Here is a 115343-nt window from a genome sequence, read left to right on the forward strand (position 1 = left end):
AGCTGACAAACGTTTAAAACTTGAACAACAGATCATTCAAATTGTAAACCAAAAACGCAGATCCTTGCCTAGAGAAGGTGTACGTAAACTCAAAATATCTTTAAAAAATGAGTTTGATAAAGCCAACCTTAAAGTAGGCAGAGACACGCTTTTCAACATTCTTAGAAAACACAATATGCTTATAACCAGAAAGAAACCTAGCTATAGAACAACAAACTCTTTTCATAGGTTTTACAAACATAAAAACATCATAAAAGATGTAATTGTTAATAGACCTAATCAGGTTTGGGTATCTGATAACGCTATTGCTGAACGTGTAAACGGTATCCTAAAAGACGAGTTTTATCTTGACCAGACCTTTGATAGCGTACAACACGCGAAAAAAGCTACAAAAAGTGCTATTAATCTATACAACCAAATTAGATTACATGTATCTTTAGATTATAAAACACCAAATATGGTATATTTAAAAACAGCGTAAATCAATTTTTAACCTGTAGCCATATTTCAGGACTAGACATTTTGTAGTTGAAAATGAAAAGAACATTTACAATTTTGCAGCAGGATTTTATTGGATTGGAGCAGTATTAATATCATTTGGAATTTTAACGAACGAATAAAATACGTTGCCTAACAAAGAACTGAATTAAAAAACAAGCAATTTTAAGCTAACCAAGAAAACCTGCAAAATCTTTACAATTAGGAGAGAAGAAATAAATTAGATATAGTCTTTGTTATTTTAAACAATCTAACATTAGAAGTGTTTTTTTCTTATAGAGAGCACCAATTGGAATTTCAAATTTATCGATTTCGAGATCCTGTTTTGTATAAGCTGTTACCTTATCCATATTTACAATATATGACCTATGAACTCTTACAAAACGATTATCAAGTTTATCCTCAAAAGTAGAAATACTATGTTTTATAATTAAATTAGAATTATTCAAATGAATTTTAATATAATCTTTAATACTTTCGATATATAAAATATCATCAAATAAAACTTTGATGTTTTTCTTGTTAATTTGAACAAAAACATGTGATAACTCAACTTTATTTTGGTGAACTCCTATTACAGCTTGCGTGTCTAAAAACTTCTCAATAGCCTTAAAAAACCGATTAAACACAATGGGTTTTAGTAAGTAATCTACCACGTTTAATTCATAACTTTCAATGGCGTATTCTCTATGAGCTGTAGTAAATATCACTTTGGGTTTATGTACTAGATTTTTTAAGAAATCCGTTCCTTTTAAAACAGGCATTTCTATATCTAAAAAAAGCAAGTCAACCAATTCTTTTTTTAAAACGCTGCTTGCTTCAATTGCAGAAGCACAAATAGCTACAATCTCAAAATCTGGTAATTGATTAAGATGAGTTTCTATTAATTCTCTAGCTAATTCCTCATCATCAACAATCAAACATTTATATTTTTTCATTGAGTTGTAATTTTAATTCTAAAGCGTAATTTAATGCTGTACTTTTCACCTTTAATTGATATGCCTTAGGGTATAACAAATCTAATTGCTTTTCGATGTTTTGCATACCAATAGATCTCTTTTTAGGATTGTTTTTTTCTGTAAAATATTGAGGTTTAGTATTTTTTAATTTAAAAACAATTTCAGTTGTTGTAGTTACGGTAGATATTTCAATCAAAGCATTTTTTAATTCTTGACTTACCCCATGTTTAAAGGCATTCTCTACAAAAGTTAATAAAATTAAAGGAGCAATTTTTACATTTTCATTGATTTTCTTTTCAAATAAAACATCGATTCTACTACCATATCTTACTTTTTCTAAAGCAATGTAATTTTCTAACAACTCCATTTCTTTATCAATGGGAACATACTTGTCTTTACATTGATATAACATATAGTCTAAAATCTCTGAAAGCTTTGCAATTACTTCAGGTGTTTTATCGGACTTTTTTAAAGCCAAAGTGTATAGATTATTCAGCGTATTAAATAAAAAATGTGGATTTAATTGATTCCTCAATAAGTTTAATTCCGTTGTTTTCTTTTGCTCTTTTAAAGCTACAATATCTTTTTGATCTCTATAATACTTAATTGCGAGTAAAATTATGGATGGAAAAACCAACCAAGTAATATTATTTACAAAAGCAAAAAATGAAGTCATTCTTTCCCAAAGAATATAAGGTAAGTAACGAGCATAAACAGCTGCATACTTTACTTCAAAATAATAAACTCTAATAACACTATATAAAGTTTGTACTAGATAAATGGCTAATAAAGTGGTTACTATAAATAGTATTTTTTTCTTTTTATTTAAGAATATAGGGACTAAAAAATTTATGATGATAACGCTCAATAACATCTGTAACAAAACCTTAAACGCTATATATTCTAAAACATACCGTTTATTAGCCTCTCTAAGCCAATAGGAACTTAACAAATACAAAAACATAATTATCCAAAATAAAATATTACGAATGCTATTTTTAGATAATCTATTTTCCATCATTGCCAAAATATAGAATTTATGCTTACTCAAAAAAAGAAACCATATGCAATAGATTATTGCATACTGTTATAAACTAATCAAAATCTGTATCAAATATAAAGAGAAAAGAGATGTCAAGTTGTTTTTGTAGATAAAACGATAAAAAACGATGACAAACACTGATTTAAAAACAACCTATCAATTAATCTATAGTTGAATGCTTTCCGTTTTCGAATTGATTAAATCTATATAATTTTTTAAAATACAAGTCATTATGAATTTATATTGCAGCCAATTTAAATCAACTAAAATGAATTTCAGAAAATTAACAATCTCTTTAGTTGCTTTGTGTATTACAAGCATCACATTAGCACAAAATACAACCAACAAATATTTTAGGCATTTAAGATACAATCACGTATCTCCTTATATAAAATTAGCAGGCACTTACCCCATAGATGCAACCACCGCAAAAAACACTTCTCATTATGTTTTTACTTATAATAATCACGAATTGGTGGAAATTACCAACAACCACTATTTTACAGAGCGAAGACATCCTTTAGCTTCAATTGGTGCTTATAAAACGATTATTACACATACAAAGGATAGAGAAACACGAATTTTCTTAAATAAAAATGGAAAAAGAATTACAAACGATAGAGAAGTTTACAAAGAAGTTTTTACAAAGGATAAAAAAGGGAATTATAGTCAATTAGAATTCTTTGATTTGAATAATAAGCCAATGGAATCTAATTGGGAAATCTATAAATATACTTGGTATAAAAAACGAAAAATGATTATTGAAAAAAGGTTCAATCTAAAAAATGAGCCTAGAAATATTTCTACCTATTTTGAGTTTGGAACCACAGGAATGAAGTTTAGAAAAGATGGAACTCCGATTGGAAATTTTAATTTAAATGAAGATTTAAAAATAGCGAATAATTCAGAAGGAGTTGCATCTTATCAAGATACCTACGATACAAACGGAAACCATATAAAATATACCTATCATGATAAAAATAACAAGTTGGTAATGAATCAGAATGGTTTTTCTATTGGTACAAAAGAATACGATTCGATTGGTAACTACATTAAACAAGGACATTACGATTCAAGTATGAAACTTATTCGAGAAAGAGACATTGTTAATAACCAATACATTACTTTAAGTAAAAAAGCTTCTCAAAAAGACAGTTTAGAAATTAAAAGAATTTCTTTAGGCTATTTAATTGCTTTACAAGAGTTAAAACCTGAATTGATGAATGAAGTAATGAATGATAGCTTAAATAAGGTAACCATTGGTTATAGTAGAGCGTTAAAAAAAGAAATTGTTACTTCAATTTCTAAGAATCGTATGATTGAAAATGCTAAAAATTGGAATAAATCGAATACTAGATTTCCACCAAATCCTAGCAATCAAATTAAAATATTAGATGTATATAATAGAATTGCAACCGTAAAATTATTTTCAGACAATTGGGTTGAATATTTACACTTGATAAAGTTGGATGGTAAATGGAGTATCATCAATCTTTTATGGCAGCATAAAAATATCAATAGATATCCTTTTTAATAATAGGTTATGATGTAAAATACAACCTATGAATAAAAAAATAAAGGTCTTTAGTTTTATACTATTTGTTATTTTCAGCTGTGAAGTAAAAAACCATAACAATACTCGCATGAAAGACGAAGTAAAAAAGAAAAATATTTTACCAAAAAGAGGCTTTTGGAAATCTACTGGAGGGAATCTCTTTTGGATCAATACTGTTAATGAAAACGTTTTTTGGTTAGGAATGAACAACAAAACACCTAAAAATGAATTAGCTGAAAATTGGTGCCATGTGGGGAATGGGAAAATACAGGGCAATCAAATTATCTTAGAATGGGCAGACATTCCCATGGGTTGCGACAATTTAAACGGCAGAATAGTCATTGAAATAATAAGCGAAGTACAAATGAAAGTTATTGAAGACTCTGGAAACTTTGGGATGTCTGTCTGGAATTGGAAAAAAGAGCACTTAACCTTTAGTCAAATAGTGAACAAACATCATTATTAAAACATTATAAATCAAACAAATGACACTAATATTAAATAAGTCTTTATTGTTTAAGAACAATCTAGGAATCTTAATTATTGGCTTACTGCTTTTTTCTTGCAATAACAAAGGCTCAAAAACCGAAAAGTTTACTAAAAAAGAAATACGCTCTGAAACGTTTAATACCATTCGTATAACAGAAAATATTTATAGCATCGTTTCTCCATCATTTGGATTACCAACTCCCGAAAACAAAGGATGGAATTCTAACGCTCATTTTATCGTTACAAAAAATGGTGTTTTGCTTTTTGATACAGGTTCGTCTGAATCTATAGGACATAAAATAAAAAAAACTATAGCAACTGTTACTGATCTTCCTGTTCGGTGGGTGGTAAATTCTCATAGTCATGCAGATCATTGGTTGGGGAATGCGGCATTCTCAGATGCTGAAATTATTGCCAGCAACCAAGCCATGAAAACGATGCAAAAGTACGGACAGGATGATGTGGCATTTTATGCGAAAGTAACTAATGGCAAAATCGGTTCTACTCGCCTTGTATATCCAAACTTGCTATTGAACGAATCACAAAAACGTGATTTCGGAGGTGTAAAGGTCGAATTCATTTTTGCTGATAATGGGCATTCTCCCGGAGATGTTTTGATGTGGCTACCAAAACAAAGAATTGTTTTTGGAGGAGATGTTTTAAGTTCAGATTGGATGCCGATAATCACTGACGATGTAAATATTCCAAGTTTAATCAACACACTTAATTTCATCGCTGAATTAAACCCAACCAAAGTATTAACAGGGCATGGTAACGCAACCACAGTGAAATCAATTGAACGGGATGTTTTTTTGTTATCAAGTGTTTGGGAGCAGGTAAAACATGACTATAAAAATGGAGGTAAGCCAGAGGAAACACTTTTAAAAATTAAGACTGAATTAAAACCTGAATATACGTTTCTATATAAAAATTATACAGCAGAAATTGAACGATATATCAAGCTTATGTATTCTTTACAAAACTAAACGTCTATAAAATTTAATTCACAAAATAACTAACTATCCATGAATAAGAATCTATTTTCATTTATTTTACCAGTTTTTCTTATAAGCAATACTAATGTTGCCCAAGAAGCAACTGAAGCACACAAAGATTCAATAAACACGATACTAACCAAGTATTACAATCTCAACCTAAAAATGTTTCAAGAAGGTTCTACAGTTGAAGATGTTGATAACGCATTCAATCTATTTACTGATGATTTTACTTATACACATTCAAAATTTAATGGGTTTTATACTCGTGAGAGCTTATATAAAAGTGCTTTAAGAAACCTAAATGAAGGCAATTACGATGGGCGAGTTACAGATTTTAAAATAGAAAGTAAAATAATAGGTTTAAAAGCGGCTGCTGTTCAAAAAAGATTTGTGGAAAAAAAGGGTGGTGTTATAGTAGAAAGCGAATTGCAAATGACACTTTTTGAATTTAGAGATGGTAAAATATCACGAATAGTTGAATATTGGTAGAGAATCTTACCCTATAAATAATAACATAACTAAACGACATGAATAAATATTTTATTGCAGTAATACTTTTTATTTTAGGACTTAACCAAGTAAGTTCACAAAATGCTGAGCAAATAGTTGTTGGAACTAAACACCATCTTCATTCCAATATTTTAAATGAAGATAGAGAATTTTGGATTAGCCTTCCCGAATCTTACACTGCCCCAACGGCATCACATAAAAAATACCCATTACTTATTGTACTCGATGGCAATACACATTTCAGGGCTATAATTGGCATGGTAAACTATATGAGTTCTGCATATAATATTAGAATTCCTGAAATGATTGTGGTTGGTATTCAAAATATTGATAGAAGACGAGATTTTACACCCGATAAAATAATTACCGTAAGAGAAAACAATACGGGTGGTGGCGAAAAATTTTTACGCTTTCTAGAAGAAGAACTCATTAAAGAACTAGATAAAAATTATAGAACAACATCCTATCAAATATTGTTTGGGCATTCTTTAGGAGGTTTGTTAGCCACTCATGCCTATATGAAAGAAGATACTGTTTTCAATGCTTTTATTGCTGTTGACCCAAGCTTTGGGACATGGGACGCTGAGACTATGGATACTAAATTAGAAGCCGTGACCCAAAAATCGTTTAAAAGGTTTTTATACGTAGCCACTGCTAATTGGGGTAAAAGAAATATTAGAAATAGAGATCGGCACGTAAGGTTATATGAAGCATTAAATAGTAAATGCGATGGCTATTTCCCTGCAAGATTAGAATATTTTAAAGAAGAAAATCATAACTCAATCTCACCAATTGCTTTTTACAATGGTATCTCTGCCATTTTTGATGGCTATGGAGTTTACTATCGAGATGTAGAAACTGTAGAACAACTTAATCAACACTTCCATAAGCTTTCTAAAAAACTTTCTTGGGATTTTAGTCCGCCAGAAGCTCTTGTGAACCGAATTGGTTACAGCATGCTGCAAAGCAGAAATGAAAGTGATAAAGCAGAAGCTTTACTCTTTTTCCTTCTGAATACAGAAAACTTCCCCAATTCGTATAATGCTTTTGATAGTTTGGGGGAAGCTTATGAAGTTATTGGAGATAAAACAAACGCTATTAATAATTACAAAAAATCATTATTACTTAACCCAAACAACGAAAACGCAATAACCAAAATAGATAGTTTAGACAAGAATTAGATACTACAATAAATTATATCGAGTTAAACAAATTAACTAACGAAAACCTTATTTTATTATTTATTTGAACACAAATTAAACAAACAATAAAAACGACCTAGAAATATTAATAACTGAAAAAATGACAAATTAAACTTTCGGTTATTATCAATTACAATATGAACCTGTAGGTTGCCTTGATTAAAAAGATATTGTCTGGTTTCTGGTTTAGAATACCTTGTTCCAACCCAGTGGTTAAACGTTCCATTGGATCTACAAATCCTGTAATACCTTGCGACCACACAAAATAAAGTTCAGATCCTGGAATGTATTCCCAACGCATAACTAAATTAGACCTAAACTGTACAAAAGAAAAATCTGGATTACTAAACGAATAATCAGTAATCGTATCAATATCTTCATCTACTTCGTAAACCCCATTATTATAAGTTATTTGGTTATTATCGTAAACATCGAAACGATCGTATAAATTATTAGCTGTTGGGTTTGTAACATATTTAAAAGACGAAAATCTTGCTCTAGATATAAATGGTTGTCCGTAATACTGAATGGTTAAATTAGGGTTAATAGTGTAATTCAATCTAATAGATGCACTTAGCGTTTTATTATCTATTGTTCCAAGCACATAACGTATAGCCCCATTATAGTCTGTTTCCGTAACATATTGTGTTTTACTCGGGTTGTTATTATAACTAGGGTTTAAAGAAATAGTCAAAGCATTAGTTGGTTGATACGAAAAATCAACTTCGGTAAAAAACATGGAAAAATTATTTTGTTTTGCACCTGAATAAGCAAATCCAAAACGGGTTCTGAATTTTTTACTTGCATCGGTTCCAAAAAATGCAGACACATGATCTTCTTGAGAATATCGCCATCGAGGGCCTCCTCGTAGCGCAGTGTTGATATAAATTCTAGGTTTATGTACTGCATTAATATTTATGGAGTTGTTATTCTTAAATAATAAATTTCCTCCTAAAGAATATTGTACACGGTTTAAATTCCCATCAAAATCATACGTTGTAAATTGCTGAAATCGAGCACTTATTCTCCTAAAAGCTTCAGTTGGCCTTAAAGTTCTATAACTAAAATTAAAGTATTGACGTATCTCATCTGCTTGTCTTAAAAATCCAACATCATTTAACTCCAATTCAGGCGAACGCCAAATAACACCTCCATTATATTCCCAATGTCCTCCTCCAACTTTCCCAGCAGATAAACGCCCTCCTGTTCCTGTTAACGAGGTTCTATTTGGATCAACACTTACATGTCCTGCATCTACTCTATTAAACAAATGTGTTAAAGAAGTTTGTGTCTCGGTTATTGCTTCCTTGCTCCCTTTTACATGACTGGTTACAATATTTCCTTCAACAAAATACTTTCGCCCTTGCCATTGATGTTTAAAATCAAACCCTCCTGTATATGCTTCTTTCCTTAAATACTCTAAATGGTCTGCTAGATCTCTATTGGTAGCTGTAAAAATACCGCCTACATAACTGTTTCTATCGTTAAAATCTTTTTGTAAACGACCAACGAAATAATTAGTTAATGGCTCCACCAACTCTTTAGTTTTATTTCCATTAAGATCTATCTCGGCATATTGATTTGCAGTAACACTTTCTAAAACACCTATAGACCATCCATTTTTTGTTTTACCCGAAAATTTTGCGGCTCCTAATATGGTTGTATTATCAGGTTGGTCAACAAAAGCTCCTGAAGGTGCATTAGGATACCCTTGAGGGCTTCTACCTATTCGTCTTGAAAAAAATAAATTATCTTGATTATTACCAAAATTATAGTCAAATATGTTTTTGTTTTGAACAAAAAATGGTCGCTGTTCTTCAAAAAATATTTCAAAACCATCAAGAGCTATAGCTGCAGGATCTGCTTCTACTTGTCCAAAATCTGGGTTGACAGTTAAATCTAACGTTAAGTCGTTTGTAATACCAATTTTTGCATCAAGACCTGCATTTAAATTAAAATCGCTCCCATCTCGATAAGGGTTGCCAACTTCCTCAGGATATGTTTCCAGCTTCGTTACTGTAAATGGCTGTATTTCTAACTGTTTTTGAGATTTTAAACCTTTTAAGCCATGAAGTTCACCAAACTCACTAATCCATCCTGGAGCTGTTACTGGCTTTCGTTGCCATAACGAACGTTCTTGCTTTCTAAAAAAGAAACGCTGTACTTGAATACCCCAAATTTGCTCATCATCACTACTAAAGCGTAACTGACTTAATGGAATTTTCATTTCTGTGCTCCATCCTTCTTCATCTATTTGAGATTTATTAGTCCATATTGGATTCCAACTTCGATCCCAATTACCTCCATTTAAACTAGCAAACTCATCACCTTTTACTCCAGTTGCCGATGAAGTAAAAGAAAAACAAGTTCTTAAATCACGATCACTATCAATATTTATTTCTACCCAGTCACCATCAAAACCATCTCGTCTTCCAAGTCGTTTGGCAATACTATCTACAGCTGTATCGTATGCTCTAATGCCAACATATAAAAATCTATCGTCGTAAAGAATTTTAAATCTAGTTCGTTGGCTTGGAGGTGTGTTTTCGTCTGGAGAAAGCTCAATAAACTCCTTAGACCATTCAACCATGTTCCAAACAGCATCGTCTAGTTTTCCATCTATAACAGGAGGTGTGCTATCTCCAATATTTGTGGTTGTATATATTCTTTTAGGTAACTGAGGAGATGATTCTTGAGCTTGCGATGTAACGTAAAAACATAATACAAAACAAAGAATTAATTTGGCTGGAAGTTTCATTTTGATTTCTGATTGATTAACTAATTAACATAACTCGCTATAATTAAGTTTAAAACAAATACAATCAATCATACCAAGAAACATAAAAAATGCTAATATATAGACTTAAATCTATAATACCTGCAATAAATAATGTGGTTCTTTGAGAAAAATTTAACTTTTTTAACACGGAAATTTTATTAAAGTACAACTTAAAAATATTCACTGAAAATAAACGCGTTATAGAGTTTGGTAATCAAATTTATAATTGTAAATTTGCAAACTCTTTTTGAGAGAGGAATGTTTAATTAAGAAAAATAATTTAGTGTGGACACATTAAGCTACAAAACGATTTCAGCAAATAAAGCTACTGTTAATAAAGAGTGGGTTTTAGTTGATGCTGAAGGTCAAACATTAGGTCGTTTAGCTTCTAAAGTAGCAATACTTTTAAGAGGTAAGCACAAACCTAACTTTACACCACACGTTGATTGCGGCGATAACGTAATTGTTATTAATGCTGAAAAAATCAACTTAACAGGAAACAAGTGGAACGATAAAACTTACATTCGTCACACAGGTTATCCAGGTGGTCAAAGATCGCTTACTGCTAATGAAATGTTTGGAAAAGATCCAGCAAGATTAGTAGAAAAGTCAGTAAAAGGAATGTTGCCTAAAAACAAATTAGGTGCCGATTTATTCCGTAATTTAAATGTTGTTGTTGGTGCAGAGCACGCTCATGCTGCTCAAAAACCAAAAGCAATTAACTTAAACGAAGTTAACTAGATGGAAGTAATTCACAAAATTGGTCGTAGAAAAACGGCTGTTGCTCGTGTGTATGTTTCAGAAGGAAAAGGAAACATCACTGTGAACAAAAAAGATGTTAACACATACTTCCCTACAGCTACTTTACAGTACAAAGTAAACCAACCGTTAGCAATGACTAACAACGAAGGAAACTTTGATATTAAAGTAAATGTATTTGGTGGTGGTGTTACAGGTCAAGCAGAAGCTGTTCGTTTAGCATTATCTCGCGCTATGTGTGAGCTTAATGAAGAAAACAGAAGTATCTTAAAACCTGAAGGATTATTAACAAGAGACCCAAGAATGGTAGAGCGTAAGAAATTCGGACAGAAGAAAGCTCGTAAGAAATTCCAGTTCTCTAAGCGTTAATATTAAAAGAAATTTAAACCAGTTATTGTTGTCCATGGCAGAAATGTCGGGATTTAGTTTAGCATCTAAATGGTTAAGGCGATTTTAAATAAATGACCACTTAATCATTGCTAATTCAACAGAACGTAAACTATTACAAAATGGCAAAAGTAGAAGTAAAAGACTTACTTGATGGTGGTGTTCACTTTGGACATTTAACCAGAAAATGGGATCCGAACATGGCTCCTTACATTTATATGGAACGCAACGGCATCCATATAATTAACCTTTACAAAACAGCTGCAAAATTAGACGAAGCATCTCAAGCTTTAGCAAAAATAGCAGCATCAGGTAGAAAAATATTATTCGTAGCTACCAAAAAACAAGCAAAAGATATCGTTGCTGAAAAAGCAGGAGACGTAAACATGCCTTACATTACTGAAAGATGGCCAGGTGGAATGTTAACTAACTTCGTTACTATTAGAAAAGCTGTTAAAAAAATGGCTTCAATTGATAGAATGAAGAAAGACGGAACTTTTAACACACTTTCTAAGAAAGAGCGTTTACAAGTTGATCGTTTAAGAGCTAAATTAGAAAAGAATTTAGGTTCTATTTCTGATATGACTCGTCTTCCAGGAGCTTTATTTGTAGTTGATATTAAGCGTGAGCACATTGCAATTAAAGAAGCACAAAAATTAAACATTCCAATCTTTGCTATGGTTGACACAAACTCTGATCCACGTCAAGTTGATTATGTGATTCCAGCAAATGATGATGCTTCAAAATCTATTGATAAAATTTTATCGCACGTAAGTAATGCAATTGCTGGTGGATTAGCAGATCGCAAAGCTGAAAAAGAAGCTAAAGCTGAAGGAAAAGAAGCTCCAAAGGCTAAAAAATCTAAAGAAACAAAAGCTGCTGCTCCTGTAGCAAGTCAAGAAGAAGAATAAAACTATTTTAAAAAGTTTAAAAGTCGTTTAGTTCTTTTCTTAGAGAAAAATTAAACGACTTTTATGTTATAAAAAACATTATGGATAATACAGTAAAAATAAGCGCTGCAGATGTAAAAAAGCTAAGAGAAGCTACTGGCGCTGGAATGATGGATTGCAAAAAAGCTTTAGTAGAAGCTGAAGGAAATTTTGATAAAGCAATTGAAGTTTTACGTAAAAAAGGACAAAAAGTTGCTGCTAAAAGAGCAGACAGAGAATCGTCTGAAGGAGTTGCTATTACTAAAATTAATGATGATAACACAGCAGGTGTTGCTATAGTTTTAGCTTGCGAAACAGATTTCGTTGCTAAAAACGATTCTTACAAAGCATTAGCTGAAGAGTTCGTAAACATCGCAATTAATCACTCAAATAAAGAAGACTTTTTAGCTGCTGATTTTGGAGGCATGACTGTTGCTGAAAAATTAATTGAACAAACAGGTGTTATTGGTGAAAAAATAGATATTACAGCATTTGAAAGAATAGAAGCACCTTACGTTGGAGCCTACACTCATATTGGTAAAATTGCTGCTTTAGTAGGTTTAAACAATGCTATTGATAAAGCAGATGTATTAACTAAAGATTTAGCAATGCAAGTAGCATCAATGGGAGCAACAACATTGTCTTACAAAGATTTTGATCCTGCATTTGTGGCATCAGAAACTGAAGCAAGAATTGCTGTTATTGAAAAAGACAACGAAGAATTAGCACGTTTAGGTAAAACCCTTAAAAATGTACCTAAGTATATTTCTATGGCACAATTAACTCCTGAAGTGTTAGCACAAGCTGAAGAAGATGCTAAAGCAGAACTAAAAGCTGAAGGAAAGCCTGAGCAAATATGGGATAGAATTCTTCCTGGAAAAATGGATCGTTTTGTTTCAGACAATACAACTTTAGATAAAGAACAATGTTTATTAGATCAAGATTTCATTAAAGATGAAAAAAAGACCGTAGATGCTTATGTTAAATCTTATGGCAATGTCGCTGTAACAGAATTTAAAAGAGTATCATTAGGATAATTAATTCCTAATTCAAATAAATTAAAAAGCTTCGATTAATATCGAAGCTTTTTTTATGTCTAATTTCTAGGTTTTCAATATAAGATATTGATTATATTTGCTAAACTTTCAAATAAACTAATGAAGTATAACAGAATCCTACTAAAATTATCTGGCGAAGCATTAATGGGCAATAGACAATATGGTATTGACCCAGACCGTCTTGCCGAATATGCTCAAGATATTAAACAAATTATAAATCAAGGCGTTCAAGTAGCCATTGTTATTGGTGGTGGAAACATTTTTAGAGGTGTTGCTGGAGCAAGTAACGGAATGGACCGTGTTCAAGGTGACCATATGGGGATGCTTGCAACTGTTATAAATGGTCTAGCATTACAAAGTGCTTTAGAAGATGCCGATGTACCTACAAGACTCCAAACAGCCATTAAAATTAATGAAGTTGCCGAACCTTTTATACGTCGTAAAGCCATGAGGCACCTTGACAAAGGACGTGTAGTTATTTTTGGTGGTGGTACAGGGAATCCGTATTTCACTACAGATTCTGCAGCAGTGCTTAGAGCTATAGAAATTGAAGCCGATGTTATATTAAAAGGCACTCGGGTAGATGGCATATATACAGCTGATCCTGAAAAAGATGCTGCTGCAACAAAGTTTGATAACATTACTTTTGATGATGTTTTAAGAAAAGGGTTAAAAGTTATGGATACAACTGCTTTTACATTAAGTCAAGAAAATAAATTGCCAATCATAGTTTTTGATATGAACAAAAAAGGCAACTTACTAAAAGTAGTTTCAGGCGAAAATATTGGCACAACAGTAAACTTATAATCACACTTTTGTTTATTTTTGGCTTAGTTTTTGAAATATTAGATTAAAAATTTTAGAAATGAACGAAGACATTCAATTTATTCTGGATACAGCAAAAGAAGCAATGACAAATGCTATTAAGCATTTAGAAAAGCAGTTTGTTAATATTAGAGCTGGAAAAGCTAGTCCAGCCATGTTAGGCAGTGTAATGGTGGACTATTATGGATCACAAACACCGTTAAATCAAGTAGCCAATGTAAATACTCCTGATGGCAGAACCATTACTGTTCAACCTTGGGAAAAAAGCATGCTTCAGGAGATAGAGCGTGGCATTATGATTGCAAACTTAGGTTTCAACCCAATGAATAATGGCGAAAGCATTATTATAAATGTGCCAGCATTAACCGAAGAGCGCCGTCGCGAATTAGCAAAACAAGCAAAAGCTGAAGCTGAGGACGCTAAAGTTGGTATTAGAAACGCTCGTAAGGATGCCAATCATGACATTAAAAACTTAAGTGATGTTTCTGAAGATTTACAATCTAATGCCGAAATGGATATTCAAGACATGACTGACAATTTTGTAAAGAAAGTTGATGAAATTTTCCACATTAAAGAAAAAGAAATAATGACGGTTTAATAGAAAGCGACACTAAAGTCGCTTTTTTTATGTTATATACATACTTTAACTCCCTATATGAAGTGTTATTTACCTTTCTTGATTTTTTTTCTTTTTTTAAATAAATGTGTTTCGCAAACAGACAGTATCTCTGTAAAAACTAGCCAGCAAGATTCCATAAAAAAAGCTGAATTTCTAAGGCATATAGGAAACGGCTACTTCCCTACCAAGTATATAAATATTGATTTAAGATACTTAATAAAATATAACCAATACGAAGGGTTTCGTACAGGGTTGGGTGGTATTACTAACAAAGCGTTTTCTGATAAGTTTAGACTTCAAGGTTATACAGTTTATGGGTTTGTGGATGGAAATTTCAAGTACAGTTTTGGTGGTGGATTTAGGGTTTCAAAAAAAACAAACACATGGATTAACCTAACATATACAGAAGATTTACAAGAAACAGGAAGTTCAAATTTTCTAACCGATAAGCGTTTTTTTCAATTCTTTGAGCCTCGTTTAATTAATATTGATTTATTCCATAAACACATATCTAAAACCATTTCGGTAGAACATCAATTACACCCAAAAATGATTACCGAAACACAGTTTGGAGTCAGCAAAATCACTCCTACTTATAATTATACGTTTAATTTAAACTCTGGAGAAAGTTTTACTAATTACAACCTAACATTGTTTAAAACATCCATGCAATGGAACCCTTTTAGTGAATTTAAAAACACTGATAATGGCATAAGCGAAACTAAGGTTGGTTATCCAAAATTCACGCTCCAATACACAAAAAGTTTAGCCAATGTATTTAGCGGTGATTTAAATTTCTCAAAAGTAGATTTTAGGGCTATTCAAAAGTTTACTCATAAAAAAAATGCCTCCACAGAATTTGTTCTAACAACAGGTATGACAAGCAAAAATACTCCTTTAACTCACATGTATCATGCCTATCCTAATAATGTAAACAAAGAAACTATATGGAGTAGGTTTTCGGTAGCAGGCACTAATAGTTTTGAAACCATGTATTTTAACGAGTTTTTTTCTGATACATTTAGCACGCTTCAAATAAAACATGCTTTTTCACCTTTTAATATCTCTCCTTGGTTTAAACCGCAACTTGTATTAATTTCTAGATTTGCTATTGGTACCATGAAAGACTCTTTTAGGCACAATGGTATTAATTTTAGTACTCTAGATAAAGGTTTTACAGAGTCTGGGCTAGAATTAAACAAACTGTTTTTTGGTTTTGGACTTAGTTTTGCTTACCGATATGGCGCGTACCACCTACCTAATTTCGAAGATAATATAGCTGTTAAGTTTACTTTTAATATTAGCTTAGATTAAAGCTGTTAAATCCTTTTATTTAAAGGTAAATATCTATTCATTTTAGCTACCTTTGCAGCCATTAAATTTGCTATGACAAAACTTTTTTCGGTTGGTTTTTGGGAAGCTATTGCTAGATTAATTCTAAGGAACAGAATTGGTATTATTCTAGTTGTAGCTGTTGCAACGTATCTTTTTGGTTTACAGTGGGATAAAATGCGTTTTACTTATACTGAAGCTAATCTTTTACCAGACAATCATGAAGTAAATTTAGAGTATAATTCTTTTTTAGAAACTTTTGGAGAAGAGGGTAATTTAATTGTTTTAGGTGTTAAAGATTCATCGCTTTTTTCTGTCGAAAATTTAAACGCTTGGAATAAACTATCAACAAGTTTTAAATCTAATGTTGAAGTAGAAACAGTTGTTTCTATTTACGATCTTCAAAAGTTAGTAAAGAACAATCAAAAAAAACAGTTCGATCTTGAGCCATTTATTAAAGATTCTATTAGCTCTATTGATGAATTAGAAAAACTTAAAGGCGAACTATTTGAACAATACCCTTTTTACGATAATTTTTTATTCAATAAAGAAACTAAAACAATACGGTCGGCTATTTACCTAGAAAAATCTATTATAAATACGCCGGCAAGGAAAGACTTTATTATAGACGTTTTAATTCCTAAAATTGAAGCATTTGAAGATGCTTATAATCTAGATGTTCGCGTGTCTGGAATGCCATATATACGCACATTAAACTCACAAAACATTATTGACGAAATTAGTCTTTTTATTGGTGCTGCATTATTGGTTACCTCACTGATTTTCTTTTTCTTTTTTAGGTCTTTTAGAGCCACATTTATATCAATGATTGTGGTGCTTATTGGAGTAATGTGGACGTTTGGAATAATAGGTTTATTGGAGTATGAAATTACAGTGCTCACAGCTTTAATACCACCTTTAATCATCGTTATTGGAATTCCAAATTGTATATTTTTAATAAATAAATACCAGCACGAAGTAAATAAACATGGCAACAAAGCAAAATCTTTGCAACGGGTTATTACCAAAATTGGAAATGCTACATTAATGACCAATGTCACAACGGCTTCTGGTTTTGCAACATTTATTATTACCGAAAGCAAATTGTTAAAAGAATTTGGTACCGTTGCTTCGCTAAGTATTATTGGTATTTTCTTATTATGCCTACTCATTATCCCAATTATTTATAGTTACATGCCAATGCCTAAAGACAAGCATTTGGAGCATTTAAATAAACGTTGGATTAACACTTTTGTAGATTGGATGGAGGGTATGGTAAGGCACCGAAAAATAACCATTTATGTAACTGCTCTAATCTTACTTATAGCAAGTATTATTGGTATTTATCAAATAAAAATATCTGGGAGTTTAATTGAGGACATGCCTAAAAAAGCTGCCTTTTTTGAGGATATTCGTTTTTTTGAAGAAGAATTTAATGGAATTATGCCATTAGAAATTATGGTAAACACCAACCTCAAAAAAGGAGTTATGAAACTCTCTACGCTAAAAAAAATGGATGAACTAGAAGAACTCATTATTGAAACGCCTGAACTTTCAAAGCCAATTTCGGTAGTGAGTCTAGTAAAATACTCTAAACAGGCCTATTATAATGGTAACTTAAAATACTACCAATTACCAACTTCTCAAGAAAATAATTTTATTCTTTCCTACGCTAAAAACTCTTCAAGTGATGTAGATTTACTTAAAAACTTTGTTGACTCTACAGGTCAATATGCTAGAATAACAACCTTTATGAAGGATAGTGGTATTGATAAAATGGAACGCATAGAAGATAATCTTACAACAAAAATTAATAAGGTATTTCCAAAAGATAAATACGAAGTTATTGTAACCGGAAAAGCATATTTATTCCAAAAAGGCACAAAATATTTAGTGAACAATTTAATACTTTCTTTGTCATTGGCAATTTTCTTAATATCTGTGTTTATGGCATATATGTTTAGATCTTTTAGAATGATTATTGTATCACTTATCCCTAATTTATTACCATTATTAATCACTGCTGGTTTAATGGGTTATTTGGGTGTACCTATTAAGCCTTCTACAATCTTAGTATTCAGTATTGCCTTTGGTATTTCGGTAGATGATACCATACATTTTTTAGCAAAATATAGACAAGAGCTTCAGGCAAATCATTGGCGAATAAAAAAATCAGTATATGCTGCATTGAGAGAAACTGGTATTAGTATGTTTTACACATCAATTGTATTATTCTTTGGGTTCTCGGTATTTATAATATCTAACTTTGGTGGTACTGTAGCACTTGGAGCTTTAGTGTCTGGTACATTACTATTCGCTATGTTAGCCAATTTACTATTACTACCATCACTATTATTATCATTAGAAAGAAGTATAGCAAACAAAGAAGTATTAAAAGAACCTCATTTTAGAATTATTCCAGACGAAGAAGATAAAAATGGCGACAAATAATTTAGACGAATGCCTTATCTTTGCTGCCTAATCCTGAAACGAGTTCAGGACAAAAGTTATAATACAACCTCGGTGCTAAAGGCATCGAGTAATCTTTTTTAATTATTAAATAATGAAGATAAGTACCGTTTCAGAATTACTTTCACAAGACATCACATTAATAGATGTAGAAATTAAAGGTTGGGTAAGAACTTTTAGAGCAAATCGATTTATAGCTTTAAATGATGGTTCTACTATTAATAACATTCAGTGTGTCGTAGATTTTGAAAATACTGATGAAGCTATTCTTAAAAGAATTACCACAGGAGCTGCGATTCACATAAAAGGTTTATTGGTTGAAAGTCAAGGAAAAGGGCAAAACGTAGAAATTCAAGCTACTTCTATTGAAATTTTAGGAGATTCTGATCCTGAAACATATCCTATTCAACCTAAAAAACATTCGCTAGAATTTTTACGCGAAAATGCACATTTACGTACAAGAACCAATACATTCAGTGCAGTAATGCGTTTACGCTCGGCACTATCGTTTGCTATTCATAAATATTTTAATGACAACGGGTTTTACTATATGCATACACCAATAATTACTGGTAGTGATGCCGAAGGCGCAGGCGAGATGTTTCGAGTGAGCACACTAGATGCTAAAAACCCTCCTCTTACTGAAGATGGAAGTGTTGACTTTACTAAAGATTTCTTTGGAAAAGAAGCCAACCTTACCGTTTCTGGGCAGCTTGAAGCTGAAACCTATGCCATGTCACTTGGTAAAGTTTATACGTTTGGACCAACATTTAGAGCAGAAAACTCGAATACGTCTCGTCACCTATCAGAGTTTTGGATGATAGAGCCTGAAGTAGCTTTTATGGATTTAGATGGAAATATGGATTTAGCCGAAGATTTTATGAAATCTGTTCTAAATTATGTGTTAGAAAACAACAAAGAAGACTTAGCGTTTTTAGAGCAACGACAAGCTCAAGAAGACAAATCGAAGCCACAAGCCGAACGTAATGAAATGACACTTACCGATAAGTTACGATTTGTTGTAGATAATAACTTTAAACGTGTAAGTTATACCGAAGCTATTGATATATTAAGAAATTCTAAACCAAACAAGAAAAAGAAATTTCAATATCTAATCAATGAATGGGGAGCCGATTTACAAAGCGAGCACGAACGTTTTTTAGTTGAAAAACACTTTAAATGTCCTGTAATATTGTTTGATTACCCTGCAAATATCAAAGCCTTTTACATGCGCTTAAATGAGGATGAAAAAACTGTTCGCGCTATGGATATTTTATTTCCAGGTATTGGTGAAATCGTTGGTGGAAGTCAGCGTGAAGAACGTCTGGAAGTGCTTAAAGAAAAAATGGCTGCACTAGATATTCCTGAGGAAGAACTTTGGTGGTACCTAGACTTAAGAAAGTATGGAACAGCTGTACATTCAGGATTTGGATTAGGATTTGAACGTTTGGTAATGTTTGTAACAGGAATGGGTAATATTCGCGATGTAATACCTTACCCTAGAACACCTCAAAATGCCGAGTTTTAAATAAAGACTAAATATATTTAATAAAACAATCTACGTTCTTACTTAATGTAGATTGTTTTTTTTATTTTTACTCTAAACCCAAATAACACAATGCTTAAGCAGTATTTACAATTTAAATTATCTCAAAAATTATCTCCTCAGCAAATCCAGCTGATGAAGTTAATTCAATTACCTACACAAGCTTTTGAACAACGTTTAAAACAAGAACTCGAAGAAAATCCTGCTCTAGAAAGTGGTAAAGATAAAACAGATGAATTTGATGATAATTTTGATAATTCTGACGACTATAACGACAACGACTCAATCAATGCCGAAGATATTAATGTAGATGAATATTTAAGCGATGATGAGATTCCAGATTATCGAATGCAAGCAAATAATTATAGTGCAGATGATGACGATAAAAACGTTCCTTATGCTTCTGGTACATCTTTTACTCAGCATTTAAAATCGCAATTAAATACGTTTAGACTGGATGAGGAGGAAGAACAAATTGCTATCTTTTTAGTTGGAAGCGTTGATGAAAGTGGTTATATAAGGCGCTCGCTTGAAGATATTATGGACGATTTAGCTTTTACACAAAACGTCTATACAACCGAAGATAAAATTGGAAAAGTTTTATCAATTGTTCAACAATTAGATCCTGCTGGAGTGGGCGCAAGAGATTTGCAAGAGTGTTTAAGCATACAGTTACGTAGAAAAACACCAACACCAAATATCGAGTTAGCTCAAAATATTATTGATAAAGCCTTCGAGCAGTTTACTAAAAAACATTATAAAAAACTACTTCAAAAATTTGATATTACAGAAGAGCAACTTAAGGACGCTATTCACGAAATTGAGCGTTTAAATCCAAAACCAGGAGGCTCATTTGCTGGTAATACACGAATTGTTGAGCATGTAGTTCCTGATTTTACCATTAAAATTGTTGATGGTGAATTAGAGTTAACACTTAACGGACGAAATGCACCAGAACTTCACGTATCCAGAGAATATAATAATATGCTTAAGGGTTACAAAGAGTCTAAAGACAAGTCTAAATCGCAAAAGGATGCGGTACTTTTTATAAAACAAAAGTTAGATGCTGCAAAATGGTTTATTGATGCTATTAGACAAAGACAACAAACATTATTTATTACCATGAGTGCTATTATGCACTACCAGAAAGAGTACTTCTTAACTGGGGACGAACGCAAGTTAAAACCCATGATTTTAAAAGATATAGCTGATGAAATAGACATGGATGTTTCTACTGTATCTAGGGTAGCAAATAGTAAATATGTTGACACACCTTATGGCACTAAATTAATTAAAGAGTTTTTTAGTGAATCGATGAAAAACGATCAAGGAGAAGACGTATCTACTCGAGAGATTAAAAAAATATTAGAAACAGTTATTGAAAACGAAGACAAGAAAAAACCATTAACCGACGAGAAACTTGCTACAATATTAAAAGAGAAAGGCTATCCAATTGCCAGACGTACAGTAGCAAAATATCGTGAACAACTTGATATATCAGTGGCAAGGTTAAGAAAACAAATATAAGAGGATGAGTGATTTTTTAAAAAGCATATCATACATCTTCCACCCTCTTTTTATGCCTCTTTTAGGCTCAACTTTTTTCTTTTCAAAATCACCTAGATATCTTCCTGTTGAAATAATAGAAGAAAAACTTTTTTCAATAGGCTTACTTACAATAATACTTCCTATTTTATTGTATTTACTTTTAAAAACTCTAAAAAAAGTTCATTCGGTAAATCTGCCAACAACGAAAGAACGTATTTTGCCTTTAGCTCTTAATTGTGTGATTATCTTTCTTGTAATTGAACGTATATTACCTAAAAATGAACTCTTAGAGTTGTATTGTTTTTTTATTGGCATACTACTTTCTACTTTAGCATGTTTAATATTAGCTATTTTACAGTTTAAGATAAGTATCCATATGATTGCCGCTGGTGGCGTACTTATGTTTATTATAGGCACTAGCATACACTATCAAATAAATATTAATGGTTCTATAATGTTGATGTGTGTTATTTCTGGGCTTATAGCTACCTCTAGATTGCATATGCGAGCGCATAATAATATTGAACTGCTAATAGGTTTTTTTATTGGGATAATTCCTCAAATAATCCTTTTAAACTATTGGCTATAGTATATAAAACATAATCCCAATTTTAAGCATTTTTGTGTCTATACTACTACCGTTTAGCCTTGCTTTATCTTCAAATATTGAATTAAGGTTATAGTGTATAAAAAGGTTCCAAGAGTCATAACCTACTGCTAAGGTAAGTCCGTATTGCAACTCATTAAAATCTTTAATATTATTTATTTTATCTGTATTTGAAGCGTTTTTAAACTTTGTGTTAGATGCAAATACATATCCAAATTTTATCCCTGTATAAACCCTCCAAAACTTATAAGTGGTGGCTGTAGATGTACGCCAACGAAACTCAATTGGTAATTCTACAAGATGCTGTACAAATTTGTTTTTAGTAAATTCTGAATCGTTAAGCAGTTCATAAGTATAAGTATTATCTGCAACTTGAGTAATTAGTAAGTTATTGTTTATAGAGTTAGTAGAGTACCCTAAACCAATACCTAAAGCTACATTTCGTCTCTTATTAATTGGCATATCTTTAATAAACCCTAAATGAAATCCGCTGGAAAATCCATTTTGATACATATCATTAGGCATGTTTGTTAGCACATTATAACTAACTCCAAAATAATACTGATCTTCTTTATATTTAGTATCAATGCTATATTTAACTTGAGTACTATCTATACTTTGAGCTAGGGCTAATTGCGTGACACATACTGCTATAATAAAAATAATTATTTGTTTCATTACATCATCGTTTATACAAATATAATGCAAAAGAAAAGCACTCTAGTTTAGAGTGCTTTTCAATATTATCTAACAAATTAAGATTATTTTCTAATTAATTGTTATTAGAAACATCTCCTTGTGTTGTTGTATAGTTTATTTTTAAGGCATTCACTTTTCTAAGTTCTTGCTTAATATCACCAACAATTCCCATGTTTGCTTCTTTATCAACTCTTAAAGATGTTGTTAAAAATGGGACTTCTTCTTCCCTTTTAGAAGCACGTTCGGCTGCTATAAATGCGGCAATTTCACTAACTTGTGCAAACTTATCATTTAGCTGGATTCTAGCTTCTTCACCATATTTAGCTTTATATTGACTACTAGGTTTACCAACATAAATATACATTACCAAGTTTTTCTTTTCAAGCTTTTCAATTTGATCAGCACTTGGCAATCTATTTTCAATCATTAGCGTATCTTCTCTCATTACGGTTGCTACCATAAAAAAGAATAATAACATAAATACAATATCTGGTAATGATGCTGTATTAACTGCTGGTAAATCGCCTCCTTTTTTCTTTTTAAATTTAGACATATGTTGTTAAATTATTAAATTCTAAATTACTGTACTTCAGAAAGCTTTTGAGGATATTCCGCTTTTATTTGGTCTATTACCTCTTCTAACTTTGTTTTATTTCCAGGCCAGTTCACGTCTTTAAAGTTTTTTTGCATTTCTATAAAGTTCATGTCTCTAAACCCACTTTTTGGGCCTATTTCTAAGGCTCTTCTATTTCGCAACTCATTATACGCACCTACTAATTCGTTTTGAACCGATATGTACATTTTATATGAGGTTTCTCTATTGTTTTTTAAAGAAATAATTGCTTTATCTGGATGATCTGATGAGTTAGCGTCTCTTTTACCTTTACAGTAATCACATGCTTCTCCATTGGCATTTTCACCACCTCCATTATCTAAAAACTCAACAGCCGCAGCTCTTAAATCTTTAAGTTCCATCAATTCATCTTCTACAAGTAATTGGTCTCTACCATTTAGTGATACCTTGAAGATGTTTTTTTCTTTAATAATTACATCTTCTTCAGAATCGTCCATTGGAGGTAGCTTTCTGCTAATTCCAGAGTCCTTTTCCATAGTTGTAGTTACTAAGAAAAATATCAACAATAAGAAAGCAATGTCGGCCATAGAGCCTGCATTAACTTCTGGTGCTGCTCTTTTTGCCATTACTTAACCATTTTTTTAATTCCTGTAAACAGCATTATTCCTACTGCTATAAATACTAAAAAGTAAAACAGATATAATCCTGCTCCTACTAATTGAGAGTCGCCAGCTGATAAAACTTCACCATCTCTAAGTGGCGTTTCAACACCTGTGGCAAACCCAAAGTATGCTATTAATGCTAAAGCTAAAAATGCTCCTACATTAGTTAATGTCTTTTTTAATGTTGCTGCATTAGTAAACATGTGCTTAATAGAAAACACTAGTACTAAAAACACCATAACACCTAATATAATGTATGCTATGTACATGAAAGGTGATACAATACTGTCTTGTAAAGCTGGATCGGTTTCAAGAGCTTCGTCTCCTGCACCAATGATTCTTACAAGAAAGAATATTGAAATAACTCCAACTATTGCTGCAACAAGTTTTATTATTTTTTGCAAATTCATAATCTATAAAGATTTTAAGTTGTTGTTATTACTTCTTTTGTCTAATCAATAAATCCATCAATGTTATAGATGCATCTTCCATATCGTTAACTATAGCATCAATTTTTGAAATGATGTAGTTATAAAATATTTGTAATATAATAGCAACAATTAGACCAAACACGGTTGTTAATAATGCTACTTTAATACCACCTGCTACTAATGATGGTTGCATATCGCCTGCTGCTTCAATTTTATCGAATGCTTGAATCATACCAATTACTGTTCCCATGAACCCTAACATTGGTGCTAAAGCAATAAATAACGATATCCATGATACGTTTTTTTCTAGTTGTCCCATTTGTACACCTCCATAAGCCACAACAGCTTTTTCGGCAGCTTCGATACCTTCGTCGGTTCTATCTAATCCTTGATAGAAAATAGATGCCACAGGGCCTTTTGTATTTCTACAAACTTCTTTTGCTGCTTCTACACCTCCTGATGCAAGAGCATCCTCAACATTTTGAGTTAATTTTTTAGTATTTGTAGTAGAAAGGTTTAAAAAGATAATTCTTTCTATAGCAATTGCCAATCCAAGAATTAAACATAACAATACAATTCCCATAAATCCTGGGCCTCCTTCTATAAATCTCTTTTTTAATTCCTGATGAAATCCAAGGTCTTCTGCATCAGCAGCTCCATCTTCTTGGGCTGAAACAACCGTATTAACAATTGTGGTAGTGTTCGCATTTGTACTTGCATTTACAGTTCCGAATGCCATAATACATGCGATGGCTAGAATAGAAAATAATCTTTTCATTGTTCTTGATCTTAATTTTATTAGTTAAAGCGTTAAAGATATAAAAAAATTGTAATTAAAAAATTAAAATTTATTTAGAGATTACTCCTTTCTATTAGGAAAATCGCAATTGTCTCTTTTGCAGAGAGGAAGGGATTCGAACCCTCGATACGCTTTTAACGTATACACACTTTCCAGGCGTGCGCCTTCGACCACTCGGCCACCTCTCTATAACTTCATTTTTTAGTTACAGCGGGTCAAATAACAAAAAAAAGTTTAAACGCTAAAATTTTGGTTGTTAATTTTAAGATAGTTCTCCTCGTAATGCACTTTCGAAGTCCATATTGAACTCATCTTTAGATAAATTCTTACTTAATAAGTACATAAGTTTTGTAATAGCTGCTTCGGTGGTCATGTCTCCTCCCGAAATAACACCTATGTCTTTAAGTTGAGTACTTGTTTCATATTGTCCCATAATAACACTTCCTCCAGAACACTGTGTTACATTTATAATATGTACTCCTTTATTTATATACTCATTTAACATAGTAATAAACCAGGTTCTATTAGTTGTATTTCCTGCGCCATAGGTTTCTAATATAACACCTTCTAATTTAGGTGTTGAGAAAATTGAACGCAAAACGCCTTCAGATATTCCTGGAAATAATTTAATAATGGCAACATTATTATTAAGTTTTTTGTGAACACGAAGCGGTTTATCTTCAGTTGAACTAAGCAAATACTCTTTATTTACTTTAAGATGCACACCAGACTCTGCTAAATCCGGATAATTTAATGATGCAAATGCTTCAAAATGTTCAGCATTTATTTTAGTAGTTCGGTTGCCTCGATATAATTTATATTCAAAATATAAACAAACCTCTTTTATAAGAGGTTGTTCTTTTTCTTGCATTGATGCTATTTGAATAGAGGTAATTAAATTTTCTTTTGCATCGGTACGCAAATCGCCTATAGGTAATTGTGAGCCTGTAAAAATTACAGGTTTTGCTAAATTTTCCAACATAAAACTTAATGCCGAAGCAGTATAGCTCATAGTGTCACTACCATGTAAAATAACAAACCCATCAAATGCCGAATAATTATCTTCTATAATTTCAGCAATTTGCACCCAATACTCTGGATTCATATTAGAGGAGTCTATTGGCTCATTAAAAGAAATCGTTTCTATAGAACATGCTAAAAGCTTTAACTCAGGTATTTTATCTAATAAGTTATCAAAATCGAAAGAACGCAACACACCTGTTTCGACATCTTTAATCATTCCAATGGTGCCTCCTGTATATATTAATAATATGCTTGGTACTTTCATGTTTAAACTTTAAAAACTTCTTTTGAATTAGCGGTGGTAATTTCGGCAATTTCTTTTGCAGTTACACCATATATATATGATAACTTTTCTAACACATTAATAATGTAGCTACTTTCATTACGTTTACCTCGATATGGTGTTGGTGCCAAATACGGTGAATCGGTCTCTAAAACTATATGTTTTAAATCTATTTGATTTAAGAATTGGTCTATCTTACCATTTTTAAATGTTACTACACCTCCAATTCCTAATTTCATGTTATAGGAAATAGCTTTTTGAGCTTGTTCTTGAGTTCCAGTGAAACAATGAAAGATTCCAAATAAATCTTCTCCTTTTTCTTCTTCTAGAATCTCGAAAATCTCATTAAACGATTCTCTACAATGGATAACTATTGGTAATTGATACTTCTTAGCTAATTTAATTTGATATCTAAATGCTTCTTGTTGAATTTTTAATGTTGACTTGTCCCAATACAAGTCTATTCCTATTTCACCAATGGCTATAAAGTGTCTTTCGGATAGTTGCTTTTCAACATGTACCAATTCTTCTTTATAATTTTCTTTAACCGATGTTGGGTGCAATCCCATCATTAAAAACACATTGTCGGGATAATCCTGCTCAAGTTTAAACATCGCTTTTGTATAAGATGAGTCTATGGCTGGAACAAAAAAACGCGTAATGCCTAAGTTGAAAGCACGTTGCATCATGTCGTCACGATCATCATCAAAAGCTTCACTATATAAATGTGTATGGGTATCGGTAATTATCATGGTGCAAAAGTAAGCTTTGATTAGTATATTTGAAAGCTCTTAAAAAGCATTATTCTAAAACCCAATACTATTTAACATGAGCTTACAAGAATTCTTAATAAACAAAGGCTATTGTAAAGTAAAACTTCACTATACAAAAACCAATCACTTTGAGCTAAAGGCTGCTATTAATGGTGAGAAAGGGCGTTTTATACTAGATACTGGCGCTTCAAATTCGTGTGTTGATTTTGAGTTTACTAATATGTTTGGTTTAACCGTAGAAGACTCCGACGTAAAAGCAGCTGGTGCTGGTGCTATTGATATGCTTACACAAGTTTCGAAAAAAAACATAGTTAAAATTGGTAAATGGAAATCGAAAAAAAACTCAATCATTCTATTTGATTTAACACATGTTAATATGGCTTTAGCTAACCATAATGCAAACTCAGTACATGGCATTATTGGTGCAGATATTTTAAAAAAAACAAAAGCAATAATTGATTACAATAAGAAATATTTATATCTTAAACTTTAATTAATAGCAACCAATTATTCCCTCTATGAATCCATCAATTATTATTGCTGATGACCACCCATTAGTTTTAAAAGGATTGCAAGGCTTTTTAACCGAAAAAAACTACAACATTCTTGGTAGTGCAACAAATGGTAAGGAAGCCTATAAATTAATACTCAAGCACGAACCAGATATTGCTATACTGGATATACGTATGCCTCACCTATCAGGTATTGAAATTGCTGAACTTTGTAATGAAAAAATTGACACTAAAATTATTCTAATTACTTTTGAAAAAAACGGTGTTTTTTATCATCAAGCTAAGCAACTCAATATTTATGGTTACTTACTAAAAGAATTTGCTTTAGTTGAAATTGAAAATTGCTTAAAATCTGTAATAAAAGGCGCTCCTTATTTTAGTAAAGAGATTGAAGATCAATTTCCAAAAGAAAAAGAGATTGTTAATATAGATGCTTTAACACCGTCAGAAAAACGAATTCTTAAACTTATAGCAAACAATAAGACTGCTAAAGAGATTGCTAAAATACTTTGCATTTCTAACAGAACCGTAGAGAAACATAAAAGTCACATTATTAAAAAATTTAACTTAGAGTCTAAGCACAATAGCCTTTCTATTTTCGCAAAAGAGAATGAGGATTTTCTTGATTAAAATAAATCAAAATATACGTAGTTCTACGTATTGTTTGGTATAGTTTTATTTCAGAAATTTACAAAGCTATTAATTAGTTCTTAGGGAGAATTATGGAAGGCTCCGGGTTTAATTGCTTGGAGCTTTCATTTTCTATAAGACAAACCCCAAATTTTAATGAATAAAAATAATACTTTTTGGCAGAAAATTTTATTTATTGGATTAGCCACAACTGTTGTTATGGTAGTCATTGTTAATTTATTAGTTAGTTTTATGTGAAAACTAGAAAAGCCACTTGTTAATAACAAGTGGCTTTTTTAATTTATATGCAAGTCGTTTTATAACTCCAGTGCTTTTTTAATATCGTTATCCATTAATAATTCTATTGGATTTTCTAAAGCTTCTTTTACAGCTACTAAAAATCCGACGGATTCTTTACCGTCAATTATTCTATGGTCATAAGATAAAGCCACATACATAATTGGTCTAATCTCTACCTTTCCATTAACAGCAACTGGACGTTCAACAATATTATGCATCCCTAAAATTCCACTTTGTGGTGGATTAATAATTGGTGTAGATAGCATACTTCCAAACACACCTCCATTAGATATAGTAAATGTACCTCCAGTCATTTCGTCAACTGTAATTTGACCATCACGTGCGCGGATAGCTAATCTTTTTACTTCGCTTTCTACGCCTTTAAAAGTTAAATTTTCAGCATTTCTAATTACAGGAACCATTAAACCTTTAGGTCCAGAAACTGCAATACTAATGTCACAAAAATCATAACTTACCATTTCCTTACCATCGATCATGGAATTTACTGCTGGAAATTCTTTTAAAGCTCTAACAACTGCTAGTGTGAAGAAGCTCATAAAACCTAAACCAACGCCATGTTTCTCCTTAAAAGTTTCTTTATATTCTTTACGTAATGCAAAAATAGGAGACATATCAACCTCGTTAAAGGTTGTTAACATTGCTGTTTCATTTTTGGCTGATACTAATCGTTCTGCCACTTTTCGGCGTAGCATAGAAAGCTTACTTCTTGTTACTCCACGTCCTTCAACATTAATTTCTTGTCCCATTGAAGGCACTGCTTTAATAGCGTCTTCTTTTGTAATACGACCATCTCTTCCAGTTCCACTAACTTGTGAAGCTTCCATTCCTTTTTCGGCCAATATTTTATTAGCTGCTGGACTTGGAGTACCTGTTGCATAAGTATTGTTTGAAGGCGTTGATGACTGAGATGTTTGCTCCGTAGTTTCGGTTTTCTCAACTTTCTTTGCTGGTTGAGTTCCTTCTGGTTTTTCTGCACTAGTATCTATTAAGCAAACTACTTGCCCAACAGCTACCGCATCTCCTTCTTCTGCCTTTAATGTAATCGTACCACTTGCTTCTGCTGGTAATTCAAGTGTTGCTTTGTCGCTATCTACTTCAGCAATGGCTTGGTCTTTCTCTACATAATCTCCATCTTCTACTAACCACTCAGCTATTTCAACTTCGGTGATTGATTCTCCAGGTGATGGAACTTTCATTTCTAAAATCATATACTACAATTTTATGTTTTATTTTTTTATTATCTGCGTTGATTGTCTTTAGTTATGTCAAATACAAAATCTATTACTTCTTGGTGTCGTCTTTTAGATCTTGTTGCACTACCAGCAGCTGGTGCACCATAAGGTCTGCGCGATGCTACTCTAAAGTTTTTAGCTTCATCTAGATGCATTAGCATATGGCTGTAAGCTCCCATGTTTCTAGGTTCTTCTTGAGCCCAAACAACATCTTTAGCATTTATATATTTACCTAATATCGATTTAATATCTTCTATTGGAAGTGGAAACAATTGCTCTATTCTAACTAAAGCAACGTCATCTCTTTCTAGTTTTTCTTGTTCTTCAAGTAAGTCGTAATAAAATTTTCCAGTTACAATCACTAAGGTTTTAATTTTATCAGCTTGTGCTTTTTCATCATCAATAAGCATTTTAAATTCACCGTTTGAAAACTCATCAACTGTTGAAACGGCTAATGGGTGACGTAGTAAACTTTTTGGCGTAAAAACAATTAAGGGCTTTCTGAAATTAGCTTTTACTTGTCTTCTTAATAAATGAAACATGTTTGCTGGTGTTGTACAATCTGCAACATACATATTATCTTTAGCACAAAGTTGTAGGTAACGTTCCATTCTAGCTGAAGAATGTTCTGCGCCTTGACCTTCGTAGCCATGTGGTAATAACATTACTAAGCCATTTTGAAGCTTCCATTTATCTTCAGCTGCAGAAATATATTGATCTAACATTATTTGTGCGCCATTACTAAAGTCGCCAAATTGTGCTTCCCAAATGGTTAATGTTTTTGGGCTTGCCATAGCATACCCATAGTCAAAACCTACAACACCATATTCTGATAATAAAGAATTATAAATAAAGAATTTTCCTTGGTCGTTGCTTATGTTATTGTGCAAAATAATTTCTTCTTCGCTATCCTCAACTTTTACAACAGCATGACGATGCGAAAATGTACCACGTTCTACGTCCTGACCAGATATACGAACATCATAGCCTTCTTCTAGAATTGAGCCATAAGCTAAATGTTCTGCCATTGCCCAATCTAATCTATTCTCATCAAACATGGTTTGTCTTGACTCAATAAGACGTGATATTTTACGTATAAACTTTTTATTTGAAGGAAGCTTAGAAAGTACTTCTGTTATTTTTTTAAGGTTTTCTTTTGGGTAGGTTGTATTTACAGGCTGCATCATTTTATCTTCTTCAACTGTAATATAATCAACCCATTCATTACTCATAAAAGGTGTTATTTCTGTTTTTTTAACCTTTCTTGAGTCTTCTAATTTCTCTTCTAGTAAATTTTTATAATCTTCTTCTAATTTTGAAACATAACCAGCATCAATAACGCCTTCAGAAATTAATTTTTCTGCATAAATATCTCGAGGATTACTATGTTTGGCTATGGCTTTGTATAATAATGGTTGTGTAAACTTAGGCTCATCACCTTCGTTATGTCCATATTTTCTGTAACCCAATAAATCTATAAATACATCGCGCTTGAATTTCATTCTAAAATGCAAAGCAAATAAAACGGAGTGTACTACAGCCTCAACATCATCAGCATTAACATGCAATACTGGGGAAAGGGTTACTTTAGCAACATCAGTACAATAGGTGCTAGAACGTGCGTCTAAATAATTGGTTGTAAACCCAATTTGATTATTAACAACAATGTGGATGGTTCCGTTAGTTTTATAACCTTCTAACTGTGCCATTTGCACCACTTCATATACCAAGCCTTGTCCTGCTATAGCGGCATCACCGTGCACTACAATAGGCAGTACTTGCGATGGGTTATCTGGATATTTATCGTCTTGTTTTGCTCTGGTAATCCCTTCTACTACAGCTCCTACTGTTTCTAAATGTGATGGGTTTGGTGCAATGTTTAAGTTTATTTTTTTGCCAGCATCTGTAACTCTATCACTTGTCCAACCTAAATGATATTTTACATCACCATCAAAGACTTCTTGTTCGTAATCTTTTCCATCAAATTCACTAAAGATGTCTTTTGCAGATTTTCCAAAAATGTTAGTAAGTGTACTTAAACGACCTCTGTGAGCCATTCCCATAACAAACTCTTTTACACCATGTTCAGCTGCATTTTCAATTAGAGCGTCTAGAGCAGGAATTAATGATTCTCCTCCTTCTAAGGAGAACCGTTTTTGTCCAACATATTTTGTATGTAAAAAACTTTCAAAAGAAACCGCTTCATTTAGTTTTTTTAGAATATGCTTTTTTTGATCTGTAGTGAACTTTGTATGGTTATCGTTACTGTTAAGCTTATCTTGTATCCATTTAATTTCATCAGGCTTTCTAATGTACATGTATTCAACGCCAATGGCTTCACAATAAATAGCCTCAAGGTGTTTTCTAATTTCGCGTAGTGTTTGAGCTCCTAAACCTAAAATGTCTCCCGCATTAAAAACAGTATCTAAATCACTTTGCGAAAGTCCAAAATTTTCTATTTCTAAAGTTGGTACATATTTACGTCTTGCCCTAACTGGGTTGGTTTTTGTAAATAAATGACCTCTGTTTCTATAGCCATCAATAAGCTTAATAACTTGAAACTCTTTTTGAACATGCTCAGGTATTTGAGTAGATACACCTTCTGCTATTTCTCCATTTAAACCATAATTTTCGCTACCAAAATCGTAGCCTTGAAAAAAAGCTTTCCAACTAGGTTCGATAGAATCTGGATTTTCTAGATATTGCTCGTATAAGTCAGCAAAGTATGCTGTATGTGCTGCGTTTAAAAAGGAATATTTATCCATTATTTTTTTTAAGATTTTCTTCTATCAAGAAAATTTTTTCAAAAATACAACTTTTAGTAAAATGTGATGTTATTTTTCTTATTAAAAACTCTTATTCTAAAGAGGCAAAAAAGCTTCTTCCTTTTTTATTTGTTTGGAAAAATCCTTAAGAGTATTTTCACTTAGGCTTTTAATAAGGATAGCCCTACTTGGACCTGCTAAATTGTGAAGTGGACAGGGTTTTTTTGAATTGCATTTTTCTAAACTTAACAAACAAGAATCAAATTTATCGCTACCGTCTATAACACTAATAACATCCATTAATGTAAGTTTACTGTTTTTGTCACTTAAATAAAACCCCCCTTTAGGTCCTTTTTTTGAGGATATTATATCTTTTCTGGACAACTCTTGAAGTAATTTTGCTAAATATGCTTGTGGTACATTAATGGGCTCTGCCATATCTTTTACCATAACTCTATGGTCTTCGTTAGAATTAACCGCTAGAAACAACACAGCCTTTATAGCATATTTTGATGAGTTTGAAAACATTGTACAATTATACTTAATTACTAACAAAGATAAAAAAGATATTTATGTCTTAAATATGACTTTTGTCATATTTTAAACCTTCATTTGATTCTATTTTTGCTGTGTAAAATTATTTTTAATATTTTATACAGTAGTATTAACACCCTTTTTAATAAAACTAAAACACAATGAAATCAACACTAAAATTTGTAACATTAGTAATTACTCTATTAGCCTTAAGTTGTGGCGGAGGAGAAGAAAAAAAAGATGAAAAGACAAAAGTACAGCTTAAAAGACAGCCTACTACAAAAAAGGTAGAATCAAAATCAACTGATACTAAACCCTCAGAAACAATAGATTTAACAAACAAAGGAGTTGGTCCAATTACGTCTATAGATATTTCTGCTTCTGTAGATCAAGCTATGGCAACAAAAGGTAAGGACGTATTTAATAAAATGTGTACAGCTTGCCATAGAATTGGCAAAAAATTTATTGGTCCTGCGCCAAACGGAATTCTTAAAAGACGTACTCCAGAATGGGTAATGAACATGATTCTTGATCCTGAAGGAATGACTCAAAAAGATCCTTTAGCAAAAGCTTTATTAATGGAGTTTAACGGTTCGCCAATGGCTAATCAAAACTTAACAGAAGAAGAAGCTAGAGCAGTACTAGAATATTTTAGAACATTAAATTAAATCAACATATGAAATCAATAAAACGTCTGTTTTTTGTTTTTACATTAGTAGCATTAATATGCTCATGTAAAAATGAAAACAAAGAAGCCTCAACGACCTCAACAGCTAATAATGCTGAGACTAACACAACTGAACGATCTGGTCAAGCTTTTATTACAGATGACGAAAGCAAGCCCACAGTTTTAAGTATTGCAATAGGCTCTAAAGATCACACTACTCTAGTTGCTGCTGTACAAGCTGCACAATTAGAAAATGCTTTAGTAAATGCAGGACCACTAATGGTGTTTGCACCAACTAACGAAGCGTTTGCTGCACTACCTGAAGGCACTGTTGAAAATTTACTGAAACCAGAAAATAAAGATGCTCTAGCTAATATTTTAAAGTATCATGTAACTCCAGGAAATTATTCTAAAGAGTTTTTGAAAAAGTTTAAAAAATTAGGACAAGCAAACAATGGCTATGTTACAGTAGAAGTTGTAGATGGAGAACCACTAGTTGGTGGCGCAAAAATACTAGCTAGCATACCTGCTGGAAATGGTATTGTACATGTTATAAATAAGGTATTATTACCTCCAGCTGAAGAATAAAAAAAACACTAATCAAAAATTATAAAAGATGAAAAAATTATTAAAATCAACCCTTGCAATGTTAAGTGTTCTAGTAGCACTTACAAGTTGCAATAATTCAACAACATCAGACAGTAAATCTGGAGCTTTAGCTGGTAATGTTGCAGAAAAAGTTTATGTAGCACCAGGAGAGCATGACGAATTTTACGCGTTTATTTCTGGTGGATTTAGCGGACAATTATCTGTTTACGGTTTACCATCAGGACGTTTATTTAAAGTAATTCCTGTATTCTCACAAGATGCGGAAAAAGCTTATGGATATAACGAAGAAACAAAGCCAATGTTAAACACATCTCATGGTTTTGTACCTTGGGATGATAGTCACCACCCTGATATTTCACAAACTGCTGGAGAAATAGATGGTCGTTGGGTATTTATTAATGGTAATAATACACCACGTATTGCAAAAATTGATTTGTCAACTTTTGAAACTACAGAGATTATTGAAATTCCTAATAGTGCTGGTAACCACAGTTCATCTTTCGTAACTGAGAATACTGAATATGTAGTTGCAGGAACACGTTTTTCTGTACCTATTCCACAAAGAGATATGCCAATTAAAGATTATAAAGGAAACTTTAAAGGATCTTTAACTTTTATTTCTGTTGAACCAGAACACGGACATATGGATATTAAATTCCAATTAATTATGCCAGGGTTTGACTATGACTTATCTCACCCAGGTCGTGGAAAATCTCATGGATGGTTCTTCTTTACAACATATAATACAGAGGAAGCAAGTACGCTAATGGAAGTTAATGCTTCACAAAACGATAAAGATTTTATTGCCGCTGTAAACTGGAAGAAAATCGAAGAGTACGTTAATAATGGTGGTGGAACGATGATGGCAGCAAATTATGCACATAATGTTTATGACGAGTCTACACATTCAGCGACTTCAACAATGAAAAAAGAAGTGCTTACGGTTAATCCTCTAGATGTTCCTGGTGCTGTTTATTTCTTACCAACACCAAAGTCTCCTCATGGTTGTGATGTAGATCCAACCGGTGAGTACATTGTTGGTAATGGTAAATTATCTGCCAATTTAACTGTGCATTCATTTACAAAAATGTTAGATGCCATTGAAAATGAAAAATTTGCAGGCGATGCTTATGGAATTCCAATTTTAAACTTTGAAGACGTATTAGCTGGTTCTGTAGAGCAACCAGGATTAGGTCCTTTACATACAGAATTTGATGGTAAAGGAAATGCATATACTACATTCTTCATTTCTTCGGAAGTTGTAAAATGGAAATTAGGTACTTGGGAAGTTGTTGACAGACAACCTTGTTACTACTCGGTAGGTCACTTAATGATTCCAGGAGGAAACTCAAGAAAGCCTTTTGGCAAGTATGTAGTTGCCATGAACAAAATTACTAAAGACCGTTATTTACCAACAGGACCAGAGGTAACTCAATCAGCACAACTATATGATATTTCAGGAGAAAAAATGCAGTTATTATTAGACTTCCCAACAGTTGGTGAGCCTCACTATGCTGCTGGTGCTCCTGCTGATTTAATAAAACCACGCTCTAAAAAACTATTTAATTTAGAAGACAACAAGCACCCTTATGCAGCAAAAAGTGAAGCAGAGACTAAAGTTGTAAGAGATGGAAAAACTGTTCATGTTTATATGACAACTATACGTAGTCACTTCTCTCCAGATAACATTGAAGGGATAAAAGTAGGTGACAAAGTATATTTTCATATTACCAATTTAGAGCAAGATTACGATGTGCCTCATGGCGTTAGTATGATTGGTGCTAACACCTCAGAGTTGCTAATTATGCCTGGACAAACTGAAACCTTTGTTTGGGAACCTAAACAAGAAGGTGTTTGGCCTTTCTATTGTACAGATTTTTGTTCAGCATTACACCAAGAAATGCAAGGATATGTTCGTGTATCTGCAGCAAATGCTAATACACCATTAAGATGGTCGCTTGGTGAAGACATTGAATAATATAGTTTAGGAGAATTTTGTTTTAGTGTTTATTTTCCTATCAAGGCGAGGGCTGTCTTTTCGCTCTCGCCTTTCTTTTAAAACACTAAAATTTCCACAGAAGTGGGAATCTCATTCAAATAATTACTAATTAAAAACCAATTCCCGTTTTTTTGGGAACAAAAAAGATGAAGAAATCAAATATCATCATGTTAATTGCAGCCATACTGCCTTTAGGATTATTTTTATTTCCTCTATGGAAAATTACCTTAGAAGCACCGCAGTATCCTACACCATTAGGTATGTATATACATATTAATGATTTCTCTGATGCCAATCCGCACGACATAAAAAACATTAACTTAATGAACCATTATGTTGGGATGAAATATATTCCTGAGGCTATTCCAGAGTTTAAAATATTCCCTGCTGGAATTCTTATAACAACTGTTATAGGGCTAATTATTGCTTTTAAAGGTAACTACAAATGGTTTTTGTATTGGTTTATTTTAATGGTAGCATTAAGCAGCGCTGGATTATACGATTTTTATATTTGGGAGCATGATTACGGACACAACTTGGATCCAAAAGCAATCATGAAATTTACAAATCCTGATGGTACACAAATGGGCTTTCAACCACCTTTATTTGGTAGTAAAGACATCTTGAACTTTAGAGCGCATTCATATCCACGGCTAGGTGCTCTTTTTTTAGGACTAGGTATTGCTTCGGGCTTAATAGCTTATCTTGTTGGAAAGAAAAACAAAAAAACAACTTAAACATGCAGACATAAAAGAAAAGACAAAACACTAAAAACGCTATAAAATGCAAACACTAAAACACTATTTAATTACTGCATTATTGCTGATTTTTTTTAGCTGTAATGTATCACCTAAAGCTATAGACTATGGTAGTGATGGTTGCCATTTTTGTAAGATGACCATAGTAGATAAAGTTCATGCTGCCGAAATTGTTACTAAAAAAGGTAAGGTCTATAAATTTGATGCAACCGAATGCATGGTTAATTTTATGGGCGAATTTGACACTTCCGAAATAGAATTATATCTATCAAATAATTACACCGAACCTGAAGTTTTAATAGATGCCACTGAAGCCACTTTTTTAATTAGTGAGAATATCCCAAGCCCAATGGGAGCGTTTTTATCTGCATTTAAAAATAAAGAAGATGCTGAAAAAGTACAAGCTATTAAAGGTGGAGAACTTTACTCTTGGGACAAACTACTAGTCCATTTAAACAACTAATTTTATGAATAAATTTATTGTTTTCTTATTAGTCATCCTATTGACTCACACTAGCTATGCTCAAAATATTGAAGTATGTAAAACTTGTCCAACTTCAACAATAAAAGAAGCCATTACAAAAGCTAAAGATTTTGATACCATTACTATTAAAAAAGGCACTTATAAAGAGTACAACATTATTATAAATAAGCCCATAACTATTGTTGGAGAAAATTATCCAGTTATTGACGGAGAACTAAAAGGCGAAATAATTACCATAACATCTGATAATGTAACGGTTGATGGTTTATTTATTATAAATGTGGGAACAAGTTATACTGAAGATTATGCTGCTATACGTGTTCGGAAAAGCAAAAATTTTGTCATACAGAATTTAGTACTTGAAAAACTGTTTTTTGGTATTTATATTGAAAAATCTAACTACGGAAAAGTCTATCATAATAAAATAATTGGTGATGCTGTTGAAGAGTACAACTCAGGAAATGGCATACAATTATGGTATAGTAATTACATTGAAATTGAACATAATTATGTAGAACATGTTCGCGATGGTATATATCTGGAATTTTCTGATAACTGTTTAATTAAAAACAATGTAAGTGCCGAAAACCTTCGCTATGGTTTACATTTTATGTTTTCAAACGATGATATTTATCAAGACAATACCTTTGAAAACAATGGTGCTGGAGTTGCTGTGATGTTTTCCAAGAAAATAAAAATGCTAAACAATACTTTTAAAGAAAACTGGGGAACAGCCTCTTACGGCATGTTGTTAAAAGAAATAAATGATGCCGAAATTATAGGCAATACTTTTCAAGAAAATACCATAGGTATAAATATTGAAGGCTCAAATAGAATAACCTATAAAAACAATAATTTTATTAATAATGGATGGGCTGTAAAAGTTCGTGGAGCTTGTTATACCAACAGTTTTTTAGAGAATAATTTTTTATATAATTCATTCGATATATCTTATAACAGTAAGGTTAATGACAATGTGTTTGATAGAAACTATTGGAGCAATTACACTGGTTATGATCTAAATAAAGATGGTATTGGCGATGTGCCCTACCGTCCTGTAAAACTTTTTTCCTATATCGTTAATAGAACTCCAGAAACTATTATTCTGTTACGCAGTTTATTTATAGATATCATTGATTTTTCTGAAAAAGTATCACCTGTATTTACACCTGATAATTTACTAGACAACAACCCTTTAACAAAAAAAGCAACATGGTAAGTATTCAAAATTTACATAAAAAGTTTGGCAAAAATCAAGTACTAAAAGGTGTTGACTTAAGCATTAACGATGGTGGTATTTTTGCAGTGCTTGGACCTAATGGCTCAGGTAAAACAACCTTAATTAAGTCTGTTTTAGGAATGGTAATTCCAAATAAAGGCAACATAGAAGTATTAGGAAACAACATTAAGAAAAATTCTGATTACAGACATAAAATTGATTACCTCCCTCAAATAGCGAATTTTCCAAGCAATTTAAAAGTCAAAGAATTAATAAAAATGATTAAGGATCTTCGTAAAAACACCAACGAAGATGAACGTTTAATTAAATTGTTTAAACTTGAACCTTTTTTAGATAAAAAACTAGGAAACCTATCAGGAGGAACAAAACAAAAAGTAAATATCGTTTTAACCTTTATGTTTGACAGCCCTTTAATAATTTTGGACGAACCAACAACAGGTTTAGACCCAATTTCGCTTATTAGATTAAAAGACTTAATTCAAGCTGAAAAAACAAAAGGAAAAACCATTTTAATTACATCTCATATTATGAGTTTTGTTGAAGAAGTTTCAGATGAAATTGTGTTTTTACTTGAGGGTAAAATTTATTTTAAAGGCACAATTCAAGATTTAAAAACCAAGACCAAGCAGCCAGATTTTGAGCATGCTATTGCGTCTATATTATCTAACAACCATGCTTAAAATATTAAAATATAGTTTTTACGATTTAATGCGCAGTCGCTGGAGTTATGTCTATTTTGCTTTTTACTTATTGCTTGGTATTGTACTCTTATTTTTAAATAATGACTTATCAAAAGCAGTGATTACTTTAATGAATGTTATTATTGTACTTGTCCCTTTAATAGGAACTATTTTTGGTGTGATGTACTATTATAATTCTAAAGAGTTCACTGAGCTATTATTGGCTCAACCCTTAAAACGTTCTTCTATATTTCTAGGACAATATTTAGGTGTAGCTCTATCGCTATCAATGAGCTTAATTTTAGGCTTAGGTATTCCGTTTGTTTTTTATGGCTTGTTTAAAAGCGCTGCCATCTGGGACTTTTCATTATTGCTAATAACAGGTATTTTTCTAACTCTAATATTTACTGCTTTAGCTTTTAATATCGCTCTATCTAACGAAAATAAAATTAAAGGTTTTGGTTATGCAATTCTTTTGTGGCTCTTTTTAGCCATTATCTATGATGGCATCTTTTTAATGACACTAATTATGTTTGAAGATTATCCTTTAGATAAAGTATCGCTTATTGGCACCATGCTAAACCCAATAGACTTATCAAGAACACTCATACTTTTAAAGCTTGACATTTCGGCATTGCTTGGTTATACAGGAGCTGTATTTAAGCAATTCTTCGGAACCAGTTTTGGTTTAATAGTTTCCTTTTCTGTTTTGGTTATTTGGGTATTATTACCTGTTTGGAGAATCTCGGTAAAATCAAAAAAGAAAGATTTTTAAGAGCTATTACTGCCTTTAGTATTTATGCCTATACCATACTTTTTGCCACTCACGCAGCAAGATTAAAAATGTAATTTGTTCTGAAAGTAATACAATATCGCTACCATCCAATTGTTTTATTTTATGTTCTGGCACATCGATGATGTATAGTACATTTAAATACTCTGCGAATTTTTCTTGAATTAATTTAAAAATTGTTTCATGAAGTAAAAACTTAAGGCTAGTTGGTAAAATATCTTCATCAAAATCCAAATCAATATTTGCTAGTAAAAAATCTTTATTAAGTTGTTTTACAAGCTTGCTGTATAGGTTCTCGCTATTAGCTTGTGTAATTAGTTCGTCAAAATTATTAGGTAGCAACATTTATACGTTTCTATTCATTAAAGCAGTCCCAAATTGTTTTAGCAATTCTTTTTTATCTGAAGAAACACTAATTGTATCTAATACATTAAATGCTTTTTTAGTATAATTCTCAATGGTGTTTTTTATCTCTTGTGAAGCTCCACTTTCATTAAATATTTGTTTAGCTTTTAAGACCTTTTCATCATTTCCTATTGAAGAGTTATCGTATAGCTGAAATAATTCATTCTTTAGTTCATTATTTGATAACTCCAGTGCTTTTAAAAACAAATAGGTTTTCTTGTTTTCGATAATATCACCTCCAACTTGTTTTCCAAAACTTTTAGGCTCACCAAAAGCATCTAAATAATCGTCTTGTAACTGAAATGCTATACCTAAGTTTTTTCCAAATTCATAAATACTATCCTGATCTTCAAGTGACGCTTCTGCAACAATGGCTCCCATTTTCATTGCAGCACCTACCAATACCGCTGTTTTATATTCAATCATTTTTAAATATTCAGGTATGGTAACATCTGTGCGAGTTTCAAAGTCGATATCATATTGTTGCCCCTCACAAACCTCAATAGCTGTTTTACTAAATAATTTTGCCAATGCCTTAAAAGTATCGCCTTCATAGTTTTCAAACAATTGATACGCTAAAATCAACATGGCATCTCCAGATAAAATACCTGTGTTTAAATCCCACTTTTCATGCACGGTTTGTTTACCTCTTCGTAAAGGCGCATCATCCATAATATCATCGTGGATTAATGAAAAATTATGAAATACTTCAACTGCTAAAGCAGCATCTAGAGATTTCTTATAATTCTCATCAAAAATCTCTGTAGTCATTAATGTAAGTACTGGACGTAAACGTTTGCCTCCTAAGCCTAGTATATATTCTATGGGTTGGTATAAACTATTAGGCGCTTTAGGTGTTGCAAAATCATTTAAATACGTTACAAACGCCTTCTGGTATTTTTCTATAGATAACATCCCGCAAAAATAAAGCAATTAGCAATAATAAAGCTAGTCTTAAAAAAGTAATGTTAAAAAATCATTAAAACTTTGGAAACTTTTTTTGTTTTTAAAGTTTCCTCTCGTACTTTTGCACTCCTTATGAGAGAAAAAATTATACATAAATCGGCCGATTTGTTTTTAAACTATGGTTTTAAAAGCGTTACTATGGACGACATTGCTAATGCTTTGGGTATTTCTAAAAAAACTATTTATCAGCATTTCGAGAATAAAACGAAGCTTGTTGAGGCTACAACCTTGTCTATGTTTAGCACAATTGCTTATGGTATTGACTGTATTTGTGCCTTAGAAAAAAATCCTATTGAAGAAATTTATGATATTAAACGTTTTGTATCAGAACATTTAAAAAACGAAAAGTCCTCACCGCAATTTCAGTTACAAAAATACTATCCAAAAATCTTTAACACCTTAAAAAATAAACAGTTTGAAGTAATGTACCAATGCGTTAAGGCAAATCTTAATCGTGGTATGGACATAGGTATTTATAGAACAACTATAAATGTAGATTTTGTAACTAGAATCTATTTTAATTGTATGCTAGCAATTAAAGATGACAATTTATTTCCAAGTACTACATTTTCAAAAAACATGTTAATGGAAAATTATTTAGAGTACCATTTACGAGGTATTTGTACCAGTAAAGGGCTAGATATATTAAGTAAAATCATTCAGAAAAATCAATCATAAAACACATGAAAAAAACAATTTTAACTGTTTTTAGCTTAGCTATTTACACTATTAGCTTTTGTCAAGAGCTCCCACAAACCTTGAGTTTACAAGAAGCTATAGATTTTGCGTTAGAAAACAACCGAACAGTAAAAAATGCTCAACGCGATGTTGAGGCTGCCAAACAACAAAAATGGGAAACTATTGCTTCTGGATTACCTCAAATTAGCGCATCTATAGATTACAACCATTGGTTAAAACAGCAAGTATCGCTTATACCAGCCGAGTTTTTTGGAGGAAACCCAGGCGAGTTTGCAGAAGTAGCTTTTGGAACTAAAAAAACCATGAATGCCACAGCAACTTTAAATCAAAAAATATTTGATGGCTCTTATTTAGTAGGTTTACAGTCGGCAAAAGTGTTTTTAGAAATATCAAAAAATGCCAAAGAAAAAACCGATTTAGAAGTAAGAAAAGCAGTTATAGATGCTTATGGAAATGTATTGCTGGCAGAAGAGAGCGTAAAAATATTTGAAAGAAACATTAATGTTTTACAAAAAAACTTAAACGAAACCACCAAAATTTATGAAAATGGTCTTGGCGAGGAAGAAAGCGTAGAACAATTACAAATAACGCTTTCGGGACTAAAGAGTAATTTAGCTAATACAGAGCGTTTAAAAACTCTAGCCTATAAAATGCTTAATATTACGTTAGGCATAGAAATAGACTCTAATATTAAGCTAACCGACAACTTAAATAGTTTAACATCACAAAACATAGTAATTAGCCTATTAGAAGCTGATGAAAATATTGAGCAAACCATAGATTACAAAATTGCGGCTAACGATAAAGTTTCAAAAGAACTTCTTTTAAAGCTAGAAAAAAGCAAAGCACTACCAACGTTAAATGCATTTATAAATGGTGGTTATGCAGGAAACAATAATAACTTTAAATTCTTACAAAGCAATCAAAAATGGTTTGGCTCATCACTTCTTGGTATATCTATGAATATCCCCATTTTTAGCTCTGGTATGCGTACTGCTGCCACACAACGAGCTAAAATAAATCTGGAAAAAGCTAAAGACGACCTAACTGAAACTGAGCAAAAACTAAAACTTCAAATTGCCAATGCTAAAAGCGAATACAAGTTTGCCATTGAAGACTACCAAAACAAAAAAGAAAACTTAAACCTTGCCGAACGTATCGAGAAAAAAAATGAAATCAAATTCTTTGAAGGGATAAGTTCAAGTTTCGATTTGCGTCAGGCTCAAACGCAATTATACACTGCGCAACAAGAACTATTACAAGCAATGCTAGATGTTATAAACAAAAAAGCAGCCTTAGAAACTGTACTAAACGAAATACCTAAAAACTAATCAATCAATAAAAACACTATAAAATGAAACATACATTCACATTATTAATATTAATTCTTGTTTTAGCTTCTTGTGGAGGTGAAAAGAAAAAAAATTCAGTAGAAAGCGTTTTAGAAAGTAATAGTTTAGAAACCATACGCCAAAAAAGAGCAGAATTGGTGAATGAACAACAGGCAATAAATGACAAAATAAAACAATTGGATGACGCCATTTCAAAAATAGATACAGTAAAAAATGTACCATTAATTACCACATTCACAGCAAAACAAGAAGTGTTTAAGCATATGCTGGAAATTCAAGGTAATGTAACAACTAAAAACTTATTGGTTATCACTCCCGAATACAATGGTATTCTTACAAATGTGTATGTAAAAGAAGGACAAAAAGTAAGTAAAGGACAACTACTTGCTAAAATTGATGATGGTGGCTTAAGCCAACAATTAGCACAATTGCAAATTCAAGCAGATTTAGGTAAAACAACTTTTGAACGCCAAAAACGTCTTTGGGAACAAAACATTGGCAGTGAAATACAGTACTTACAAGCTAAATCAACTTACGAGTCTCAAATTGAAGCAGTAAACCAACTAAAACAACAAATTGCTAAAACTAGTGTTAGAGCTCCTTTTTCAGGAACTATTGACGATGTTATAACTGAACAGGGAAGTGTTGTTGGTGCAGGACAAACACCATTAATGCGTATTGTGAATTTAAGCAATATGTATATTGAAACCGATGTTCCTGAGAGTTATATTTCAGATGTCACTAAAGGAAAGCATGTAACAGTGGAGTTTCCTGTGTTAGGAAAAACCATTGAAACAGAAATTCGTCAAGCTGGTGATTATATTAATCCTGCAAACAGGACTTTTAAAGTAGAAGTTAGCATTCCAAATTCAGATAAATCCATTAAACCAAACCTTACTGCAAAACTTAAAATTAACGATTACACAAATGAGAAAGCACTTTTGGTTCCTCAAAGCATTATCTCGGAAAATGCTGAAGGCGAACAATATGTGTACGTAGTTAATAATAAAAACAATAATGAAGAAGGTGTTGCTAGTAAGGTCATTATAAAAACTGGAAAAACACAAGGCGATGTCATTGAAGTACTGGAAGGTATTGAAAGCGGTGCCGAAATTATTCAAGAAGGTGCCAGAAGTGTAAAAGACGGACAGACAGTAAAAGTTATCAACCCTTCTAAAGACTAAAAAACTACAATCTAATGACTACTAAAAAGAAAAAACAAGTCGATAAGGAATTTGGTTTCTCATCATGGGCTATTAACAATAAAACCACAATGTATGTGCTTATTGCTGTGTTCTTCTATCTTGGCGTTTCAGCATTTTTTGATATGCCACGAGAAAATTTCCCAGAAGTAAACGAAACTAAAATTTACGTAAGCTCGGTATTTCCAGGTAACACTGCCGAGGACATTGAAAAGCTAATTACAGACCCGCTTGAAGACAAATTAAAAACCGTCAGTAATGTGGTGGAAACAACCTCGATATCACAAGAAGATTTTTCGATGATTGTGGTTGAATTTGATGAAAACATCACAGTAGATCAAGCCAAACAAAAGGTAAAAGACGAAATAGACACTGAAACTTCTGGCGAAGATTGGCCTACATTTAATGGTGCTAAAGTAGAACCTGATGTATTTGAGTTGAGTTTATCTGAAGAAATGCCAATTCTAAATATTAATATTTCAGGAGACTATCCAGTTGAAAAATTAAAGGAATATGGTGAATATCTCCAAGATGAAATTGAGGATTTGCAAGAAATTAAACAAGTAGATATTCGAGGCGCACAAGAAAAAGAAGTTGAAGTTGCCGTAGATATCTATAAAATGATGGCAGCACAAGTAACTTTCAGTGATATTATTGGTGCTATTAATAATGGCAACGTTACCATGTCTGCTGGAAATTTAATAGCCAGCGGACAACGACGTACCATTCGTGTTTTAGGAGAAATTGTATCGCCTAAAAATCTTGAAAATTTTGTTGTAAAATCTGAAAACGGTAATGCTATTTATCTAAAAGACGTAGCAAGCGTATCTTTTAAAGAAGAAGATAAAACAACCTATGCACGTAAATTTGGCGAACCTGTTGTAATGCTCGATGTTAAAAAACGTGCAGGAAAAAACATGGTTGCTGCTGTAGAACAAATACAAGTTATTAAAGATAATGCAGTAAAAAATGTATTTCCACAAGATTTAGAAGTAATTATTACCAATGACCAATCATCAGTAACAATTGGTCAAGTAGATGACCTAGTAAATAACATCATTTTTGGGGTTATTCTAGTTGTAACTGTATTAATGTTCTTTTTAGGATTTAAAAATGCCATTTTTGTTGGATTTGCCATACCAATGTCTATGTTTATGTCGCTCATGATTTTAGATTTATTTGGAATTTCACTAAACACCATGGTACTATTTGGTTTAATTATGGGTCTTGGTATGTTAGTTGACAATGGTATTGTGGTCGTTGAAAACGTCTATCGTTTAATGGAAGAGGAAGGCATGAGCCGTTTGGAAGCTGCTAAAAAAGGAATAGGTGAAATTGCGTTTCCAATTATTATCTCAACAGCTACTACAGTTGCAGCATTTATTCCTTTAGGGTTATGGCCAGGTTTAATGGGAGAGTTTATGATGATTTTACCTCAAACATTATCAATAGTTTTAGGGTCATCACTCTTTGTAGCCATCTTTTTTAATTCTGTTTTGGTATCACAATTTATGCAAACAGAAGACAAAGACATGCCATTAAAAAAGATTATTAAAAACACCATCATCATGGCTGTTACTGGTATTATTGTCTTTATTGTTGGTGGTGAATATAAGGCACTAGGAAGTCTTATGGTGCTAACTGCAATATTACTTTGGGTATATCGCTTATTTTTGAGAAAATGGGCAAACAACTTTCAAACCAAAACATTGGTCAAATTAGAGCGTTGGTATGAAAGTCAATTACGTTGGGCGCTTTCTGGAAAAAAACCATACATACTAAGTATTGGTATATTTATGTTATTAATAGTGGCATTTGTAGCATTTGGTGCTTCATTAGCAACTCAAAGAACAAAAGTCGAATTTTTTCCAGACAACAAACCAAACCAAATTATTGTTTATATAGAGTACCCTCAAGGCACTGCCATTGAAAAAACCAATGCCATTACTAAAGAAATTGAAAAACGTGTTTATAACGTACTTGACGATAACCAATATAAAGATGGCGATTATAATTTTATGGTAGAGAGTGCTGTATCACAAGTAGGTGAAGGTGCTGGAAACCCGCAAGCAGATGCTGGATCGGCAGCAGAAATGCCACATAAAGCAAAAATAACCGCATCTATGCGTGAGTTTAAATACCGTCGTGGAGAAGATAGTGAGCTATTACGTCAAAAAGTGCAAGAAGCATTAGTAGGCATTTATCCAGGCGTTTTAATTTCTGTTGAAAAAGATGCTAATGGACCTCCAGCAGGTTCGCCAATTAATATTGAAATCGAAGGAGACGATTATAATCAATTAATTGCTACTGCCGAAAACATGCGGGAATTTATTAACTCTAGAAACATTGCTGGTATTGATGAGCTAAAAATTGATGTAAATAAGGATAAGCCAACAATGCAAGTTGTTGTAAACAGAGAAAAAGCTGGCGAATTAGGTATAAGTGCTTCACAGGTAGGACAACAATTACGTAACTCTATTTTTGGGTCAAAAGCTGGGGTTTATAAAGAAGGTGGTGAAGATTACGATATTTATGTTCGTTTTAACAAAGACAACAGGTACAACACAAGTGCCTTATTTAATCAAAATATCACGTTTAGGGATAACTCAGGTCAAATAAAAAGCATTCCCGTTTCTGCTGTTGCAAAACATGAAAACAACTCAGGTTTTAGCGCCATTAAGCATAAAGACGCTAAACGTGTTGTAACTGTATATTCTGCATTAGCACCTGGTTATACTGATGCGGGAGCAATCGTGGCTCAAATTCAAAATGAAATGAAAAGTTATGAAGGCTTACCTGAGAATATTAAAATAGATTATACAGGTCAAATCGAAGAGCAAAACAAGCAAATGGCTTTTTTAATGGGTGCTTTTTTTACTGGATTAGGTTTAATTTTCTTCATCTTAATCTTCCAATTTAACTCTATATCAAAACCAGCTATTATTATGTTAGCTATTTTCTTGAGTTTAATTGGTGTATTTGGAGGTATTGTTATTACAGGGAGTGCCTTTGTAATTATGATGACTATGGTTGGTATTATATCGCTTGCAGGAATTGTAGTAAACAATGGTGTCGTTTTACTCGATTATGCACAGTTGTTAATAGATAGAAAGAAAAATGAATTAGATTTAGATGACAATGAATATTTAACTACTGAGGATTTATTTGAAAGCATTGTTAAAGCTGGTAAAGCACGTTTACGTCCTGTTTTGTTAACTGCTATTACAACCATTCTTGGTTTAATTCCATTAGCCATTGGTTTAAACATTAACTTCTTTACATTATTTAAAGAATTTGATGCTAATATTTATATGGGAGGTGACAATGTTGTCTTTTGGGGTCCATTAGCATGGACCGTAATTTATGGATTATTAATAGCTACGTTTTTAACCTTGATTATTGTTCCTGTACTATTTTTCTTATCTATGAAACTAAAAATGTGGATTAGAAATAAGGCAGCTGAAAGCAAAGAGTCTAAGCTCATAACTCAAAATCCAGCAATATCAAAATAACAACATAAATTTACTGCTTTGTCTAAGAACTTAAATTTAGAAGCTAGAAAACCCTTGACAAATGTTGAGGGTTTTTCATTATTAATCGTTTAACTTATGTAAATTTGCAAATCAAATTTTCTAAATATGTATAGAAGTCATAATTGTGGCGAATTAAGAGCTAGTGATGAAGCTAAAATAGTAACACTTGCAGGTTGGGTTCAAAAATCTAGAGATAAAGGATTCATGATTTGGGTCGATTTAAGAGACCGTTACGGCATTACTCAACTTATTTTTGATGAAGAACGCACTCCTAAAGAGATGATGCAACAAGCACAAAAATTAGGTCGTGAGTTTGTAATTCAAGTGGAAGGAGAAGTAATTGAAAGAGCTTCTAAAAACCCTAATTTACCAACAGGAGATATTGAAATATTAGTATCTAAGCTAAACATTCTAAACACTGCTAAATTACCTCCTTTTACTATTGAGGATGAGACTGATGGTGGTGAAGAATTACGTATGCAATATCGTTACTTAGATATAAGACGAAATCCTGTAAAAAACAGTTTAATTTTTAGACATAAGGTAACTCAAGAAGTTAGAAATTATCTTTCAAAAAATGATTTCATCGAAGTTGAAACACCTTATTTAATTAAATCTACACCAGAAGGTGCTAGAGATTTTGTAGTGCCTTCAAGAATGAATGAAGGACAGTTTTATGCGCTTCCTCAATCACCTCAAACATTCAAGCAGCTATTAATGGTTGGAGGAATGGACAAATACTTTCAAATTGTAAAGTGCTTTAGAGATGAAGATTTACGTGCCGACAGACAGCCTGAATTTACACAAATAGATTGTGAAATGGCTTTTGTAGAGCAAGAAGACATTTTAAACACCTTTGAAGGTTTAACACGCCATTTAATTAAAGAAATTCATGGTATTGAAATAGCAGATTTTCCAAGAATGACTTTTGATGAAGCTATGAAACGCTACGGAAATGACAAACCAGATATTCGTTTTGGAATGGAGTTTGGCGAACTTAATGATGTTGCTCAACATAAAGATTTCAATGTGTTTAATTCAGCTGAATTAGTAGTTGGGATAGCAGTTCCAGGCGGAAATTTCTATTCAAGAAAAGAAATAGATAAATTAATTGATTGGGTAAAACGCCCACAAGTTGGTGCTCTTGGAATGGTGTATGTAAGATGCAATGAAGATGGCACCTACAAATCATCAGTCGATAAGTTTTACAACCAAGACGACTTAGCGAAATGGGCAGATGCAACCAACGCTAAAGCTGGTGATTTAATTTGCGTGCTGTCAGGAAACACAAATAAAGTAAGAGCGCAACTAAGTGCTTTACGTATGGAACTTGCAGAGCGTTTAGGGTTGAGAAAACCTCATGAATTTGCACCACTTTGGGTCATTGATTTTCCATTGTTAGAATGGGATGAAGACACTAATCGTTATCATGCTATGCATCATCCATTTACTTCACCAAAACCAGGACAAATTGAGTTGTTAGACACAAATCCAGGAGATGTAAAAGCTAACGCTTATGATTTAGTATTGAATGGGAACGAAATAGGTGGTGGTTCTATTAGAATTTATAACAAAGAAACACAATCGTTAATGTTTGACCATTTAGGATTCACAAAGGAGGAAGCCCAAGCGCAATTTGGTTTTTTAATGAATGCTTTTGAGTATGGTGCGCCTCCACATGGTGGTATTGCCTTTGGATTAGATAGGTTAGTCGCTATTTTAGGCGGACAAGAAACCATTAGGGATTTTATTGCATTTCCTAAAAACAATTCTGGTCGTGATGTTATGATTGATGCTCCTGCTCCAATTGATGATGACCAACTTGAAGAATTAAGTTTAAAACTTAATTTAAAATCATAAATAAAAAAATCCTGCTAACATGCAGGATTTTTTATTAGTTTTAATTATGACACACAAAACCATACTTGCAAAAGTACTTCTTTGGCGATACAAATACATATCGCATAAAAATTTTGTGCTTCTATTAAGTATGCTTATTGGGTTGTTAGCAGGACTAGTTTCAGTGACCATTAAAAACATTACCTACTCCATAGAGTCGCTAATGGAACAAAGTGTTATTCTATCTAAAGAGTACTTATACTTCATATTACCAACCCTTGGGTTATTTTTGGTGTATTTATTTGTAAAATATGTTTCAAAAAAACCAATAGAACATGCCATTCCTTCCATACTATTTTCCTTATCAAAAAAAAGCGGGTTACTAAATCGAAATAAAATATACTATCCTTTAATAACCGCACCATTAACTGTTGGTTTTGGTGGTTCTGTTGGATTGTTAGGACCTGCTATTTCCTCTGCCTCAGCAATAAGTTCAAATATGGGGCAATTGTTTCATATCGACAGAAAAACACGAACACTTTTAATTGGTTGTGCTGCAGCTGGAGCTATAGCCTCTATTTTTAAATCACCTATTGCTGCAATCATTTTCGCCATTGAGGTATTTAGTTTAGACCTAACATTCACTTCTTTATTACCATTGTTAATAGCTTCTATTTCTTCAGTACTAACATCCTATTTTTTTGTAGGTGATGATACTATTTTCAACTTTACTGTCTCAGATAAATTTGCCATAAACGATACGTTTTTCTATATTATTTTAGGTATAGGAACAGGAATTGCATCCATTTATTTTTCAAAAATATATTTTGCTATAAACACGCTCTTTAACCAATTTAACACAAGGCTAAAAAAATTACTTTTTGGTGGCTTAGTTATTGGTATCATGCTGTATTTTATTCCTCCTTTATACGGTGAAGGTTTTGGTTTTATTAACGATTTAATGGCTGGTAATGACCTTAGTGCTCTAGGAAAAACACCGTTTGATAATTATCTAGACAATATATGGGTAGTTATTACACTACTTGTTGGTATTACCATTTTTAAGGCAGTTGCCATGACCACAACACTTGCAGCTGGAGGTGTTGGCGGAATTATCATTCCTACATTGGTTATGGGGAGTGCTTTAGGAAATGTAGTTGCGAAAATCATTAATAATCTAGGTTTAGATTTTCAGGTATCCGAAGCGAATTTTACTTTAGTTGGAATGGCAGGCCTAATTGCAGGTGTTTTACATGCGCCATTAACCGCAATTTTTTTAATTGCTGAAATTACTGGAGGTTACGAGCTGTTTATTCCATTAATGATAACTGTTTCCATGTCATTTATAATTACAAAAAATGCTGTAGAACACACTATTTACACTAAAGAACTAGCCGAAAAAGGAGCTTTATTAACTCATAATAAAGACCAAAGTGTCCTTACATTAATGAATCTTGATAGTGTGATAGAAAAAGATTTTATAGTACTTCATCCAGAAATGTCTTTGGGTAATATGCTTAAAAATGGTGTTTCAAAATCTAGTCGAAATCTCTTTCCAGTTGTAGATGAATCTTGTGTTTTAGTGGGTATTATTCTTTTAGATGATATTAGAAATGTGATGTTCGATCAAACATTATATGAAACGACATCTGTTCAAACATTTATGGGTAATCCTCCTGAATTTATCGATTATGAAAACGATTCAATGAAACAGGTTATGAAAAAATTTCAAACATCTGGAGCTTGGAACCTTCCTGTAATTAAACAAGGAACATATCTCGGATTTGTATCAAAGTCAAAACTATTAACAGCTTATAGACGAGAATTAATTAATTTTACCTCATAAAAATATTGAATTTTGAAACATTTAATCTGGTTTTTCTTTTTGGTTTCAGCTGGTAGCATTATAGCTGGTTATTTTTTAGATGTTGATTATTCTGAAAAGCTAATTGGTGGTGGTGTGGTAGTATTGTTTTTTATCGTTTTTCCTTTATTTTCTTATTATCGTTGGAAAGACAAAAAAGTGGAAGATTATATGATTACCAAAGAGAATATAGAAAAAATGCGAGATTTTGACGATTAATATATCGCTATTTACTAATTCATATTGCGCTTTTCTATAAAGAATCTTTTCATAAGTATAGAGGCTTCTTCAGCAAGAATACCTCCTTTAATTTTAGTTTTAGGGTGTAATTTAGTACCCATAACACCACAACCCCTTTTTTCGTCTCTAGCACCATACACAATCTTGCTAATCTGGCTCCAATACAAGGCTCCTGCACACATTTGGCAAGGTTCTAAAGTAACATACAAAGTACAATTATGCAGATACTTACCTCCAAGGAAGTTTGAGGCTGCTGTAATAGCTTGCATTTCAGCATGAGCCGTGACATCATTAAGTAATTCTGTAAGATTGTGTGCTCTTGCAATAACTCTATCATTAACAACTACAACAGCACCGACAGGAATTTCTCCTTTTTCAAAAGCAGCTTCGGCTTCTTGTAGTGCTTTTTTCATAAAATAAGTATCGTTAAAAGGATGCTCCATAAACGTAAAAATACAATTTCATCTTGTACATTTGTAATTGAATGAGCAAATTATTAAATCATATTAATTCCCCTAAAGAATTACGTCAACTCAATCAAGATGACTTACCTCAACTTGCTCAAGAGTTACGTGATTTCATCATTAATATTGTAGCAACAAAAGAAGGTCATTTAGGAGCTAGCTTAGGAGTGGTTGAATTAACCATTGCATTACATTACGTATTTAATACACCTAAAGATTTATTAATTTGGGATGTTGGACATCAAGCGTATGGTCATAAAATTTTAACTGAAAGAAAAGATGTATTCAATACCAACAGGCAACTAAATGGTATTAGTGGTTTTCCAAAACGTGATGAAAATATGTATGATACCTTTGGTGTTGGACATTCTTCAACATCAATTTCTGCAGCTTTAGGTATGGCAATTGCATCCAAATTAAAAGGTGAAAACAAACAACATATTGCGGTTATAGGTGATGCTTCAATTGCCAGCGGAATGGCTTTTGAGGGCTTGAATCATGCAGGTGTTACAGATGCAAATATCTTAATTATTTTAAACGATAATGCTATTGGTATTGACCCAAGTGTTGGTGCCTTAAAACAGTATTTAACCAATGTTAAAAAAGGCACTCAAAAACAAGATAATATTTTTGAAGCTTTAAATTTTAATTACTCTGGTCCTATTGATGGTCATAATATAAATACACTTGTTACAGAGTTAGAACGCCTAAAAACAATAAAAGGCCCTAAATTATTGCATGTAATTACTAAAAAAGGGAAAGGACTAAAGCAAGCTGAAGAAGATCAAGTAAAATATCATGCGCCTGGAAAATTTAATGCTACTACGGGAGATTTAATTTTAAAAGAACCCTCCAAATTTACGAAGTATCAAGATGTTTTTGGGCATACTTTGGTTGAACTAGCTAAAGAAAACAAACACATTATCGGCATTACACCTGCAATGCCTACAGGAAGTTCACTTAAATATATGATGAGTGTATTTCCAGATCGTGCCTTTGATGTTGGCATCGCCGAACAACATGCTGTGACTCTTGCTGCTGGAATGGCAACTCAGGGCTTAATACCTTTTTGTAATATTTACTCAACTTTTTTACAACGCGCTTACGACCAAGTAATTCACGATGTGGCCTTACAAAAACTACCTGTTGTTTTTTGTTTAGATCGCGCAGGAATAGTTGGTGAAGATGGTGCTACGCATCATGGTGTTTTTGATTTGGCGTACTTACGATGCATACCTAATTTGATTATTTTTGCGCCTAGAAATGACGTAGAATTACGTAATATTATGCACACTGCGCAACTCGGATTAAAATTACCAATAGCCATAAGATACCCTCGTGGATACGGTGTTATAGTGGATTGGAAACAGCCTTTTACTAAAATAGGTATCGGCAAAGGAGTGCAATTAAAAAAGGGTAAAAACATTGCTGTATTAAGCTTAGGAACCATTGCCAATAATGTTACAAATGCCATTAAAGACTTGGACGTTTCTCATTACGATATGAAATTCCTAAAACCAATTGATGAACACTTATTGCATCAAATTTTCAAAAGGTATCAAACCATTTTTACAGTAGAAGATGGTACTATTAAAGGCGGGTTAGGAAGTGAGGTATTAGAATTTGCATCTAAGAATAACTATACAAATACCATAAAAATTCTTGGAATTCCCGATAAATTTATAGATCACGGTAAAGTACGTGAGTTACAAGAATATACAGGCTTAGATTCTAAAAGTATTAAAAACACTATAACAAATGAGTTATAACGTCATTCCCATCAATCTTTTGTAACTTAAAATTGCATTACTATCTGATAGCAATGATATAAAATGGCATACACTTAACACTCTGTTATAAAGCTTATCATCATTGACCTTAATAGATTTAGGAAGTGTTTTTAAAATTAACTTATCGTAATTAGACGCATGGTTTTCATAGCAATTATTAACTGCCGAAATGTATGTGTCTAGAAGTTTGGTAATGACTTCATATCCAGAAATTTCTTTTTCAACAACTTCTTTTGATTGATATATGTTTTCAACACTTAGCTTAATAATATCATTTATTTGTGCCTCATACTGGCTTTTATCTAACAATGCTGTAGAAAAACTACCATCCAAAATAGCAGCTTCATACTTCATGAAAATATCAACAGCTTCATTTATCAGTGATCCTATGGCTAAAGCTCGTAAATAACCAACACGATCTTCCCTAGTGGAAAGGGCATAATAATTTTCTGGTTTAATAGTGCTTCTAATAATTTTAGATAAATATTCTAAAGCAAACTCTTCTGGGATTAAACCAAGATTAATACCGTCTTCAAAATCAATAATAGTATAGCAAATATCATCGGCTGCCTCAACTAAAAACGCTAAAGGATGTCTTGCAAAACTTGCATCATTACCTGTTCTGGTTGGTTTTAGTCCTAAATCTTTAGCTACATCTAAAAAAGCCTCTTTATCACTTTGAAAAAAACCATATTTTTTATCTGCTATATGCGTGGTTGGCTTTTTTGGCAAAGACTCTTTTGGGTACTTTGTAAACGCTCCTAAGGTAGCATAGCTTAAACGCAAACCTCCTGCTCTACCCTCTCTAGATTGAGTTGCAATTTTAAAGCCATTAGCATTACCTTCAAAATCACATAAATCTTGATACTCTTTTAGTGTTAATTGATTTTTAAACGCAATTCCTTTTCCTTTTGAAAAATATTGTCCAATAGCTTTTTCTCCTGAATGTCCAAAAGGTGGATTTCCAATATCATGTGCCAAAGCTGCCGACGCTACAATAGCTCCAAAATCGTTTGCTTGATAGCCATGAACTTCTTGTAAATGTGGATGCTTTTCGAGAACTCTTAGTCCAACTTGTCTCCCTAATGAACGACCAACAACACTTACCTCTAAACTATGTGTAAGACGTGTATGCACAAAATCTGTTTGGGATAAAGGAATCACTTGTGTTTTATCCTGAAGACTTCTAAACTCTGAAGAAAATATAATACGATCGTAATCTACCTCAAACCCTAGTCGAGTCTCATCCTGCTCTTTTCTTAGTCGTTTATTTGTATCTCCATAACGTTTTAAGGACAGTAATTGTTCCCAATTCATAGCATATTATTAAGTCTTCGCAATATAATTAAATTAAGTAAAAAAATAATGTTAATAATTCTAGTTACAATTAAAATTTCAATGCTTTTTTTGATAACATTATCGTAACATTTGACCACTGTTGTTTAATGTTTAAATAACATTATAATTACACCAAATAACTTTATTTGCATATTATATAAAATATAGTATGAGACGTATTATTTTTTTATCTGCTTTTTTTATTTCGACATTTGCATTTGCCCAAAAGACAAGCTCTATTAGTGGCATTTTAATGGATGCGGAACTTAACAATGAACCTTTAAAGTTTGCGAAAGTTTCAATTAAAGAAATAGGTAAAGAGACTTATACAGATAAAAATGGTGTCTTCAAATTTGAAAATCTAACCGAAGGCACATATACTTTAGAATATAGTTTTGTTGGATATGAAACACAAGAAATAAAAACTAAACATTCTTTTGGCAAAGAGACTTTTGTTAAGCTTTTTCTAAGTGCTAGCACTCTATCTTTTGATGATATATTATTAACGCTTGATCGTGCCGACAAAAAAGACGATAGACCTACAAACAGTCATTAAGATTTCTAGATATTTTCAATAAATTTAGATAAAAAAAAAACAGCTTTCATCTCAAAAATGAAGGCTGTTTTTTTATTATTTAATTAATTATTCACCTCTCTTTAGATAAATTTATAAAGCCTTATTCCTTATGTTAAATAATTGTTTCCAAAAAAATGTGAAATTAGCTATTTCATAACAATAACATAACTCTTTTGTTACTGAGGTTTAACCTACAATTAACCTCTCCTTTAAAATGTATAAGTTTCTTTGCGGCAACAAAAAAGTACAAAAACTAATGAGAATTTATACGTTATTATTTTTAATGTTTTCAGCTACTATCATGTATGCTCAAAACACTGGTTCTATTGTTGGAAAACTAATTGACAAAGAGTACAATAATGAACCTTTACCTTTTGCAAATATTTTAATAAAAGGAACCACAACTGGAACAACCTCAGACTTTGATGGTCTGTATGCTTTTGAAAATTTAACCCCTGGAAGCTATACCTTAATATTTAGCTTTGTTGGTTATGAAACTCAAGAAATAACGGTTACCGTTGAAACCGATAAAGTAACCGAAGTCAATGTGCCAATGGCTGCAAGTGCAGCATCTTTAAGTGAAGTGATAATTACAACAACTACAAGAAAAGAAAGCGAAGTAGCATTATTGCTGGAGCAGAAAAAAGCACTTGAAATAAAAGAAAGCATTGGTGCAGAAAGATTATCAGAAATTGGTGTGTCTGATGCTGCTGGCGCCACTACTAAAATTTCTGGAGTCACTAAAAGTGAAGGTTCTGGTGATGTTTATATTCGTGGTCTTGGAGATAGATATCTCTCTACAAGTATGAACGGATTGCCTATTCCATCAGATGATGTTAACAACAAGAATATCAATTTAAATTTGTTTACTACTAATATCATTGAGAATATCGGAATTAGTAAAACCTATACCACAAGTAGTTACGCCGATCAAGCTTCAGGTAATGTAGATGTGGTCTCTAAAAAGTATTCAAAAAAAGGGTTTTCTATTGGTATTAGTTCAGGATTGAATACTGCAGTTACTGGATTGGACGGTGATTTTAAAAAGACCATTATATCAGATGATGCCACTTTTGGGTTTCATCAAAAAGAATTTGCTTTAGTCGATCTTATTACCAACCAGGGATGGGATCCTTTGGTTCAGGATAACACTACTAACTTTGGCATCTCTTTAAATGGTGCTTACAAGTTTGATGTCTTTGGAAAAGAAGTAAAACTATTTGGTGCTGCTTCACACGGACAGTCTTTTGAATACCGTGAAGGAATGTTTAGAAGCTATAGAGCAAATATTGAAGACAATGGGTTTCCTAGATCAACTGCAAACCCTTCAAACGCATTGAATAATGTTCCTGATGTTCAGGATTACTATTCAAATATTAACACCACTGCTTACCTAAGAGGAGATATTACATTAAGTGACAATCATACCATTGGGTACAACCACTTATTCGTTAATAAATCTCAAGATAGAGTTTATGAGGCTGGAAGAAACGGTTTAGGGTATGTATTTGACCAACAACCTCAAGAGAATGGAGCTTTTATAAGAGACCAAAACTTCAAACAAACTACCATGTTTGTAAACCAGTTAATGGGTGAACACAAACTTTCTGAAAGAAACACCCTAAATTGGGCAGATGGTTATAACTTTGTATTGGCTGAAGAACCTAATAGAATTAGAAACGAAGCTAATATCTTGAATCCTTCAGAGGTAACCTATGCTTACGTTGGAGGTTTCCAACAGAGAAAATCAAGCCAAAAAATTGAAGATTTCGAATATAACGGTTATATCCAAAATGCTTATGAATTTGGCAAACTGGATGAAGATGAAAATCGTCCCTTGAAATTAAATGTAGGTGGAGATTTCCGTTACAAAGAAAGAGATTTTAAATCGCAATTCATAGGTGTTAATGCCAGAGATTTTATAGTGCCTAACGTAGATAGTTTCACGACTACTTTTACTTCAAGCAACTTTAATACCTCAAGTAGCCCTGAACTGAAACTAATTGAACAGCAACCAGATATCTATAATGCTGACTTAACAACCTTTGCTGGATATGCCAACTTAGATTTTGGTTTAAATAAGCGTCTTTCTGGAAATGTAGGAGTGCGCTTTGAAAGAGATGAAATCAATGTTGCCTGGAATGTTAAGAATTTTATTGACAGAGATACAGGAACTCCAAGAATAGGCATTTTAAATCGTGAATATACCGATATATATCCTAGCATTAACTTAAAATACGCATTGAACGAAAAGCAATTTTTACGTCTTGCATCAAGTATCACCCAAACATTACCAGAATTTAAGGAGTTTGCACCATTTGAGTATGTCTCGCCTACTGGTCGTGTTATAAAAGGGAATCCTGAGTTGGTGAAATCTGCCATATTTAATATTGACGCCAAATGGGAATTTTTCCCAAGCAGTGAAGAGTTGTTTTCAGCTACGGCTTTCTATAAAAACATTCAAGATCCTCTCAACTTGGCTCAAGCCAGAGGCTCTGCGGGAATTTTTCAGTACTATAATACAGGAGATGCAGCTACTGTATTTGGTTTAGAGTTTGAAGGTAGAGTTAGCATTTTAGAGAATGAAGATGAAAAAGGTATTTTAAACCTTACTGCAAACGTAACACAAATGTGGTTCAATCAAGATCTATATGAGGAATTTCAATATTTTAATAAAACCGAATCAGACCTCCAAGGTGCCTCTGATTTTATTTTAAATGGTTCTTTATCATACAACAGTAGAAAAGAAAATGAATTTATTGCCACATTAACAGGTAACTATTCATCAGATAAGATATATGCTTTAGGAAGTCCAGAAGATTTACAAAATAGCGCTACCTTATTTAATGATGAAATTATCGAAAAAGGGTTTGTAACGCTGGATATGGTTGTAAGCAAACAATTCAATAAGAATTTATCGCTAAAACTTTCAGGAAAAAATCTTTTAAATCCTAGCATTGAGCAGGCGCAGCAAATTACAATCTTTGATGTTAACGACAATATTGTTAGCTCAAGTAAAGATGTGGTGCAATCCTATAAAAAAGGGAGTCAGTTCAGTTTAGGATTAACCTATAAATTCTAATTAACCTTTACATAACATTTCATGGTAAACTCACGGTAAATGTAACCTAGGTTTAATATTGAATTAATAATAAAGAAAGAACTAACAATTTTCTTTGCAGAACAATTAAAACTTTAAAGAACAACATGAAAAATTTATTTGCAAAACTATTAATGATAGTTGTAGTATCAGGATCTATATTTAGTTGCAGTAGCAACGATGACCCAGATCCAATCATCCCTCCAACAGAAGCTGTTATTGAAAACCTTGATAACGGAATTATGCAAGGGAACTTAACTGAAAATTACACTTTAAACGCTTCAACACAGTATAACCTAACAGGTCAGTTTACAATTGCCAATGGTGCAAGTTTAACTATTCCTGCAGGAACAACAATTGTAGCTGATGCAGGTGGAACTGAAGTATATATTGGTGTTCTAAAAGGTGGACAAATATTCATTAACGGAAACCCTGCAAATCCTGTTGTAATGTCATCAGCAGCTGGTGATCCAGGTGATTGGGGTGGTTTAACTATTTGTGGTGATGCTACTACAACCGCTGGTGTTGATGCTACTGCTGAAGTAGGTGGGTTTATTTATGGTGGAACTAACGACTCGGATAGTTCAGGAAATATCTCTTATTTACAAATTGTTGGTACAGGTGCTCAAATTAACTCTGAGTCTCAATACAATGGTGTGTCTTTTTACGCAGTTGGTTCTGGTACTGTAGTAAATAACGTAGCAGTAATCAATGGTGCTGATGACGGTGTTGAGTTTTTTGGCGGAACAGTTTCTGTATCTAACCTATACCTAGAAAACAACGATGATGACTCTATCGACTGGACTGAAGGATGGAGCGGAGGCATAGATACTGCATACATTTCTCATACTGTTTCGGGATTCTCAACGGTTTTTGAAGGAGACAAAGATAACGCCAACCCAACATTCGATAACATTACAGCCATTTCAACGGTTGGTGGTACAGCATTACAATTTAAAAAGCAATCTGGTGGAACAATTACTGGTTTATCTTTATCTGGATATGATACAGATTTAGATATGAAAGATGGTGGTGCACTTTCTAATGTAGTATTCGAAAACTCAATCACTCCTGTATTATCTGGAGAAGATGGAGATTCAGATTTTTACACTTTAAACGGTGCAAATGTTGCTCCTACAGTAGACCTTAGTGATTTTGATTGGGTTGATACTGACTTAACTATTGGAAACAATATTTTACAAGGAACTGTTTCTGGTACTGTTACTTTAGATGCTGGTATTGATTATGTATTGAACTCTTCTTACATCGTACAAGATGGTGGTAAATTAATTATCCCTGCTGGCACAAAAATTACTGCAAGAGATGGTGGAACAGGAGTTTACATAGCCGTATTAAAAGGCGGACAGATAGAAATTAACGGTACCTCTGATAGCCCTGTTGTTATTGCATCCGAAAATTCTGAGCCAGGAGACTGGGGAGGCTTAACCATTTGTGGTGAAGCTACAACTAGTGCTGGTGTTGATGCTACAGCTGAAGTAGGTGGATTCATCTATGGTGGTACAAATGATACGGACGATTCTGGTCATATTAGATATCTTGTAATTAAAGGAACAGGAGCACAAATTAACTCAGAGTCTCAATACAATGGAGTATCTTTCTACGCAGTAGGCTCTAATACTGAAGTCGAAAATGTATCAGTTATCAATGGTGCTGATGACGGTGTTGAGTTCTTTGGTGGTACTGTGGCAGCTACTAACCTATACTTAGAAAATAACGATGACGATTCAATTGACTGGACTGAAGAATGGAGCGGATCTGTAACTAACGCTTATATCTCGCATACCATTGCAGGTTTCTCAACAGTATTCGAAGGAGATAAAGATAATGCTAATCCTACCTTTACAAACATTACTGCTATTTCTACAGTAGGAGGAACGGGATTACAGTTTAAAAAGCAATCTGGAGGATCCATTACTGGGTTACACTTAACAGGATATGATGTCGATCTAGATATGAAAGATGGTGGTGCTTTGTCTAATGTACAAATTGAAGGTGCTGATGCAGATGCTACTTTAATTAATGGTGAAACTACAAAGTACACCTTAAATTCTGGCAATGATGCTACTCCATTAGACATCTCAGGATGGACATGGAAAGACGCTAACCTATAATTAAGGCTTTATCTATATTTAAATTAGTCTTTAAATAAAAAAGCATCCTTTAAAGGATGCTTTTTTATTTAGTTTATAGTTTCTTTAGAAACTACATTATTATCATAATTGACTTCTTTCATAACACCGTCAATCCAGTGAATCCATTTGCCGACTTTTTTCCCATTATCATAATTCGCAGACACGGTCTTTTCACCTTGTGCATTAAAACTCAACCACTCTCCATGTAATTTACCATCTAAAGTATAAGCTCCTATTTGGCTTATAACTCCATTGTCATGATAGTAGGTTACTTCAATAAGATTTTTGTTTTCATTAAGTTTTAAATCTCTCTTTTGTTGTCCAAAAGACACCGCACAAATTAAAAAAACCAATAAAAAAATTGTGTTCTTCATAATTATGGGTTTTACATTCTAATATCAAATATACATTCTTTTTAACATTAAAACAATGTTTGCATAACATTAAATTAACATTCAGCCTTTAAAATTTTAATAAACAGTATGTTATAAAAACACAAAGGTGATTTAAAAAGCTTAATGTTTAATTAATATTAGCATTACAATAACATGATGTTAGAGTTGCATATTTGCTGTGTCTTAAGACAAATTATTTAGTATTTCATATAATCTATTAGTTTTTGTCGACTACATTATCATGAATTCTAATGACTGCCTTTGGCCAAGGCAGTCTTTTTTTTATCCAAACATTAATAGTTTGGTAACATTAAGTTAACATTGATTATAGTTCTTTGCAGCGACAAAAACTATTAATAGATCATGAAACTAAAACTATTCGTAACTGTCTTTGCAGTTTTTACTTTATTACATACTCAAGCTCAAGAAATACCAGCACCAAAATTTGGTAAAGGATTATTTAATTTAGTTGGACAAGACAGTTCTTGGACTATGAAAATTGGAGCTAGAATGCAATTTTTAGCAATTTCTAATTGGGAAGAAAACCAATCAAACGAATCTAATTTTTTAGTAAGACGTGCTCGTTTAAAATTTGATGGGTTTGCTTTTACACCTAAACTTAAATATAAATTAGAGTTAGGATTATCTAACAGAGATATTTCAGGCGCTTCTCCTTTTACTAGTAATGCTCCTCGATATATATTAGATGCAGTAATAAAGTGGAATTTCTATGAAAATTTTGAGCTTTGGTTTGGGCAAACTAAGTTACCTGGTAACAGAGAACGTGTTATATCTTCAGCAAATATGCAACAAGTAGATCGTTCGTTACTTAACAGCAGGTTTAATATTGACAGAGATTTAGGCATACAGCTTAGGCATCATTTTAATTTAACAGAGACTTTTGTTGTAAAAGAAATATTTTCGATTGCTCAAGGTGAAGGTAGAAATATTACAACGGGGAATATTGGAGGTCACCAATATACTGGACGCATTGAATTATTGCCAATGGGTAATTTTGCCAGTAAAGGAGATTATAAAGGAGCTGATTTAAAAAGAGAAGCATCTCCAAAACTAGCCTTAGGTATCACTTACGACCACAATGCCAATGCCGTAAAAAATAGAAGCAATCAAGGTTCTTATATGGAAAACGACGAAGGTTTTTATCAAACAAATATAAATACGCTTTTTATTGACGCTATGTTTAAATACCAAGGGTTTTCTTTAATGGCCGAATATGCCGATAGAGATGCTAAAAATCCATTTGCAAAAAACTCAAATGGCACGCTTACAGGAGATGTGGTACAAGTAGGAAAAGGTCTAAATGTACAATCAGGAATCTTGTTTAAAAATGATTGGGAACTATCTGGAAGATATACCAACATTGAATTAGACAAAAATATTACAGGAAAAAATAAAGAGCAGCAATATACTTTGGGTGTTTCTAAGTATATTGTAGGTCACAATTTAAAAGTACAAACAGATATAAGTTATTTAGATGTCGATACAAGCAACAGCAATGTAATGTGGAGACTTCAGTTTGATATTCATTTTTAAAAACATAACATTAACGTAACATTTTACAGCAAAAAACTAAAGATTTTTGCACACTAACTATAACTAAATTATGGATAATATTTATTTATTAATGTTAATTGCCATTACGATTCTTGCCGTTGCAGATATTGTAGTTGGAGTAAGTAACGATGCTATTAACTTCCTAAACTCAGCCATTGGCTCAAAAGCCATTTCATTAAGAACCATTATGATTGTTGCTAGCTTAGGAATATTTATAGGCGCCGTGTTTTCTAGTGGTATGATGGAGGTTGCTAGAAAAGGAATTTTTGTTCCAGCTCAATTTGAGTTTAGCGAAATTATGCTCATTTTTATGGCAGTTATGATTACCGATATATTACTATTGGACTTCTTTAACACCCTTGGGCTTCCAACATCAACAACAGTTTCAATAGTATTTAACTTATTGGGTGCTGCCGTTGTAATGTCATTAATTAAAATTAGCAGTTCAGAAAGTCAGACTTTAGCTGATTTAGGTAATTACATTAATACAGAAACAGCTCTAACCATTATTAGTGGAATTTTGCTTTCTGTATTAATAGCTTTTACTGTTGGAGCCATAGTGCAATGGGTCTCTAGAGTTATTTTTACTTTCAACTACGAGAAAAAAATAAAGAATTTTGGAGTTATTTTTGGAGGCGTTGCCTTAACAGCTATTACCTACTTTATATTTTTAAAAGGATTAAAAGGAACACCATATTATAGCGATCTTAAAGGTATGCTCGAAGGAAATGAAGTATATATAATATTAGGAAGTTTTGTGTTTTGGGCATTGTTCTCATTTATATTTGAGCAAATCACTAAAAAAACAGTACTCCTATTTGTAATTGGTGTTGGAACATTTGGTTTAGCATTAGCATTTTCAGGGAACGATTTAGTGAATTTTATTGGTGTTCCAATGGCTGCATATCATTCTTATGAAGCGTGGGCTAGTAGTGGTATGGATACGACTATGTCTATGGCTGTGTTAGATAAAAAAGTACCTGCTGAACCATTATTGTTATTTATAGCTGGAGGTATAATGGTTTTAACCTTATGGCTTTCTAAAAAAGCAAAAACAGTAGCCGAAACAGAAATTAGCTTATCACGCCAAGGTGAAACGCATGAAAAGTTTGAACCTAATAGGCTTTCAAGAAGTGTTGTAAAAGGGACTTCACAACTTTCAAATTACTTTAGTGCCTTAGTGCCAACATCTGTTCAAGAAAGTGTTTCTAAAAGTTTTAAAAAATCTGATGTTATTTTAACAAAAGATCAAAGTATTGATGCTCCAGCATTCGACATGATTCGTGCGTCGGTAAACCTTATGGTGGCTGGTGTATTAATTGCCATTGCAACCTCTATGAAATTGCCTTTATCTACAACCTATGTAACTTTTATGGTAGCCATGGGTACATCACTTGCAGATCGCGCTTGGGGACGTGAAAGTGCTGTGTATCGTGTTGCTGGTGTATTAAATGTTATTGGAGGTTGGTTTGGAACTGCCATAGGAGCATTTATAGCCTCAGGAATTGTAGTGTATTTAATTAACTGGAATCCTAAGGTCATGATACCTATTTTATTATTAATTACCGTTGTGTTATTATATAGAAATTACAAGTCTCACCAAAAAAGCTCAAGTAAAACAGTTGATGAAGATAGTTTAACAAAAGCCGAAAGTAGCTCTGTTCAAGGTGTTATTCAAGAAAGTGCCAAAAACATTGCAAATGTTGTAAAACGCACTAACAGAATATACTCTAACGCTATTGTAGGACTAGCAAGACAAGATTTAACTTTGTTAAAGAAGAGTAAAAAACAGGTTGTTAAATTAACTCAAGAAGTAGATGATTTAAGAGACAATATTTTCTTCTTCATTAAAAACCTAGATGAGTCTAGTGTTGAAGCCAGTGGTTTTTACATTGACATATTAGGTTACTTACAAGATATGACCCAGTCTTTAGAATATATTTCAAAAGTCTGCCACAAGCATATTAATAATAACCACAAAAAACTTAAGTTCAACCAAATTAAAGAACTTAAAGAAATTGATGACAAGCTTGAAATTCTTTTTAACGATACAGAAAAAGCTTTTAAAGCTGGATCTTTTGAAGAAATTGGTACTATTATTAACGAAAAGAAGGAAGTTTACGATTTGGTAAAAGACAAAATAAAAAAACAAGTTAAACGTACTAGAACCGAAGAGTCAAGTCCTAAAAACACAACGCTATATTTTAGTGTATTGCTTGAAACTAAAGATTTAATGAATGCTACCATGAACTTATTAGAAGAATATCATAATTCTCATGATAGTTCGGTAGAACCAGCAACGCTTCCTGATGATATTGAAGATAATTCAGTTTCTGGTGATGTTGAGGAATCTAAATAAGAAAAAATACCTTTAAATATAAAAAAGCACCTACTCTATAGGTGCTTTTTTTGTGTCATTCTCTAAAATAGTATCTCTTTTACCGTAAAGCAGTTCGGCAACAATAATTAGGTTTTTTATCATGTCATTGACATTGTCATTGTCGTTAACTAAAGACGATGCCATTTCAACTGTTATTAGGTCTTTTCTAATTAAATTGTTTATCTCTAAATTATCTGTTTGCTTATTAACCCTCGCTCTATCCTTTAATTTTTTAAGCGTCTCATAATATTTGTTATTATCTTTTTCTGTTCTAAACAAATAAATAACACGAAGTACTTTTGCTACTTTTTTTCTAAGCTTATCATACTCTTTTTTAATATGCGGATTATTAGAGTTTAGATAAAGTTCGATATTCCTGCTTAATTCATTTACGTCCTTTATTACTTCAACCATGCGCCTATTAGCTGCTTTAATTTCGGCTACTTCATTGTTTTGTGTTTCAGTTAAGGATAATGTACTCTGTGCTTTAGTAGCAAACTTAATTATCTCGCCATAGATATGCTTTATCCGCGTGGTGTATAATGTTCTTATATCTGTTTCAAACAAGATATTAGATTTTTTAATCACCTTTTTAAGCTTTAAATCTGATTTTATATCTTCTCTATGAATGTTTAAAGCATGTGCTACTATTTCAAAAACAGCATTTTTAAATAAATATTTTGACTCTTTTATTAAAGTAGCAATGGCTGTTTCAGGGTATTTTAATGCGTTGTTAGTTAAGAATTTAGGTTCATCAACTGCTTTAGTTGTATCTAGCCTTTTTGGCACAACTCTTTCTACAACTTTAGCTATTGGCTTTACAAACCACACTAATAAAAAGGTATTCATAATATTAAACATAGTGTGGAATAGTGAAATAGCAACAGGAATAGCCGCTGCACTTAAATATGGTGAGTTAGATCCAAACTGAACAGATAACCAACTTACAAGTCTTAAAAAGGGATAAAATAACGCCAACATCCAGATAACGCCAATAATATTAAAAATTAAATGTGCTCTAGCAGTTTGTTTTGCTCGATAATTAGCGACAATTGCTGCTAAATTTGCAGTAATGGTAGTACCAATATTTTCGCCTAAAACCATAGCTGCCGCCATTTCAAAAGGTATCCAACCTTCGGCAGTCATTATTAAGGTTAATGCCATGGTGGCACTTGAAGACTGAATAACAACCGTTAAAACAGTGCCTATAAACAAAAATATTAGTATGGATAAATATCCTAAATCTGTATATCGAGATAAGAATGATAATATCTCAGGGTTGTTTTTAATGTCTGGCATTGCCTCCTTTAAAAACTGCAATCCAATAAAAATAAGCGCAAAGCCAATTATAAAACTACCTATATTTTGGGTTTTACTCTTCTTAGCAAACGTAAACGCAAAACCAAAACCTACAAGTGGTAACGCGATGGCACTCATACTAACTTTAAAGCCTAAAATAGTGATTAACCATGCTGTTATGGTGGTTCCAATATTGGCTCCCATAATCACACTAATAGCTTCTGTTAAGGTTAATAAACCTGCATTTGAAAAACTTACCACCATTAATGTTGTGGCAGAGGATGATTGAATTACTGATGTAATAAGAAACCCTGTTGTAATGCCTAAAAACCTATTAGAAGTCATTGTCGCTAAAATAGACCTCATCTTATCGCCTGCTAGTTTTAAAAGTGCATCACTCATCACTTTCATACCAAACAAAAAGACTCCTAAAGCACCTATTAATTGAAGTACATCTGTAAAACCGTATTGCATATATTTCTGTTAGTTCTTATCGACTAATTAATTTTCATTAAATATAACTTAAAAAAGTTTTACCTTGTTATGATAAAAATCATGTCATTAAAACACACCCTTATGAAGTCCTTTTTTACAAGCTTTATTATAGTTATTTTGTTGTTTACTTCATGTAAAGACGTTCCTTTAACAGGAAATATGTTACTTGATAAAGCCATAAATTATCATGACCCAAATGGTAATTGGAATGCTTTTGATGCCACTTTTAATGTACACATGGAAACACCTAATAGCTCTGATAGGCTAAGTACAATTTCCATTAACCTTCCAGAGGATGTGTTTTCTTTAACTGCAACTCGAGATACCATAACCACTAAATACAATTTAAATAAGGGCGAATGCACCATTGGGTTAAATGACAGTACAAATATTGCTGAAGCTACAGCTAAAGCGTATAATTTAAGTTGCGATCGTGCCAATATGTATAAAAACTACTATACCTATTTGTATGGTTTACCTATGAAGCTGAAAGATCCTGGAACCCATATTGCTAAAACCGTTGAAACAAAAACATTTAAAGGCAAAGAGTATTTGGTTTTAAAAGCTACTTACGATAAAGACGTTGGAACAGATATTTGGTATTTTTATTTTAATCCAGACACCTATGCCATGGAAGTTTACCAGTTTTTTAAACAAGATGATAATGGCAACCAAAAAGATGATACTGGTGAGTATATTGTATTAACCGAGGAAGCTATGGTTAATGGCATTAAAATGCCAAAAAAACGTGCTTGGTATTATAATAAAGATGATGGGTATTTAGGGACAGATATATTGGAGTAAAATGAAAAAAAATAAGAACAAACAACCGGAAATTGATACTTACAATGAATTTATTAAAAATTACTATAATGAATCTTCTAAGGTAGAAAGCTATTCTCGAAATAGAATTGATTACTTGACAATTACCTTAAGTACTGGTGGAATTGTTTTTGGAGCAACCATTCTGAAGTTCATCTTTGAAAACCAACTGGATATTGAAACTTCATTAGTTAAAGCATCTATGGTGTTTTTTATAATCACCATAGTTTTAAACTTTATCAATCAACATTTTGCAGTCAAAGTTCATCAAAATGAAAAAGAATGGGCACAAAAAGAACAAGAAATTATTAGATATGAAAGTAAAGAAGAAAACAAAATTAATAGAATGAAAATTTTGAATAGCGCAATCACATGGTTAAATCTTGGTGCTTTAGTAACTTTATTTGTTGGCTTAATTACAATATCAATATTTTTGCTTACTACTTTTTAGGCCTACCCGTACCACTGGGTTTTTGCGGTCTAGAAGGTGCTGGCTGTGAATTAGTTTGAGTACCTCCTCCTCCTGGTTTAGTTTCTAGATTCTTCATTTTTTAAAAATTTAAAATGGGAAGAAGAATTAACTTCTTTCCCCCCATTTGACAACATTTATTTATTGAATTATTAAGAACCGCACATTAAACAATCGTCGCCTTCAGCTTCTTTAGCTTGGGCAATTAAAGCTTTCATTTCTTCAGCCGACATTGGTTCAACTTCGGTTTCTTGTGCAAATTTTGCAGCTGTTTTGGCTGCTTTTTCCTTACGTTGCGCCACCACAATTTCTGTAGCTGCTTCTGCTGTTACAGTAGCTGTAGCTTCAACTGGTTGTGCTTTTTTCTTATTATCAAGTGTAAACTTAATAGCGTCAACAGCACTCTTAGTACGTAAGTAATACATTCCTGTTTTTAGTCCGCTTTTCCAAGCATAGAAATGCATGGATGTTAATTTTGCCATAGTGGCACCTTCCATAAATAGGTTAAGCGACTGAGATTGATCGATAAAGTATCCTCGTTGACGAGACATATCTATAATATCTTTCATACTCAATTCCCAAACTGTTTTATACAATTCTTTAATGTCTTGAGGGATAACATCAATTCCTTGAATAGAACCATTGGCTCTCATGATTTCTTGTTTTAGGGCATCATTCCATAGGCCAAGTTCAACTAAGTCTTCTAACAAGTGTTTGTTAACTACAATAAATTCTCCAGATAACACACGACGTGTGTAAATATTAGAGGTATATGGTTCGAAACATTCGTTATTTCCTAAAATTTGTGAGGTACTAGCAGTTGGCATTGGTGCTACTAATAACGAATTACGCACACCATGTTTTAATACTTGTTTGCGTAGTTTTGCCCAATCCCAATTGCCGCTTAATTCTTCTTCTTTAATTCCCCAAAGGTTATGCTGGAACTCGCCTTTGCTTATTGGAGAGCCTTCATACGTTTGGTAAGGTCCATCTTCTTTAGCTTCTTCCATACTTGCAGTCACAGCTGCATAGTAAAGTGTTTCAAAAATATCTTGGTTTAGCTTTTTAGCTTCATCGCTGGTAAACGGTAAGCGTAGTTTAATAAACGTATCTGCCAATCCTTGAACTCCTAAACCAATTGGTCTGTGACGGAAGTTAGAATTTTCAGCTTCTTTTACAGGATAGTAATTTCTGTCAATTACTTTATTTAAATTTTTAGTAACACGTTTAGTGATTCGGAATAACTCTTTATGGTCAAACTCGCCATTTTTAACAAACATTGGCAATGCAATAGAAGCCAAATTACAAACTGCAACCTCGTCTGGAGAAGTGTATTCTAAAATTTCTGTACATAAGTTAGACGAACGAATGGTTCCTAAATTTTGCTGATTAGATTTACGGTTTGCTGCATCTTTATACAACATATAAGGCGTTCCTGTTTCTATTTGAGATTCGGTAATTTTCTCCCAAAGTTCACGAGCCTTTATTGTTTTGCGTCCTTTTCCTGCTTCTTCATACTTGGTGTATAATGCTTCGAACTCTTCGCTATGCGTATCTGGTAAACCAGGGCATTCGTTAGGGCACATTAGTGTCCAATTGCCATCTTCTTGTACACGTTTCATGAATAAATCTGGAATCCACATGGCATAGAACAAGTCTCTTGCACGCATTTCTTCTTTTCCATGATTCTTTTTTAAATCAAGAAAATCAAAAATATCGGCATGCCATGGTTCTAAATACATTGCAAAGCTTCCTTTACGTTTTCCGCCTCCTTGATCTACGTATCTAGCTGTATCGTTAAATACTCTTAACATTGGTACAATTCCGTTAGAAGTACCATTGGTTCCTGCTATATAACTTCCTGTAGCACGAATGTTATGCATAGCTAAACCTATTCCTCCTGCTGATTGAGATATTTTGGCTGTTTGCTTAAGTGTATCGTAAATACCATCGATGCTATCTTCTTTCATTGTTAAAAGAAAACAAGACGACATTTGTGGCTTAGGTGTTCCTGAATTAAACAGTGTTGGTGTGGCGTGTGTAAAGTACTTTTTAGACATCAACTCGTAAGTTTCTACAGCTGCATCTAAGTCGTTTAAATGAATACCAACAGACACACGCATTAACATATGCTGTGGGCGCTCAGCAATTTGACCGTTAAGTTTTAGCAAATACGAACGCTCTAATGTTTTAAACCCAAAATAATCGTACCCAAAATCACGGTTATAGATAATTGTAGAATCTAATCGTTCTTTATTTTCCATAATCACGTTATATACCTCATCTGACAATAAAGGCGCATCTTTACCTGTTCTTGGGTTGACGTACGTGTAGAGGTCGTGCATCACCTCACTAAAGGTTTTTTTTGTGTTTTTATGTAGATTAGATACAGAAATTCTTGCTGCTAAACGTGCATAATCTGGATGTGCAGTAGTTAATGTTGCAGCAATTTCGGCTGCCAAATTATCTAATTCGCTTGTGGTTACACCATCGTATAAACCTTCTATAACTCGCATTGCAACCTTTACAGGGTCAACTAGTTCGTTAAGTCCATAGCATAGTTTTCTCACTCTAGCAGTGATTTTATCGAACATCATTGGTTCTTTTCTTCCGTCTCTTTTTACTACATACATAGGGTTTTTTGTGTTTGTTTTTTTTGAAAAAAATTCAAAAAAATGATTAATTAGTTAGTTTTGGTATTTCTTGTTTCAATAATTTAAGCGGTTTCTTCCTACCTTAGGCTTCCTAAAAACGCTTCAATTATTTCTTAAAATGTTACATGGTTTCCCAAATTTTTGGGAATGGTATTTAATTCTAAATTGAATTAAAAGTCAGCATCAAAGCTAAATTTGTCCTTTTCTTCTTCCTTGTTAAGAACTCCAGCTTTTTGGTATTCAGACACACGCTTTTCAAAGAAATTAGTTTTTCCTTGTAGTGAGATCATGTCCATAAAATCAAATGGATTAGTTGAGTTGTAAACTTTATCGCAGCCAAATTCAACTAGTAATCTATCTGTTACAAACTCTAGGTATTGTGTCATTAATTTTGCATTCATACCAATTAAACTTACTGGTAATGATTCTGTAATAAATGAACGTTCAATATCTAACGCGTTTGTTAAAATTTTTGTGATACGTTCTTTAGGCACTTTATTTATCATGTGGTGATTATGCAAGTGTACCGCAAAGTCGCAGTGCAATCCTTCGTCTCGAGAAATAAGTTCATTAGAGAAGGTTAATCCAGGCATTAAACCACGTTTTTTAAGCCAGAATATTGAGCAAAAACTTCCAGAGAAAAAGATACCTTCTACTGCTGCAAATGCAATTAAGCGTTCGGCAAAACTTGGTGATTCAATCCACTTTAAAGCCCAATCTGCCTTTTCTTTAATTGCGGGAAACACTTCAATAGCTCTAAAAAGTTGATCTTTTTCGGTTTCATCCTTTACATAAGTGTCTATTAATAACGAATACACTTCAGAATGAATATTTTCCATCATAATTTGGAAACCATAGAAAAACTTTGCTTCGGTATATTGCACCTCAGATACAAAGTTTTCAGCTAAATTTTCATTTACAATGCCATCACTTGCGGCAAAAAATGCTAAGATGTGTTTTATAAAATAACGTTCGTCGTCACTCAACTTAGAATCCCAATCAATTATATCTTGATGTAAATCAATTTCTTCAGCAGTCCAAAAACTTGCTTCTTGTTTTTTATACCATTCCCATATATCATGATGCTGAATAGGAAAAATCACAAATCGATCTTTATTTTCTTGTAAAATGGGTTCTGTTTGGTTTGACATAATAGCGTGAAATTTTAAAAATTTGATATAAAAGATTAGCTTAATCTACGGACTCACAAATATTTAAAAAAGTGGTCGGAAATGAAAGGCTATTTTATAAACAATGTTAACAAGTTTTTAACAACGAGTGATTTTTTTCCCACAAATAAGTTTACAAAAAAATAAAAGTAAAATACTGATTATCAATATTTTAATAATTTGCAAAAATTTACAACCCTTATGAAATAAGGGATTCTTGAAAAGAAAATTATTTAAAAGTGAGCATTTAATTAAAGTTTTTGAGATTTCTAAAAATTACTAAAAAATGAATTAAATATGTTGGAGCACTAAAAAAAAATAAACAATTTTCACGACATGGTCTGGGCCACCTTTTCTAACTCAGCATACCAATCTTCTCCAAATTTTCTAATAAGCGCCTCTTTTACGAATTTATAAACTGGTACTTGAAGTTCTTTACCTAATTGGCAAGCATCATCGCATATGTGCCAATGATGATAATTTACTGCTGAAAATTCACTGTAATCTTTTACACGAATTGGATATAAATGACAAGACACAGGTTTTTTCCATTGAATTTCTCCTTGATTATAGGCTTCCTCAATACCACAAAGTGCAGTATTATGCTCATCAAAAATAACATAGGCACAATCTGCACCATTAATTAAAGGCGTTTCAAGTTCGCCATTATCTGTTTTAATATAGACACCTTGAGCTTCGATAGCATCAATACCCTCTTCTCGTAAAAAAGGCTTTACTTTTGGATAAATATCTTTTAAAATATTAGCTTCGTGTTCTTCTAAAGGTGCTCCAGCATCGCCATCAATGCAGCAAGCACCTTTACAGGCGTTTAAATTGCAAACAAAATCTTTTTCAATAATGTCTTCAGAAACTATTGTTTTTCCTAGTTGAAACATACTGCAAATATAATGGTATTTGTATTGTTTATACTAACAAATTATAAACCTTAAACATTGCCTACATTTTATTATTACAATTACATTATAAATACCGAACTTTGTCCGAAATTTTAAAACAGTTTTAAACAGTGCAGTTAAATTTTAAGGAAATATTTACCGCCTTTATGGTGTTGTTTGCGGTAATTGATATTATAGGGAATATTCCTATCATTATAGATTTACGAAAAAAAGTTGGACATATCCAAAGTGAAAAAGCATCGATTATTGCTGGTGTTATTATGGTTGTATTTTTATTTCTAGGAAAAAGTTTATTGGCATTAATTGGAATTGACGTTAATTCGTTTGCAGTTGCTGGTGCCTTTATTTTATTTTTTATTGCCTTAGAAATGATTCTAGGAATTACTTTATATAAAGATACAGGAGATGGAGGCATGACTGCTTCAGTATTTCCGTTAGCATTTCCACTTATTGCTGGCCCAGGGAGTTTAACTACCTTATTATCTTTAAGAGCGGAGTTTAGACTAGAAAATATTATAGTAGCAGTAATTATTAATGTTATTTTAATTTATATAGTGCTTAAAACTTCGGTAAGAATTGAACGTTTTATTGGTAAAAACGGTATTAATATTATTAGAAAAGTATTTGGTGTAGTATTGCTTGCAATTTCTGTTAAATTATTCACAGCCAACATAAAAGCCTTATTTTAATTATGAGAATTTTTACATATATATTAAGTATTATTGCTTTAGGTTTGATTATTTTTAATCTTACACAAATAGATTTTAATGATCCTTTTAATGATGAAAGCACAGTGGCTTTAATTACTGTTTTAGCTGGCTTGTGTGCTATTTTGTTACTAGCAATTTTGAGAGTTTCTAAAAACATTGAATCTAAAGTCAAAAACAAACGCTAATGTTTGATGTGTTAATTATTGGTGCTGGTGCAGCAGGTATGTCCTGCGCTTTAGTTTTAGGGTCTGCTAAAGACAGGTCTTATGTAAAATCTAAGAGGATTGCTATTATTACACACCAAAAAACCTCTCATTTACAAACTGCGTTATTAAATAATGTTTTAGGAGTTTCTCCTGGAACCACAGGAGCATCTATCCTTAAAAGTGGCAAAAAGCAGCTTAATAATTTATATCCACATATTTCTCAAATTAAAAACGAAAAAGCTAGTAATATAAATAACCTAGAAAATTGCTTTGAAGTTACAACCAACAAAAATAGTTATAAATCCAAAATTGTTGTTATTGCTGTGGGCTATACGGATTTAATATCCATAAATGGATTAGAAAATTATATTGAAGCACACCCAAGAACCGATAAGGATAAAAACAAAATTTGGCTAAAAAATGTTGATCACCTAATCACTAAAAATCTATATGTAGTAGGTACTTTAGCTGGTTGGCGAAGTCAATTTGCCATAGCTTCAGGAAGTGGTGCTCATGTAGCTACAGATATTCTTACCTTATGGAACGATGGCAAGCACACCAAAGTTCATGATAAAATAAGTAGTTAATTGTTAGTGGTTAATTCTTTTACTTTTTTTAACAACACATCATTAGTATTTAATACTTGCATATGTGCCTCACTACCATATAATTGTTCAGCAAGTGTTGCTTTAAGATATAGCTTTACCTCTTCTTTATAGGCTACAAATGTAATTTTGTAACGCGACCTTCTATTTAAATATTCTGTAAAACGTTCTAAGTCATCGTTAGTTACCACATAGTTTTTCACAAATTCATCTTGTGATAAATTTTTAAAAGATGTTCTGTCTTTATCTAACTCTTCAAAAACAAAATAATCCATAATACCACTGGCAAGAATTCGGCTTATAGTACCATTTTCCATTTTTTTATCGATAGGCACAAATACATCAGGAATAATACCGCCTCCTCCATAAACCACTTTCCCTTTTGGCGTTGTAAACTTTAAAGAATCGGCAACTTCTATATTACTTGCGTCAGATAGTTCACCGTTATCTATTCGTTTGTAATACTCGTGGTAATAATCTTCATTACCATTTTCATAACTACGCTGAATAGAACGCCCTGTTGGTGTATAATACCTAGAAACTGTTAATCTTACAGCACTACCGTCACCTAATGCCATATCGCGTTGTACTAAGCCTTTTCCATAAGAACGTCTGCCAAGGATAGTTCCTTTATCGTTATCTTGGAGTGCGCCAGCTATAATCTCGCTTGCAGAAGCTGAATTTTCGTTAATTAGCACATATATTTCTCCATTTTCGAAATCGCCTTTTCTTGTAGCTAAATAATTTTCAATCTTACCTTTTTTATTTTTGGTGAACACGATAAGTTTATCATCTTCTAAAAACTCATCAGCAATTTGTTTTGCAATATGTAAAAAGCCTCCTGGATTATCTCTTAAATCTAATACTAGTTTGGTAGCTCCTTGATTTTGCAAATTATCAAGTCCTTTTTTAAATTCTTTATAAGTTGATTCTGCAAAACGATTCACTTTTATATAACCTAAATCTTCTGTCAACATGTAAGAAGCATCTACACTCTTAAGTGGCACTTCGCTACGTTTTACTTTAAAATCGAGTAATTTAGGTTCACCTCGTCTATAAACTTGAAGCTTAACCTTAGAGTTTTTTTCGCCTTTTAATTTTGCTACAATATCGTCGTTACTCCATGTAGGTCCAAAAATTGAATCACCATCGGCAACTACTATTCTATCACCTCCTTTAATTCCTGCTTTTTCACTTGGACCTCCTTCTAAAGTTCTAATAACTGTTACTGAATCTTTATAAGTATAAAAGCTAACACCTATACCAACAAAATCGCCTTTCATATTGTTGGCAACACGTTCTCTATCGGTTTTTGGAATGTATGTTGAATGCGGATCGAGATTGTCTAATATGCGATTTACAGTAACATCTACTATACTATCAGTATTTATACTATCAACATACTCATAGTCAATATAATCGATAAGCCTGTTTATTTTATCTTTTTTTGAATTAGAAGAAAACAGTCTGTCGGATGTATCATTAAAACTTAATTTTCCGCCAATAAAAATCCCCAAGGCTATTGCTAGACTAACAATTATTGGCAAATATTTTTTTTGAATATGCATTAGCTTAATTCAGTTATATGGCTTATTTCTATCCCTGCTTTTTCTAAAAATTTAACACCAGAGTCATCTTTATAAGCATCCTTAAAGACCACTCTTACTATACCTGCTTGATGTATTAATTTACTACACTCCTTACAAGGCGAAAGGGTTATATATAAGGTACCTCCTTTACATGACTGAGTTGAGGATGCTACTTTAGAAATGGCGTTAGCTTCGGCATGTAAAACATACCATTTTGTGTAGCCTTCATCATCTTCACAAAAATTCTCAAATCCAGTTGGTGTACCATTATAACCATCAGAGATTATCATTCTATCTTTTACAATAATTGCACCAACTCTTTTTCGCTCACAATAGGACAGTTTTCCCCATTCTTGAGCCATTCTTAGGTAGGCTTTATCGTATTTTAGTTGCTTTTGCTCTGGCATACGCTTTTTTTAAATGCAATAGAACTTCAAAAGTAACGATTATCTATACATTATTAACGGTTGCTTGCTCTAACTAACGTTAAAGTTTTACAAAACTTTTATAACACTATCATAAATTAAGAAAAAATATCACTTTCAATAAGCATAGGAATTACTAAACCTACAACTATTGCAGATAAAACCATCATCCAATCGCGTCTTGAAAACCTAAAAATAGTTTGTGTAAAGAAGCCTAAAAATAACACTACAAATACAATAATTACTTGTGCCATTTCAATACCTAAAGCAAACTCAATTAGAGGCATTAGTTTTTCATCCGATTTACCCATAAACATTTTAAACTCTCTGGCGAAACCAAGTCCATGGATAATTCCAAAAAACAATGTCGATAAAAACAAAACACCTATTTTTTGTTCTTTACTTTTTTTGCCAGCAGTAAATATATTGTAAAGGGCTACTATTAAAATAGTAACAGGAATTAAAAATTCTACTAATACACCATTAATGCTTACAACATCGTAAGCAGCTAACACAAGTGAAAGTGTATGCCCTAAAGTAAAGGTTGACACTAAAATTAAAACACGTTTCCAGTCTTTAAAAACGTAAGGAACAGTTAACACCATTAAGAAAAGTACATGGTCATAACCGTTAATATCCAACACATGATTAATACCATATTGAACATTAAACCAAAAATTATCTAGCATAACATACTGATTTGAGTTAGTCAAAATTAATAAATTAATATTTAACTATATTTATTTATTATAACCAACCTATATGAGACAGTCATTTTTTATTCTGCTAGCCTTACTATTCACATCTTCTTTGCATGCACAACTTGTAAACATTGAGTCCAAACGGATGCAAACAGATTCAATAAGATTTGTTTTAAGGAGTGATTTTTCGTTTAGTTATGATAATTATAATGGTGATTATATCTACAGAATTGGGAGCAGCCTTTCTTCACAAGTAAAATCTAAAGACTTAGAAAAAATTTACTTCCTATTAGGCAATTATAATTTAATAAGATCGGAAGCTCAAGATTTTCAAAATACTTGGTTTTTACATTTAAGATACAATCAAAAGCTATCTAACTTATTTAGGTTTGAAGCTTTTGTACAAAGTCAAAACAATCAGCTATTAGCTATAAATTCTAGAAACTTATTAGGTGCAGGACTACGCTTTAAATTAGTATCAAAAGAACTGGTTAAATTATACTTAGGAAATGCTTATATGTATGAAGAAGAAAAAAGCGATGCTTTTAATACTAAAGAACACAACCACAGAAACAGCACCTATTTATCTATATCAGCCACTATTGCAGAGAGCAATGTTAGTATAACAAATACTATTTACTTCCAACCATTATATAAAAATTTTTCAGATTATAGAATTTTAGAACAATTAAAAATTGACGTGCCTTTAAGTAAGATTTTAAGCTTATATACACTTTTAGACTATTATCACGATAATATAACTCCTTCAGGTGGCTCACAGTTTTCTACCAATATAAGTGTTGGATTTGGCATAAGATTTTAAGACTTGTTTTTGATTCTTTTTGTCGCTATATTTGACAATATATAACGATACAAATGATTTCAATAGAAGAAGCCATTACAATAGTTAAGGAACATACAAAACCCTTAACAAATCATGAAACAAAAGCATTAAAAGATTGTTTAGGCAAAACCTTAGCTGCAGATGTCTTTTCACCAATTAACATGCCTCCTTTCAGGCAATCTGCAATGGATGGTTATGCAGTTTACAAACACGATTCAAACACGTACAAAATTATTGATGAAGTAAAAGCTGGCGATGGCCATCAACCAAGATTACAATCTGGTGAAGCCGTACGTATTTTTACAGGAGCACCTGTTCCTAATAGTGCTAATGCCATTATAATTCAAGAACACGTTTCTATAGATAACAATACCCTTACTGCAAATAACCCAATTACTTTAAATGCTAACATCAGGCCATTAGGCGAACAAACCAAAAAAGATGATGTTGCCTTAAAAAGAGGAACTAAATTAACACCTGCAGGAATTGGCTTTTTAACATCACTTGGTATTACTGAGGTAATGATTAACAAACCTACTTCTATTGCTTTAGTGGTTACAGGCAATGAATTAGCAAAAGCCGGAAAACCTCTTAAATATGGCCAAATTTATGAAAGCAATGCCATTATGTTATCCTCAGCATTAAACGATTTAGGTTATATGAATGTGGAGATTTTCAGTGTTGAAGATGACTACCAAAGCACTTACAATGTATTACAAGAAGCTATATCAAATAATGATATGGTTTTGGTCTCTGGAGGCATATCGGTTGGAGATTATGATTTTGTTGGAAAAGCTTTGTTAGATCTTGGCGTTAAGCAACTTTTTTATAAAGTAAAGCAAAAACCAGGAAAGCCCTTATTTTTTGGAAAAAAAGACGACACATTGGTGTTTGCGCTTCCTGGAAATCCTGCTTCAGCATTAAGTTGTTTTTATATATATGTATATACCGCTTTGCAACGTGTTTCTGGTAACGAACATTTTGAATTACTAAAATCCACGGCAAAATCTATATCCAATTTCACTAAAAAAGGAGATCGTGCTCAATTTTTAAAAGCTATTTATAATAACGACAAAGTGGAAATTCTTGAAGGACAAAACTCTTCAATGATTCACACGTTTGCCTTGGCAAATGCTCTTGTGTACGTGCCTGAAAATCTTCATGAAATTGCAATTAACGATACTGTTAATGTAATTCTACTTCCAATAAACTAATTACTATGAAGTATAAAATTAAAAGTCGTATTTGGATTGAAGCTGATGATAATGTTTTACTTGGTGAAGGCCGTGTTGCTTTACTAAAAGCCATTGAGGAAACAGGCTCTCTTTCAAAAGCGGCAAAATCTTTAAAAATGTCTTACAAAAAGGCTTGGTCGTTAATAGACGCTTTAAATTCAAGGGCTCAAAAACAAGTGGTTATCACCAGCATTGGAGGCAAAGGTGGTGGAGGTGCTAAGTTAACTCCTTATGGAAAAAACTTAATCGATGCTTTTGACACTATTAATCAAAACTGTTGGGCGTTTTTAGATAAAGAAATGAAAAAGCAACTATACCATGATTTTTAATATTGAACATATATGGTTGTTTTTACTCATATTGTCAATAGTAGCGTTTTTATACGCTAGTGTTGGTCATGGTGGTGCTAGTGGTTATTTGGCTCTTATGGCACTGTTTTCGTTTGCGCCAGAAACCATGAAACCTACAGCATTATTACTAAATGTATTTGTTGCTGGTATAGCTTCTTATCATTACTACAACGCTGGGTTTTTTAATAAAAGACTATTTCTAGTGTTTGCCATAGCATCAATACCAATGGCATTTATTGGTGGTGCTATTGAGGTAGATGCCTCTATTTATAAAAAAATTTTAGGTGTGCTTTTAATTTTTGCCATTTTAAAAATGCTCAATGTTTTTGGAAAAGAAAGCGACTATACTAATAAAGTAAAAATTTGGCAAGGACTTGTTGTAGGTGGTATTATTGGTTTCTTTTCAGGTCTTATCGGCATTGGTGGAGGTATTATATTAACACCAATAATTTTGCTTTTGCATTGGGGAAAAATGAAAGAAGCTGCTGCAGTCTCAGCGTTATTTATTTGGGTAAATTCCGCTTCGGCTTTAGTCGGTCAAATAAGTAGTGGTGTTCATATCGCTTCAGATTCGTTTATTTTAGCTGGAGTTGCCTTAATTGGTGGCTTTTTAGGAAGTTATCACGGAAGTAGAAAATTCAACAATAGTTTGCTTAGATATCTCTTAGCTTTTGTATTGATAATTGCATCTGTAAAACTAATATTTATCTAAATGATTCATAAAAAGAGCATAACAGGCATCATTTTAGCAGGTGGAAAAAGTTCTCGAATGGGAACCGATAAAGGGACACTTCTCCTAAATGAAAAAACGTTTATCCAGCATATTATTGATGCTATGAACCCTTTGGTTAACCACATTGTTATAGTGAGTGACAATCCTAATCATGATGACTTTGAAATTGAAAGAATTGAAGATGTCATTAAAGATGCAGGCCCTTTAGCCGGATTATACTCAGGATTACAACAATCGAAAACAGATTATAATCTTGTAGTAAGTTGTGATGTGCCTTTAATTACGACTAAAATATTGAAGCAAATAATTGAAAATTATAAAGAGGGTTTAGACGTTATTCAATTAGAAAGTAATCAAAAAACTATGCCTTTAATAGCTCTTTACAATAAAACATGTAAGCAAACTATTAAACAGTTATTAGATAAAGGTGAAAGAAGAGTTCGCTTTGCTGTATCTCAATTAAAAACTAAAACCATTATGCTCGATGATAACTTATCATCAGCATTAATAAATATTAATACTAAAGAAGAATTTGATGCAATTACAAATTAAATATTTTGGGCTTTTGGCCGAAATTACCAATTGTGAGGGAGAAACTATTGAGTTTTCTAAAACTTCGGTATCAGATCTTTTAGAGGAACTTTACATTAAGTATCCTTTATTAAAACAAAAAGATTTTAAAGTAGCTCAAAACTATGACATTGTTTCTAACAGTAGCGAAATTACAAACCCAGAAATAGCATTATTACCACCGTTTTCGGGTGGTTAAGCCTATAATGAGAAGGTATAACAGACATATCATTTTATCTGATGTTGGTCCAGAAGGGCAAAACAAAATATCCAATGCCAAGGTATTAGTTGTTGGTGCCGGAGGTTTAGGGTGCCCAATATTGCAATATCTAGCTGCAGCTGGTGTGGGAACCCTAGGTGTTATCGACTTAGATGTTGTTGAAGAATCCAACTTACAACGTCAAATATTGTTTGGATCTTCATCACTGGGAGTCAATAAAGCTTTAGCAGCTAAAGAGCGTCTAGAGGATTTAAACCCAACCATAACTATCAATGCTTATCACGAAGCTTTAACACCTCAAAATGCTTTAGGCTTATTTAATAACTACGACATTATTGTGGATGGTACCGATAATTTTGAAACGCGATACCTAATTAATGATGCTTCAATCATCACTAATAAGCCTTTAGTGTATGGTGCTATTTATAAGTTTGAAGGACAAGTATCTGTGTTTAATTATAACAATGGTCCAAGCTATAGATGTCTGTTCCCAGTAGCTCCAAAAAACGGTTCTATTGCCAATTGCTCCGAAGTCGGTGTGCTTGGTGTGCTGCCAGGAATTATTGGCACTATGCAAGCTAATGAAGTGCTAAAAATAATTTTAGAGTTTAATGGTATTTTATCTGGTAAACTATTCTGTTATAATTCAAAAACAAGTGAAACCTACTCTTTAAAAATTAAAAGGTTAGATTCTGAAATTGATAAAGTTTTATCCAAAAAAGAGAGCTTTCAAACACAAGAGTTCACTTTTTACTGTAACTCAAAAGATGTATCACTAAAAGACCTACAGGAGTTTGAAAATATTCAATTTATAGATGTTAGAGAGCCTCATGAAGAACCAAAAGTTACCCTAGATAATTGCATTCAAATTCCTTTAAAAGAATTAGAAACAAAAACTAACCAAATTCCAACTGATAAAACCATCATTGCTTTTTGTCAGTCAGGAATAAGAAGCAAAACAGCTGTTGAAATTCTTGAAAAACATAGTATAACCAACTGCTTTAGCCTAAAAGAAGGAGCTTTAGCAATCATTGAACAACAAAAAATAAAAGCATGACAAAAGATAGAAAACCAAAAAACGTATTTAAAGAAGGTGCTATTTCTTCTGAATTTATAGCCCAATCAATCGCAAAACATCAAAGCAAAACATCTATTGGTGCACATAACATTTTTTTGGGTCAAGTAAGAGCTGATGAAATAGATGGTAAAACTGTGTCTGCTATTGAATATACTGCTTACCAAGATATGGCAAATGCTAAATTTCATGACATACGAGAAGCTACGTTTTCTAAATTCAATTTAACCTGTATGCATATTTACCATAGCTTAGGAACAGTTAAAAGTGGAGAAATTTGCCTGTTTGTGTTTGTATCCTCTCCCCATCGAAAAGAAGTTTTTAAAGCTTTAGAGTATATCGTTGAAGAAATCAAAGCCAAAGTACCTGTATATGGTAAGGAAATTTTTAAAGACAGTACACACCAATGGAAAAAAAACACTTAAGTGTTTTTGTTGAATCGTTAAATCGAGGATTTGTTTAATTGTAAATTATAGATAAATATGGTATATACGTTTTCATTTGAAAAACTTAATGTTTGGTTAGATTCTAAAGAACTAGTTGTTGAAATTTATAAAGTAACTCAAAACTTCCCTGGTGAAGAAAAATTTGGATTAACCAATCAATTAAGACGTGCTTCAATTTCGATTGCTTCAAATTTAGCTGAAGGCACTTCTAGAAACACGGGTAAAGACAAAGCTCATTTTACAACTTTATCTTTTAGTTCTTTGATGGAGGTTTTAAATCAAATTATCATATCTAAAGAATTAAACTATATTTCTGATTCAGATTATCAAAATTTAAGGGTTCAAATTGAGAAAATATCTAATAAGCTAAATGCTTTACGTAAATCACAACTCAACAATTAAACGATTCAACTGTTCAACAATAATAACATGGTAGATATCACACATAAATCAAACACCCTTCGCGAAGCAACTGCTCAAGCTATCGTTAAGGTTAGCAAATCTGAAACAATAGAAGCTATTAAAAATAACACGGTTCCAAAGGGAAATGTATTTGCTATGAGTAAGGCAGCAGGTTTATTAGGTGTTAAAAAAACGCCTGAATTATTACCAGATTGTCATCCACTACCAATTGAATACACTGCTATTGATTACGATATTAATGGGTTGGAAATTACCATTACTTGTACAATCAAAACCATCTATAAAACTGGTGTTGAAGTTGAAGCGATGCATGGCGCAAGCATTGTTGCTTTAAATATGTACGATATGTTGAAGCCTATTGATAAAGGCATTGAAATTCATCATATTAAACTATTAAAGAAAAAAGGTGGAAAATCTAGTTTTAAAAACCGTTTTAGAAATCAATTAAACGCTGCTGTTATTGTATGTTCCGATACTATTTCTGCAGGACAAAAAGAAGACAAAGCTGGGAAAGCAATCATTGCTAAATTAGAAGAAAGCAATGTTGCAATAGCAGATTATATCATCATACCAGATGAAACAAAAATCATTCAAGAAAAAACCAAGGATTATGTGTCTCAAGGGGTGGATATGGTTATTTTTACTGGAGGTACAGGACTATCAAAACGTGATGTAACACCTGAAGCTTTAGCACCACTTCTTGAAAGAACCATTCCAGGCATTGAAGAAGCTATTAGAAGTTACGGCCAAAACCGTACGCCTTATTCAATGCTATCCAGAAGTATGGCAGGAACGATAGAAAGCACCTTAGTTTTAGCATTACCTGGTTCAACCAATGGTGCTAAAGAATCTATGGATGCTATATTTCCATCGGTATTACATGTGTTTGGAATTTTAAAAGGAGCAAGACACGATTAATGAAAGCCCATAATGGGCATTTAAAAAAATAGCCAATACTAATTGATGGCACATTTACTTTGTAAACTATGAAGGAGCAAAACAACATATTAACCGATACTTTTGGTAGAGAACATACGTATTTGCGCATATCACTAACCGAATTATGCAACCTACGATGCACCTATTGTATGCCAGCCGAAGGCATACAATTATCACCAAGGTCTCACATCATGAATTTCAACGAGGTCTATACCATTGCTAAAACCTTTGTTGACCGTGGTGTAACCAAAATTAGATTAACAGGTGGCGAACCTCTTGTGAGGCGAGATGTAGCTATTATTCTTAAAAAATTGGCATCATTGCCTGTAGAACTTTCAATGACCACCAATGCGGTGATTGTTGACCGTTATATCGATTTATTGAAGGAATGTAACATCATGAACCTTAATGTGAGCTTAGACTCTTTAGATGCAGTAAAATTCAAAGAAATTACACGTAGAAATGATTTCGATAAGGTTGTTAAAAACATGCATTTGCTCATTCAAGAAGGGTTTAATGTAAAGCTAAATGCTGTATTAATAAAGGGGTTTAACGACAATGAAATTATCGATTTTATTAACCTCAGTAAAGATTTACCTATTTCAGTGCGCTTTATTGAATTTATGCCTTTTGATGGTAATAAATGGGATAAAGGTAAAATGGTATCCTATGCCGAAGTGATGGAATACGTAAATGCAGCTTTTGATAAGTCTCAAGTAATTCGTTTACAAGATGCACCTAACGACACCTCAAAAAACTACAAAATTAAAGGATACAAAGGCTCTTTTGCTATTATAAGCTCGGTTACCAATCCGTTTTGTGATTCCTGTAATCGTATTCGATTAACGGCTAACGGACGATTAAAAAACTGTTTGTTTTCTGCTACAGAGTCTGATTTATTAACACCACTTCGCGAAGGAAAAGACATCACACCAATGATTCAAAAAGCAGTGCAATCAAAATTTAAAGTTCGTGGTGGTATGGATACTTTAGAAAAACTGGAAACACCAGATTTGCATGGTAAAAACCGTAGTATGATTACTATTGGAGGATAAACATTCCTGAGTAGGCAGGAATCTCTATCATACCTCCGTCATTGCGAGTACAACGAAGCAATCTGTTCTTCTTTAGTTTCAATTTTAAAGATTACCACGACGCTTACACCTTTTCTAAAGCTTCAGTGTTCGAGTCGCTCCTCGTAATGACTTAAGTTTGTTATAATCCTCCTCAGTATCAACATCCAAAATACTTGTATCTAACTGAATTGTTATTACGGAGTCCGCGTACTTTTCAAGAATAGCTTTAGCACCTTTATCACCATCTATAATTGATAACTCTTCCAAATAAAATGTATCAAATAACGCTGGAACACCTGATTTTCCATTGGGATATTTTGTTGCTATAATTTGGTGCTTATTGGCATTAAATACACTTACCACCTCTTTTAGATAAGAGCTATGTATTAAAGGTTGGTCTGCCAAAACTACTAAAACACCATCTATTGGATTGTTGTTTTTAATGTGATTAACTCCAAAAGCAATAGAATTTCCTAATCCTTTTTCCCAATTTGGATTATGAATAATTTCAATAGGGTAAGATTCAATTTTAGAAATTATTTGTTCACTATTCGCTCCAAGCACCACTATGGTTTTAGAAGTGTCTAGTTGTAGTGCATTGGTTATAGCATTTTCAATCAACGTCGTATTATTCCATGGTAATAATTGCTTAGGCTGTCCCATTCTTGAGGAACTTCCTGCAGCCATTATTAACGTAGCTATGTTTTTTGTTGCATTCAATAGAATAAAGTTATGCCATTCCGAATAAATGTGAGGAATCTCATTAAAAAATTAACCCTCTAAATTTATAGATTTCTAGTACACTCGTTCCTCGTTTTGTCGAAAGGCAATTAATTATGAATCCCTCCTACTTTTTCTTTTAACGCCATAGGTGTTTGCTCTCTCACAACAGATAATATTTCAGAAAGTATCGAAATAGCAATTTCTTGCGGTGTTTCTGCACCAATATTTAAGCCAGCTGGTCCATGGATGAGTTCTAAAAACTGCTCATCAACTTCTGGGCAATACTCCAAAAACTGAGACAATAGCTTCTCTCTTCTGTGCGAAGGTCCTAACATACCTATATACACAGGCCTCGTATCTTTTAACTCTAACAAATATTTTAGGTCATTGGCAAAGTTATGAGACATTAATACAATAGCAGTTTCGCTATCTATAGAATTTAACTCTAAATCGTCTGGAGATACGGAGTGAAACGCTGTGGCTCCAGGGAAATTTTCAATAGTTTTAGATTCCAATGGTCCAGAAACAACAGTAACTTCCCAGCCATTAAAACTTGCTAACTGACATAATATAACAGCATCATGTTCTGCACCAAAAATCATGAGTTTAAAACAAGGAGGCATCTGTTGTGTAAACTGTAAAAGTGGGTGTTCGGACTCCGTTATATTTGAAAGAGCATATGCTTGTCCTTCAATTTCTAAAGTACTTCCAATACCTTTTATGATACCTTCCTTTTTTTGATAATTAGACTGAATTACAAATTCTTGACGTGTATCTAAGCACTTTACAAATGCATCAAAAAAAGCTTCATCTGGCTTAAACGCTTCTAAAAGAATGTATAAAACACCTTCGCAACCTAATCGGTAACGGCCATCATAAGTCATCATTTTAGATTGTCCGTCTTGAAAAACCGATTGTGATTGTCGTAATATATCTTTTTCTACACAACCTCCACTAACCGCACCTATCATATCATTGTTTTCAACAATAAGCATGCGAACTCCAGGTTTTCTATACGAGGAGCCATCAAGTGCCACCACAGATGCCAAGACTGTTTTTAACCCATCTTTTTTTGCTTCAAGATGGGCTTGTACTATGTCCTTAAATTCGTGAGTCATAAACTATCCAACAACAGGCTCTACATCCATATTATTCATATATGGCATTTTCGTTAAACGTTTCCCTGTTGCCTTATAAATAGCATTTGCAACTGCTCCTCCAACTGGTGGTAAGGTTGGCTCACCAAGTCCTGTAGGTGCTATGTCACTATCCATAAAATGAACATCCACCTGAGGCGTTTGTAACATTCTAATAAGTTGATACGAATTATAATTATTTGATTGAGGAATACCATCATTAAAGGTCAGCTCTCCATACATAGCATGTCCTATACCATCTATAACGCCACCAACAACCTGATTTTTTGCTCCTAATGGATTTACTACAATACCACAATCTACAGCAACAGTTACTTTTTTAACCACCGGAACATCATTATCCATTACAATATCGGCGACCTCAGCGACATGTGTATTATGACAATAATACACAGCAAAGCCTTGATAAACACCATTTTCTTTTCCGTAGTTAGATTCTTTGACTACTTTTCGGATTACACCTTGTAATCTTTCTGGGCTATATTGAATACGCTCATCGGTTGTACCTTTTACCTTATCCAATAAATCCATGTGTAGTTTTATACGATCTACTCCCATAGCCTCAGCAAGTTCATCAAAAAAACTTTGCTCACAACTAGCTAATACATTGGTATAAGGTGCTCTCCAAGCGCCTGTAGTAATATTACTTTTATAATTTGCGGTGTCAACTTGATAGTTCTCGATAGCTCCAGCTGGAAAAAAGTTAGGAATTAACCCATACATATTACTGTTGATTGCTGCTTCTTTTAAATGATATCCTGTAAGTTTTCCATCTTTAATGGATGCGGCAATTCGATATTTAATTGCTGGTCGGTATATTCCATCAGTCATATCATCTTCTCTAGAGAACACAACTTTTACTGGTTTTTTAGCTAAATGTGAAACCTCGGCTGCTTCTAAAGCAAAATCGCCATATAAGCGTCTTCCAAAGCCTCCACCCATTCTTGTCATTTCAAGCGTAACTTCACTTGCATCTCTCCCAAGCATTCTAGCCACTTGTCCTGCGGTTCCTGCAGGTGTTTGGATTGGCCCTACTAACTCAATTTTATCAGTAGTGACGTTCGCAAAAAAGTTCATGGGCTCCATACAATTATGAGGCACAAATGGTGTTTCATAAGTACGTTCTAACACTTGGTCTGCTTCAGCAAAAGCTTTTTTTACATCACCATCTTTACGTCTAGTATCAAATTTGTCTCCATTAAGCAATCCTAATAAAGTTTCATCGTGAAACGCCGTACTTTCGGCTTTAGAATCTTGAGTCCAATTTGCTTTTAATGCTTTTTTTCCTTTCATCGCTGCCCAAGTAGAGTTTGCTAGAACTGCAATTTTATCTCCAAACTTAATCACATCATTAACTCCGTTAACTGCTCTTGTGTTAGTGTCGTCAAACGATTCTAGTTTTTGTCCAAAAGCTGGAGGTCTAAGCACAGAGGCATATTGCATTCCTTCTTGCTTATAATCGAGCCCAAATAACGGTTTTCCTGTCACAATTTCATCAATATCTACATTACTGATATCTTGTCCTATAATGTGAAAATCTTTAGGATCTTTTAATGTTACATCTTCAGGAACTTCTAATAAAGCAGCCTCTTTTACAACCTCACCATAACCCAATTTATCTCCATTAGCATTGGTAATTATGCCTTTATTAGTTTTACATTCTGAAGCAGAAACGCCCCATTTTGCAGCTGCAGCATTTACCAGCATTTGTCTAGCAGTTGCTCCTGTTTGACGTAGTGGCTCCCATCCTTGTCGTAACGATTGGCTTCCACCTGCCACTTGTCTTGTATAGTTTTTTGTGTCTAATTTACCTTGAACTACGTGCACATCTTCCCAAGCTACATCCAATTCTTCGGCTATAAGCATTGGCATAGACGTTTTTACCCCTTGTCCAATTTCAGGGTTAGGCGCAAAAATAGTTACCTTACCTTCATCGGATATTTTAATAAATGCGTTAAAATCATTATAGTCTAAAAGACTTAAGTCAATTGGAGGTTTTACATCCTCCTTACAAGCAGTAAATAAATTAAATCCTACAAGCATACCTCCACTCGCTAAAGCCGAAGTTTGTAAGAACGATCGTCTGCTAAAACTAATTTTGTTTGAAGTTTTCATAATATCTGTTCTTTTAGGATTAATTCATTTTTTTGATGCCACTTCTACTGCTTTCTCTATACTATTGTATGATGCACATCTACAAATGTTTCCATGCATGGCGCTTCTAATTTCCTCTCTACTAGGGTTGGAGTTGTTTTCTAAAAATGCGGATGCTGTCATGATTTGTCCAGACTGGCAGTAACCACATTGTGGTACATCTATTTCTTTCCAAGCTTCTTGAACAGGATGGTCACCATTTTCCGAAAGACCTTCAATAGTTGTAATTTCCATTCCTTGGGCATTTGCTACTGTTGTTGTACAACTTCGAGTTGCATTTCCATTTACATGAACTGTACAAGAACCACATTGTGCTATTCCACAGCCATATTTAGTTCCTACGAGATCCAAATTATCTCTTAACACCCATAATAAAGGTGTGTCAGCATCAGCTTCAACAGAATGTGATACTCCGTTAACTTTTAATTGAAACGTTGGCATATTTTTATTTTTAATTAGTTGTTTATCCTTTCATGAAGACATAAGGTGTCTAAAATTACTAAAAAAATTACTAGCAGTATTTTCTTTTAACAAAGAATTTAAAAAGTAATCGATTTTATTTTATGTAAATCATTTTTTGAAACATAATTAATTATATTGTAGTGCTTTAAGAACTGATCTGAATAATTTTAACAAACATATTTTAATAATTATCATGAAGTATAATTTTTTTAGTAAAACCCTATTAGTATTTCTTTTAATAACTCCTGTTATTTTAATTTCACAAGAATCGAATGAAAAGAAACCTGATTCAACAAAAAAAGCAACTAAAGAGTTGCCTTTGGAGCCTGAAAGAAAAGTGTCTTTTACAACTAATCAAGGCACTTGGCTATCTTTAGATGTTCATCCTGATGGGAATACCATTGTTTTTGATATGATGGGAGACTTATATACCATTCCAATCACTGGAGGAAAAGCGACCAGAATCACTCAAGGAATGCCTTACGATGTGCATCCTAGATATAGTCCAGATGGAAAATCAATCGTGTATATTTCTGATAAAAGTGGGTCTGATAATATTTGGACGATGGACTTAGAGTCTAAAGAAGAAAAACAACTCACCAAAGATAAAAATCAGCATCATTTTTCAGCAGAATGGAGTCCAGATGGCGATTATATTGTTGGCACAAAAGGGCGACGAAACATTAAGCCTTATCTCTACCATAAAGATGGTGGCTCTGGTGCGCAATTAATTAAAACGCCTACTAATTTAAAAACCATCGATCCAGCATTTAGTCATGATGGAACACATATTTATTTTTCTAGAAGAACTAATGCATGGAACTATAATGCGTCGCTTCCTCAGTATCAAGTCATGACGTTCGACAGAGAGGATGGTGACACAGAAATAATTACTACTAGGTATGGTTCAGCATTTACACCAACACTTTCTAATGATGGAAAATGGTTAGTTTATGGTAGCCGTTTTGAAGATAAAACAGGATTGGTTCTAAGAAATTTATTAAATGGTGACGAACGTTGGTTAGCATACCCTGTACAAAGAGATGAACAAGAATCTATTGCAGCACTTGGTGTACTTCCTGCCATGTCCTTTACACCAGACAACCAAAACCTTATTGCATCCTATGGTGGGAAAATCTATTCAATTTCAATTAATTCTAATAAGGCAACAGAAATTCCTTTTGAGGTTGATGTTGAATTAGATTTAGGTCCAATGGTATCCTTTAAATATCCAATAAGTGATAATACTGAGGCTTTTGTAACTCAAATTCGTGATGCAGTACCATCGCCTGATGGAAGCAAATTAGCATTCACCGCTTTAAACAGATTGTATGTGATGGATTTTCCAAGTGGTATTCCAAGACGAATCACTAAAAATGATTTTACCGAAGCACAACCTTCTTGGTCTCCTGATGGTACCCAACTAGTGTTTACCACATGGAAACAAGGAGGAGGTCATTTATACAAAGCCAATGCTTCTGGAAGAGCAAATATTGTACAACTCACCAATGAAGCAGGAATATTTAGTAACCCTTCTTGGTCATACAATTCTAATCGTATTGCCTTTATGAAAGGTAGCGCACAAACTTATGACGATGCCATTGCGCCTTCAACTGGTAGAGCAACCGAAGAAATTGCTTGGGTATCTAGCAACGGTGGAACTATTACAGTGATTGACAAATCTAAAGGGAGAAGACTTCCACATTTTACAAAAGGAAACGACAGAATTTATTTAAATCATGGAGCTAAAGGGCTTATCTCAATTCGTTGGGATGGCAGTGACGAAAAAAGTCATTTAAAATTAACTGGGATTACAACCTATGGTTCCTCAGATGTTTTTGGAGGCGAGCATAGCGTAATGCCTACAGCAGATGAAGGATGGAGAGAAAACCAAAGAGCGTCGCGCCCAACCGAAATTAAAATTTCCCCTAATGGCACTCATGGCTTAGCGAAAATCAATAACGATATTTATACGGTTATTATTCCTAAGATTGGTCAAACACCTCAAATATCTTTGGCTAAAGCCGAAGGTGCTGCATTTCCTGCAACTAAACTAACGGTTATGGGTGGCGAGTTCCCTACTTGGGGTTCAAAAGGCGATAATGTGCATTGGTCTTTAGGATCAAGTCATTTTGTATATAATCTTCCTGAAGGAAAAGCTTTTGCTGATAGTTTAGCACTTGCAAAAAAGAATGAAAAAGCTCAAAAAGAAAAGAAAACTGACAGTACAGAAAAGAAAGAAGACAATAAAAAAGAAACGCCAAAGTTTAAAGCTAAAGAGTATAAAATTAAAGTCGGTTTTAAAAAACATATTCCTGAAGGAAATGTTCTTCTAAAAGGTGGTCGTATTATCACAATGAAAGGACAAGAAGTTATCGAAAATGGTGATGTACTCATTGAAAATAACCGTATTAAAAAAGTTGGTGCTTCAGGAAGTTTTGAAGTTCCAAGAGGTACTAAAACCATTGATGTTTCAGGAAAAACCTTAACCCCTGGATTTGTTGATACGCATGCACATATGTGGCCAAATTGGGGAATTCATAAAAGTCAAGCTTGGGTATATGCAGCCAACTTAGCTTATGGTGTTACTACCACACGAGATCCTCAAACAGCAACCACTGATGTACTTACCTATTCCGATATGGTAGATGCTGGCATGATGCCTGGACCAAGAGTCTATAGCACTGGCCCAGGAGTAGGTTATTGGGGTTATAAAATTGAAAGTTTAGACCATGCCAAAGAGGTACTTAAACAATATAGTGAGTACTACAACACGAAGAGTATTAAAATGTATTTGGTTGGAAACAGACAGCAACGTCAATGGGTAATAATGGCAGCAAAAGAGTTACAACTGATGCCAACAACCGAAGGCGGTTTGGATTTTAAGCATAACATGAAGAACTTAATGGATGGTTATCCTGGACATGAACATTCGTTCCCAATTTATCCATTATACAAAGATGTGATACAAACAACAGCTGAATCTAAAATGGCAGTTACACCAACCTTATTAGTGTCGTATGGAGGCCCTTGGGCAGAAAATTATTATTACTCAAGAGAGAATCCTTATCACGATAAAAAGCTACAGTATTTTACGCCTTATGAAGAGTTAGCTGGAAAATCTAGACGACGTCCAGGGTGGTTTATGGACGAGGAGCATGTATTCAAGAAACACGCTGAATTTATGAAAGATTTAGTGGAAGCTGATGGTATTGGTGGTGTTGGTAGTCATGGGCAATTACAAGGGCTTGGTTTTCATTGGGAATTATGGTCAATAGCAAGTGGTGGTATGAAAAATTACGATGCTTTAAGAACCGCAACCATTCTTGGTGCTGAAGCTATTGGATTGGATACCGATTTAGGATCCATTGAGTCTGGTAAGATTGCTGATATATTAATCATGGATAAAAATCCACTAGAAAATTTACGCAATACGAATACCCTAACCCATGTGATTAAAAATGGTGTGGTATATGATGCCAATACACTAGATGAAGTAGCTCCAAAAGCGAAGAAAGCAGACGTGTTTCATTGGCAAACTAAAAAACCAACAGGTTTACCTGGAGTGAAAAATTAAACATATAAATTCGGTTTAACACTGACTTTAGCAATTATGAGTGGGGTCATCCTTTCCTGAGCTTGTCGAAAGGTAGTCGGATCCACTGTAATTGCTGTTATATATTGTTGAGTACAAGCACTGAAAAAGAAAAATGAATACAATTGATTACTTAAATGAACTTGGTAAAAAAATTGAGTTTTCAAGAGAAACAAATAACATTGATAGCCTAAATTCACTAATTAAAATAGGAGAAACTGAAAACACTGATTCTTTTTCAAATTATGAGAAATCAATTTTAAATTATTTTATTGCAAATGCCTATTCCTATAAGAATAATTTAATTCATCCAAATCGAGAAAAATTTCCATTTGAAACTCCTGAATTAGAAAAACAAATAACCCATTTAAGGATCGCAATTTCATTAATTGATAATAAAAACCCGTACTTGAAATGTCAAATTCTAACTAACCTTGGATCTCTTTTTAGTCATTTAGGACGAGTTTCTGAAGCACAGGAATATTATGACAAATGCTTAACTATTGATTCAAATTTTGGAATGGCAATAGGAAATAAAGGATTTTCACTAGGCTATTATTCAAAATTAATATTTGATAAAGATCAACAATTGATTTTTTTGAGAGAGGCTAGAAAATATCTTCTAAAGTCAATTAATTGTAATGATATTTACGAAGAAGCAAAACTTGATTTCCAAAAGCACTTGCAAGAACTCAATAAATATATTCCTAAAGAATATTTAAAAGCTAATTTAAAGTATGACTATAAGCATAAAAACAAAACTAAAGAAGAACTTGATTATAGAAAATGGTGTTCGAGTAACAGATTATTTGTGAATCCATTAAATGATATTTTTAACACTGAGATTGTAGAACACGACTATCTTTTTGTTCCATCAATGACATTAAAAAATGATGAAAAACCAATTTATCAATCTATATTTAATCAGATTAAACAAGAATATATTACTTCTCGATATTTCTTTTATGAATCTCTATTAATAGATAAAGTTCACTTTGCAGATAAAGACGTGACATTAATGGATATTAATGACTTCTCAATTTACTCAATTCACATTGAGAAAGTTAAGATTTCATTCAGAATGTCGTATTCAATATTTGATAAAATTGCTTATTTAATAAATATATATTTTGATTTAGGTCATTCTTTCAGGAACGTAAACTTTAGAAATGTTTGGTTTAAAAATAAAGGAAAGAATAAAACTCCACACGAAAAAATTCAATCTTCAAACAATTGGGCATTAAGAAGTCTTTATTGGTTGAGTAAAGATTTTTACGACAAAGATTTTAACAATTCGATTGAACCAGAATCAGTAGATATAGCTACAATAAGAAATTTTTTAGAGCATAAGTCGTTTAAAATTATAGAGTCATATATTCCAAATTGGACTAACCAAACAGAAACTTACGAAATAGAAAGAGAATTATTTTATGACAAAACTTTTAAACTATTAAAAATCTGTAGATCAGCTCTAATGTACTTAACTTTCAGTCTTCATTTGGAGGAAGAGAAAAAAGGAAAAGGAAATAACTTTATTCCGATAGAATTTTTAAAAATAGAGGATGATGAGAAAATCTAGCCAGTGCCCAACAATGCATATAAAAATTACTTTTTCAGTAAAATAGAATGTTTCTAAAAACAAAAAAAGATTAATTTTAAACATCGGAAAATTACGCTTTCAAAAACGCAACTTCCCATATTCTAACCGTTATGTTCTGTTTTTATTTAAATCAATTCAGTAATTATTCTATTAAATTGTTTATCTGTTAAAACAGGTTCAAAATATTTTATGTAACCGATTAATTCACTCAATAGTTTTACACTTACATATTTGAATTCACCTTTTGGTTTATTATTAATCATTACTATAAGATTACGAATCGGAACTTTTTGCTCTCCCCAATGATGGTCATACAAAGTTATATTTTCCGAAATGTATACATAAAGAGCAAAATTTGACCTTTTAATTTGTTCGATTGGTGATCTTAGACTAAGAGAATTGACAGATGACTTACTCCAGTTTTTCGTCTCTATTATAAAAATTCCTGCTTTTGATATTAAAAGATGGTCGATTTGAATTGAATAAATTCTTTGATTTTGTTTTTTGTAAAAAATTGGACGAGAAAAACTAAGGTTGAAATCATTAATTAAAGCATAATCATCTGAAAGCTTTTTGATTTCTTTTACAACTAAGTTTTCACCTATTGCTCCAGAAATTAGATTTCGAGAGCTCTCCAAAACGTTTCGTGTGTTTTCTAACTTTTTAATTTTAGATTTTGCGCGATTTTCAATTAGGTTTTGTTTTCCAGTTTCGTACATTCTTATGAAAATTTCATCATTTTCAATATTTTGACTAATGTTCTTTACTGACGAACTTATCAGTTTAGTTTTATTGACAACGTAGTAATTTAATTGTTTTTTTAGTGAATGTAGTTTTATTCTTGATAGTAGTTTTTTTATGAAGTTATTGCTTTTGGTATTTATTGAATCAATTTTTGTCTGTAAGTCACAAATTCTACTATCTATTTTATCTGTTTCTGAATTTATAATTTCAGCTTTTTCTTGTTTTCTTTGTTTTAAATTAGTACAAGTTTTAAAGTATTCATTATCCAACTTTTTAGATTCATTCTCAAGAATATTTAGTTTTTCAGTGTTATAATTTGATAAAAATTCATTAACCTCTTTCACAGAACTAAATCTGGAAATCCCATTGTTTTCTAATTCAGATTTTAAGGATTTCAGTGATTCTATTGTTCCGTATATTCTTGCCATTTACGAATCCCTTAAATTACAACTAACTTGTCTTTAATATTAATAAGAATCTTTCATCCAGTTATAAGGCTTTCTTTTTACCCACATACCTCTTGTGAAATCTGGGAAATCTTGAGGCTCACCATTATTTTCAATAGATAATTCCGAAAGTGGTGTAATTGCACTCCAAGCAGCAGCATCGTAAGCATCCATTGGTGGAGCAATGTTTCTTTTTGCTGATTCTATAAACGCATGAATAACAAAAAAGTCCATCCCTCCATGTCCTGCTCCTGTTGCGTGTTCGCCATATTTTTTCCAAAGTGGATGATCGTATTTTTCTAACCATTCTTTTGAGTCATCCCAACGATGTGGCTCAGATTGTCCTTCAATATACATTCTATCTCCATCTTTTTCCCATAAACCATTAGCACCTTGTACTCTAAAGCCTAAAGAGTATGGTCGAGGCAAATTACAATCATGGGTTACAATAATGGTTTCACCATTAGTGGTTTCAATCGTGCTTGTAATGACATCACCTTGTTTAAATTTTAATTTAGCATTTGGGTGTTCTTTTCCGCCATGTTTCACAATATAATTATGTAATCCAATGGCTTTGGTCGCATTTGAGGTTATTGATGAAAACCGATTGCCTCGATTAATGTCGCACATGGTTGCAATAGGTCCAACGCCATGTGTTGGATAGACATCGGCATTTCTAAGTAAGGAATGTTGCGTTCTCCAAGCGGATTCCGAAATACCTTTATCACCAAACTCCACGCCTTTTCCGTAGGCTGATTTTCCATCATTTAATTTTACAAAACGCAAATCGTGCTGATAACCACATCTAAAATGCACTAACTCTCCAAATATATCTTGCTTAACCATATTTAGCACAGCCAAAATATCGCGGCGGTAATTTACATTTTCGAGAATCATCATATGTGTTCCTGTTTGTTCATGCGTATTTACCAAATCCCAACACTCTTCCATCGTATTTGCTGCCGATACTTCTAATCCAGTATATTTTCCTGCCAACATAGCGTCTTTCGCCATTCTTGTATGCCACAACCATGGTGTTGAAATAATAACTGCATCAACTTCTTCAAGTTCTAATAGGTTTCGGTAATCGTATTCGTCTTTACTAAAAACCTTAGGTTTCTTTTTTCCTTTTTTCGAAATATTATCTAAAGCTAGAGTAATTCTATTTGGATCGATATCGCAAATAGCTGTCACCAATACATCCTCTCTATTCAGCACATTATTTAGGTGATTTGTGCCTCGCAAACCTACACCTATAAGTCCTACTTTTAATATATCTTTTTGCGTATTTGAAACCATCCCAAAGGTGGTGTTTGGAAGCATTGATAATCCTGCTCCTGCAATTGCCGATTGTTTTATAAATTGTCTTCTTGAACTCATTTACTTTATTTATTTGGTTGATCTTGAAAAAATACTTTTTTAAAAATATGAAAATTACGCTATAAATAGGTCTTTTATAAAGTAGTATAATGCGAAATGTAACTTTTTTAAAAAACCTGTGTCTAATAAGTATAGAGCGAAGAGTTCCAATACGTAATGAAACATAAAGTAAGTCTTTAAAGGTAGGCCTCTAAAAAGAAACATTAACAAACAATACTCTTAAAAACTAAATTGCAACTAGTTTGTATAATATAAGAGCCACATATAACATGTAGCTCTTATTAATTTGTAGTTTAGTCTTTTTTTAATGTTGGGTAAGTAACTCCTAATTGCTCTAAATAGGATTTATACTTAGTCTCATCATAATAGAATTTTTCTAACTGACTTCTAAATTGTTTTTGTTTGTCTTCATTGAGATAAATAGGAGGTAAATCGTCTGCCGAAATCATTGGTTGGTACTTAGTATCCTTACTTTGCTCATTATTAAAATAATCCCAAGCTTGTTCCACTAAATCTGGTTTGGTTAAAAAATCTATAATCGTCATTGCTTCTACTTTGGCTCCTGCAGTTACACCTTTATGAGCTATTGGAGTTGCCATTGCAATGGCATTACTCCAATGATGTCCTTGTAATCCTGGAATGTTTGACGGAAACCTCATAGTGACTGTTGGTACTTTCCATGATACATCACCAATATCATCCGATCCTCCACTTACAGGACTTTTAATAGGTAATCCTAATTTACTTAGCTCTTTACTTAAGCCATTTGTTCTGTTTGAATTTACTTCTTTTTGTACAGCTTTTGCTAGTGTTTGATCTTCTTCAGACCATTCTGGTAAACCAACAGTTTTAATATTATCATACATAGTTTCAGCAATGGTTTTATTAAAATGTCTTGGCCATGCAGTCCCTAGTATTTTCGAACTCATTGTGGTTTTAGTCATAAGCGCTGCACCTTTAGCCATATCGTTGGCTTCTTTGTACATTTCCATAATGCCTTCATACGTAACATCTCTAAAGTAAAACCATATAGAAGCCTTAGAAGGCACTACATTGGGTTGATCGCCAGCATCTGTAAATATTGAGTGGGATCTTTTTAAAGGATGTAAATGCTCGCGTTTATAATTCCAACCTATATTCATGAGTTCGGCTGCATCTAATGCACTTCTCCCTCGCCAAGGTGATCCTGCCGAGTGTGCCGATTCGCCTTCAAACGTATATTCAACCGAAATTAAACCAGTACCTCTCGCCGCACCATAAGACACAGATAAATTACTACTTACATGTGTAAAAATGCACATATCAATATTGTCAAAAAGACCATCACGCGTGTACCAAGCCTTTGCTGCCACAAGTTCTTCGGCAATTCCTGGCCAAAGGATAAGGGTTCCTCCAATATTTTCGCGCTCCATAATTTGCTTTACTGCCAATACAGCTGTAATGTTTAATGGAATCCCAGCATTATGACCTTCACCATGTCCTGGTGCACCATCGACTATTGGTTTATGATACGCTACTCCTGGATATTGTGATGCTTTTGGAATACAATCCACATCACTTCCTAAAGCAATTACTGGTCCTTCGCCATTACTCCATGTAGCAAACCACGCAGTTGGAATTCCAGAAACAGCCTTTTCAATTTTAAAACCATTGTCTTCAAGTATTCCAGTTAAATATTTTGATGATTCAATTTCTTGAAAGCCTAACTCTGCAAAGCTAAAAACCTTATCAACCATAATTTGCGATTGCTTATGGTTGGATTCTACAATTTGAGCAACTTCGGCTTTAAGCTTTTCAATTTTTTTCTTAGATAATTTTTTTTGCGCAAATATTGTTTGAGAAAATCCTAAACACATAACGCTTAAAAATAGTACTGTAAACTTCTTGTAATTTAACATGGTTGGTAGTTTTAATTAAAATTTCTTAAAAAGTAAATGAAATTGATAGTCCGGAATAATTTACATTATCATAGAGTCCAATGGCTCCTTGTTGTAGTTGTAGTTTTGCTTTCTTTTTATGTTTTCCAGCAGAAATAAACAAAGGGATACTAGCTAATGTAGTAGCTCCTCCTAAATAAGATAGCCAAAGCCCTTTGTTGTTATTTGTAGAATCTCCATCTACTATTCCACCACTCATATTAATACCGTATCCACCAACTATCATTGCGACTCCTCCAACTAAAGTAATCCAACCAGCCAACTTATTTGCTTTTTTCTTACGGATGTGAAAATCGTAAAGTTCTTGTGATGCTTTTTGAGAGTTTTTTGGTATTTCTTGACTAACTACTTGACTTATAAAACCTAAACTAAACACAATGAGTAATAATGTTTTTTTCATGCTATGATATTTAAAGCAGGCAGGGCATAATAAGATTTGAACTTACATGTTAAAGTTAATTATTTTTTTTATAGTATTCCCCTAATCAAAAAACAGTTTTTAACCACAACATTGTTGCCGTTTGATATTTCAATAAAATAAATTCCTTCATTGAGGGAACTTAGATTTACTGTTTTAAAAGTAATTATTAAACATTAATAAAACCATACACATAAATAAGAAAGACCTAACAAAAATGTTGGCCTTTCTTAAGTTTTAATTTCACTTTTAATAATATTTATAATAAAGTGTCTTTTACTTTTATATAGTACTTACTTATTAAATGAAACAAAATATCTTGTTTAATAGGCTTTGGAATATAATCATTACAACCTGATTCCTTTGCTTTTAATTTATCTCCTGAAAAGCAAAAAGCTGTTTGAGCTATTATAATAACTTCTTTGTTAAATTTTCTAATTTCTTTCGTAGCTGAATAACCATCTAACAATGGTAAGCCTACATCCATTAAAACAAGGTCTATGTCATGATTTTTTTCACATAATTTTATAGCCTGAATACCATTATCGGCCAAGATAATTTCCGAAGAAATTTTAGTTAAAAATTTTCTTAATATTCTTTGCCATATCTTATCATCTTCAACAATTAAAATTTTTAGCTTTGACTTTTTAGACCGCTTATTATCTGTTTTCTCAAGTACAATACTAGTGTTAATTGACTCACTACTCATATAAGGTATTTTAAAACAAAATGTGGATCCTAATCCAAATTCAGATTTAACCTCTATATCGCCCCCTAAAGTTTCTATAAACCGTTTTGCTATAGTAAGCCCCAAACCTGTACCATCGTAAATATTTTCACCTCCACCATGTGCTTGTTTAAACCTTTCGAAAATTACATTTTGTTTATGCTTTGGAATTCCTACACCTGTATCCTTTACGTAAAATTCTAATTCAAAACCTTTTATGTTGCACCCAAATTCAATAGATCCTTTTTGGGTAAACTTAATAGCGTTACTTAACAAATTTTGAAAAACCTTTAATAGTTTTTCACGATCTGAATTGATTACAACATCTTCTTTTAAAACATTACATTTAAGTAAAATTTTAGTTTTTTCATTATTCAATTCGAAAGAAAAGTCGTTATGAAGTTCTTTTAATAAGTCATTGATTTTAAATGCAGAAAAATTTGTTTTTATTTGCTCACACTCAATAGTTGAAATAGTAACAATGTTTTCAATAGTGGTTAGAAGTCTTTTACAGCTTTTATTTAAAACATCTATTTGTTTTACTTGTTTAACCTTTGATGCTCCCTTATTAATAAGCACATTATATATTGCATTAATTTGATTCATAGGAGTACGAATTTCATGACTTATGTTAGCTAAAAAAGCCGTTTTAAGCATGTCGGATTCTTTTGCCTTTTTTAAGGCCTCCCTCAGCTCTTCATGCAACCTATTTTGTTCAAATGAAAAACTTAACTGATTAGAAATAACTTTAAGAAATTCTAAATCGTGTTTCGATTTTACATTTTCGTCATAATCGTTTTGAATTACAAAAGCCCCTATAATCTTTCCGTAAAACTTTAATGGTATACCAAACCATGATCTTTGGCTTTCTTCAACAAAATTAATAAGGCCTTCATGATACAAATCTTCTTCTGAAAAAATCTCAACTTCTCCTTTTGAAAAAACTATTCTAGCTAGGCTTTTTTGTATTGTATACAATAACCCTTCATTATTTTGGTTATTAGTATTATTAGACAAATCTAAAGTATCTCTTTCTTTATCTAAAAACGCTACAAAAAAATGCTTTGCATCAAATACTTGTCCTAATTCTTCTTTAATAAGATTTGGTATGTCTTTTACACTCACCTCTGTTTGAAAAATATTGACAATATTTAACATGAAGTTATTTATGCTCTCAAGTTGTTTTCTTTTTGAAATATTTCTTAGTAAACAAAAGTAACCTAGAACATCTCCAGATTGGTCATATACTATATCATGTGAAGATTCTGTCTCAACTATTCTACCGTCTTTACTTTTTATTACACACTCGGTTAAAGTGTTGGGTTGCAATAACGATTTAAAATACGTGCTTTTTGTCTTGTTAAAATTTACATCTACATGCTTAACCAACATTCTTGATATATGTTTACCTAACACTTCTTCTAGTTGATAACCATATACTTCATTAAAAGCATCGTTTATATAAACGATTTCTTCATTTTTATTTAAACCAATTACAGCATCCGATGAATCTTGGAATATACTTTTTAATATTGGAGATAATTTATTTGTTTTGTAGGTTAGGTTGTTGGGCATGTTTAAAATAGAATTGAAAATAAAATTACTTTAAGTTTACTGTAAACAGTGATTGTAATTTTATTTTGAATTTATCATAAACTCTAAATGACTTCTCAATTCCTCTTCTGAAGGAGTTTTAGTCATCTTATATATTATTTCTCTATTTTTTATAAAAAGTAAGTACGGTGTTTTTTTTACTCTAAACCGTGATGCTAATTCTTCATTATAATCAACATCAATATTTATTATTTTAATTTCCTTTTTATATTCTTTACTTAGTTTTTTAAGTGTTGGCAAAAATAGTTTACACGATTTACATTCCTCTTCATGGAAATCTAATAGTATAGGCTTGTGTCTAAATTTTTGCAGTTCACTTTCAAAATCTTTAACGTCATCTAAAGTGGTCATCATTTATTAATTAATTTTTGGGGTAAAATTTATTGAAGTCGAAGCTAGCGTAATTTAATTCAAGTATAAATCCCTTTTTTTCCTTTTTAACACTCTTTTTTTCCTTTTTTCCTAATTCTATAACAATATGGCGAAATTCCTTCTTGGTTTTTAAAAAACCTGCTAAACGATTTGGTACTTTCGTAGCCTATTGAGTAGGCAATTTCTTGAATACTTTTGTCAGAAAAATAAAGCAGTCGCTTTGCTTCATTCATTTTTCTTTCGTTAATGTATTTTAATGGTGATTTTACTCCTTCTTTAGAAAAAAGGTTTGACAAGGTTTTGGGGGATTTGTTTAATAGAGTTGCGTATTCTGTAACGGTATGTTTTGTTCTAAAAAATTGGTCAACTAAATGAATATACTTTTTTATTAATGACAATTCTCCTGAGTCTATTAACAAAGCTTTATTTAGCTTAAATATTCTTAAACAAAGAATAAGAAAATTATTTAAAAGTCCTTGAAGCATGCCCAATTTAAGATAATTGTTGGTGTGTATTTCTATTTGAAATAAACGCCATAGCAACTCAAATTCATTGATTAAATTATCGGTAATTTTAATTGCCTTTAACCCTCCTTTACCAGTAGAAAATATATTATTCTTAAAGTTTGCCATAGCGTCATTCTTTAAACATCCACCAAATAACCCATTAAAAACTATTACACGAGCATTACAAGATTCCTCAATATTTATCTTAGAAATTTCTGTTAAAAACAACAGTTCGTTTCTCATAAATATTTTTAAGGAATCATCTATTGAGATAACGTTAAGATCAGACCTAAACCAAATAATAGCAAAATAGTTATTATCAAATATAGTAAGGCGTTTTAAGTTTAAATTAGTTAGTTTACTAACCATAAAAAACTCTCTAGAATTACCAAAATACTCCATTTTATTTGCTAATTATATTACAAAAGTAGTTTCTTCTATTACAAGAATTATTAAGCTATATTAATAAATCAATATAAGTTACATACTATCCAAAAACAAAGATGATAGAGGTCAAACTAATCTTTATAAAAAAGATGTATCCATATAGATCTTGAAAGTCTAAAATTAAAAGTACTTAACAATACTGCTATAACAGTAATAATAAAGAAAACTCTTAAGGGAGATAAATCGAAAAAATACCAAAACAAAACCAAGCTTACTACCATTTGTGCAACCGCTAATGCATAACTAACAAACATAGCTCCAAAAAAGAAGCCTGTTTCTTTTTCAAATTTATAATTGCAATTCCCACATCTTTCATTCATTTTAGGCATCCTAAACAATAGGATGTTGCCCTTATAATTAAAAATATTATTACTTTTACATTTAGGACATTTACAATTTAAAGCATTAAAAAACATTTATTATTACATTTAATTAATTATGCTTCAAAATTAGTACTATATAGCTCTATTAGCCATACAACATTATCGCTATTTCTTGTACTTTTAGGACATTTTTTATGAAAATACCTGTTTTACATATTAACCAATTTCAAAAATTAAAACCATTAGATAATTTTTATGTAAATTCTTTTTCAAACCATGTAGAATTAAACTCTAAGCTGATTAATAAACCACATAGTCATAATTTTTATTTATGTATTATGTTTACTGAAGGCAGTGGCGTACATGAAATTGATTTTAATACTTATAGAATTAATCCTGGCAAAGTATTCTTTTTAAAACCTACACAAACACATTTTTGGAAATTTGACACTAAACCTGAAGGGTTTATCTTTTTTCATTCTCAAGAGTTTTATGAATTAACTTTTTTAGATCATGCACTCAACTCATTTCCTTTTTATTACTCTTATCAAAACCCACCTTTATTAGAGCTGTCTCAAAGCGAATTAAACAAACTAAACTTAAAATTTAAAGAACTTTACATTGAATATATGCAAAACAAACCTTTAAAAAACATAAAGATAATTACCTTAATAAGCAGTATTTATATAGAACTAACAAGAGTGTATTCTACCGATATAAGTACAGAAAAATTTACTTCTCCTCACTACTCCAAAATACTTGAAAAAGTAGAAAACTTAATAAATAAGCATTTTTATACTGAAAAGTCGCCAAATTTTTATGCTAATCAATTAAACATTACAACCAAACACCTTAATAGAGTGGTAAAACAAACCATTAATAAGACAACAAGTCAATTAATTTCTGAAAGAATTATATTAGAATCTAAAAGGCTAATAGTTCATTCTAGAGATAATTTGGCTAGTATTGCTAATACGCTTGAGTTTTCAGATTATGCATATTTTTCAAAATTTTTTAAATCAAAAACAGGGTTCACTCCTTTAGATTTTAAGAAAAAATATTTTCGCTAATTTGTTCTCTATAAATAATCACATTTTTTCACTAATTAAAGAACTGTTAGTTTCTCTATAAACTAAATTTAGAGCACGAAAATTTGAACAGACATTTTCTACGTTTAGATTTTGGTATTAATAGCCAATACACTTTAATTAAAAGAAAAAATCTCATAACTATTTACAAAACACATCTCACATCTAGACTTGCAAAAAAAGTTCAATGCAAAATATAATATTAAAAAGGTATAGTAGTTTATTATCATCATAAAGATTTTGAGCCAGATAAAAAGATAGTAATTCAATAAAAAAAGTCCAACACAACTGTTGAACTTTTTAAGTTGGATTAACACTAGAAAACTACTATCATCCTCCACATCTTTCTTTTTCAGATTCAATTATCTCGTTATACTCTTCAACAGATATAAACTGCGGAATATAACTAATCCCATTAAAATCAAGTTCAAAAACAAAACTTCTTAAATGATTTCTTGAACCGCACTTTAAACTATTATAAACATTTAAGATGTCTATATTCTGTGTGTTAGATTCAACCTCGACAATATCTTTAATATCTAAATCTTCAACAGTGGCACCTACTTTTAGTGCCTCAATTAATGAAATATCTATTTGTGCTGTTAATTGATTGTAGAGTTGTTGTAAATCTTGATTTAAAAATATTCCCAATTCTTCTATTACTGGATCTTTTAAGTTGTATTTGTTCAATAAATACAAAATACTGTTCATATGCTGTTGTTCACTTTGCGAAATGTTATAAAATATTTGCTGTTGGTATTTCTCAAAAGCGTATAAATAGACATCTCTAGCTAATTTTTCTTCCTCTCTCAAAAAAACAAGGTCTTGCTTTTCAAGATTGGTTAATTCTAATATTGCTGCGGTATTATCATCATTCTTAGAGCAACTGGTTATAAATACACTTATTATTGATAAGAAGGCTATTATAATTGTTTTCATGATTAAAAATTTAAATTAAACACTATACATATTAGACTTCAAATTTCTATTTAGGTTTAGTATAACGTTTGTAACAAAAGTTACTTAGTAGGTAAGCTTTTCAGAAAAATTTAATGCATAAAAAAAAGTCCAACATTTCTGTTGGACTTTTCTTTGTTTGCTCCCCTTCATATGTCATTATCGAACCAATCTTTAACTATGATTAAAGAGTTTACCAAATTTTAAACTCTTTTCATAAAGCTATTGAACTTTCATTACTTCAAAGAATAAAAACAAGCCTCTATTAAAAGGCTTGTTCATTTTGTAATCTACTGGAAATCAATATTAAAAATAGATTAATTTTGAAAAGCACCAGTTTAGGACATTACCATAACTAATTTTCTATATTAATTTTATCAATTATCCTTTTAAATACAATACTATCCGAAGGATGTGGTGCATAATTCAAAACAATTTCGTTTTGTTTATTTAGAATTATATACCTTGGAATCGAATGAACTTTTAGATATCTTCCTAGTGGTGAATTTGTACCATTAATAACCAAATATTGGTTACGAACATTAAGATAGCTTTCAAGTTCTTTTGATTTTTTTAACCATTTTTTTTTATCTTCATCTATAGATAAGTAAATCCATTCTACGTTATTTTCAACTGATAATTTATCTTTAAAACTATTAGCTTTTGTTATTTCGGTAATACATGGAGGGCACCAACTTGTCCAAAAATTTATAACTCTTATCCTTTTATTGGAACGGTTAAAAATTTCGCCTAATGTTAAAGTATCACCATGTTTACTGAGTAATTTGGTGTTTAATGCTGGTTGAGGAAACTCTAATTCAAAGGAATTTAAATCTTCTATAATATCTTCTATTTCCTTTGTATACTCTGAATCTGGATATTGTTTACCATATTCGTGAATTTCATTTTTAAAAAAAGAAACACTTTGTTTACTATTCCCAAGGCCTCTCCAATGATAAACAGTAATGAGAGAAGCCATTGCGTACTCCTTGATTTTTTCATCAAAATTATTTTCTATAACAGCTTTTTCTGCCAAAAATTTTTCTTTGGAATAACTTGGATGATCTGAAGTCGCAAAGTAATTTCTTATAAGTCCTGATAAAGCAGGTTTGAAAGAACCTATACTTAAATGGCTCTCATCCTTAAAATCATCTATTGTAATGTCCCCTAAATAGTCTTTAAGATTAAACAACTGTTCTTTACTGCTATGCTCTTTTTGAATAATTGTAAATAATTCCTCTGGGCCAGCCAAGTAAAAAGAGTCTCCATTTTTTTGTGTTCTGGGGCTTATTAATTCATAAAGGTGCGAATATTTCAAACCAGACGCTACAAAATCAATAAATGACTTTGATGTGATATTATGCCTCCTTACGTATTTATTAAAAAAATCTACTTTTTTTCTGTAAATAGAGTCTACCCTGGATTTATATTCTATGATACTGCCTTTATAAGGATTGTGTATATATCTTGGAGTAGAATCTCGTAAACTTGAATAAAAGTTATGTTCAGCAGCTTTTTCTCCCTTAATGCTAAATCGCTTATTTTTAATTTCAAAAATTATCGTATCATTTGGTTTCGCCATAAATGTAGCACGATAATTGATATCTTTGGAATATGAAGTCAAGTGTAAGAGTTGCGGTTCTAAAATAGAATCGATCTCCATGACTATAGAGTCACCAATCACCTTTTGGTCTGTTATGCAATTTCCATGATTAAGTGAAGCCGAAGACGTGTTGAATACATTAAAATGGTTAAAAGGTATTAAATCATCTGTTTTACCAATAATTAAGACTTTTCCTTTTTTTACATTATTTATGTCTTTAATCTTTTGATGATTGCTATTGTTTTTACTATTACAGCTTAAGACTACAATAACTATTACGATATTAAATATTATCTTTCTCATTGAAATATTAAATATTGTTAATACAGGTTAGTAGTAATTACATTCATTAATATCAAATATTATTTTGGCACTTGGTAAATTAGTTTTGGTTTTGTTTGTTTAAAATTACTAAAACAACAACTTTTTTCTTAAAAAAATTCAAAGATGACCTCGTTTATATATCTTGGATAAACATTAACTTAATGCTAACAAAGGACTAAAAGTTCTTTTTCAAGATTGAAACTGATTACTTATATAAGATTAAGAATAGCTACTACATCTCTTTTATTATTTCAATAGCTTTTTCTAATAATTCATCTCTTCCATTTTTTATACCTTCTACTGTTGGTTTTATTTCTATATCTGGAACTATTCCTATTCTTTGAGTTTCTGTACCATCAGGATAATAAATTCCAACTCCAGAAATAGCAGTTAATAGTCCACCAGGTAAATATAAAGAAGAAACACTCCCATCTGTTCCTGCTGTAGTACTTCCAATTATTTTTGTTTTATTTCCTGCTCTAAATGCCATAGCTGTATACTCTGCTTGACTTTGAGTAAATTCATTAACCAAAACTATCAATTTCCCTTTATAAGTTTCTGTTGGCTTTGGAATAAGTGCCTCTTTTTTAAAAACAAATTCACCAGGGTTGTTTATGTTGAAATTTGTAAACTTAACAAAAGGAGTTGGAGAAGACACAAAATAAGACCCTAAAGTAAACGGCACAAATGATGAAGGATAATTTCTTATATCTATAATAATTCCTTTAGTGTCTTTAAAAATTTTCTTTATGTAAGGGATATCTTCTTTTTTAATAAATTCTAAATTTATATAGCCTATGCTATCTTCAAGAAATTTATAGCTTTTTTCTCCTGTCCATTTATACCATCTAATATTCAAGTCACTTTCTTTATAAAGAAGTAAATTGCTTTGTTTTTTTTCATTGTTCGAAATATAATTAACTCTAATGCTTTTTTTATTTGAACGCAGTAAATCTCTAGATATATCTCTCATTTTAACAATGTTATTTGAGGAAGGATAAAAGGAACTAATACTATCAATTAAAAAATCTAAAGGTTTTCCATTTATACTTGTAATTACATCACCAACTTCAAATTTAGAAACGCTTTTAAGCTCAGGGTTATAATAATCAGTAACAACTAGTTTCTCTTCAATAAATTGAACTTTGAAAGGTGGATAATAACTCCCTCTAGTGTTTTGTATATTATTGAATCCTACTCTAGTTGTGGCATGTGTGTCATTAATAGAATCAATAGTAAGCTTCTCATTTCTTTTTAGATTTAAGCAATAAATATGCTATCCAAAAAACAATAATGATAGCGATTACATGTCCTATGACATCTGCTGCCTCATATGTTGGCAGGCTCTTCATTAATACGATTAGAGAAATAAACCCTCCAAGTAATAGTAGTATTCCTAATACTGTCTTTAATAATTTCATTTTGTTATTTTAAATTAATTATGATTTTTACTCAACCCCTAAATATAAACAAACATATTTTACCGTACATATATGTTCTGCTGTTTTTTAAACAAATAGAGCAAATTTGTTCTATGGCTAAAAAAGCAACAAATACAGTTGATGCTGAGATTATTATTAAATTGGGTAGACGCATAAAGTATTTACGAACTAAGATGAATATGACCCAAATGGATGTAGCCGCAATAGTAAATATTGATCCCTCAGCAGTAAGAAGATATGAAAAAGGTAGAGTAGAAATGGGCTTTACTACATTGATGAAGTTCGCTGAAGCTTTTGAGGTTACAGTAAATGACTTGCTTTACCCAGAAGAAATAAAATAACATTTTAAAGTAGTGATTATTTGGACAGTCATTAAAATTATATCTTCTCTTCTAAAGGTTTATTCCTTTATTCTACTATTTAAAAAAGCTTAAAAAGTAATGTATTGTATTACAAGCATTGTTTAAGGTAACACCCCTTCTTTAAATTCAAATAAAAAGTTGGCAATTTGACTTTGCCAACTTGCCAAGTTATTATTCTAACCCTTCTCTAAAGGACCTAATCTTCAATATATTTACCATAAAAACATCAACATAAAAGCCTTATTTGATTATTACTTTTTTAGAAAACGAATTAAGTTTGGTTTTTAGTTTAATAATGTGTACTCCTGAGGTCTTATTTCCTTCAATATTATATTCAATAAAATTATCATTGGTTTGTACCTTAAACTTGAACAAAGACTGACCTAAAATATTAAACATTTCTACAGAATTTATAAATAGAGAATTGGGATTTAAAATGACAATTTTATTATTAGAAAAATAAACTTCTATATTATCATTATTAGAAACTATAGAACCTAGTGTCTCTCCTTTAAAGAAAGTAATTTCAAACCTATCAAGATGCTCTCCAGCAATTAAGTATACTTCATAATTAGAATCTCTAAGATCATGGTATATTTCCAATTCTTTGTCATGTAGATATATATTCCTTTCCTCAGTCACATTCTCCAAAGTATCTATTTTAATATTAATTAAACCTTCTTGACTAATTTTAACACCTATTGGTAGTTTTTGCTCTTGATTAAAATTATCTACCGCTTGAATGATGTACTTATCATCATTAATGACCCAAAACATATCCTCTGTATTGTCTTCTATAAGAAATGCATCATATCCTGTATCATGACTTTGAGTGGCATTTTGATCAACTCCAACCAATAACTGTCTATAATATCCTTTAGGAGAATCAAACATTAGTCTTATTTTCTCTCTAGTATCCATATTTACTACCCTGGTATTTTTGCTTTCTTTTTTATTATTACCACTTCTCATAAATAAAGAGGGATCCGAGACTTCTGTTTTAAAAATACGTTGACTATTCTTAAAAGTCACTGTGCCACCTGTACCAGCTGTAACAAAAAATCCTTGACCTACTGGAATATATTGTTGAGGTAATTTTGTGCCTATAGCACCAGAGTTATTAATACGAACATCATTGGAAATTGCTACAGTTCCTCCCATCAAGTTATAGGCAGCATATCCACCTTCATAATCTCCAAGATTATGTGATTTATTCGCAAAGTGATCCCAAAAATATAAAGTACCATTGATAATATCAGTATCAGCTCGTCCTCCATTATTATTAATATTATCCAATATAAATTCATTAGCATCAATAGCGGAAGCATATGGATTACCTATAAGATAATCGTTACCAGGCGAAAGTGTCAAAGTAATATCACCATTATTGGGTTTTCCGTTAAACACATAGTTCTGCTCTTCTATAAAAGAAGATGAGCTATTTTCTACCCCTTTCATTGTGTAACCCTCACCAGGCTGCAAAATGCCATTACTACGTATATGCTGCCATGAAGGATAGTTGTTACTTATCAAATTAGCATATTTCCAAATCCAATAATCCGCAATACCAATAGGTGATCCCGAAGTCCCATTGTATCCAGATGTAATCCAATTGATACTAATTGGTGAAGCCGCATTACTTCCATCTTTAAGTACATCTTGAACAGTATAGTTATTATTATTAGTTGTTATGTTACTTACACCAACAGGAGCTGACCAATAATTGTAGGTATAAAGATCTGCTGTCCCTTGTTGGTCTCTCTCTAAAATTCCCGAGCTTGTAGGGTCTAAATCACTGTTTTCTCCCTGAACCAATTGAGATTCACCCTCCAAATCAATTTTTCCATCTAATTTTAAATACCAACTGTTGTATAGTTCTACATCTCCATTTATTACCAATTCTACGTTTGGGTATATTAATAAGCCCAATGATCCATGCCTACTAGAAGTTGTTATATTATTTTTTACAGCAATAATACTCCAATCTTTATTATTGGGCTCATCTTCAATATCCCAAACGTTTCCATGCAGCCAACTAGCCTGAGAAGTCCATAAGCCATCAGTAGCTGTTTGATATGGCATTGGTGCTGTTTGTGGTTGAATACTGGTAATGTTATGCATGGTCGCCATATAATCATTAGACGAAAAATCACTTGTTCTTCCATACGAAATAATATCAGTCATTGGATAATATGCAGACAAGCTTGACCACAAAACTGTTGCACCTGTATTAAAATCTACTATTTCTTTAGGAACTATCTTCCCTATAAGATTACCGCTATTATCTTGTATTTCCTGATATACAATTTGTTGTAATTGATCTTCTGTAAGACTAACATTAAACACACGTACTTCATCTATAGCACCTTTGAAATAATTAATGCTAGAACTAGAGGCTTTCCCTATGGTAAAAAGATCAGTACTGGTGGTTAATCCAGAAGCTAAGGTGGCGTGCCCTGAAGCTCCTTCTTCTTCTCCATTAATGTACACTTTGTATTGTTCACTTATTGCTAAAGAAGCATCATAGACAACAGCAATATGTGTCCATTGATCTAAGGTTAATGCCGTTGAAACAGGTAGTTCTAAAGTACCTGAATTTAATTGAACACGAACATTGTTTGTGCCACCGATAACTCTAATTTCCATGTCTCCTTGGCTTAAAACCATTCCTGTGTTAGTGAAAGTAGAATCTAACTTAACCCAAGCCATATAGGTTCCTTGTGTTGTTCCGCTTAAATTTAAAGAACTATCTATATAATCATCCACCCCATCAAAATCTATAAAGGCTATTGGTGTTGGTGAATTAAATTCTATATTACCGTTACAGGCTGATGTAAGATCGTTTATGTTTGATGGAACTGTTACGTCTAACAAAATATCTATATCTTCCGTACAGCCACCACAAACGGCATCAAAGCCTCCACCGTCATCTATATCGAAAAATTTATGGCCTGTAATGGTCGCATTTGATTGTAACTCTGCATTATTACGGACAATTAAGATTGAAGTATCGTCATTACCAATCATGTCATTATTATTCAAAACAAAGTTATCTGCCAATATCATATCATTATTATAAAATGTATTAGCTCCAAAATTTATTCCTCCATCTATAATTAAAAGGCCTTCATTATAAAAATCCCCATTCAAAATTAGATCATTATGAAGATAAGTAACGCAAAGGTTTTGTAATCCACTGGCTCCTCCAGTACTTACATCTCCAGTAACGACTTCTAAAAGTCCACAATTTTTGAGTATGTTGTTTGTAGACACACTTCCTTGAACAATAATTTCGGCATCTGAATAATTAGTAATTGAGACTTGCCCCCCTACAGTTAAATCTCCTCCTACATTTAACGATCCTGCATTATATATGTCCGTAGATCCTCCTGGAGCTAAGTTTAAAGGAAAGTTAGCTGTTGAAGTAGTGTCTATATATACAGTTGTTCCAGACATACTTGGCGTATTGGTTAAAGTAACATCTCCTTCGGCAATTAATGTTCCATTAAGAGTACTTATACTTCCTGTATATGATACTCCTGGAGCAACATAAAGGGTTCCTCTAATGGTGCCAAAATTATCTGCAGAATTATTTGCCAAAATACAAATTGACTGGCCTAGAGATGCACCAGTCGGTGCTACTATAGGGTTACCTAATGCATCCTCCCATCCGGTAGCCGTATAGGTATATGTGCATGTAACTGGTTGACCTGGAGAACTAAATGTGTTTCCATCACACGTTTGCGCTTTAGCAAAGAAAAACGTGCTAATAAATGACAATGCAAATAAACTTGACTTTATAAATAGCTTCATTTCAAAAAAGTTAACAAGCAATTGACATCTTACTTGATGGCTAATATATTTATAAAAAACGATATAACACTTATTTAACCGATGTAATGTATGTTATTTTAACATTAGCGTGAGAAAATTCAAATTTCTTTTAAAATGCAATTTGTTTTCTTGTAAATCTTTTGATGTGAATTCTAGTAGCCACTAAGTTTACCAATTTTTATTATATGTTTTATTTGTGGTGGGTTTATTGTTAAAAAAACAACAGCTAACTTAATTGTTAACTGTTGCTTTTAAAATAACTAATAATCTATAATCACATGCTAATTATAACGTTGCTAATGATATTATAGTGCCTCCCACAACTTTAGATGAAACATTTAGCTTCTAATATGTTAATATCAATTGTCAAATTAAACCTGTTCTCTTATCATAAAGTGGTTTTTAACCATAAGTTATAAGGTTCTTCTTTGATGAATTTTAGCCAATCGTGAAAATCTGTCGTTTTTTTTGCTAACTTTATTATGAAATCCCTCTAAAATGAATAAAACTAAAAACAGTTATTTTCATAACTCACATGCGTCATATAATTTCCCTTGGGGAGATTTATACTTTTATGAAAATTTCATAATTTCAGAGATAAGTGAAGGATCCGTTATAGGAGAGTCACAATTTATGGAAGCCATGAACCTAACGAATGATTACTTTGGAGTTGAAAAACCTTATGGGTTAATCAGTAATAAGGTT

The 115343-nt window shown here is 32.3% G+C and carries 103 protein-coding genes and 1 tRNA gene (1 of these 104 running past the window's edge); 61 read left to right on the forward strand and 43 right to left on the reverse strand.

Annotated features, from left to right (window positions below):
- A partial coding sequence (locus tag E5167_RS09715) for an integrase core domain-containing protein (protein ID WP_136843537.1) occupies positions 1 to 481 on the forward strand: 481 nt, incomplete at its 5' end.
- Positions 482 to 734: 253 nt separating this feature from the next.
- Here E5167_RS09715 and E5167_RS09720 read toward each other — a convergent pair.
- Both E5167_RS09720 and E5167_RS09725 read right to left on the reverse strand, forming a co-directional pair.
- Positions 735 to 1436 (reverse strand): LytR/AlgR family response regulator transcription factor, encoded by a 702-nt coding sequence (locus E5167_RS09720; protein ID WP_136843539.1) that lies wholly within the window; start codon positions 1434 to 1436, stop codon positions 735 to 737.
- The gene (locus E5167_RS09725; protein ID WP_211242146.1) at positions 1423 to 2508 is read right to left on the reverse strand and encodes a sensor histidine kinase; all 1086 of its coding nucleotides are present in this window, start codon (positions 2506 to 2508) and stop codon (positions 1423 to 1425) included. The genes E5167_RS09720 and E5167_RS09725 overlap by 14 nt, the downstream gene beginning before the upstream one ends.
- Positions 2509 to 2767: 259 nt before the next feature.
- Between E5167_RS09725 and E5167_RS09730 the strand changes: the two genes are divergently transcribed.
- From E5167_RS09730 to E5167_RS09750, 5 genes are all read left to right on the forward strand, one after another.
- On the forward strand, positions 2768 to 4033 hold the full coding sequence (locus E5167_RS09730) for a nuclear transport factor 2 family protein (RefSeq protein WP_169301411.1): 1266 nt from the start codon (positions 2768 to 2770) through the stop codon (positions 4031 to 4033).
- Positions 4034 to 4142: 109 nt separating this feature from the next.
- Entirely contained in the window at positions 4143 to 4520 is a 378-nt protein-coding gene (locus tag E5167_RS09735; RefSeq protein WP_136843545.1) for a hypothetical protein, read from the forward strand.
- 19 nt (positions 4521 to 4539) lie between these two features.
- Positions 4540 to 5529, forward strand: a complete 990-nt coding sequence (locus E5167_RS09740; RefSeq protein ID WP_136843547.1) for an MBL fold metallo-hydrolase — start codon at positions 4540 to 4542, stop codon at positions 5527 to 5529.
- 39 nt (positions 5530 to 5568) lie between these two features.
- Positions 5569 to 6030, forward strand: coding sequence for a nuclear transport factor 2 family protein (locus E5167_RS09745; RefSeq protein WP_136843549.1), 462 nt, complete (start codon positions 5569 to 5571; stop codon positions 6028 to 6030).
- Between the two features lie 38 nt (positions 6031 to 6068).
- The gene (locus tag E5167_RS09750) at positions 6069 to 7232 is read left to right on the forward strand and encodes an alpha/beta hydrolase-fold protein (protein ID WP_136843551.1); all 1164 of its coding nucleotides are present in this window, start codon (positions 6069 to 6071) and stop codon (positions 7230 to 7232) included.
- A gap of 151 nt (positions 7233 to 7383) precedes the next feature.
- Here the strand turns inward: E5167_RS09750 and E5167_RS09755 are convergent, their stop codons facing one another.
- Positions 7384 to 10011 (reverse strand): DUF5916 domain-containing protein, encoded by a 2628-nt coding sequence (locus E5167_RS09755; RefSeq protein WP_136843553.1) that lies wholly within the window; start codon positions 10009 to 10011, stop codon positions 7384 to 7386.
- 306 nt (positions 10012 to 10317) lie between these two features.
- Between E5167_RS09755 and rplM the strand changes: the two genes are divergently transcribed.
- The 11 genes from rplM (at position 10318) to E5167_RS09810 (ending at position 22093) form a co-directional block, all read left to right on the forward strand.
- Entirely contained in the window at positions 10318 to 10773 is a 456-nt protein-coding gene (gene rplM / locus E5167_RS09760; RefSeq protein WP_136843555.1) for a 50S ribosomal protein L13, read from the forward strand.
- The gene (gene rpsI / locus E5167_RS09765) at positions 10774 to 11160 is read left to right on the forward strand and encodes a 30S ribosomal protein S9 (RefSeq protein ID WP_136843557.1); all 387 of its coding nucleotides are present in this window, start codon (positions 10774 to 10776) and stop codon (positions 11158 to 11160) included.
- A gap of 140 nt (positions 11161 to 11300) precedes the next feature.
- The gene (gene rpsB, locus E5167_RS09770; RefSeq protein WP_136843559.1) at positions 11301 to 12089 is read left to right on the forward strand and encodes a 30S ribosomal protein S2; all 789 of its coding nucleotides are present in this window, start codon (positions 11301 to 11303) and stop codon (positions 12087 to 12089) included.
- 80 nt (positions 12090 to 12169) lie between these two features.
- Positions 12170 to 13144 carry a translation elongation factor Ts gene (tsf, locus tag E5167_RS09775; protein WP_136843561.1) on the forward strand — a complete coding sequence of 325 codons (975 nt, stop codon included), beginning with the start codon at positions 12170 to 12172 and terminating at the stop codon, positions 13142 to 13144.
- Between the two features lie 120 nt (positions 13145 to 13264).
- Positions 13265 to 13972 carry a UMP kinase gene (gene pyrH, locus E5167_RS09780; RefSeq protein ID WP_136843563.1) on the forward strand — a complete coding sequence of 236 codons (708 nt, stop codon included), beginning with the start codon at positions 13265 to 13267 and terminating at the stop codon, positions 13970 to 13972.
- Positions 13973 to 14030: 58 nt separating this feature from the next.
- Positions 14031 to 14588: a ribosome recycling factor gene (frr, locus tag E5167_RS09785; RefSeq protein WP_136843565.1), complete on the forward strand. Its 558-nt coding sequence runs from the start codon at positions 14031 to 14033 to the stop codon at positions 14586 to 14588.
- A 78-nt stretch (positions 14589 to 14666) separates the two neighbouring features.
- Positions 14667 to 15923 (forward strand): hypothetical protein, encoded by a 1257-nt coding sequence (locus E5167_RS09790; protein WP_239021978.1) that lies wholly within the window; start codon positions 14667 to 14669, stop codon positions 15921 to 15923.
- 72 nt (positions 15924 to 15995) lie between these two features.
- Complete coding sequence (locus tag E5167_RS09795; protein ID WP_136843569.1) at positions 15996 to 18392, forward strand: efflux RND transporter permease subunit; 2397 nt, start codon at positions 15996 to 15998, stop codon at positions 18390 to 18392.
- 112 nt (positions 18393 to 18504) lie between these two features.
- Positions 18505 to 19938: an asparagine--tRNA ligase gene (gene asnS, locus E5167_RS09800; protein ID WP_136843571.1), complete on the forward strand. Its 1434-nt coding sequence runs from the start codon at positions 18505 to 18507 to the stop codon at positions 19936 to 19938.
- 90 nt (positions 19939 to 20028) lie between these two features.
- Entirely contained in the window at positions 20029 to 21483 is a 1455-nt protein-coding gene (rpoN, locus tag E5167_RS09805; protein WP_136843573.1) for an RNA polymerase factor sigma-54, read from the forward strand.
- Between the two features lie 4 nt (positions 21484 to 21487).
- The gene (locus E5167_RS09810) at positions 21488 to 22093 is read left to right on the forward strand and encodes a hypothetical protein (protein ID WP_136843575.1); all 606 of its coding nucleotides are present in this window, start codon (positions 21488 to 21490) and stop codon (positions 22091 to 22093) included.
- Here E5167_RS09810 and E5167_RS09815 read toward each other — a convergent pair.
- From E5167_RS09815 to E5167_RS09850, 8 genes are all read right to left on the reverse strand, one after another.
- Entirely contained in the window at positions 22088 to 22789 is a 702-nt protein-coding gene (locus E5167_RS09815; RefSeq protein WP_136843578.1) for a porin family protein, read from the reverse strand. The two genes, E5167_RS09810 and E5167_RS09815, sit on opposite strands and share 6 nt — an antisense overlap.
- Before the next feature lie 94 nt (positions 22790 to 22883).
- The gene (locus E5167_RS09820) at positions 22884 to 23363 is read right to left on the reverse strand and encodes an ExbD/TolR family protein (RefSeq protein WP_136843579.1); all 480 of its coding nucleotides are present in this window, start codon (positions 23361 to 23363) and stop codon (positions 22884 to 22886) included.
- Positions 23364 to 23389: 26 nt separating this feature from the next.
- Positions 23390 to 24010 (reverse strand): ExbD/TolR family protein, encoded by a 621-nt coding sequence (locus E5167_RS09825; RefSeq protein ID WP_136843581.1) that lies wholly within the window; start codon positions 24008 to 24010, stop codon positions 23390 to 23392.
- Positions 24010 to 24456, reverse strand: a complete 447-nt coding sequence (locus E5167_RS09830; protein WP_239021979.1) for a hypothetical protein — start codon at positions 24454 to 24456, stop codon at positions 24010 to 24012. The genes E5167_RS09825 and E5167_RS09830 overlap by 1 nt, the downstream gene beginning before the upstream one ends.
- Before the next feature lie 28 nt (positions 24457 to 24484).
- Positions 24485 to 25255 (reverse strand): MotA/TolQ/ExbB proton channel family protein, encoded by a 771-nt coding sequence (locus tag E5167_RS09835; RefSeq protein ID WP_136843583.1) that lies wholly within the window; start codon positions 25253 to 25255, stop codon positions 24485 to 24487.
- Between the two features lie 121 nt (positions 25256 to 25376).
- Positions 25377 to 25464, reverse strand: a tRNA-Ser gene (locus E5167_RS09840).
- A 74-nt stretch (positions 25465 to 25538) separates the two neighbouring features.
- Complete coding sequence (locus tag E5167_RS09845; RefSeq protein ID WP_136843585.1) at positions 25539 to 26564, reverse strand: asparaginase; 1026 nt, start codon at positions 26562 to 26564, stop codon at positions 25539 to 25541.
- A gap of 2 nt (positions 26565 to 26566) precedes the next feature.
- Positions 26567 to 27334, reverse strand: coding sequence for a TatD family hydrolase (locus tag E5167_RS09850; RefSeq protein ID WP_136843587.1), 768 nt, complete (start codon positions 27332 to 27334; stop codon positions 26567 to 26569).
- 76 nt (positions 27335 to 27410) lie between these two features.
- Between E5167_RS09850 and E5167_RS09855 the strand changes: the two genes are divergently transcribed.
- Both E5167_RS09855 and E5167_RS09860 read left to right on the forward strand, forming a co-directional pair.
- On the forward strand, positions 27411 to 27848 hold the full coding sequence (locus E5167_RS09855) for a retropepsin-like aspartic protease (RefSeq protein WP_136843589.1): 438 nt from the start codon (positions 27411 to 27413) through the stop codon (positions 27846 to 27848).
- 25 nt (positions 27849 to 27873) lie between these two features.
- The gene (locus E5167_RS09860; RefSeq protein WP_136843591.1) at positions 27874 to 28497 is read left to right on the forward strand and encodes a response regulator transcription factor; all 624 of its coding nucleotides are present in this window, start codon (positions 27874 to 27876) and stop codon (positions 28495 to 28497) included.
- Between the two features lie 317 nt (positions 28498 to 28814).
- On the opposite strand, the gene odhB is transcribed toward E5167_RS09860, so the two are convergent.
- The 3 genes from odhB to E5167_RS09875 all read right to left on the reverse strand — a co-directional run bounded on the left by odhB (position 28815) and on the right by E5167_RS09875 (position 33343).
- Positions 28815 to 30026 (reverse strand): 2-oxoglutarate dehydrogenase complex dihydrolipoyllysine-residue succinyltransferase, encoded by a 1212-nt coding sequence (odhB, locus tag E5167_RS09865; RefSeq protein WP_136843592.1) that lies wholly within the window; start codon positions 30024 to 30026, stop codon positions 28815 to 28817.
- 29 nt (positions 30027 to 30055) lie between these two features.
- The gene (locus E5167_RS09870) at positions 30056 to 32815 is read right to left on the reverse strand and encodes a 2-oxoglutarate dehydrogenase E1 component (protein ID WP_136843593.1); all 2760 of its coding nucleotides are present in this window, start codon (positions 32813 to 32815) and stop codon (positions 30056 to 30058) included.
- A gap of 96 nt (positions 32816 to 32911) precedes the next feature.
- Positions 32912 to 33343 carry an RrF2 family transcriptional regulator gene (locus E5167_RS09875; protein ID WP_136843594.1) on the reverse strand — a complete coding sequence of 144 codons (432 nt, stop codon included), beginning with the start codon at positions 33341 to 33343 and terminating at the stop codon, positions 32912 to 32914.
- A 167-nt stretch (positions 33344 to 33510) separates the two neighbouring features.
- Here E5167_RS09875 and E5167_RS09880 point away from each other — a divergent pair, with 167 nt between their 5' ends.
- The 8 genes from E5167_RS09880 to E5167_RS09915 all read left to right on the forward strand — a co-directional run bounded on the left by E5167_RS09880 (position 33511) and on the right by E5167_RS09915 (position 40561).
- Positions 33511 to 34017 (forward strand): c-type cytochrome, encoded by a 507-nt coding sequence (locus E5167_RS09880; RefSeq protein ID WP_136843595.1) that lies wholly within the window; start codon positions 33511 to 33513, stop codon positions 34015 to 34017.
- An 8-nt stretch (positions 34018 to 34025) separates the two neighbouring features.
- Positions 34026 to 34604, forward strand: a complete 579-nt coding sequence (locus tag E5167_RS09885) for a fasciclin domain-containing protein (RefSeq protein WP_136843596.1) — start codon at positions 34026 to 34028, stop codon at positions 34602 to 34604.
- 28 nt (positions 34605 to 34632) lie between these two features.
- Positions 34633 to 36603 (forward strand): Sec-dependent nitrous-oxide reductase, encoded by a 1971-nt coding sequence (gene nosZ, locus E5167_RS09890; protein WP_136843597.1) that lies wholly within the window; start codon positions 34633 to 34635, stop codon positions 36601 to 36603.
- A 167-nt stretch (positions 36604 to 36770) separates the two neighbouring features.
- Positions 36771 to 37361 carry a hypothetical protein gene (locus E5167_RS09895; protein ID WP_169301412.1) on the forward strand — a complete coding sequence of 197 codons (591 nt, stop codon included), beginning with the start codon at positions 36771 to 36773 and terminating at the stop codon, positions 37359 to 37361.
- A gap of 46 nt (positions 37362 to 37407) precedes the next feature.
- The gene (locus E5167_RS09900) at positions 37408 to 37845 is read left to right on the forward strand and encodes a nitrous oxide reductase accessory protein NosL (protein ID WP_136843598.1); all 438 of its coding nucleotides are present in this window, start codon (positions 37408 to 37410) and stop codon (positions 37843 to 37845) included.
- Between the two features lie 4 nt (positions 37846 to 37849).
- Positions 37850 to 39085, forward strand: coding sequence for a nitrous oxide reductase family maturation protein NosD (locus E5167_RS09905; protein ID WP_136843600.1), 1236 nt, complete (start codon positions 37850 to 37852; stop codon positions 39083 to 39085).
- Complete coding sequence (locus tag E5167_RS09910; protein WP_136843603.1) at positions 39079 to 39786, forward strand: ABC transporter ATP-binding protein; 708 nt, start codon at positions 39079 to 39081, stop codon at positions 39784 to 39786. Before E5167_RS09905 ends, E5167_RS09910 begins: the two co-directional genes overlap by 7 nt.
- Complete coding sequence (locus tag E5167_RS09915) at positions 39779 to 40561, forward strand: ABC transporter permease (protein ID WP_136843605.1); 783 nt, start codon at positions 39779 to 39781, stop codon at positions 40559 to 40561. The genes E5167_RS09910 and E5167_RS09915 overlap by 8 nt, the downstream gene beginning before the upstream one ends.
- 15 nt (positions 40562 to 40576) lie before the next feature.
- Here E5167_RS09915 and E5167_RS09920 read toward each other — a convergent pair whose 3' ends face one another.
- Both E5167_RS09920 and E5167_RS09925 read right to left on the reverse strand, forming a co-directional pair.
- Positions 40577 to 40924 carry a hypothetical protein gene (locus E5167_RS09920; RefSeq protein ID WP_136843608.1) on the reverse strand — a complete coding sequence of 116 codons (348 nt, stop codon included), beginning with the start codon at positions 40922 to 40924 and terminating at the stop codon, positions 40577 to 40579.
- Entirely contained in the window at positions 40925 to 41899 is a 975-nt protein-coding gene (locus E5167_RS09925) for a polyprenyl synthetase family protein (RefSeq protein ID WP_136843611.1), read from the reverse strand.
- Between the two features lie 123 nt (positions 41900 to 42022).
- Here E5167_RS09925 and E5167_RS09930 point away from each other — a divergent pair, with 123 nt between their 5' ends.
- From E5167_RS09930 to E5167_RS09960, 7 genes are all read left to right on the forward strand, one after another.
- On the forward strand, positions 42023 to 42628 hold the full coding sequence (locus tag E5167_RS09930; protein ID WP_136843613.1) for a TetR/AcrR family transcriptional regulator: 606 nt from the start codon (positions 42023 to 42025) through the stop codon (positions 42626 to 42628).
- Positions 42629 to 42633: 5 nt separating this feature from the next.
- Positions 42634 to 43980, forward strand: coding sequence for a TolC family protein (locus E5167_RS09935; protein ID WP_136843616.1), 1347 nt, complete (start codon positions 42634 to 42636; stop codon positions 43978 to 43980).
- A 23-nt stretch (positions 43981 to 44003) separates the two neighbouring features.
- Positions 44004 to 45185, forward strand: a complete 1182-nt coding sequence (locus E5167_RS09940) for an efflux RND transporter periplasmic adaptor subunit (RefSeq protein WP_136843618.1) — start codon at positions 44004 to 44006, stop codon at positions 45183 to 45185.
- A 14-nt stretch (positions 45186 to 45199) separates the two neighbouring features.
- Complete coding sequence (locus E5167_RS09945) at positions 45200 to 48715, forward strand: efflux RND transporter permease subunit (RefSeq protein ID WP_136843621.1); 3516 nt, start codon at positions 45200 to 45202, stop codon at positions 48713 to 48715.
- A 126-nt stretch (positions 48716 to 48841) separates the two neighbouring features.
- Complete coding sequence (aspS, locus tag E5167_RS09950) at positions 48842 to 50596, forward strand: aspartate--tRNA ligase (protein WP_136843623.1); 1755 nt, start codon at positions 48842 to 48844, stop codon at positions 50594 to 50596.
- A 46-nt stretch (positions 50597 to 50642) separates the two neighbouring features.
- Entirely contained in the window at positions 50643 to 52421 is a 1779-nt protein-coding gene (locus E5167_RS09955) for a chloride channel protein (RefSeq protein ID WP_136844068.1), read from the forward strand.
- 12 nt (positions 52422 to 52433) lie between these two features.
- Positions 52434 to 52658, forward strand: a complete 225-nt coding sequence (locus tag E5167_RS09960; RefSeq protein ID WP_136843625.1) for a hypothetical protein — start codon at positions 52434 to 52436, stop codon at positions 52656 to 52658.
- Between the two features lie 14 nt (positions 52659 to 52672).
- Here the strand turns inward: E5167_RS09960 and E5167_RS09965 are convergent, their stop codons facing one another.
- Positions 52673 to 53122, reverse strand: a complete 450-nt coding sequence (locus E5167_RS09965; RefSeq protein ID WP_136843627.1) for a nucleoside deaminase — start codon at positions 53120 to 53122, stop codon at positions 52673 to 52675.
- Between the two features lie 41 nt (positions 53123 to 53163).
- Between E5167_RS09965 and dxs the strand changes: the two genes are divergently transcribed.
- Positions 53164 to 54912: a 1-deoxy-D-xylulose-5-phosphate synthase gene (gene dxs, locus E5167_RS09970; RefSeq protein WP_136843629.1), complete on the forward strand. Its 1749-nt coding sequence runs from the start codon at positions 53164 to 53166 to the stop codon at positions 54910 to 54912.
- On the opposite strand, the gene dgt is transcribed toward dxs, so the two are convergent.
- Positions 54907 to 56250, reverse strand: coding sequence for a dGTP triphosphohydrolase (gene dgt, locus E5167_RS09975; RefSeq protein WP_136843631.1), 1344 nt, complete (start codon positions 56248 to 56250; stop codon positions 54907 to 54909). The genes dxs and dgt overlap by 6 nt on opposite strands.
- Before the next feature lie 190 nt (positions 56251 to 56440).
- On the opposite strand from dgt, the gene E5167_RS09980 reads away from it, so the two are divergent.
- The 3 genes from E5167_RS09980 (at position 56441) to E5167_RS09990 (ending at position 62080) form a co-directional block, all read left to right on the forward strand.
- The gene (locus E5167_RS09980) at positions 56441 to 56827 is read left to right on the forward strand and encodes a carboxypeptidase-like regulatory domain-containing protein (protein ID WP_136843633.1); all 387 of its coding nucleotides are present in this window, start codon (positions 56441 to 56443) and stop codon (positions 56825 to 56827) included.
- A 277-nt stretch (positions 56828 to 57104) separates the two neighbouring features.
- The gene (locus E5167_RS09985; RefSeq protein ID WP_136843635.1) at positions 57105 to 59930 is read left to right on the forward strand and encodes a TonB-dependent receptor; all 2826 of its coding nucleotides are present in this window, start codon (positions 57105 to 57107) and stop codon (positions 59928 to 59930) included.
- Between the two features lie 125 nt (positions 59931 to 60055).
- Entirely contained in the window at positions 60056 to 62080 is a 2025-nt protein-coding gene (locus E5167_RS09990) for a hypothetical protein (protein WP_136843637.1), read from the forward strand.
- 68 nt (positions 62081 to 62148) lie between these two features.
- On the opposite strand, the gene E5167_RS09995 is transcribed toward E5167_RS09990, so the two are convergent.
- Positions 62149 to 62475 carry a toxin-antitoxin system YwqK family antitoxin gene (locus E5167_RS09995; protein ID WP_136843639.1) on the reverse strand — a complete coding sequence of 109 codons (327 nt, stop codon included), beginning with the start codon at positions 62473 to 62475 and terminating at the stop codon, positions 62149 to 62151.
- Between the two features lie 384 nt (positions 62476 to 62859).
- On the opposite strand from E5167_RS09995, the gene E5167_RS10000 reads away from it, so the two are divergent.
- Positions 62860 to 64050, forward strand: coding sequence for a porin (locus E5167_RS10000; protein ID WP_136843641.1), 1191 nt, complete (start codon positions 62860 to 62862; stop codon positions 64048 to 64050).
- A 70-nt stretch (positions 64051 to 64120) separates the two neighbouring features.
- Complete coding sequence (locus E5167_RS10005) at positions 64121 to 66430, forward strand: inorganic phosphate transporter (RefSeq protein WP_136843643.1); 2310 nt, start codon at positions 64121 to 64123, stop codon at positions 66428 to 66430.
- 30 nt (positions 66431 to 66460) lie between these two features.
- Here the strand turns inward: E5167_RS10005 and E5167_RS10010 are convergent, their stop codons facing one another.
- The gene (locus E5167_RS10010; protein ID WP_136843645.1) at positions 66461 to 68224 is read right to left on the reverse strand and encodes a Na/Pi cotransporter family protein; all 1764 of its coding nucleotides are present in this window, start codon (positions 68222 to 68224) and stop codon (positions 66461 to 66463) included.
- A 102-nt stretch (positions 68225 to 68326) separates the two neighbouring features.
- Between E5167_RS10010 and E5167_RS10015 the strand changes: the two genes are divergently transcribed.
- Together E5167_RS10015 and E5167_RS10020 are read left to right on the forward strand one after the other, a co-directional pair.
- A complete protein-coding gene (locus E5167_RS10015; RefSeq protein WP_136843647.1) occupies positions 68327 to 69049 on the forward strand; it encodes a DUF6503 family protein in 723 nt (240 codons plus the stop codon).
- A gap of 1 nt (position 69050) precedes the next feature.
- A complete protein-coding gene (locus E5167_RS10020) occupies positions 69051 to 69518 on the forward strand; it encodes a hypothetical protein (RefSeq protein WP_136843649.1) in 468 nt (155 codons plus the stop codon).
- A 170-nt stretch (positions 69519 to 69688) separates the two neighbouring features.
- Here E5167_RS10020 and E5167_RS10025 read toward each other — a convergent pair whose 3' ends face one another.
- The 3 genes from E5167_RS10025 to E5167_RS10035 form a co-directional block, all read right to left on the reverse strand.
- A complete protein-coding gene (locus tag E5167_RS10025; protein ID WP_136843651.1) occupies positions 69689 to 72169 on the reverse strand; it encodes a ribonucleoside-diphosphate reductase subunit alpha in 2481 nt (826 codons plus the stop codon).
- Positions 72170 to 72360: 191 nt separating this feature from the next.
- Positions 72361 to 73341, reverse strand: coding sequence for a ribonucleotide-diphosphate reductase subunit beta (locus E5167_RS10030; protein WP_136843653.1), 981 nt, complete (start codon positions 73339 to 73341; stop codon positions 72361 to 72363).
- A 347-nt stretch (positions 73342 to 73688) separates the two neighbouring features.
- On the reverse strand, positions 73689 to 74255 hold the full coding sequence (locus E5167_RS10035; RefSeq protein WP_136843655.1) for a DUF3109 family protein: 567 nt from the start codon (positions 74253 to 74255) through the stop codon (positions 73689 to 73691).
- A 131-nt stretch (positions 74256 to 74386) separates the two neighbouring features.
- On the opposite strand from E5167_RS10035, the gene E5167_RS10040 reads away from it, so the two are divergent.
- From E5167_RS10040 to E5167_RS10050, 3 genes are read left to right on the forward strand one after another with little or no spacing between them, the layout of a single operon-like run.
- Entirely contained in the window at positions 74387 to 74965 is a 579-nt protein-coding gene (locus tag E5167_RS10040) for a MarC family protein (RefSeq protein ID WP_136843657.1), read from the forward strand.
- A 2-nt stretch (positions 74966 to 74967) separates the two neighbouring features.
- Positions 74968 to 75171 (forward strand): hypothetical protein, encoded by a 204-nt coding sequence (locus tag E5167_RS10045; protein ID WP_136843658.1) that lies wholly within the window; start codon positions 74968 to 74970, stop codon positions 75169 to 75171.
- On the forward strand, positions 75171 to 75779 hold the full coding sequence (locus E5167_RS10050) for an FAD-dependent oxidoreductase (RefSeq protein WP_136843660.1): 609 nt from the start codon (positions 75171 to 75173) through the stop codon (positions 75777 to 75779). The genes E5167_RS10045 and E5167_RS10050 overlap by 1 nt, the downstream gene beginning before the upstream one ends.
- On the opposite strand, the gene E5167_RS10055 is transcribed toward E5167_RS10050, so the two are convergent.
- The 3 genes from E5167_RS10055 to E5167_RS10065 form a co-directional block, all read right to left on the reverse strand.
- Positions 75776 to 77365, reverse strand: a complete 1590-nt coding sequence (locus E5167_RS10055; RefSeq protein WP_136843663.1) for a S41 family peptidase — start codon at positions 77363 to 77365, stop codon at positions 75776 to 75778. The two genes, E5167_RS10050 and E5167_RS10055, sit on opposite strands and share 4 nt — an antisense overlap.
- The gene (locus E5167_RS10060) at positions 77365 to 77793 is read right to left on the reverse strand and encodes a deoxycytidylate deaminase (protein WP_136843665.1); all 429 of its coding nucleotides are present in this window, start codon (positions 77791 to 77793) and stop codon (positions 77365 to 77367) included. The genes E5167_RS10055 and E5167_RS10060 overlap by 1 nt, the downstream gene beginning before the upstream one ends.
- Positions 77794 to 77909: 116 nt before the next feature.
- On the reverse strand, positions 77910 to 78500 hold the full coding sequence (locus tag E5167_RS10065) for a HupE/UreJ family protein (RefSeq protein WP_136843667.1): 591 nt from the start codon (positions 78498 to 78500) through the stop codon (positions 77910 to 77912).
- A gap of 157 nt (positions 78501 to 78657) precedes the next feature.
- Between E5167_RS10065 and E5167_RS10070 the strand changes: the two genes are divergently transcribed.
- The 11 genes from E5167_RS10070 (at position 78658) to moaA (ending at position 86402) form a co-directional block, all read left to right on the forward strand.
- A complete protein-coding gene (locus tag E5167_RS10070) occupies positions 78658 to 79335 on the forward strand; it encodes a DUF481 domain-containing protein (RefSeq protein WP_169301413.1) in 678 nt (225 codons plus the stop codon).
- 53 nt (positions 79336 to 79388) lie between these two features.
- Positions 79389 to 80570 (forward strand): molybdopterin molybdotransferase MoeA, encoded by a 1182-nt coding sequence (locus E5167_RS10075; protein WP_136843671.1) that lies wholly within the window; start codon positions 79389 to 79391, stop codon positions 80568 to 80570.
- Between the two features lie 5 nt (positions 80571 to 80575).
- Complete coding sequence (locus E5167_RS10080) at positions 80576 to 80920, forward strand: winged helix-turn-helix domain-containing protein (protein WP_136843673.1); 345 nt, start codon at positions 80576 to 80578, stop codon at positions 80918 to 80920.
- Positions 80910 to 81653: a sulfite exporter TauE/SafE family protein gene (locus tag E5167_RS10085; protein ID WP_136843675.1), complete on the forward strand. Its 744-nt coding sequence runs from the start codon at positions 80910 to 80912 to the stop codon at positions 81651 to 81653. The genes E5167_RS10080 and E5167_RS10085 overlap by 11 nt, the downstream gene beginning before the upstream one ends.
- Positions 81654 to 82226, forward strand: coding sequence for a molybdenum cofactor guanylyltransferase (gene mobA, locus E5167_RS10090; protein WP_136843677.1), 573 nt, complete (start codon positions 81654 to 81656; stop codon positions 82224 to 82226).
- A complete protein-coding gene (locus E5167_RS10095; RefSeq protein WP_136843679.1) occupies positions 82210 to 82443 on the forward strand; it encodes a MoaD/ThiS family protein in 234 nt (77 codons plus the stop codon). The genes mobA and E5167_RS10095 overlap by 17 nt, the downstream gene beginning before the upstream one ends.
- 7 nt (positions 82444 to 82450) lie before the next feature.
- Positions 82451 to 83521: a HesA/MoeB/ThiF family protein gene (locus E5167_RS10100; RefSeq protein ID WP_136843681.1), complete on the forward strand. Its 1071-nt coding sequence runs from the start codon at positions 82451 to 82453 to the stop codon at positions 83519 to 83521.
- A complete protein-coding gene (locus E5167_RS10105) occupies positions 83518 to 83964 on the forward strand; it encodes a molybdenum cofactor biosynthesis protein MoaE (protein ID WP_136843683.1) in 447 nt (148 codons plus the stop codon). Before E5167_RS10100 ends, E5167_RS10105 begins: the two co-directional genes overlap by 4 nt.
- 57 nt (positions 83965 to 84021) lie before the next feature.
- Complete coding sequence (locus E5167_RS10110; protein ID WP_136843685.1) at positions 84022 to 84387, forward strand: four helix bundle protein; 366 nt, start codon at positions 84022 to 84024, stop codon at positions 84385 to 84387.
- Positions 84388 to 84414: 27 nt separating this feature from the next.
- Positions 84415 to 85326 carry a bifunctional molybdenum cofactor biosynthesis protein MoaC/MoaB gene (moaCB, locus tag E5167_RS10115; protein ID WP_136843687.1) on the forward strand — a complete coding sequence of 304 codons (912 nt, stop codon included), beginning with the start codon at positions 84415 to 84417 and terminating at the stop codon, positions 85324 to 85326.
- 68 nt (positions 85327 to 85394) lie between these two features.
- Positions 85395 to 86402, forward strand: coding sequence for a GTP 3',8-cyclase MoaA (moaA, locus tag E5167_RS10120; RefSeq protein WP_136843689.1), 1008 nt, complete (start codon positions 85395 to 85397; stop codon positions 86400 to 86402).
- A gap of 114 nt (positions 86403 to 86516) precedes the next feature.
- Here moaA and E5167_RS10125 read toward each other — a convergent pair whose 3' ends face one another.
- The 4 genes from E5167_RS10125 to E5167_RS10140 all read right to left on the reverse strand — a co-directional run bounded on the left by E5167_RS10125 (position 86517) and on the right by E5167_RS10140 (position 90898).
- Positions 86517 to 87143, reverse strand: a complete 627-nt coding sequence (locus E5167_RS10125; RefSeq protein ID WP_136843691.1) for a nucleotidyltransferase family protein — start codon at positions 87141 to 87143, stop codon at positions 86517 to 86519.
- 110 nt (positions 87144 to 87253) lie between these two features.
- A complete protein-coding gene (locus E5167_RS10130; protein WP_136843693.1) occupies positions 87254 to 88264 on the reverse strand; it encodes an XdhC family protein in 1011 nt (336 codons plus the stop codon).
- Between the two features lie 3 nt (positions 88265 to 88267).
- Complete coding sequence (locus E5167_RS10135) at positions 88268 to 90418, reverse strand: xanthine dehydrogenase family protein molybdopterin-binding subunit (protein ID WP_136843695.1); 2151 nt, start codon at positions 90416 to 90418, stop codon at positions 88268 to 88270.
- A gap of 24 nt (positions 90419 to 90442) precedes the next feature.
- Complete coding sequence (locus E5167_RS10140; protein WP_136843697.1) at positions 90443 to 90898, reverse strand: (2Fe-2S)-binding protein; 456 nt, start codon at positions 90896 to 90898, stop codon at positions 90443 to 90445.
- Positions 90899 to 91112: 214 nt separating this feature from the next.
- Between E5167_RS10140 and E5167_RS10145 the strand changes: the two genes are divergently transcribed.
- Together E5167_RS10145 and E5167_RS10150 are read left to right on the forward strand one after the other, a co-directional pair.
- Positions 91113 to 94496, forward strand: coding sequence for an amidohydrolase family protein (locus tag E5167_RS10145; protein WP_136843699.1), 3384 nt, complete (start codon positions 91113 to 91115; stop codon positions 94494 to 94496).
- A gap of 133 nt (positions 94497 to 94629) precedes the next feature.
- Positions 94630 to 96093 (forward strand): LA2681 family HEPN domain-containing protein, encoded by a 1464-nt coding sequence (locus E5167_RS10150; protein WP_136843701.1) that lies wholly within the window; start codon positions 94630 to 94632, stop codon positions 96091 to 96093.
- Positions 96094 to 96239: 146 nt separating this feature from the next.
- Here E5167_RS10150 and E5167_RS10155 read toward each other — a convergent pair whose 3' ends face one another.
- The 9 genes from E5167_RS10155 to E5167_RS10195 all read right to left on the reverse strand — a co-directional run bounded on the left by E5167_RS10155 (position 96240) and on the right by E5167_RS10195 (position 105025).
- Positions 96240 to 97286: a nuclease-related domain-containing protein gene (locus tag E5167_RS10155; protein ID WP_136843703.1), complete on the reverse strand. Its 1047-nt coding sequence runs from the start codon at positions 97284 to 97286 to the stop codon at positions 96240 to 96242.
- 39 nt (positions 97287 to 97325) lie between these two features.
- Complete coding sequence (locus E5167_RS10160; protein WP_136843705.1) at positions 97326 to 98684, reverse strand: Gfo/Idh/MocA family protein; 1359 nt, start codon at positions 98682 to 98684, stop codon at positions 97326 to 97328.
- Between the two features lie 293 nt (positions 98685 to 98977).
- Positions 98978 to 100582: an amidohydrolase gene (locus E5167_RS10165; protein WP_136843707.1), complete on the reverse strand. Its 1605-nt coding sequence runs from the start codon at positions 100580 to 100582 to the stop codon at positions 98978 to 98980.
- Positions 100583 to 100607: 25 nt separating this feature from the next.
- Positions 100608 to 101021 (reverse strand): hypothetical protein, encoded by a 414-nt coding sequence (locus tag E5167_RS10170; RefSeq protein WP_136843709.1) that lies wholly within the window; start codon positions 101019 to 101021, stop codon positions 100608 to 100610.
- 68 nt (positions 101022 to 101089) lie between these two features.
- Entirely contained in the window at positions 101090 to 101209 is a 120-nt protein-coding gene (locus E5167_RS15610) for a T9SS type A sorting domain-containing protein (protein WP_136844070.1), read from the reverse strand.
- Positions 101210 to 101298: 89 nt separating this feature from the next.
- The gene (locus tag E5167_RS10180) at positions 101299 to 103341 is read right to left on the reverse strand and encodes an ATP-binding protein (protein WP_136843711.1); all 2043 of its coding nucleotides are present in this window, start codon (positions 103339 to 103341) and stop codon (positions 101299 to 101301) included.
- A gap of 60 nt (positions 103342 to 103401) precedes the next feature.
- Positions 103402 to 103734, reverse strand: coding sequence for a thioredoxin family protein (locus E5167_RS10185; protein WP_136843713.1), 333 nt, complete (start codon positions 103732 to 103734; stop codon positions 103402 to 103404).
- 83 nt (positions 103735 to 103817) lie between these two features.
- Positions 103818 to 104660, reverse strand: coding sequence for a helix-turn-helix domain-containing protein (locus E5167_RS10190; protein WP_136843715.1), 843 nt, complete (start codon positions 104658 to 104660; stop codon positions 103818 to 103820).
- Between the two features lie 116 nt (positions 104661 to 104776).
- Entirely contained in the window at positions 104777 to 105025 is a 249-nt protein-coding gene (locus tag E5167_RS10195) for a DUF983 domain-containing protein (RefSeq protein ID WP_239021980.1), read from the reverse strand.
- A 197-nt stretch (positions 105026 to 105222) separates the two neighbouring features.
- On the opposite strand from E5167_RS10195, the gene E5167_RS10200 reads away from it, so the two are divergent.
- The gene (locus tag E5167_RS10200; RefSeq protein ID WP_136843719.1) at positions 105223 to 106098 is read left to right on the forward strand and encodes an AraC family transcriptional regulator; all 876 of its coding nucleotides are present in this window, start codon (positions 105223 to 105225) and stop codon (positions 106096 to 106098) included.
- Between the two features lie 348 nt (positions 106099 to 106446).
- On the opposite strand, the gene E5167_RS10205 is transcribed toward E5167_RS10200, so the two are convergent.
- The 3 genes from E5167_RS10205 to E5167_RS10215 all read right to left on the reverse strand — a co-directional run bounded on the left by E5167_RS10205 (position 106447) and on the right by E5167_RS10215 (position 109973).
- Positions 106447 to 107055 (reverse strand): DUF2202 domain-containing protein, encoded by a 609-nt coding sequence (locus E5167_RS10205; RefSeq protein WP_136843720.1) that lies wholly within the window; start codon positions 107053 to 107055, stop codon positions 106447 to 106449.
- 373 nt (positions 107056 to 107428) lie between these two features.
- Positions 107429 to 108979 carry a TlpA family protein disulfide reductase gene (locus E5167_RS10210; protein ID WP_136843722.1) on the reverse strand — a complete coding sequence of 517 codons (1551 nt, stop codon included), beginning with the start codon at positions 108977 to 108979 and terminating at the stop codon, positions 107429 to 107431.
- A 253-nt stretch (positions 108980 to 109232) separates the two neighbouring features.
- The gene (locus tag E5167_RS10215) at positions 109233 to 109973 is read right to left on the reverse strand and encodes a S41 family peptidase (RefSeq protein WP_239021981.1); all 741 of its coding nucleotides are present in this window, start codon (positions 109971 to 109973) and stop codon (positions 109233 to 109235) included.
- 561 nt (positions 109974 to 110534) lie between these two features.
- On the opposite strand from E5167_RS10215, the gene E5167_RS10220 reads away from it, so the two are divergent.
- Entirely contained in the window at positions 110535 to 110783 is a 249-nt protein-coding gene (locus E5167_RS10220) for a helix-turn-helix domain-containing protein (protein WP_169301414.1), read from the forward strand.
- A 261-nt stretch (positions 110784 to 111044) separates the two neighbouring features.
- On the opposite strand, the gene E5167_RS10225 is transcribed toward E5167_RS10220, so the two are convergent.
- Entirely contained in the window at positions 111045 to 114617 is a 3573-nt protein-coding gene (locus E5167_RS10225) for a LamG-like jellyroll fold domain-containing protein (protein ID WP_136843728.1), read from the reverse strand.
- A gap of 519 nt (positions 114618 to 115136) precedes the next feature.
- On the opposite strand from E5167_RS10225, the gene E5167_RS10230 reads away from it, so the two are divergent.
- Positions 115137 to 115343 carry the 5' portion of a hypothetical protein gene (locus E5167_RS10230; RefSeq protein ID WP_136843730.1) on the forward strand. 201 nt of this gene lie beyond the right edge of the window, so only the first 207 of its 408 coding nucleotides appear in the window; it begins with the start codon at positions 115137 to 115139; the stop codon falls past the right edge of the window.

The sequence above is a fragment of the Pontimicrobium aquaticum genome (assembly GCF_005047595.1).
Taxonomy (GTDB): Bacteria; Bacteroidota; Bacteroidia; order Flavobacteriales; family Flavobacteriaceae; genus Pontimicrobium; species Pontimicrobium aquaticum.

Coding starts and splice junctions, on each gene's coding strand:
- E5167_RS09720 (WP_136843539.1), bottom strand. CDS start 1,436: ATGAAAAAATATAAATGTTTGATTGTTGATGATGAGGAATTAGCTAGA.
- E5167_RS09730 (WP_169301411.1), top strand. CDS start 2,768: ATGAATTTCAGAAAATTAACAATCTCTTTAGTTGCTTTGTGTATTACA.
- E5167_RS09735 (WP_136843545.1), top strand. CDS start 4,143: ATGAAAGACGAAGTAAAAAAGAAAAATATTTTACCAAAAAGAGGCTTT.
- E5167_RS09740 (WP_136843547.1), top strand. CDS start 4,540: ATGACACTAATATTAAATAAGTCTTTATTGTTTAAGAACAATCTAGGA.
- E5167_RS09745 (WP_136843549.1), top strand. CDS start 5,569: ATGAATAAGAATCTATTTTCATTTATTTTACCAGTTTTTCTTATAAGC.
- E5167_RS09750 (WP_136843551.1), top strand. CDS start 6,069: ATGAATAAATATTTTATTGCAGTAATACTTTTTATTTTAGGACTTAAC.
- E5167_RS09755 (WP_136843553.1), bottom strand. CDS start 10,011: ATGAAACTTCCAGCCAAATTAATTCTTTGTTTTGTATTATGTTTTTAC.
- rpsI (WP_136843557.1), top strand. CDS start 10,774: ATGGAAGTAATTCACAAAATTGGTCGTAGAAAAACGGCTGTTGCTCGT.
- rpsB (WP_136843559.1), top strand. CDS start 11,301: ATGGCAAAAGTAGAAGTAAAAGACTTACTTGATGGTGGTGTTCACTTT.
- tsf (WP_136843561.1), top strand. CDS start 12,170: ATGGATAATACAGTAAAAATAAGCGCTGCAGATGTAAAAAAGCTAAGA.
- pyrH (WP_136843563.1), top strand. CDS start 13,265: ATGAAGTATAACAGAATCCTACTAAAATTATCTGGCGAAGCATTAATG.
- frr (WP_136843565.1), top strand. CDS start 14,031: ATGAACGAAGACATTCAATTTATTCTGGATACAGCAAAAGAAGCAATG.
- E5167_RS09795 (WP_136843569.1), top strand. CDS start 15,996: ATGACAAAACTTTTTTCGGTTGGTTTTTGGGAAGCTATTGCTAGATTA.
- asnS (WP_136843571.1), top strand. CDS start 18,505: ATGAAGATAAGTACCGTTTCAGAATTACTTTCACAAGACATCACATTA.
- rpoN (WP_136843573.1), top strand. CDS start 20,029: ATGCTTAAGCAGTATTTACAATTTAAATTATCTCAAAAATTATCTCCT.
- E5167_RS09810 (WP_136843575.1), top strand. CDS start 21,488: ATGAGTGATTTTTTAAAAAGCATATCATACATCTTCCACCCTCTTTTT.
- E5167_RS09815 (WP_136843578.1), bottom strand. CDS start 22,789: ATGAAACAAATAATTATTTTTATTATAGCAGTATGTGTCACGCAATTA.
- E5167_RS09820 (WP_136843579.1), bottom strand. CDS start 23,363: ATGTCTAAATTTAAAAAGAAAAAAGGAGGCGATTTACCAGCAGTTAAT.
- E5167_RS09825 (WP_136843581.1), bottom strand. CDS start 24,010: ATGGCAAAAAGAGCAGCACCAGAAGTTAATGCAGGCTCTATGGCCGAC.
- E5167_RS09830 (WP_239021979.1), bottom strand. CDS start 24,456: ATGAATTTGCAAAAAATAATAAAACTTGTTGCAGCAATAGTTGGAGTT.
- E5167_RS09835 (WP_136843583.1), bottom strand. CDS start 25,255: ATGAAAAGATTATTTTCTATTCTAGCCATCGCATGTATTATGGCATTC.
- E5167_RS09845 (WP_136843585.1), bottom strand. CDS start 26,564: ATGAAAGTACCAAGCATATTATTAATATATACAGGAGGCACCATTGGA.
- E5167_RS09850 (WP_136843587.1), bottom strand. CDS start 27,334: ATGATAATTACCGATACCCATACACATTTATATAGTGAAGCTTTTGAT.
- E5167_RS09855 (WP_136843589.1), top strand. CDS start 27,411: ATGAGCTTACAAGAATTCTTAATAAACAAAGGCTATTGTAAAGTAAAA.
- E5167_RS09860 (WP_136843591.1), top strand. CDS start 27,874: ATGAATCCATCAATTATTATTGCTGATGACCACCCATTAGTTTTAAAA.
- odhB (WP_136843592.1), bottom strand. CDS start 30,026: ATGATTTTAGAAATGAAAGTTCCATCACCTGGAGAATCAATCACCGAA.
- E5167_RS09870 (WP_136843593.1), bottom strand. CDS start 32,815: ATGGATAAATATTCCTTTTTAAACGCAGCACATACAGCATACTTTGCT.
- E5167_RS09875 (WP_136843594.1), bottom strand. CDS start 33,343: ATGTTTTCAAACTCATCAAAATATGCTATAAAGGCTGTGTTGTTTCTA.
- E5167_RS09880 (WP_136843595.1), top strand. CDS start 33,511: ATGAAATCAACACTAAAATTTGTAACATTAGTAATTACTCTATTAGCC.
- E5167_RS09885 (WP_136843596.1), top strand. CDS start 34,026: ATGAAATCAATAAAACGTCTGTTTTTTGTTTTTACATTAGTAGCATTA.
- nosZ (WP_136843597.1), top strand. CDS start 34,633: ATGAAAAAATTATTAAAATCAACCCTTGCAATGTTAAGTGTTCTAGTA.
- E5167_RS09895 (WP_169301412.1), top strand. CDS start 36,771: ATGAAGAAATCAAATATCATCATGTTAATTGCAGCCATACTGCCTTTA.
- E5167_RS09900 (WP_136843598.1), top strand. CDS start 37,408: ATGCAAACACTAAAACACTATTTAATTACTGCATTATTGCTGATTTTT.
- E5167_RS09905 (WP_136843600.1), top strand. CDS start 37,850: ATGAATAAATTTATTGTTTTCTTATTAGTCATCCTATTGACTCACACT.
- E5167_RS09910 (WP_136843603.1), top strand. CDS start 39,079: ATGGTAAGTATTCAAAATTTACATAAAAAGTTTGGCAAAAATCAAGTA.
- E5167_RS09915 (WP_136843605.1), top strand. CDS start 39,779: ATGCTTAAAATATTAAAATATAGTTTTTACGATTTAATGCGCAGTCGC.
- E5167_RS09920 (WP_136843608.1), bottom strand. CDS start 40,924: ATGTTGCTACCTAATAATTTTGACGAACTAATTACACAAGCTAATAGC.
- E5167_RS09925 (WP_136843611.1), bottom strand. CDS start 41,899: ATGTTATCTATAGAAAAATACCAGAAGGCGTTTGTAACGTATTTAAAT.
- E5167_RS09930 (WP_136843613.1), top strand. CDS start 42,023: ATGAGAGAAAAAATTATACATAAATCGGCCGATTTGTTTTTAAACTAT.
- E5167_RS09935 (WP_136843616.1), top strand. CDS start 42,634: ATGAAAAAAACAATTTTAACTGTTTTTAGCTTAGCTATTTACACTATT.
- E5167_RS09940 (WP_136843618.1), top strand. CDS start 44,004: ATGAAACATACATTCACATTATTAATATTAATTCTTGTTTTAGCTTCT.
- E5167_RS09945 (WP_136843621.1), top strand. CDS start 45,200: ATGACTACTAAAAAGAAAAAACAAGTCGATAAGGAATTTGGTTTCTCA.
- aspS (WP_136843623.1), top strand. CDS start 48,842: ATGTATAGAAGTCATAATTGTGGCGAATTAAGAGCTAGTGATGAAGCT.
- E5167_RS09955 (WP_136844068.1), top strand. CDS start 50,643: ATGACACACAAAACCATACTTGCAAAAGTACTTCTTTGGCGATACAAA.
- E5167_RS09965 (WP_136843627.1), bottom strand. CDS start 53,122: ATGGAGCATCCTTTTAACGATACTTATTTTATGAAAAAAGCACTACAA.
- dxs (WP_136843629.1), top strand. CDS start 53,164: ATGAGCAAATTATTAAATCATATTAATTCCCCTAAAGAATTACGTCAA.
- dgt (WP_136843631.1), bottom strand. CDS start 56,250: ATGAATTGGGAACAATTACTGTCCTTAAAACGTTATGGAGATACAAAT.
- E5167_RS09980 (WP_136843633.1), top strand. CDS start 56,441: ATGAGACGTATTATTTTTTTATCTGCTTTTTTTATTTCGACATTTGCA.
- E5167_RS09985 (WP_136843635.1), top strand. CDS start 57,105: ATGAGAATTTATACGTTATTATTTTTAATGTTTTCAGCTACTATCATG.
- E5167_RS09990 (WP_136843637.1), top strand. CDS start 60,056: ATGAAAAATTTATTTGCAAAACTATTAATGATAGTTGTAGTATCAGGA.
- E5167_RS09995 (WP_136843639.1), bottom strand. CDS start 62,475: ATGAAGAACACAATTTTTTTATTGGTTTTTTTAATTTGTGCGGTGTCT.
- E5167_RS10000 (WP_136843641.1), top strand. CDS start 62,860: ATGAAACTAAAACTATTCGTAACTGTCTTTGCAGTTTTTACTTTATTA.
- E5167_RS10005 (WP_136843643.1), top strand. CDS start 64,121: ATGGATAATATTTATTTATTAATGTTAATTGCCATTACGATTCTTGCC.
- E5167_RS10010 (WP_136843645.1), bottom strand. CDS start 68,224: ATGCAATACGGTTTTACAGATGTACTTCAATTAATAGGTGCTTTAGGA.
- E5167_RS10015 (WP_136843647.1), top strand. CDS start 68,327: ATGAAGTCCTTTTTTACAAGCTTTATTATAGTTATTTTGTTGTTTACT.
- E5167_RS10020 (WP_136843649.1), top strand. CDS start 69,051: ATGAAAAAAAATAAGAACAAACAACCGGAAATTGATACTTACAATGAA.
- E5167_RS10025 (WP_136843651.1), bottom strand. CDS start 72,169: ATGTATGTAGTAAAAAGAGACGGAAGAAAAGAACCAATGATGTTCGAT.
- E5167_RS10030 (WP_136843653.1), bottom strand. CDS start 73,341: ATGTCAAACCAAACAGAACCCATTTTACAAGAAAATAAAGATCGATTT.
- E5167_RS10035 (WP_136843655.1), bottom strand. CDS start 74,255: ATGTTTCAACTAGGAAAAACAATAGTTTCTGAAGACATTATTGAAAAA.
- E5167_RS10045 (WP_136843658.1), top strand. CDS start 74,968: ATGAGAATTTTTACATATATATTAAGTATTATTGCTTTAGGTTTGATT.
- E5167_RS10050 (WP_136843660.1), top strand. CDS start 75,171: ATGTTTGATGTGTTAATTATTGGTGCTGGTGCAGCAGGTATGTCCTGC.
- E5167_RS10055 (WP_136843663.1), bottom strand. CDS start 77,365: ATGCATATTCAAAAAAAATATTTGCCAATAATTGTTAGTCTAGCAATA.
- E5167_RS10060 (WP_136843665.1), bottom strand. CDS start 77,793: ATGCCAGAGCAAAAGCAACTAAAATACGATAAAGCCTACCTAAGAATG.
- E5167_RS10065 (WP_136843667.1), bottom strand. CDS start 78,500: ATGCTAGATAATTTTTGGTTTAATGTTCAATATGGTATTAATCATGTG.
- E5167_RS10070 (WP_169301413.1), top strand. CDS start 78,658: ATGCAAACAGATTCAATAAGATTTGTTTTAAGGAGTGATTTTTCGTTT.
- E5167_RS10075 (WP_136843671.1), top strand. CDS start 79,389: ATGATTTCAATAGAAGAAGCCATTACAATAGTTAAGGAACATACAAAA.
- E5167_RS10080 (WP_136843673.1), top strand. CDS start 80,576: ATGAAGTATAAAATTAAAAGTCGTATTTGGATTGAAGCTGATGATAAT.
- E5167_RS10085 (WP_136843675.1), top strand. CDS start 80,910: ATGATTTTTAATATTGAACATATATGGTTGTTTTTACTCATATTGTCA.
- mobA (WP_136843677.1), top strand. CDS start 81,654: ATGATTCATAAAAAGAGCATAACAGGCATCATTTTAGCAGGTGGAAAA.
- E5167_RS10095 (WP_136843679.1), top strand. CDS start 82,210: ATGCAATTACAAATTAAATATTTTGGGCTTTTGGCCGAAATTACCAAT.
- E5167_RS10100 (WP_136843681.1), top strand. CDS start 82,451: ATGAGAAGGTATAACAGACATATCATTTTATCTGATGTTGGTCCAGAA.
- E5167_RS10105 (WP_136843683.1), top strand. CDS start 83,518: ATGACAAAAGATAGAAAACCAAAAAACGTATTTAAAGAAGGTGCTATT.
- E5167_RS10110 (WP_136843685.1), top strand. CDS start 84,022: ATGGTATATACGTTTTCATTTGAAAAACTTAATGTTTGGTTAGATTCT.
- moaCB (WP_136843687.1), top strand. CDS start 84,415: ATGGTAGATATCACACATAAATCAAACACCCTTCGCGAAGCAACTGCT.
- moaA (WP_136843689.1), top strand. CDS start 85,395: ATGAAGGAGCAAAACAACATATTAACCGATACTTTTGGTAGAGAACAT.
- E5167_RS10130 (WP_136843693.1), bottom strand. CDS start 88,264: ATGACTCACGAATTTAAGGACATAGTACAAGCCCATCTTGAAGCAAAA.
- E5167_RS10135 (WP_136843695.1), bottom strand. CDS start 90,418: ATGAAAACTTCAAACAAAATTAGTTTTAGCAGACGATCGTTCTTACAA.
- E5167_RS10140 (WP_136843697.1), bottom strand. CDS start 90,898: ATGCCAACGTTTCAATTAAAAGTTAACGGAGTATCACATTCTGTTGAA.
- E5167_RS10145 (WP_136843699.1), top strand. CDS start 91,113: ATGAAGTATAATTTTTTTAGTAAAACCCTATTAGTATTTCTTTTAATA.
- E5167_RS10150 (WP_136843701.1), top strand. CDS start 94,630: ATGAATACAATTGATTACTTAAATGAACTTGGTAAAAAAATTGAGTTT.
- E5167_RS10155 (WP_136843703.1), bottom strand. CDS start 97,286: ATGGCAAGAATATACGGAACAATAGAATCACTGAAATCCTTAAAATCT.
- E5167_RS10160 (WP_136843705.1), bottom strand. CDS start 98,684: ATGAGTTCAAGAAGACAATTTATAAAACAATCGGCAATTGCAGGAGCA.
- E5167_RS10165 (WP_136843707.1), bottom strand. CDS start 100,582: ATGTTAAATTACAAGAAGTTTACAGTACTATTTTTAAGCGTTATGTGT.
- E5167_RS10170 (WP_136843709.1), bottom strand. CDS start 101,021: ATGAAAAAAACATTATTACTCATTGTGTTTAGTTTAGGTTTTATAAGT.
- E5167_RS10180 (WP_136843711.1), bottom strand. CDS start 103,341: ATGCCCAACAACCTAACCTACAAAACAAATAAATTATCTCCAATATTA.
- E5167_RS10185 (WP_136843713.1), bottom strand. CDS start 103,734: ATGATGACCACTTTAGATGACGTTAAAGATTTTGAAAGTGAACTGCAA.
- E5167_RS10190 (WP_136843715.1), bottom strand. CDS start 104,660: ATGGAGTATTTTGGTAATTCTAGAGAGTTTTTTATGGTTAGTAAACTA.
- E5167_RS10195 (WP_239021980.1), bottom strand. CDS start 105,025: ATGAATGAAAGATGTGGGAATTGCAATTATAAATTTGAAAAAGAAACA.
- E5167_RS10200 (WP_136843719.1), top strand. CDS start 105,223: ATGAAAATACCTGTTTTACATATTAACCAATTTCAAAAATTAAAACCA.
- E5167_RS10205 (WP_136843720.1), bottom strand. CDS start 107,055: ATGAAAACAATTATAATAGCCTTCTTATCAATAATAAGTGTATTTATA.
- E5167_RS10210 (WP_136843722.1), bottom strand. CDS start 108,979: ATGAGAAAGATAATATTTAATATCGTAATAGTTATTGTAGTCTTAAGC.
- E5167_RS10215 (WP_239021981.1), bottom strand. CDS start 109,973: ATGAGAGATATATCTAGAGATTTACTGCGTTCAAATAAAAAAAGCATT.
- E5167_RS10220 (WP_169301414.1), top strand. CDS start 110,535: ATGGCTAAAAAAGCAACAAATACAGTTGATGCTGAGATTATTATTAAA.
- E5167_RS10225 (WP_136843728.1), bottom strand. CDS start 114,617: ATGAAGCTATTTATAAAGTCAAGTTTATTTGCATTGTCATTTATTAGC.